Annotated in this window: 106 protein-coding genes, 1 tRNA gene, 1 other RNA gene and 1 pseudogene (1 of these 109 running past the window's edge); 46 read left to right on the top strand and 63 right to left on the bottom strand. The window is 39.8% G+C overall.

Annotated elements, in window-relative coordinates:
* The 4 genes from H6G69_RS09615 to H6G69_RS09600 form a co-directional block, all read right to left on the bottom strand.
* Nucleotides 1-549, bottom strand: the 5' portion of a protein-coding gene (locus H6G69_RS09615; RefSeq protein WP_190685139.1) for an MBL fold metallo-hydrolase. Its footprint begins 351 nt before the window's first position; only the first 549 of its 900 coding nucleotides appear in the window; the start codon lies at nt 547-549; its stop codon lies off the left edge, out of view.
* Between the two features lie 11 nt (nt 550-560).
* Nucleotides 561-944 (bottom strand): aspartate 1-decarboxylase, encoded by a 384-nt coding sequence (panD, locus tag H6G69_RS09610; protein WP_190685136.1) that lies wholly within the window; start codon nt 942-944, stop codon nt 561-563.
* A 302-nt stretch (nt 945-1,246) separates the two neighbouring features.
* The gene (locus H6G69_RS09605; protein WP_190685134.1) at nt 1,247-1,756 is read right to left on the bottom strand and encodes an inorganic diphosphatase; all 510 of its coding nucleotides are present in this window, start codon (nt 1,754-1,756) and stop codon (nt 1,247-1,249) included.
* A gap of 333 nt (nt 1,757-2,089) precedes the next feature.
* On the bottom strand, nt 2,090-3,238 hold the full coding sequence (locus H6G69_RS09600; protein WP_190685130.1) for a cysteine desulfurase family protein: 1,149 nt from the start codon (nt 3,236-3,238) through the stop codon (nt 2,090-2,092).
* Nucleotides 3,239-3,399: 161 nt separating this feature from the next.
* Here H6G69_RS09600 and H6G69_RS09595 point away from each other — a divergent pair, with 161 nt between their 5' ends.
* Nucleotides 3,400-3,675, top strand: a complete 276-nt coding sequence (locus H6G69_RS09595; RefSeq protein WP_190685127.1) for a hypothetical protein — start codon at nt 3,400-3,402, stop codon at nt 3,673-3,675.
* The gene (locus H6G69_RS09590) at nt 3,660-4,058 is read left to right on the top strand and encodes a type II toxin-antitoxin system VapC family toxin (RefSeq protein ID WP_190685124.1); all 399 of its coding nucleotides are present in this window, start codon (nt 3,660-3,662) and stop codon (nt 4,056-4,058) included. The genes H6G69_RS09595 and H6G69_RS09590 overlap by 16 nt, the downstream gene beginning before the upstream one ends.
* Before the next feature lie 45 nt (nt 4,059-4,103).
* Here H6G69_RS09590 and H6G69_RS09585 read toward each other — a convergent pair whose 3' ends face one another.
* The 6 genes from H6G69_RS09585 to H6G69_RS09560 all read right to left on the bottom strand — a co-directional run bounded on the left by H6G69_RS09585 (nt 4,104) and on the right by H6G69_RS09560 (nt 11,785).
* Nucleotides 4,104-4,373 (bottom strand): hypothetical protein, encoded by a 270-nt coding sequence (locus H6G69_RS09585; RefSeq protein ID WP_190685120.1) that lies wholly within the window; start codon nt 4,371-4,373, stop codon nt 4,104-4,106.
* A gap of 141 nt (nt 4,374-4,514) precedes the next feature.
* Complete coding sequence (locus tag H6G69_RS09580) at nt 4,515-6,338, bottom strand: ATP-binding protein (RefSeq protein WP_190685117.1); 1,824 nt, start codon at nt 6,336-6,338, stop codon at nt 4,515-4,517.
* On the bottom strand, nt 6,331-7,953 hold the full coding sequence (locus H6G69_RS09575; protein ID WP_190685113.1) for a DEAD/DEAH box helicase: 1,623 nt from the start codon (nt 7,951-7,953) through the stop codon (nt 6,331-6,333). The genes H6G69_RS09580 and H6G69_RS09575 overlap by 8 nt, the downstream gene beginning before the upstream one ends.
* Nucleotides 7,954-7,986: 33 nt before the next feature.
* Nucleotides 7,987-10,275 (bottom strand): DUF262 domain-containing protein, encoded by a 2,289-nt coding sequence (locus H6G69_RS09570; RefSeq protein ID WP_190685111.1) that lies wholly within the window; start codon nt 10,273-10,275, stop codon nt 7,987-7,989.
* A 31-nt stretch (nt 10,276-10,306) separates the two neighbouring features.
* Nucleotides 10,307-11,107, bottom strand: a complete 801-nt coding sequence (locus H6G69_RS09565; protein WP_190685108.1) for a phosphoadenosine phosphosulfate reductase family protein — start codon at nt 11,105-11,107, stop codon at nt 10,307-10,309.
* Between the two features lie 450 nt (nt 11,108-11,557).
* Nucleotides 11,558-11,785 carry a hypothetical protein gene (locus H6G69_RS09560; RefSeq protein ID WP_190685103.1) on the bottom strand — a complete coding sequence of 76 codons (228 nt, stop codon included), beginning with the start codon at nt 11,783-11,785 and terminating at the stop codon, nt 11,558-11,560.
* A gap of 106 nt (nt 11,786-11,891) precedes the next feature.
* On the opposite strand from H6G69_RS09560, the gene H6G69_RS09555 reads away from it, so the two are divergent.
* Nucleotides 11,892-12,122: a hypothetical protein gene (locus H6G69_RS09555; RefSeq protein ID WP_190685101.1), complete on the top strand. Its 231-nt coding sequence runs from the start codon at nt 11,892-11,894 to the stop codon at nt 12,120-12,122.
* A 68-nt stretch (nt 12,123-12,190) separates the two neighbouring features.
* On the opposite strand, the gene H6G69_RS09550 is transcribed toward H6G69_RS09555, so the two are convergent.
* A complete protein-coding gene (locus H6G69_RS09550) occupies nt 12,191-12,430 on the bottom strand; it encodes a hypothetical protein (RefSeq protein ID WP_190685097.1) in 240 nt (79 codons plus the stop codon).
* 298 nt (nt 12,431-12,728) lie between these two features.
* Here H6G69_RS09550 and H6G69_RS09545 point away from each other — a divergent pair, with 298 nt between their 5' ends.
* The gene (locus H6G69_RS09545) at nt 12,729-13,625 is read left to right on the top strand and encodes a DUF4351 domain-containing protein (RefSeq protein WP_190685095.1); all 897 of its coding nucleotides are present in this window, start codon (nt 12,729-12,731) and stop codon (nt 13,623-13,625) included.
* Between the two features lie 74 nt (nt 13,626-13,699).
* Here H6G69_RS09545 and H6G69_RS09540 read toward each other — a convergent pair whose 3' ends face one another.
* Complete coding sequence (locus H6G69_RS09540; protein ID WP_190685091.1) at nt 13,700-13,942, bottom strand: type II toxin-antitoxin system Phd/YefM family antitoxin; 243 nt, start codon at nt 13,940-13,942, stop codon at nt 13,700-13,702.
* A gap of 156 nt (nt 13,943-14,098) precedes the next feature.
* Nucleotides 14,099-14,734 (bottom strand): Uma2 family endonuclease, encoded by a 636-nt coding sequence (locus tag H6G69_RS09535; RefSeq protein ID WP_190685089.1) that lies wholly within the window; start codon nt 14,732-14,734, stop codon nt 14,099-14,101.
* Between the two features lie 184 nt (nt 14,735-14,918).
* On the opposite strand from H6G69_RS09535, the gene H6G69_RS09530 reads away from it, so the two are divergent.
* Nucleotides 14,919-15,335, top strand: coding sequence for a XisH family protein (locus H6G69_RS09530; protein WP_190685085.1), 417 nt, complete (start codon nt 14,919-14,921; stop codon nt 15,333-15,335).
* Entirely contained in the window at nt 15,323-15,658 is a 336-nt protein-coding gene (locus H6G69_RS09525; RefSeq protein WP_190685082.1) for a XisI protein, read from the top strand. Before H6G69_RS09530 ends, H6G69_RS09525 begins: the two co-directional genes overlap by 13 nt.
* A gap of 26 nt (nt 15,659-15,684) precedes the next feature.
* On the opposite strand, the gene H6G69_RS09520 is transcribed toward H6G69_RS09525, so the two are convergent.
* The 3 genes from H6G69_RS09520 to H6G69_RS09510 all read right to left on the bottom strand — a co-directional run bounded on the left by H6G69_RS09520 (nt 15,685) and on the right by H6G69_RS09510 (nt 20,940).
* A complete protein-coding gene (locus tag H6G69_RS09520; RefSeq protein WP_190685079.1) occupies nt 15,685-16,341 on the bottom strand; it encodes a type I restriction endonuclease subunit R in 657 nt (218 codons plus the stop codon).
* A gap of 98 nt (nt 16,342-16,439) precedes the next feature.
* Nucleotides 16,440-19,967, bottom strand: a complete 3,528-nt coding sequence (locus tag H6G69_RS09515) for a hypothetical protein (RefSeq protein ID WP_190685076.1) — start codon at nt 19,965-19,967, stop codon at nt 16,440-16,442.
* Nucleotides 19,968-20,025: 58 nt separating this feature from the next.
* Nucleotides 20,026-20,940, bottom strand: a complete 915-nt coding sequence (locus H6G69_RS09510) for a DUF4007 family protein (protein ID WP_190685074.1) — start codon at nt 20,938-20,940, stop codon at nt 20,026-20,028.
* A 506-nt stretch (nt 20,941-21,446) separates the two neighbouring features.
* Here H6G69_RS09510 and H6G69_RS09505 point away from each other — a divergent pair.
* Both H6G69_RS09505 and H6G69_RS09500 read left to right on the top strand, forming a co-directional pair.
* The gene (locus H6G69_RS09505; RefSeq protein WP_190685071.1) at nt 21,447-21,701 is read left to right on the top strand and encodes a hypothetical protein; all 255 of its coding nucleotides are present in this window, start codon (nt 21,447-21,449) and stop codon (nt 21,699-21,701) included.
* Entirely contained in the window at nt 21,698-22,009 is a 312-nt protein-coding gene (locus tag H6G69_RS09500; RefSeq protein WP_190685069.1) for a type II toxin-antitoxin system RelE/ParE family toxin, read from the top strand. Before H6G69_RS09505 ends, H6G69_RS09500 begins: the two co-directional genes overlap by 4 nt.
* A gap of 308 nt (nt 22,010-22,317) precedes the next feature.
* Here the strand turns inward: H6G69_RS09500 and H6G69_RS09495 are convergent.
* The 3 genes from H6G69_RS09495 to H6G69_RS09485 form a co-directional block, all read right to left on the bottom strand.
* Nucleotides 22,318-22,389 (bottom strand) — tRNA-Gly (locus H6G69_RS09495).
* Nucleotides 22,390-22,441: 52 nt separating this feature from the next.
* Nucleotides 22,442-25,612 carry an efflux RND transporter permease subunit gene (locus H6G69_RS09490; protein ID WP_190685066.1) on the bottom strand — a complete coding sequence of 1,057 codons (3,171 nt, stop codon included), beginning with the start codon at nt 25,610-25,612 and terminating at the stop codon, nt 22,442-22,444.
* 127 nt (nt 25,613-25,739) lie between these two features.
* Nucleotides 25,740-27,206: an efflux RND transporter periplasmic adaptor subunit gene (locus tag H6G69_RS09485; protein WP_313950433.1), complete on the bottom strand. Its 1,467-nt coding sequence runs from the start codon at nt 27,204-27,206 to the stop codon at nt 25,740-25,742.
* Between the two features lie 594 nt (nt 27,207-27,800).
* Here H6G69_RS09485 and H6G69_RS09480 point away from each other — a divergent pair.
* From H6G69_RS09480 to H6G69_RS09470, 3 genes are all read left to right on the top strand, one after another.
* The gene (locus H6G69_RS09480) at nt 27,801-28,676 is read left to right on the top strand and encodes an Npun_R2479 family HD domain-containing metalloprotein (RefSeq protein WP_190685064.1); all 876 of its coding nucleotides are present in this window, start codon (nt 27,801-27,803) and stop codon (nt 28,674-28,676) included.
* Nucleotides 28,677-28,921: 245 nt separating this feature from the next.
* Nucleotides 28,922-30,040, top strand: coding sequence for an ABC transporter permease (locus H6G69_RS09475; RefSeq protein ID WP_190685061.1), 1,119 nt, complete (start codon nt 28,922-28,924; stop codon nt 30,038-30,040).
* 185 nt (nt 30,041-30,225) lie between these two features.
* Nucleotides 30,226-32,325 (top strand): response regulator, encoded by a 2,100-nt coding sequence (locus H6G69_RS09470; protein WP_190685058.1) that lies wholly within the window; start codon nt 30,226-30,228, stop codon nt 32,323-32,325.
* 235 nt (nt 32,326-32,560) lie between these two features.
* On the opposite strand, the gene ssrA is transcribed toward H6G69_RS09470, so the two are convergent.
* The 5 genes from ssrA to H6G69_RS09445 form a co-directional block, all read right to left on the bottom strand.
* Nucleotides 32,561-32,948, bottom strand: a transfer-messenger RNA (tmRNA) gene (ssrA, locus tag H6G69_RS09465).
* 153 nt (nt 32,949-33,101) lie between these two features.
* A complete protein-coding gene (locus tag H6G69_RS09460) occupies nt 33,102-33,308 on the bottom strand; it encodes a phycobilisome linker polypeptide (RefSeq protein ID WP_190685056.1) in 207 nt (68 codons plus the stop codon).
* A 239-nt stretch (nt 33,309-33,547) separates the two neighbouring features.
* A complete protein-coding gene (gene apcB / locus H6G69_RS09455) occupies nt 33,548-34,036 on the bottom strand; it encodes an allophycocyanin subunit beta (protein ID WP_190685053.1) in 489 nt (162 codons plus the stop codon).
* 64 nt (nt 34,037-34,100) lie between these two features.
* A complete protein-coding gene (apcA, locus tag H6G69_RS09450; RefSeq protein WP_190685050.1) occupies nt 34,101-34,586 on the bottom strand; it encodes an allophycocyanin subunit alpha in 486 nt (161 codons plus the stop codon).
* A 378-nt stretch (nt 34,587-34,964) separates the two neighbouring features.
* Complete coding sequence (locus tag H6G69_RS09445) at nt 34,965-38,372, bottom strand: phycobilisome rod-core linker polypeptide (protein ID WP_190685047.1); 3,408 nt, start codon at nt 38,370-38,372, stop codon at nt 34,965-34,967.
* Nucleotides 38,373-39,022: 650 nt separating this feature from the next.
* Between H6G69_RS09445 and H6G69_RS09440 the strand changes: the two genes are divergently transcribed.
* A complete protein-coding gene (locus H6G69_RS09440) occupies nt 39,023-39,553 on the top strand; it encodes a hypothetical protein (RefSeq protein ID WP_190685044.1) in 531 nt (176 codons plus the stop codon).
* A gap of 191 nt (nt 39,554-39,744) precedes the next feature.
* On the opposite strand, the gene H6G69_RS09435 is transcribed toward H6G69_RS09440, so the two are convergent.
* A complete protein-coding gene (locus tag H6G69_RS09435) occupies nt 39,745-40,473 on the bottom strand; it encodes a 2-phosphosulfolactate phosphatase (RefSeq protein ID WP_190685041.1) in 729 nt (242 codons plus the stop codon).
* 94 nt (nt 40,474-40,567) lie between these two features.
* Here H6G69_RS09435 and H6G69_RS09430 point away from each other — a divergent pair, with 94 nt between their 5' ends.
* Nucleotides 40,568-40,921: a type II toxin-antitoxin system HicB family antitoxin gene (locus H6G69_RS09430; RefSeq protein ID WP_190685038.1), complete on the top strand. Its 354-nt coding sequence runs from the start codon at nt 40,568-40,570 to the stop codon at nt 40,919-40,921.
* Nucleotides 40,922-40,923: 2 nt separating this feature from the next.
* Complete coding sequence (locus H6G69_RS09425) at nt 40,924-41,349, top strand: type II toxin-antitoxin system VapC family toxin (RefSeq protein ID WP_190685035.1); 426 nt, start codon at nt 40,924-40,926, stop codon at nt 41,347-41,349.
* A gap of 99 nt (nt 41,350-41,448) precedes the next feature.
* On the opposite strand, the gene H6G69_RS09420 is transcribed toward H6G69_RS09425, so the two are convergent.
* The 3 genes from H6G69_RS09420 to H6G69_RS09410 are packed head-to-tail and all read right to left on the bottom strand — an operon-like array spanning nt 41,449 to nt 44,785.
* Complete coding sequence (locus tag H6G69_RS09420) at nt 41,449-43,305, bottom strand: PDZ domain-containing protein (RefSeq protein ID WP_190685032.1); 1,857 nt, start codon at nt 43,303-43,305, stop codon at nt 41,449-41,451.
* A 6-nt stretch (nt 43,306-43,311) separates the two neighbouring features.
* Nucleotides 43,312-44,106, bottom strand: a complete 795-nt coding sequence (locus H6G69_RS09415; protein WP_190685029.1) for a protein phosphatase 2C domain-containing protein — start codon at nt 44,104-44,106, stop codon at nt 43,312-43,314.
* Nucleotides 44,107-44,125: 19 nt separating this feature from the next.
* Nucleotides 44,126-44,785: a VWA domain-containing protein gene (locus H6G69_RS09410; RefSeq protein ID WP_190685026.1), complete on the bottom strand. Its 660-nt coding sequence runs from the start codon at nt 44,783-44,785 to the stop codon at nt 44,126-44,128.
* 210 nt (nt 44,786-44,995) lie between these two features.
* Here H6G69_RS09410 and H6G69_RS09405 point away from each other — a divergent pair, with 210 nt between their 5' ends.
* The 13 genes from H6G69_RS09405 (at nt 44,996) to H6G69_RS09345 (ending at nt 58,746) form a co-directional block, all read left to right on the top strand.
* The gene (locus H6G69_RS09405; protein WP_190685023.1) at nt 44,996-46,180 is read left to right on the top strand and encodes a class I SAM-dependent methyltransferase; all 1,185 of its coding nucleotides are present in this window, start codon (nt 44,996-44,998) and stop codon (nt 46,178-46,180) included.
* Nucleotides 46,181-46,636: 456 nt separating this feature from the next.
* Nucleotides 46,637-47,122: an ATP synthase subunit I gene (locus H6G69_RS09400; RefSeq protein ID WP_190685019.1), complete on the top strand. Its 486-nt coding sequence runs from the start codon at nt 46,637-46,639 to the stop codon at nt 47,120-47,122.
* A 198-nt stretch (nt 47,123-47,320) separates the two neighbouring features.
* Nucleotides 47,321-48,082: a F0F1 ATP synthase subunit A gene (gene atpB, locus H6G69_RS09395; RefSeq protein WP_190685016.1), complete on the top strand. Its 762-nt coding sequence runs from the start codon at nt 47,321-47,323 to the stop codon at nt 48,080-48,082.
* 223 nt (nt 48,083-48,305) lie between these two features.
* The gene (atpE, locus tag H6G69_RS09390) at nt 48,306-48,551 is read left to right on the top strand and encodes an ATP synthase F0 subunit C (RefSeq protein WP_008233924.1); all 246 of its coding nucleotides are present in this window, start codon (nt 48,306-48,308) and stop codon (nt 48,549-48,551) included.
* 178 nt (nt 48,552-48,729) lie between these two features.
* Nucleotides 48,730-49,161, top strand: coding sequence for a F0F1 ATP synthase subunit B' (locus tag H6G69_RS09385; protein ID WP_190685014.1), 432 nt, complete (start codon nt 48,730-48,732; stop codon nt 49,159-49,161).
* A gap of 132 nt (nt 49,162-49,293) precedes the next feature.
* A complete protein-coding gene (locus H6G69_RS09380) occupies nt 49,294-49,863 on the top strand; it encodes a F0F1 ATP synthase subunit B (RefSeq protein ID WP_190685011.1) in 570 nt (189 codons plus the stop codon).
* Entirely contained in the window at nt 49,863-50,417 is a 555-nt protein-coding gene (gene atpH, locus H6G69_RS09375; protein ID WP_190685009.1) for an ATP synthase F1 subunit delta, read from the top strand. Before H6G69_RS09380 ends, atpH begins: the two co-directional genes overlap by 1 nt.
* Before the next feature lie 167 nt (nt 50,418-50,584).
* Nucleotides 50,585-52,105: a F0F1 ATP synthase subunit alpha gene (gene atpA / locus H6G69_RS09370; protein ID WP_190685006.1), complete on the top strand. Its 1,521-nt coding sequence runs from the start codon at nt 50,585-50,587 to the stop codon at nt 52,103-52,105.
* 220 nt (nt 52,106-52,325) lie between these two features.
* Entirely contained in the window at nt 52,326-53,564 is a 1,239-nt protein-coding gene (locus H6G69_RS09365) for a GTPase (protein WP_190685003.1), read from the top strand.
* Between the two features lie 174 nt (nt 53,565-53,738).
* Nucleotides 53,739-54,827 carry a GTPase family protein gene (locus H6G69_RS09360; RefSeq protein WP_190685000.1) on the top strand — a complete coding sequence of 363 codons (1,089 nt, stop codon included), beginning with the start codon at nt 53,739-53,741 and terminating at the stop codon, nt 54,825-54,827.
* 479 nt (nt 54,828-55,306) lie between these two features.
* On the top strand, nt 55,307-56,524 hold the full coding sequence (locus H6G69_RS09355; protein ID WP_190684997.1) for a GTPase: 1,218 nt from the start codon (nt 55,307-55,309) through the stop codon (nt 56,522-56,524).
* 247 nt (nt 56,525-56,771) lie between these two features.
* On the top strand, nt 56,772-57,593 hold the full coding sequence (locus H6G69_RS09350; protein ID WP_190684994.1) for a Uma2 family endonuclease: 822 nt from the start codon (nt 56,772-56,774) through the stop codon (nt 57,591-57,593).
* A 205-nt stretch (nt 57,594-57,798) separates the two neighbouring features.
* Nucleotides 57,799-58,746, top strand: coding sequence for a F0F1 ATP synthase subunit gamma (locus H6G69_RS09345; protein WP_190684991.1), 948 nt, complete (start codon nt 57,799-57,801; stop codon nt 58,744-58,746).
* A gap of 293 nt (nt 58,747-59,039) precedes the next feature.
* Here the strand turns inward: H6G69_RS09345 and H6G69_RS34765 are convergent, their stop codons facing one another.
* Complete coding sequence (locus H6G69_RS34765) at nt 59,040-59,216, bottom strand: PAS domain-containing protein (RefSeq protein ID WP_190684988.1); 177 nt, start codon at nt 59,214-59,216, stop codon at nt 59,040-59,042.
* Nucleotides 59,217-59,505: 289 nt separating this feature from the next.
* Here H6G69_RS34765 and H6G69_RS09335 point away from each other — a divergent pair, with 289 nt between their 5' ends.
* Complete coding sequence (locus tag H6G69_RS09335) at nt 59,506-59,913, top strand: phosphomannose isomerase type II C-terminal cupin domain (protein ID WP_190684984.1); 408 nt, start codon at nt 59,506-59,508, stop codon at nt 59,911-59,913.
* Between the two features lie 411 nt (nt 59,914-60,324).
* On the opposite strand, the gene H6G69_RS09330 is transcribed toward H6G69_RS09335, so the two are convergent.
* From H6G69_RS09330 to dndE, 9 genes are all read right to left on the bottom strand, one after another.
* Entirely contained in the window at nt 60,325-61,083 is a 759-nt protein-coding gene (locus H6G69_RS09330; RefSeq protein WP_190684981.1) for a HEAT repeat domain-containing protein, read from the bottom strand.
* A 276-nt stretch (nt 61,084-61,359) separates the two neighbouring features.
* On the bottom strand, nt 61,360-61,995 hold the full coding sequence (locus H6G69_RS09325) for a type I restriction enzyme HsdR N-terminal domain-containing protein (protein ID WP_190684979.1): 636 nt from the start codon (nt 61,993-61,995) through the stop codon (nt 61,360-61,362).
* Between the two features lie 13 nt (nt 61,996-62,008).
* Entirely contained in the window at nt 62,009-62,566 is a 558-nt protein-coding gene (locus tag H6G69_RS09320; protein WP_190684976.1) for an N-acetyltransferase, read from the bottom strand.
* A gap of 1 nt (nt 62,567) precedes the next feature.
* Complete coding sequence (locus H6G69_RS09315) at nt 62,568-62,747, bottom strand: hypothetical protein (RefSeq protein ID WP_190684973.1); 180 nt, start codon at nt 62,745-62,747, stop codon at nt 62,568-62,570.
* Nucleotides 62,748-62,888: 141 nt separating this feature from the next.
* The gene (locus tag H6G69_RS09310) at nt 62,889-63,293 is read right to left on the bottom strand and encodes an ABC transporter permease (protein ID WP_190684970.1); all 405 of its coding nucleotides are present in this window, start codon (nt 63,291-63,293) and stop codon (nt 62,889-62,891) included.
* Nucleotides 63,278-64,789, bottom strand: a complete 1,512-nt coding sequence (locus H6G69_RS09305) for an AmpG family muropeptide MFS transporter (protein ID WP_190684968.1) — start codon at nt 64,787-64,789, stop codon at nt 63,278-63,280. Before H6G69_RS09305 ends, H6G69_RS09310 begins: the two co-directional genes overlap by 16 nt.
* 80 nt (nt 64,790-64,869) lie before the next feature.
* Nucleotides 64,870-65,304 (bottom strand): hypothetical protein, encoded by a 435-nt coding sequence (locus H6G69_RS09300; protein ID WP_190684965.1) that lies wholly within the window; start codon nt 65,302-65,304, stop codon nt 64,870-64,872.
* A gap of 129 nt (nt 65,305-65,433) precedes the next feature.
* Nucleotides 65,434-66,888 carry a DNA phosphorothioation-associated putative methyltransferase gene (locus H6G69_RS09295; RefSeq protein WP_190684962.1) on the bottom strand — a complete coding sequence of 485 codons (1,455 nt, stop codon included), beginning with the start codon at nt 66,886-66,888 and terminating at the stop codon, nt 65,434-65,436.
* 30 nt (nt 66,889-66,918) lie between these two features.
* Nucleotides 66,919-67,320 carry a DNA sulfur modification protein DndE gene (gene dndE, locus H6G69_RS09290; protein ID WP_190684958.1) on the bottom strand — a complete coding sequence of 134 codons (402 nt, stop codon included), beginning with the start codon at nt 67,318-67,320 and terminating at the stop codon, nt 66,919-66,921.
* 305 nt (nt 67,321-67,625) lie between these two features.
* Between dndE and H6G69_RS09285 the strand changes: the two genes are divergently transcribed.
* Entirely contained in the window at nt 67,626-68,744 is a 1,119-nt protein-coding gene (locus tag H6G69_RS09285; RefSeq protein ID WP_190684957.1) for a hypothetical protein, read from the top strand.
* Nucleotides 68,745-68,759: 15 nt separating this feature from the next.
* Here H6G69_RS09285 and dndD read toward each other — a convergent pair whose 3' ends face one another.
* Nucleotides 68,760-70,748, bottom strand: a complete 1,989-nt coding sequence (gene dndD / locus H6G69_RS09280) for a DNA sulfur modification protein DndD (protein WP_190684954.1) — start codon at nt 70,746-70,748, stop codon at nt 68,760-68,762.
* Nucleotides 70,749-70,930: 182 nt separating this feature from the next.
* Between dndD and H6G69_RS09275 the strand changes: the two genes are divergently transcribed.
* Nucleotides 70,931-72,532 (top strand): B12-binding domain-containing radical SAM protein, encoded by a 1,602-nt coding sequence (locus H6G69_RS09275; RefSeq protein ID WP_190684952.1) that lies wholly within the window; start codon nt 70,931-70,933, stop codon nt 72,530-72,532.
* 18 nt (nt 72,533-72,550) lie between these two features.
* Here H6G69_RS09275 and dndC read toward each other — a convergent pair whose 3' ends face one another.
* Nucleotides 72,551-74,197 carry a DNA phosphorothioation system sulfurtransferase DndC gene (gene dndC, locus H6G69_RS09270; RefSeq protein WP_190684949.1) on the bottom strand — a complete coding sequence of 549 codons (1,647 nt, stop codon included), beginning with the start codon at nt 74,195-74,197 and terminating at the stop codon, nt 72,551-72,553.
* A gap of 154 nt (nt 74,198-74,351) precedes the next feature.
* On the opposite strand from dndC, the gene H6G69_RS09265 reads away from it, so the two are divergent.
* Nucleotides 74,352-75,950 (top strand): DGQHR domain-containing protein, encoded by a 1,599-nt coding sequence (locus H6G69_RS09265; RefSeq protein ID WP_190684946.1) that lies wholly within the window; start codon nt 74,352-74,354, stop codon nt 75,948-75,950.
* A gap of 693 nt (nt 75,951-76,643) precedes the next feature.
* Entirely contained in the window at nt 76,644-77,273 is a 630-nt protein-coding gene (locus tag H6G69_RS09260) for a response regulator transcription factor (protein WP_190684942.1), read from the top strand.
* A 260-nt stretch (nt 77,274-77,533) separates the two neighbouring features.
* On the opposite strand, the gene H6G69_RS09255 is transcribed toward H6G69_RS09260, so the two are convergent.
* The 6 genes from H6G69_RS09255 to H6G69_RS09230 form a co-directional block, all read right to left on the bottom strand.
* Nucleotides 77,534-78,220, bottom strand: a complete 687-nt coding sequence (locus tag H6G69_RS09255; protein ID WP_190684939.1) for a PHP domain-containing protein — start codon at nt 78,218-78,220, stop codon at nt 77,534-77,536.
* A gap of 471 nt (nt 78,221-78,691) precedes the next feature.
* Nucleotides 78,692-79,717: a phosphoribosylformylglycinamidine cyclo-ligase gene (purM, locus tag H6G69_RS09250; protein ID WP_190684936.1), complete on the bottom strand. Its 1,026-nt coding sequence runs from the start codon at nt 79,715-79,717 to the stop codon at nt 78,692-78,694.
* 83 nt (nt 79,718-79,800) lie between these two features.
* The gene (locus H6G69_RS09245) at nt 79,801-80,007 is read right to left on the bottom strand and encodes a hypothetical protein (protein WP_190684933.1); all 207 of its coding nucleotides are present in this window, start codon (nt 80,005-80,007) and stop codon (nt 79,801-79,803) included.
* A 307-nt stretch (nt 80,008-80,314) separates the two neighbouring features.
* Nucleotides 80,315-80,917, bottom strand: coding sequence for a superoxide dismutase (locus H6G69_RS09240; RefSeq protein ID WP_190684930.1), 603 nt, complete (start codon nt 80,915-80,917; stop codon nt 80,315-80,317).
* A 703-nt stretch (nt 80,918-81,620) separates the two neighbouring features.
* Entirely contained in the window at nt 81,621-83,225 is a 1,605-nt protein-coding gene (locus H6G69_RS09235; protein WP_190684928.1) for a bifunctional pantoate--beta-alanine ligase/(d)CMP kinase, read from the bottom strand.
* 281 nt (nt 83,226-83,506) lie between these two features.
* Entirely contained in the window at nt 83,507-84,619 is a 1,113-nt protein-coding gene (locus H6G69_RS09230) for a septal ring lytic transglycosylase RlpA family protein (RefSeq protein WP_190684924.1), read from the bottom strand.
* 822 nt (nt 84,620-85,441) lie between these two features.
* Here H6G69_RS09230 and glsA point away from each other — a divergent pair.
* The 3 genes from glsA to H6G69_RS09215 all read left to right on the top strand — a co-directional run bounded on the left by glsA (nt 85,442) and on the right by H6G69_RS09215 (nt 89,225).
* Nucleotides 85,442-86,422: a glutaminase A gene (glsA, locus tag H6G69_RS09225; RefSeq protein WP_190685349.1), complete on the top strand. Its 981-nt coding sequence runs from the start codon at nt 85,442-85,444 to the stop codon at nt 86,420-86,422.
* 160 nt (nt 86,423-86,582) lie between these two features.
* A complete protein-coding gene (uvsE, locus tag H6G69_RS09220; RefSeq protein WP_190684921.1) occupies nt 86,583-87,530 on the top strand; it encodes a UV DNA damage repair endonuclease UvsE in 948 nt (315 codons plus the stop codon).
* A gap of 96 nt (nt 87,531-87,626) precedes the next feature.
* On the top strand, nt 87,627-89,225 hold the full coding sequence (locus H6G69_RS09215) for an Hsp70 family protein (RefSeq protein ID WP_190684918.1): 1,599 nt from the start codon (nt 87,627-87,629) through the stop codon (nt 89,223-89,225).
* 102 nt (nt 89,226-89,327) lie between these two features.
* Here H6G69_RS09215 and H6G69_RS09210 read toward each other — a convergent pair whose 3' ends face one another.
* From H6G69_RS09210 to H6G69_RS09190, 5 genes are all read right to left on the bottom strand, one after another.
* A complete protein-coding gene (locus tag H6G69_RS09210; RefSeq protein WP_242072017.1) occupies nt 89,328-89,735 on the bottom strand; it encodes a hypothetical protein in 408 nt (135 codons plus the stop codon).
* Entirely contained in the window at nt 89,728-90,645 is a 918-nt protein-coding gene (locus H6G69_RS09205) for a DNA adenine methylase (RefSeq protein ID WP_190684915.1), read from the bottom strand. The genes H6G69_RS09210 and H6G69_RS09205 overlap by 8 nt, the downstream gene beginning before the upstream one ends.
* Before the next feature lie 201 nt (nt 90,646-90,846).
* Nucleotides 90,847-91,251, bottom strand: a complete 405-nt coding sequence (locus H6G69_RS09200; protein WP_190684912.1) for a hypothetical protein — start codon at nt 91,249-91,251, stop codon at nt 90,847-90,849.
* A gap of 30 nt (nt 91,252-91,281) precedes the next feature.
* A complete protein-coding gene (locus H6G69_RS09195; protein WP_190684909.1) occupies nt 91,282-91,725 on the bottom strand; it encodes a DUF29 domain-containing protein in 444 nt (147 codons plus the stop codon).
* Nucleotides 91,726-91,938: 213 nt separating this feature from the next.
* Nucleotides 91,939-92,472, bottom strand: a complete 534-nt coding sequence (locus H6G69_RS09190; RefSeq protein ID WP_190684906.1) for a L,D-transpeptidase — start codon at nt 92,470-92,472, stop codon at nt 91,939-91,941.
* Nucleotides 92,473-93,288: 816 nt separating this feature from the next.
* On the opposite strand from H6G69_RS09190, the gene H6G69_RS09185 reads away from it, so the two are divergent.
* From H6G69_RS09185 to H6G69_RS09160, 6 genes and pseudogenes are all read left to right on the top strand, one after another.
* On the top strand, nt 93,289-94,065 hold the full coding sequence (locus tag H6G69_RS09185) for an MBL fold metallo-hydrolase (RefSeq protein ID WP_190684904.1): 777 nt from the start codon (nt 93,289-93,291) through the stop codon (nt 94,063-94,065).
* 399 nt (nt 94,066-94,464) lie between these two features.
* On the top strand, nt 94,465-95,664 hold the full coding sequence (locus tag H6G69_RS09180) for a tetratricopeptide repeat protein (protein ID WP_190684901.1): 1,200 nt from the start codon (nt 94,465-94,467) through the stop codon (nt 95,662-95,664).
* A gap of 27 nt (nt 95,665-95,691) precedes the next feature.
* Nucleotides 95,692-95,997: pseudogene (locus H6G69_RS09175) on the top strand (IS4 family transposase); the annotation flags it as partial.
* A 70-nt stretch (nt 95,998-96,067) separates the two neighbouring features.
* Complete coding sequence (locus H6G69_RS09170) at nt 96,068-96,991, top strand: phosphodiester glycosidase family protein (RefSeq protein WP_313950399.1); 924 nt, start codon at nt 96,068-96,070, stop codon at nt 96,989-96,991.
* Between the two features lie 65 nt (nt 96,992-97,056).
* Nucleotides 97,057-97,629: a leucine zipper domain-containing protein gene (locus H6G69_RS09165; RefSeq protein ID WP_190685342.1), complete on the top strand. Its 573-nt coding sequence runs from the start codon at nt 97,057-97,059 to the stop codon at nt 97,627-97,629.
* Between the two features lie 35 nt (nt 97,630-97,664).
* Nucleotides 97,665-98,051 (top strand): DUF2358 domain-containing protein, encoded by a 387-nt coding sequence (locus H6G69_RS09160; protein ID WP_190684899.1) that lies wholly within the window; start codon nt 97,665-97,667, stop codon nt 98,049-98,051.
* Between the two features lie 36 nt (nt 98,052-98,087).
* Here H6G69_RS09160 and H6G69_RS09155 read toward each other — a convergent pair whose 3' ends face one another.
* Nucleotides 98,088-99,203: a metallophosphoesterase gene (locus tag H6G69_RS09155; protein ID WP_190684896.1), complete on the bottom strand. Its 1,116-nt coding sequence runs from the start codon at nt 99,201-99,203 to the stop codon at nt 98,088-98,090.
* A gap of 319 nt (nt 99,204-99,522) precedes the next feature.
* On the opposite strand from H6G69_RS09155, the gene trmB reads away from it, so the two are divergent.
* A complete protein-coding gene (gene trmB, locus H6G69_RS09150) occupies nt 99,523-100,170 on the top strand; it encodes a tRNA (guanosine(46)-N7)-methyltransferase TrmB (RefSeq protein WP_190684893.1) in 648 nt (215 codons plus the stop codon).
* Nucleotides 100,171-100,462: 292 nt separating this feature from the next.
* On the top strand, nt 100,463-100,729 hold the full coding sequence (locus H6G69_RS09145) for a hypothetical protein (RefSeq protein ID WP_190684890.1): 267 nt from the start codon (nt 100,463-100,465) through the stop codon (nt 100,727-100,729).
* A gap of 94 nt (nt 100,730-100,823) precedes the next feature.
* On the opposite strand, the gene H6G69_RS09140 is transcribed toward H6G69_RS09145, so the two are convergent.
* From H6G69_RS09140 to H6G69_RS09115, 6 genes are all read right to left on the bottom strand, one after another.
* Nucleotides 100,824-101,048 carry a hypothetical protein gene (locus tag H6G69_RS09140; protein WP_190684888.1) on the bottom strand — a complete coding sequence of 75 codons (225 nt, stop codon included), beginning with the start codon at nt 101,046-101,048 and terminating at the stop codon, nt 100,824-100,826.
* A gap of 144 nt (nt 101,049-101,192) precedes the next feature.
* A complete protein-coding gene (locus H6G69_RS09135; protein ID WP_190684885.1) occupies nt 101,193-103,724 on the bottom strand; it encodes a type II CAAX prenyl endopeptidase Rce1 family protein in 2,532 nt (843 codons plus the stop codon).
* Between the two features lie 78 nt (nt 103,725-103,802).
* Nucleotides 103,803-104,900 carry an ABC transporter ATP-binding protein gene (locus H6G69_RS09130; protein ID WP_190684882.1) on the bottom strand — a complete coding sequence of 366 codons (1,098 nt, stop codon included), beginning with the start codon at nt 104,898-104,900 and terminating at the stop codon, nt 103,803-103,805.
* A 149-nt stretch (nt 104,901-105,049) separates the two neighbouring features.
* Nucleotides 105,050-105,934: a carbohydrate ABC transporter permease gene (locus H6G69_RS09125; protein WP_190684879.1), complete on the bottom strand. Its 885-nt coding sequence runs from the start codon at nt 105,932-105,934 to the stop codon at nt 105,050-105,052.
* A 3-nt stretch (nt 105,935-105,937) separates the two neighbouring features.
* Nucleotides 105,938-106,849, bottom strand: coding sequence for a carbohydrate ABC transporter permease (locus tag H6G69_RS09120; protein ID WP_190684876.1), 912 nt, complete (start codon nt 106,847-106,849; stop codon nt 105,938-105,940).
* Between the two features lie 272 nt (nt 106,850-107,121).
* Complete coding sequence (locus H6G69_RS09115; protein ID WP_190684873.1) at nt 107,122-108,438, bottom strand: ABC transporter substrate-binding protein; 1,317 nt, start codon at nt 108,436-108,438, stop codon at nt 107,122-107,124.
* 527 nt (nt 108,439-108,965) lie between these two features.
* Between H6G69_RS09115 and H6G69_RS09110 the strand changes: the two genes are divergently transcribed.
* Nucleotides 108,966-109,514, top strand: a complete 549-nt coding sequence (locus H6G69_RS09110) for a RidA family protein (protein ID WP_190684871.1) — start codon at nt 108,966-108,968, stop codon at nt 109,512-109,514.
* A gap of 165 nt (nt 109,515-109,679) precedes the next feature.
* Here H6G69_RS09110 and H6G69_RS09105 read toward each other — a convergent pair whose 3' ends face one another.
* Nucleotides 109,680-110,168 (bottom strand): DUF1499 domain-containing protein, encoded by a 489-nt coding sequence (locus tag H6G69_RS09105; protein ID WP_190684869.1) that lies wholly within the window; start codon nt 110,166-110,168, stop codon nt 109,680-109,682.
* A gap of 162 nt (nt 110,169-110,330) precedes the next feature.
* Between H6G69_RS09105 and H6G69_RS09100 the strand changes: the two genes are divergently transcribed.
* Both H6G69_RS09100 and H6G69_RS09095 read left to right on the top strand, forming a co-directional pair.
* A complete protein-coding gene (locus tag H6G69_RS09100) occupies nt 110,331-111,311 on the top strand; it encodes an MbnP family copper-binding protein (protein ID WP_242072016.1) in 981 nt (326 codons plus the stop codon).
* A gap of 133 nt (nt 111,312-111,444) precedes the next feature.
* Nucleotides 111,445-112,479 carry a methanobactin export MATE transporter MbnM gene (locus H6G69_RS09095; protein ID WP_242072015.1) on the top strand — a complete coding sequence of 345 codons (1,035 nt, stop codon included), beginning with the start codon at nt 111,445-111,447 and terminating at the stop codon, nt 112,477-112,479.
* 53 nt (nt 112,480-112,532) lie between these two features.
* On the opposite strand, the gene H6G69_RS09090 is transcribed toward H6G69_RS09095, so the two are convergent.
* The 4 genes from H6G69_RS09090 to H6G69_RS09075 are packed head-to-tail and all read right to left on the bottom strand — an operon-like array spanning nt 112,533 to nt 115,125.
* A complete protein-coding gene (locus H6G69_RS09090; protein ID WP_190684864.1) occupies nt 112,533-113,273 on the bottom strand; it encodes an energy-coupling factor ABC transporter ATP-binding protein in 741 nt (246 codons plus the stop codon).
* Nucleotides 113,200-114,060, bottom strand: coding sequence for a cobalt ECF transporter T component CbiQ (gene cbiQ / locus H6G69_RS09085; protein ID WP_190684861.1), 861 nt, complete (start codon nt 114,058-114,060; stop codon nt 113,200-113,202). Before cbiQ ends, H6G69_RS09090 begins: the two co-directional genes overlap by 74 nt.
* Nucleotides 114,057-114,359, bottom strand: coding sequence for an energy-coupling factor ABC transporter substrate-binding protein (locus H6G69_RS09080; RefSeq protein ID WP_190684857.1), 303 nt, complete (start codon nt 114,357-114,359; stop codon nt 114,057-114,059). Before H6G69_RS09080 ends, cbiQ begins: the two co-directional genes overlap by 4 nt.
* Nucleotides 114,346-115,125, bottom strand: a complete 780-nt coding sequence (locus H6G69_RS09075; protein ID WP_190685336.1) for an energy-coupling factor ABC transporter permease — start codon at nt 115,123-115,125, stop codon at nt 114,346-114,348. The genes H6G69_RS09080 and H6G69_RS09075 overlap by 14 nt, the downstream gene beginning before the upstream one ends.
* Between the last annotated feature and the right edge of the window lie 218 nt (nt 115,126-115,343).

Here is a 115,343-nt window from a genome sequence, read left to right as displayed (position 1 = left end):
AGAACGCTGAGTTTGATTAATTAGTGCTGTAGTTACGGTGACATCATCTAGCTGCACCTCGTTACCTGCAATCAAATTATAAAACTGCAAATCTGACTGCATTACCTGGAGGGGATAGGGAAAATGCGGCTGGAGCATTTGATCGCAAAGGCATTGTTTAATAGAAGCACTGTTAGACGCAGCCGAACCGTAAATGTGAAAACGGTTTTCTGGGACAAATGCTGGTGCAAAAAAAGGAAAACCTTGAATGCGGTTTGACTGGGAATTAGTAAAAAATAAATATGCTTCTATCGGTTGTTGCAGCTGTCGCAAGTGTTTACCAAGGGGACGCAAACCCGTACCCCCATCAAAAATCAAGCGTTTGCCTGCTACTTGTACTTCAACACAAGCGGTGTTACCGCCATAACGATTAGCATTGCTACCTGGAGTGGCAATTAAACCTCTAACACCCCAAAATTGCACAAGAAATTCATCCACTGAACTACTGTGACTCATAATTGTGGTTTCGGTTACGGAGCTTTGGGAATCCGACGGCGCAAAATTTGACATTTTTTTGAATATTAGACCTTACTGAGCAGGTCATCGTAGTGCCGTACTTCTAACAGTCGGTTTTTTTCATCCACAATGACTACCGTAGGAGAGTAATATTTTAACTCTTCCGAAGAGAACTGCCCGTAAGCCATTATAATCAAGCGATCGCCTACAATGCCTAGACGGGCCGCAGCGCCATTTAACTCAATAATTCCTGAATTGGCTGGAGCCTTAATTGCATAGGTAATGAAACGCTCACCATTGGCAACGTTCACTACTTGCACTTGCTCGTAGGGTACAATACCAGCTTTTTCTAACAACATTTCATCGATGCTAATACTACCCACATAGTTGATATTCGCTCCAGTGAGCGTGCAGTTATGTATTTTTGCCAAAAGGAGAGTGCGCTGCATTTAGTTCTCAGGTTTTTGATGCCAAGTTTGCAATCTAGATTAAAAAATTTTTGATTGCCTGAATCTAGTATAAGAAAGTAAGGGTCGGAAGAAAGTCCCGATGCAACAAGTTTTATTCGCAAAGATAGAAGAGAGAATAAAGATTAAAGACTAAAATAATTTAGGATTGCTGATTTTTGATTGAAAGACTATCTTCATCTAAAATTTAAATTTTAAAATTCCAAATTGATGAACTCAGCATTGTTGAAAGTGAATAGTTAGGAGGCAAGAACAAAAACTCTACACTCCTAACTCAGTAATCATTATTTAGCAGCTTGGATACATTGTTCTACTAGGGCTGATACTGCACTCACGTCTTTCCAACCAAGAATTTCTGTCACCTTTTTTTCTAGATTTTTATAACTGCGGAAAAATTCAGCAATTTCATCTAAGCGGTGTGGTGCGATATCGTTGAGGGATTTGACATGAGTATAGCGTGGGTCTTTGTCTGGAACACAAAGGATTTTTTCATCGCGATCGCCACCGTCGATCATCTCTAACATACCGATTGGTCTTGCAGCAATGATGCAGCCAGGGAAGGTTGGTTCATCGATAATCACCATACCATCGAGTGGGTCGCCATCATCAGCCAAAGTATTCGGCACAAAGCCGTAATCATAAGGATATCTTACCGACGAATAAAGCACTCGGTCTAGGGCAAAAGCTTCTAGTTCTTTGTCATACTCGTATTTATTCTTGCTCCCGCCTGGGATTTCAATCAGAACATTGAGAATACCTGGTTTTGGTTGAGCAGGAATACGGGATAAGTCCACAACAAAACTCCTCGGCTAACTGTGAATTGGGGATGCAGTCTGTTTGGTTCCCCGTGTAGAATTTTAGGGCCAAGATGTACTCCTGCTCAAAGTATTTTGCTGCTTTATCTAATACAAGAAGCAGGAAGTAATACCATGTGAGATTTTAGATTTGGGATTTTGGATGGGAAATTGCTTACTGATGAGCTTTTGAGCAATTCATTTGTCGCTATCATTTTCCAATTGGTGTACGTAGGACAGCACAAATAAATTATTGTTGGGATAAGGCCGAGAGCCACAGGTGTAGGTAGCAAAGTTAGAAAGAGCAGGTGTTGGAAGTTGCAGCGAATGAGTTTACATCAGTTGATGAATGTTATTTACTGCATTTATCAGTATAAAAGAGGCTTTCTCAATTTCTGCTTCACTGGTAAATTTACCAAGCCCAATTCTTAATGCTCCTTCAATGATATTTTCTGCAAGGTGCATTGCTTGTAGAACATGAGAAGGTGCAACCACGCCTGATGAACAAGCTGCACCTGTAGAAATAGCTAATTGCTGGCGAATTCGGGCAATGATGGCAGTATTAGAAATATCGGGAATAGCAATGTGTAAATTACCTGATAAACGCTGGTTTAAATCTCCATTCACCACTAAATCGGGAATGGCGGCTTGGAGTTGGTTTTGCAATTGATCTCGTAAAAATGCGATCGCATTTTCATCTTGTTCCATCTCCAATCCTCTCAATCTGCAAGCTTCCCCCAAACCGACGATTCCGGGGACGTTGAGTGTACCTGATCTCATACCCTGTTGATGTCCCCCACCGTAAATCATTGGTGGGAGAAGATGATTTTTCCTGACTACTAATACACCCACACCTTTGGGTGCGTAGAGTTTATGTGCTGAAATCGCTAGATAAGTAATCCCCCAGTCTTGAAAATTCAGGGGAATTTTGCCGACAGCTTGGGATGCGTCGCATAAAAACGGGATATTGTAGGAGGATGCGATCGCGCCAATTTTTTTGATGGGGTAAATTGTCCCGACTTCATTGTTAGCCGCCATTACACAGAGTAAAGCCGCACCATTAGCACAGATTTTTTCCAGATGTTCTAAATCAATCTGTGCTTGTTGATTGACTTTTAACCAAATAATTTCCGCCAGTCCTTTTTTAGCTAAAGCTTTGCAAGTATCTATCACGGCTTTGTGTTCCACTGGGGAAACAATGATTTTAGCGGGGGTATTTTGTTGTGCAATTTGTCCTTGAATTACTAAATTAATGCTTTCTGTTGCACCAGATGTAAAGATAATTTCCTTGGGTGAGGCGTTGATTAAGTCTGCTATTTGTTGACGTGCTTGTTTAACTGCTTTTGCGGCTGCATTACCATAATCATGATCTACACTATTGGCGTTACCAAAGGCGGTAGTCATATAGTACATGACTTTCTCGGCTACTCTGGGGTCAACGGGGGTAGTTGAGTGGTAATCGAGGTAGATGATGTGAGTCATTTTTTTAACGCAGAGGAACGCTAAGGAAACGCAAAGTAACGCAGAGAATGATCATAACAACTCTCTCTGCGCCTCTGCTCCTCTGCGTGAGATTTCATCACCCTAATAAAACATGGTTTCGGTATTATAGGGTTATCAGGTTCTAGTTAGCGAGTCAGGTTATGGAAAGCATAAAGATTAGAACACATATCGGTAATGATGGAATTTTGCAAATCCAGCTTCCACCTGAAATTGCAAACCAAGAATTAGATGTAGTAATTGTCTTTCAGCCTGTGAGTCCAGAAATTTCACAGAATACAGCCAAAACACCCCAAGAATTAGGGTATTCTCATAGGTTTTTAGAAAATGTCATAGGTAGTTGGGAAGGTGAAACCCTGGAAAGACCAGAACAACTTCCCTTTGAGAATCGGGAGGAGATTCAATGGCCTACCTCCTAGATACAAATGCGTGTATCCAAATTCTTAATTCATCAAGTTCACCTGTTACCCAAAAAATTCTGACAATTCCTGCTAGAGAAATTTACATCTGTACAGTTGTTTATAGTGAACTGTACTATGGAGCTTACAAAAGCAAGAATGTTAACAGAAACCTCAGTCATCTGGAAAATTTATTGGCTGAGTTTACTGATTTACCACTAGATATTCAAGCAGCAAAAATCGCTGGAAAAATTCGCGCTCATCTTGATACTTTGGGGACTCCAATTGGAGCAAATGACTTGTTAATTGCTGCTATCGCTTTAGCCAATGATCTCACGCTGATCACCCACAACACCCGTGAGTTTAGCCGTATTGACGATTTGAAATACGAATACTGGGAATAACTACGAATATCAATAGTATTTTTTTTGCGTTTATCATCTAGTGTCTTACAAATTTTCGAGTTGGTTCGGACACCATTTGCTTTTTGCTGCTAGTTGAGCGTTAATCAAGGTAAAGATTCGCTCTAATTCCGAGATACCTATATATTCGGCTTCTTCTTCAAGAGTGAGCGCATCTGCTTTTTTCTTCTCTAACAGTTCTTCAAAACGATACTGTAGCTCATCGGTAAATTTAAACAAATAAATGTCACCAAATTCACTCATCTTAACACCAGAAGATATTAAAGATGAGGGTTGAACCATCAATTGAGTAGTCATTTTGTGTTGATAGCGTCTTTGATTCTATTGTGCCTCAATTAATCAGCGATCGCAGTTTATCATTCTCCAGAAACGCAGAGAATAATCATCACAACTCCCTAAATTCTCTGCGCCTCTGCGTCTGGAGCGTGAGATTTACTCTTATTCATTCTCTAAAAACCTCCTAGCAACCCTCCCCCAATCAATGCGCGTATCTTGAGCATTATCTTTAAATTTACCCTCTGGCTGTTCATCTTCATATCTAGCCCATGCCATCAAGAGTAACTTTAACCCATCCAAAGAATTAACTAACCGAGAACGCAAAGTATCTACATCAGCTTTATCAACATCCTCTTCTAAGATTTCCACTAAGTTTTGATAAGCTGGATGATTAGTATTTAAGGTCACAATAATTGCTCCACCTCTGGGTTTAACAGAGAAGAAAGCAGGAGTATCAAGTGGTGCTTCAACAAAGGTATATTTCAAGCCATCATCTACTGTTGTGGCGGCTAATAATTCGGCTTTTGTTTCTGTTACTCCTTCTTCTTTGAGGGTTTCTTTAATTACTTGTTTGCGTTCTTCCTTGGGTAATTTTTCATCTGCATCACTTTGACCTTTATAACCTTGTGATTTACGTTCTTGAGTTACAGTAGTTGCCACTTTCTCAGGTTTGTAAGGGTCATGACGTTTTTCAGTAGTAGTACGAGTTCCTTTCGTTTGGTTTTTAATTAAGCGACGAATTAAACTGAGTTGACTGCTGATTTTATGGGCTAATTCCAATAGAGGTAGTTTTGGATCTTCATCTTGGAGTAACTCTTCTTTTAATTGAGTAACTGTTTTTCCTTCTTCTAATAAAGACTCAATATCTAGTTGTAAAATCTCGCCAAAATTCCGGGCTGATTGTTTGTTATTCGTAACGCCAAAAATATCATCAAGTAACGGGTTAAATTCAATTTCAATTCCCCACCAGCGTTCTGTAGGGTCATAATTATTTACTAAGTTTTGGTCTAGTTCTAATTCTCTTCCTGCGCGCACAACGGAAACACCGACGTTTTTAGCTGCGTGTTGTCCGTGTGGTAAACTACCAGGGTTTTTTCCTGGTTCGGCTTGACGCGCTTCTTCTTTGGCGTAAGAGAAACGTACCTTTACTTGATGTTCTTTATCTTTAAAATTAATTTTATGGATGTATTCATGAGATGTATCACCTTCCCAAAGTTGAAACATTGCCTGACTATTAAAGGGTGCGGGACAGGAGGTTTTTTCCATTAGATAACCAGGGTCATTTGGTAGGGCGTATTTTTCTAAAATCAGGCTATATAAAGCATCTAAATCAAAGGCTACCATGCGGATTTTGACTGCGCCGCTATTAATGAATTTGCGATACATTCTCCCAATCACAAATTCTGAATTATCAATAATTGCTTTGCCAGTACGCCAAATACAACGGTCGATTTTTGACCATACTACTAATGTGCCACTTTCACCAAATTGTTGACCGATTCTTGTCCAATTTGTGGGAATTGCTTGAGGTGTCGGTTCTGGTACTTCTGTCAGTCGTTGATTTTTAATTTCATCTAAATCTAGGTAACTATGCAGTGCATTGTCTATGCCATTTTGCCATGACCAGACATCAACTCTCTGACATTGGGAAATAGAAGACGAGGGTAAACCCATACCAAAACGTCCGATTCCGGTGTGTTTGTCTTCATCTAAATATGTTCCATTACCAAATTGCAGGGCGAGACGTAAGACATTCGCATCCATCCCACAACCATTATCTAACACGGCGATTTGTTCAATGCGCGATCGCCTCCTCCCTTCTACCAGTTGTTTCCGTTCGCCACACAGCAGTTCTACTTGCGATGCACCAGCTTGAATGGCATTATCCATTAATTCGGCTAAAGCGTAGGCGGCGTTTTTATAACCGTTATCGCGCATGGCTTGGACAGCGAGGTGAGTCGGAACGATATCATGGGCGTTATTCATGGGTTTTCCTCCAAACGTCTTCCCAATTGTGAAAGGCTGATGCAACTGAACCAAAACCAGGGAGTTGATTATCTATAACCGTGACAATTTCGGCGGTAGCATTACCCCCAGCTTTGATTCCTCTGATGGCGCGTCCTACCATTTGGCTGTAGAGAACCAGGGATTTGGTAGGACGGGCGATAACAGCAGCACTGGTTTTAGGTGCGTCGAAGCCAGTGGTTAATACGCCGTAGTTACATAAAATCTTGGTTTGGGTTTGTTGGTCTTTAAAGCTGTGAATCAGTCTTTCTCGTTCGGATTTGGGGGTTTCCCCTGTGACAGCATCAGCATGGAAGCCGCGTAAACGCAAGATGGAAGCGATGAGTTTCGCGTGTTCCACTGAGGTATTAAATACGATGATGCGTTGATGATGTGGGGCGAGTGCTTCTAGTTCTAGGATGATGCGGAGGTTGCGTTGTTCGTCTGCGGCTAACCGATTCAGGATATAGGGGGGAATGTCTAAATCTGTATGAATGCGCTTGAGGTCTTGGGGTGTGAGTTCAATCCCCGTTTCGTAAAATAATGAGCGATAGTTAACTTGAGCTAGGTATTGTTGATCTACGAGATAATCAATGGGGTTGTCATAACCCTCGATTTCTAAGGTAACTTTTTGGTGGGCGAAGAATTTAGCGAGTTGTGCATCGGTGTTAATATCCGCCCAAGTACGTCCAGGTGTGGCGGTTAGTCCTAGTAAAGCGGTTTTTTCGTAGGGGACGACGAGGGAATCTAAGACGAGTTTATAGGTTTCGGCTACTGCTTGATGGGCTTCGTCGATAATTACCAATGAAGAACGCACACCGAGTTGATTAATAAAGCGGATACTCTTTTTAGCGGCGTTGTAGACTTTGGCTAATCCTGCTACTACTAAGCCATCTTGCGCTTGTGCTAAGTCTATCTCATGGTTGCTCCAGAAGCGGTAAGTTGAAAGGTTGCGATCGCCTAAACTGTCCCAGGCTTTTTGAAATTCTGTAACTGCTTGTTCGCATAGTTCTTCACTATAGGCTAACCAGATTACTAATGTGGGTTCATTGTTTCTTAGATAGTCTGCAATAATATTCATTGCAGTACGGGTTTTACCTGCACCAGTGGGAAGATGAAGAAGCACACGGCGAGGTTCTTGACTCAGATAGTTTTTTACTTTCTTAGCTGCTTTGCGTTGGTGTGCAAATAACGGATACTTGGGAGTATTTTCAATAATTGTAGGAGTTTCAATTGTACTTTCGTTTCTGGGTTTAAGTGGTATTTCAAAGAAGTTAAACAGATATTTTTTACCTTCTGAATTTTCACTTATTTTAAGTTTTTTTAAGGCTTGATAAGGGTCTTTATTTTCAGGTGCTTCTAGTACAACAGCGAGAATTTTCGCTTGTTCTGGCGTGATTAAATCAAAAATTAAATCTCGTTTTTCTTTCGATAAGAGTAATTCTTCTGGGGTATGAAGGGTTAAGAGAATTTCTCTGAGTTTACTAGCATGAACTAAATTAGGTTCTAGGAGTTTTAGCAGATGAAAAGTTGCACTACCTAATAATTCTTGTAGTGTTTCTTCATCTGCTTGAATCAGTAGGTCATCAAATTTCAACTCTCAACCTCTAGCACTATAAAATGTTCTTGCTCAAGATAACCATTCATAAAGTCTTTTCCATAATATTTCATATATCCGTTGACTTCTTTTATCAACTAAATTTTGATTCCAAATTCCATCAATACCTACTTGAATGAGAGGTAATACATGATGGTTATAATCAGTTTTTTGTAAAATATTAATAGTTGAATCATTTAAGTTAATTCCTCGATTAACTGCAAATTCTTTTAATTTTGTTACCTTACTAGGGTCTTGTTCTGCAAGGTAGCTATAATAAATATATTTTTCAGCCCAGCCTTTATTGCTTGCAGAAATATTGATTTTACTGGGTAAAAGTGTCAAATTTCCTATTTTATCGTAATTATTATTTTCATATAATTCACTACCCCATCCAGCTTGAGCTTTTTCATCTTGAGGAGCAATGTGTTCAATTGTTTCTAAGTTAGAATCAATCCATTTATATGGATCAAGATATAAAGGGCTTGCTCCTGTTCTTCCAATTTTCATTAGTCCAGGATTATTAGAATCTACAATTGTATTATCAGCAGTTATAAATAAAATAAATTTACACACAGTTTGTGAAAGTTTATATCTAAAATTTTCTACTGCATTGCTAACGAAAGAATCTACATCTGTGATTCCATTTCTACTAAGTATTTCTAAAAATTTTAATTTTAATTCTTGCAGTGTTAAAGATTCGTTAGTATCCCAAGATAAATCTTGCTGTCGAAGTAGTTTTTTATATTCACTATCAGGATATTTTCCAGCAATTGCTGCACGCCACAAAGTAAAGAATGCTGCAATTGCCTTACAAACGCCTATAAATTCTTTTCTTCTATTGTCATCGGCTATACGCCGTGTGGAAGAAAAAAATCTTGAAAGAATAGTATGTGCCATTTCATGTTTTGCATCTAATAAATACAAAACACACATAGCCGCTTCTTTACTTTCAGCAGAATCTTTTAAGTTTTCACCGACAATATTAAATATGAAGTTAGCAATATTTTTTTTACTACTAGAATAAATTATAGATTTGCAGTAAACTGCAACATCCCCCATGTTACGAATGAAATTTTCTTTTTGTGGTAATGTTGTTAAATTATTATAATTGTCATTTAACCACCTTCTTTGTTTACTAAACTGCTTAGATAATTTACTACCGTTATAAGTTTGTGCATACAAAGTTAGATATTCATTTGTGCGTTCATTTTTACTATTGGCAGAAGTTAATTTATCAAAAAGAGAATCTACTTCAGAAAAATATTTTTTGAAATTAGATTCTTCAAATTTATATCCCAATGATGTTACAGAATTAATTACCAACGGCTTAAATGTTTCAAGGGCAGTCAAAGGAGTACCAGTTGCATTAAGAGATTGAAACATATCAAATGCTCTAACCTCTGAAGTGGGTACTATTGAAGTGAAACAACAGCATTTTAGTAAATAATAACTAAAACCTAATATTTGAATAAGGCTACAAGTAGTATTATCACGAGCTTTAACTAACTCAGTAATTGAATTGTTGAGTTCTGTTCTAGGATAATCCCAAAAATTTTCTTGGTTTATTTTACCAATGATATCTTCTGCTGTAGGGAAGATAAACTTTTTATTACCATTTTGAATATGAGCATCTTGTACATCTTGCAACCACTGATTTATTGTCTTAAGGTTGTTAGATAGTTTATTATTAATTTGAAAATCTGCTAAATTTATTTCTTGCTCTATAGAGCGTATAAATTTTCCTAAAAACTTTGTTACGTCTGATTGATAAAAATTACTAAAATCTTCAGGTTCATCTAGTATCCATTCATCCTCGCTTTCACGAATAATAATTGGTTTTCTAGAAGGTTTGCCACGAGTTTCAAGATTATAGGAAAAAATATTTTTTAATTTAGTCAAATAACTAGCAGTTGCTTCTTTTAAGCTTTCATGGCTATCATTTGAAAGTAATTGAGAATCTAATTCTTTCAATTTCTGGTAAAGACAACATCCTAATATAGCAATGGTAGACAATCTTTGTTGACCATCAATAATATTTTCAACTTTAGTAGGTAGTGCGCTTCTTTTGAGAGGGTCACTAATTTTTTTCCTTAATTCTTTATCTTCAACAGTAATAATTGTTCCTAAAAAATGTATTTCATTATCGTTATTAAGTACATCAGACATTCCGCTACATATATCATCCATCAATTGCTCAATATTTTCATTATCCCAACTGTATGGTCTTTGATACTGAGGGATATTATATCCAATTCTATCTCGTGCAAAAAAATCATAAACTGTTAAGCTGTTAACTTCAAAAGCTTGAATAATATCCATATAATACTCTTATCTAAACTAGATTTTATTTTTATAAATGACAAACTAAACAAGGTAACTCATCATCTTCTTGCTCTAAAAATTCTTCTAATACTTCACCTAAAGAACGTTTATGAGCAGCCTTTTTCTCTTTAGCCATTAACTTTTCATGTTGAGCAATAATTTCATCCTTGCGTGCTAGAAGCTGCAATAAACTTTCCCCATCAGTCCAGGTATAGGTTCTACCATCTCTATGATTAGATTCATACTCAACAGCCTTTTGAAATAAATCAGGATGTTCCTGCGCCAACATTACCCATTCATACTTGCGTTGGAAGAAACAGAAAAAACACCCAGAACGACTGCGCCAGCGATAATAGTCAGGGAGTCCAATACCACTTTCTTCTAAAAGCCGAATAATATCAGCCTTAACTAAACCCCTTTCCTTAAACGGAAACACAGGTGTAATATTCGGTTTAGTGGAGATATAACCATCACGGTTTTCATCAGCACGGATACCAATGTAACTAATAGCCTCATCATCCCCGACAAAATCCTCCAACGGCTTAATTTTCATCTTCACCGTACACCACCGCATCTGGGGGGAAGGTAACAAACCATCATGAATTGCTAACCAATGGTCAAAACCGCGTTTATCACTGAGATAATGAATTTTAATCCCCAGACGTGCCTTAATGCGGTCAAGATAATCGTAAGTTTCCGGTAATTCCTTATGGGTATCACAAAAAAAATATTCCATCTCTGGAATTTCCCTATGCAGTAACACCGCTAAAGCCGTGCTATCTTTCCCCCCAGAAAGCCCCAATATATGTCTAGTTCTTTTCTCCGCCATGCTGGTTTTTTAGTGCGTTTTGGCAACTATATTAATCGTGCTAATATCCTAGCAAATGTGTAAAGATATCGTGTAGCATTTGTAAACATAAAACAACAAAAACTAGTATTTTTACTGCAAAAATCGCCTTTACAGCCACAAAATAATTATATTTTTATACTTTTATATTCTTAAAACACGCAACAATTAAAATCGCCGCTACTACACCCAAAATTTGTATAATCAACAACCACATCAAACGCAGGCTACAAAAGCATTGATTTTAAGTCAGTCTAAGCTAAAAAACATTTAAATTGCATAATAGATTTCTGCCAAATTCTTGTGGGATGGGCCGGACAGCCCGCCCTAATTATCCAATTTAAATGCGTAACAGCTGATGCAGGTGAACTTAGTTTATGTAGCCCATAATGCAATCAGGGCTTAGTGCAAGACGTGAAAATACACAAAATATTACTTATCTTTTAACCGACGCTTCATTTCTAAGTATTGCTGAAACTTCGGCTCAGATATGCACTGATCAATAAATTTCTCTAGTTCATCCTTCATTGTACTGTCAATAAACTGACAATACTCCTTAAACACATCCTTCTTCCCTTCTGGAAGATAAAAACCAAGATACTCCTGTCCTTGACGCTTCTCTGTCACAAAAAATTTTTGCTGCTCATCAAAACTCATCATAAATCGTTAAGTTTCAATATTTCTTTTGTACAGTACGTACATATTGTACCGTACAATTGTCCAAGAAAAAGATTCATACTACTTTGCAACATTACACAGGTGCGTTATGGCGGAAGAATTTGTGAGGTTAGAAGATAGCAGTAGCAATCAAGTCCAGGTAAAGCGAGAAAAAATAAAGCACATATTAGTCGGTAGTCCTGAATTAGTCAGGAGAACAATCTACCAGCTACATACTACAGGTTATGCAGAAGTGGGTTCTTGGTCAAAACCAGTCATAGCAAGAAGTTTAGGTGAATTAGGCGATGTAGTAAGTGTATTAATTAGACAGCAAGGTTAGCACATATCTTGCACGAGGGCGACTGAAGTCGCGGCTACACAGACAAAACCCCTGACGCTCCTGCGTCGCTAACGCTGCGCTAACGGGTTCGGGGGTTCGCAATCGACGGGAACCGCCAAGACTGCGACCCCCTCACCGCCTGCGCGGGTTCCAAACCCTTGATATTGCGTTAGTCCGCGTGGTGCGCCAAGCGCAGCGCAAGCGCGATAGGCGGACTTCGTTTGTATAGCCGAGCCAGTGCGTTGGGCGGGCAATGCCCGACTTGAAGCATCTGGCGTGCGAATTCTATTCGCTGGGGCTAGGTGCAAGATGTGAATTAGGAAATCAAACCCGTCGAGAGTTGGTGCGATTAACTGAGATAGTTAGCTTGTATCTTGCACCTACCCGATATTCCGCCTCGGAATTTATTCCGAGTCTAATAGCATAAGTCCGTTTTAACGGACTAAAGGATTATTCTAGTCAGATTTATCTGACTTTCGCTATCAGCCAAGAAATTTATTTCTTGGCGGGATGAAAAGCTGGTGCAAGATAGGAGTTAGACGAGTCTAATCGCATCAACTCTTGATTTCAGAGAATCATTAACGTTCAATTCGGAGTAACAGCGAAGTGACGCGCTTTATACATGACAAATTCGCTAAAGACTATCTGGAAGAACTACTAAAAAATTACGGAGAAGTCAAAGCATCAGAAAAAATTTCAGGAGAAATCAAAGAAATAGATGTCTTCTTCACACCCAACAAACAGCAAACACCTAACTTACAAATCCTGGGTTTACTAGGAAGATTTGCCGAAAATCCAGCCATCATAGAACCATTCCGCAATCCAGCATCCACCGATGAAATCTGTGATTGTATACTCAAATTATTAGAAGTCAAAGCCTCACTACGGCGAGAAGCTAAAACCAACAAAACCAAACTTCAAGACTCAGAAATTCCCCAATTGTGGGTGCTAACTCCCACAGTATCCGAAACTAGACTATCTAGCTTTGGAACAGTCCAAAAACCCGATTGGATATCAGGAGTACATTTTCTCCCAGATGCACTACGCACAGCCATTGTCGCCATACATCAACTACCACAAACACCCGAAACACTATGGCTGAGACTTTTAGGTAGAGGAAACGTACAATCACAAGCAATTATGGAATTGCAAGCGTTACCATTAAATCATCCATACCAAAAAGCTACCCTCGAATTAGTTTACAACCTGCGGGAAAACTTAAAAATCAATCAAGAATTAGAAACAGACGATAGGGAGTTAGTTATGCGATTAGAACCACTTTATCAAAGAGATAGAGAACAAGCTATATGGGAGGGAAATAGACAAGGAGAAGAACGTTTAGTTCTACGTCAACTCAATCGCCGGCTTGGAGAAATTAACCAATCATTAATCGAGCAAATTCAAAAATTATCAATTGAACAATTAGAAAATCTCGGAGAAGCATTACTAGATTTTTCTAACATTGCTGATTTAGAAACTTGGTTAACCCAACAACAAGAATAAACAATTATCATGCGGTGCGTTACGCTTTACTTGAACGCACCCTACTTAATAATTGTTATCTTTCTTCATCAGGATTAATCCAGTTTTCTACGTTTAAATTCATCTAAAGGTAACAATCCTTCATCTACATCCGCTAAGTCTTCATCCAGTGGTTCAAGGGTAGAAAGTGTTTCTATGAGTGATTTCTTCTGAATAGGAGAGATGATAGCGAAGGGAACACCATTTTGAATGATAGTGAGGGTTTCACCTGTTTTTTGTACCTGGTTAATTAACTTTTGAACAGTTTCTGGCAGTTCTGCAAATATAATTTGCTGCATAGTAGTTTATAAAGGTTAAATGCTAGAAATTTACTTTGTGTTCTTTCTTTATCATAGAGTCTATTGATAAAGTAAATATACAAGGCTGTGTTACGGCTATGAAAGAATTTGGGAGTGTGAACCAATAATATCTAGCCGTAACGGACTATTGCCACCCTACTTCATACTATTAAAGCTTTCCCGAAACTGAGCAATTAAATCTTTTGGTTTCCCACCAGACATAACTAAACTAGCTAACAATTCCAAATCTAAATCTGGAAAAAGTTCACTTTTCGCTATTTGCTCATACTGCTTACCACGCAGATAATATAATAGAAATTGATTGTTCCGCCAAAACCAAACTTCCGACACACCTAAACCTTGATAAATTAATAAATCATCAATTCCCCCACTGGTGACAACTATTTCAATCGCCAAATCAGGAACAGGTTTTTCCGAATTAAAACAATAACATTCATCTGGTTCTATACCCCTAGCGGCTGCTTCTCTTCTAAAAGTAGTCGAACCTAAAGGATAAAAATCAATACCTTTTTCTATAAAATAGGTTTCCAACAATAAAGCAATAATCTTTTTATCCACCTCGTGGCGGCGACTCGGTGACATTATTTCTAAAGTACCTTCTAAATATTTAAAGCGATAGTGAGAATTATTTTGACAACTTTGCAATAGTGTTTCATATATATCCCAGCTAATTTCATTCATCAGCAAAATTTGGTCAGAATCAACATTTTGTAGTGCTGAATGACTTGTTAATTCTTCCCATAAACTTAATTTGGCTAGTAAACCTAACATTGTCACTACTCCAAAATCTCTTTGTTCTATTTCACTAGAATAATACTTGATTATAACAATCTGTATAATTCAAAATTACTCTTAATATTAACTGTGACAATTGCAGTAACCAATATCTTATTCAATCTCACATTTGATAGAATATTAATTATGTTAAAAATATATATAACAAACTTGTGTACTGATGTCAGCCAGAGATTTATTTCATGAAGCAGTCAAAAATGCCCTTCAAAAAGAAAACTGGATAGTTACTGATGATCCACTAGAAATCGAATTTGAGGAAGTAACTCTTAAAGTTGACTTAGGTGCGGAAAGGCTGATAGCCGCAGAAAGAGAAGGAGAAAAGATAGCTGTAGAAATTAAAAGTTTTGCCAGTAACTCGGCGGTTAGTGACTTTCACACGGCTTTAGGACAGTTCTTAAATTATCAAATTGCTCTTGAAGAAACTCAACCAGAACGTAGATTATATTTAGCAATCCCAGTTGACGCATATAGTACATTTTTTCAGACTAGATTAGCACAAATTGCAGTCCAAAAACATAAGTTAAAACTAATGATATATGAGCCAATCATGGAGGTAATTTTATCATGGACAGATTAGAGATATATCGTCAACATATCCAAAATTTGTTAACTAAACATAGTCAGTCTAAATCTAAGCATGAAGAAATTGAAAATCAATTATTATTTGATACAGCACATGATCATTATCAGTTGATGCGTATAGGTTGGAATGGTTTAAATCGTGTGTATCACAGTGTCATTCATTTTGATATTAAAAATGGCAAAATCTGGATTCAGCAAAATATGACAGATGTCGATTTAGCACAGGAACTCTTGGAAATGGGAGTACCAAAGGAAGATATTGTGTTTGGTTTACAACCACCATACAAACGTCCATACACGGGATATGGAGTGGCTTGAAGCATTTCAGGAATGCTTTTTTGAACTCAGTTAGTATCATCCTCAATCTGACTTCCTAGCTTTTTCAAAATCATTAGCACATCATAAAGTTCATTTTGTAGAGGTAAAAGGGAAAAAATACGCGAAATATCATATTGAGGTGTTCTCTGACGATTTAGTTTGATAAAAAAGAACTCTCCCCCATTAGTCGCCATCCCAAACACAGGTTTTTCTGCGTTAGGATTAACCATCATATAAGCTAAAACTTGAGGAATTGCCACATCAAGATTAATCGCTGTTCCCTTAGACTCCAAAACTGCAATCCACAGTCCTTTTGACACTACTAAAAAATCAATTCTTCCCCGTAAAATTTCCTCGCTAACTTCATCTAGTGGAACTAATGCACTAACTTCAATAGCAACTTCCCCTTGCATTTGAAAAGGCGGATCATAAAAACCTGCTAACTCAAGTAAGGGCGATAAAACCACTAAATTTACTAACCCTTCTGCTAGATGTCCGTTGGCTCGATGATAGCGGTATCTAGCTTTAATTCTATCTAATACTGTTTTTTCCTTATCAGTTAAATCAGCTAAATTTTCTCTCCACTCTGGAAAAAAATTAATATCAGCAGTACGAACTAAATTAAATTGCCTTTCTGCTTCATTAATTGTGGTAATTCTTTTAGTAATCGCTGTTTGGATCATCTTTTGATTTCTCTTAGCTGCTCGGTATGATTTATATCTAACTCGCTCTCGTGACGCAGTTGCGGTGCTAGGTTCTCTTTCTCATCATAATGCTTCTATTAACCAGCATTTTTCCCCGCTATTTCATCATTCCCCTTATCGCTAATTTGCGCCACCGTCTCAGGTAAATCAGGATTTAAAATGCGTTCACTCAACATTGCTAAAATCGCCTGTCTTAACTGTTGATCATCAGGCAATTTTGCTAAAATTTCGTCCACAATCTTTTCAACTTGCGACTCTCGCCCATGATCTACCCATACCATTTGATGGATTTCCTGACCATCAGGACGAGTCATGGTAATGCGTCGTGCTTCAAAACCTTCGCCTTTGGCGGCGACTTCTTTTTGCAAAGCTTCCAAATTCTTAAACCGCCGTACTAAATCGGCTAATTTCATCTCAAAGGCAACTGCATCATCATCAGTCCAAGATTCTGCCGGTTTATCTGCTACAATCATCACCAAAGCTTCTAACCATTGAGCATCAGTTTTAGTTTCATCTGACGCAGCGCGAATGAAGCGTTTGAGTAAAGGTTCAATACATTTTCCGGCTAAATAATTCGCCCTAACTCGCAAATCTTCCCGCAATTTTGTTTCTGGACTTCTTACCCCAAAGGCTTCATAAATCAGTTTTTGACAATCACTCAATAATTGATCATAAGCTGTATGAATATCTCTCAAAGCATGAACTAATTTAGTCCTTAAAGTTCTCGCCGTTAGCCCATCATCCCCAGTTTCCGTCCCAATTGCTGGTAAATTACAAGCTGCGGGTAAAGCTTTAAATAATAATTCATCCGGTTCAACAGTGGTTTGTAATGCTTTTAAAATTGCTCTCGGTTCTGTTGCTAGTCTTTTAGTTTGTTGAGTATATTTCGGCAGTTTTTTCACAAATTGATAAAGCGGAGTCACCACCGTTAATAAAGTAGTGTTACGCACTTTCCCCAATTTCTTTAACTGGGGATTACGTAAAATAACTTCCAATTCTTTGAATACTTCCGCCCTTAATCCCACAACTGCAAAATACTTAACTGCAAACCGTTCAGGATATTTAACTAATAATTCAAAATGTTCTGTTCCCAATACTGGAATAAATGTCCCATCTTGATACAGCCCCAAATCATCGGCGTGATACAATAACACAGCCGCTAAAATTACGGGAACTGCACCCTGTTTTACTCCATAAGGCGGTGCTGATAAATGTTGATAAAGTAAATCAAATGTTTGACTTTTCTCTGTAGCTGCTAGACAAAAATTTTCAACCGCTTCCCAGAGAGAATTTAACCCAGAATTTGCCGATGGTGGGTAAAAGTCCCAGTCTTCATCTTCTTGACGATGTATCCCTGTTTCCTCTAACAGAGAATAATACATACTCACTTCCGGGCCATATCCTTCTAAGCCCAATCTTTCCTCATGCTGATGTTCTAACATCGCCTGAATCAATTCCCGTCTAGCCTTCGCCCCTTGGGAGGTTAAATCACGGCGGTTGATTAATTCATTCCACAAAATGGGACTGTGATTGTAGGTGCGATCGCAAATCTCCGACAGCTTACTATTAAAGTCAGTAATGTTGTTTAATGTCTCGACTTGTCCCTGAATCCAACATTGCTGATTTACCCCAATACTAAAGGATTGATCTAAAGTTTCATCTAAAAATTCTTCCGCTTCTTGTAGGCGATAATTTACTTCTTTTCTCGCCACCCCATCAGTCTGCAACTCTTTGGCAGTTTTTTTAATATTGCTTAAAGCCACATATTCCAGAGTACGGATGCGTAATATCTCTAAATTCGCCGCACTCAAAATCACTAACGGCTTACCATCGCTAGTGGTAGTAGGGACGGAAGTAGTGGTTCGACTTCGCTCACCACCCAGAGGTTCTTCACCTACCCAATAACCAACAAAACCATCTGCATCTGTGCTACTACAAGTTAACTGAGTCAAATCTTGAGAACTATCTAAATAATGGCGTTCAAAATAACGCAAAGTCCCCGTTTTATAACTGTGACGTTGTGCAACTAAAGGCTTGAGGGGACGGTGTAGAGATAGTAGCTTGACGAGAGGCGATCGCTCTTGTCCGATATAATTACTTAATTCACTGTCAAAATTAAAATCCGAACCTTGCCAAATCCGTAATTCATCTAACTGACGACGGTGGGTAATCAGGTTTTGTTTTAAGAGTTTATCAATAATTTCTTGCCAGTAACTAATTTCTGTTGCGGTAGGGAAACTGCACATTGCTAGAGAGACTAAATTTCTAGTCGCCCGTAGTGAACCTGTAGGCGTAATGAGGTTCAAAATCCCAATAGTTTTTATTACTCTGAGACTATCTTCTTCTAAACGTTTAGCATCATTAACTAAGTCTTGAATTTCCACCCATCTTTGTAAATTTGAGCGAGAGGCTAAACCCATTCCCGCCGATTCAATAAAATAATCGTAAACTTGGTATAACTTAAGGCAAGGTAATTCAAAATCTTTAACCCTTACTTCTTCTAAAAAATTACGAAAAGATAAAGGCTCATAACTTGTTAAAAATGTAAATAAAGAACGGTCATTTTGAGCATAGCGTTGACAAAGCGTTGGTAAAACTAAAGCAGATAAAGGATGTAAGGGATAAACTTTTTTGATAATTGTAGCTGTTACTTCTTCATCTATAATGATTGGTTCTAAGTACTTATTCCATTCTTCAGAATAGCTATTAGTGGCACTTTCTATATTTTCTGCGGCTGAAGAGTCAATTGCTTCTCCAATCAGACTCATCATTTGACCAGATGATTCAGTAAAGGGAATATCTTCAAACCTCCCCTGAATTTTTGCCCATTCATTCTTTTGAATCGTTGCTAGTCTTTGACTATATTCACCAAAAGCTTGATGTAAAATCCCTAAAACATAAACAGGATATTGACTATCTTTTGGTAATTCAGCTAATTGTTGCAAAAGATATAAATCTTCATCACCTTGAGCATGAGCCGCATACTCTAGATTCTTACCTAATTCATCAATTACCAGGAAAATTCCCGTTCCTGATTCCTTAGCTAATTCTAATATCAAATGCGGAATTTCTCTGCTATCAACCTTACCACCATCATTAATTTCCGCTTCTAAATCTACCAACTGACGCACAACGCCGATTTTATTTTTTTGACTAGCAGTCCAAAAATTATCTACACCAGTCAACAAAGCCCGAATAATAGTATGGCTAATTGGTTCTCTTTGTCCCGTAGCTACAGCCCGAATTAATCCTTTAGGGTTAATTTTCTCTTGAATTAACTGATAAATCTCACTATCTTTACCTAATTTATCCTCAGCGATCGCTAAAGCTTTAAGATAAATTTTACTCTGGGATTTAGCCGCCAGAGAAATTAAATAATGAGCAAAAGCCGATTTTCCAGTTCCGTAAACACTAGTTAAAGTCCAAGCCCTATTCCCTTCATTATTATTAAAATTATTTAAAATTCGTTTGAGCGAATCAAGCGCTCTTTTCGTCAGTACATAACCGTCTAAAGCTTCCACACTATCTAAATCTCTTTCTAAATTAATAGACCGAGAATAGCGACGCTGTAAACTAAAATAATGGGATAGCTTTTTGTTAGTCATAATTTCACTCATGCTTCTTAATAAATATATAGATATAATCCTAATTTTTCTTTTAATCCTATTCTCTCAGATAATATCTATCTAAAATTTCTTCAGCTAATATCTCTGGATTTTCCGGTAAAGATAACTGAATCAAACCTGCGGTATCTTCCAGAATTATCGTGTTAAATTCCTTTGCAACTTTTTCAATAGCCGTAAATAAAACACTTTCTGTGAGTTTAAATACCATCCCTGGGCTACCTTCATCATAAAGTAACTTGCGAATAGTTATTGTATTGCTGTCTTGATTCGCCCAACTAGCATACTCTAAACAAGTTGCAACTATCACCGATGCAGGTAAATTAGCTTTCGCACCAATTTTAAACTGATAACTTTTGCCAAAATGACGAATTAAACCCAGTTCATTAAAAGGACAATCAATCGAATCTTCTATGGGGCTATTATCTCTCATAAAATCTTGTGTCGCATACATCCTTAAAATACAACTGATATCTTTCATAAAAGATGAATCAGCAATTCTTTTATCAAAACTCTTTATATAGTCTTGTAATCCTGCCAAAATGTCTTCTTTAGTAAAATCTAAATCTCGAAAAACATTAAAAATATAATACCAAGCCGCCGCTTCACAAGTTGGTTTCAACAAATTCCAATGTAATAACCACAATGAAGCCGGATCTTCTAAATAGGCATCCCAGCCATTATTTCCTAAAAGTTTTTCGCCAAATGTTGTCGGTGAGTTACTTTTATCAATTAGTTTAAACGCACTACACCAATAACGAATAGCACGTACCATATTTTTACCAACACCTAAACGCACAGGTGCATCATCTTGTAAGAAAACTCCTGGATTTTTCTTGGCTGCATCAAACCCTTTTTTCAACCAGCCAAAACGCGGATGAAAAGTTTCATGGTTAGCAAATGTTGGGTTAACAGCAGTTTCTAGATATTTGATGTTGAGATTGATTTGAATCATGATATGTACAATGGATACAAAAAATATTTTATTGATGATTATTCAAGGTAAATTATTTTACTTAAAATATATAAATTTCAATCTTACTAAGGATATTTTTACCTTTATTAAAAAAAAGAGCCTGCATCAACTCTGTGTATGATAAATTAGCTACACACAAAATCCAACTTAATCACTCTCTTGTTATAGTTTAATAAGTTTTTAATTTCGTTGTAAGAGCAGTTTGATTCTATTGATAGTAATGCACAGTTTAATCAGTAATTGGATAACAAGTATGAGCAGCTATGACATTATACATACTCGCTCAACAATTAGGTTAATGTGTAATAGAATAAAAAGGTTAAGAAAATGTTTGCAACATTCACAGTTGCATACTACTGCCTTGATGATATTGCTGGAAGGGAAGAAGCAGCAGAGGCTGTTAGTTCTTCTGTGGGGATGCCAACTTTAGAATAGGAAATAGGAAATATGATTGATGCGCGAGTTTCACTCTAGGGAGCAGTTAAATGACCATTGAGCAAGCCATTTTAGAAAAAGTGCGGGTATTATCACCAGAGAAGCAACAAGAGGTACTGGCGTTCATCGACCTATTACAAGCTGATGAATGGGAAAAGTTATACAAGGGAAGATTTAAGGAACTAAAGCAGGAAATTCATGTTGGAATAGAAGCAGCCGACCGGGGTGAATTAGTGGATGCTGAAGAGATATTTCAACGGTTACGCGCGAAACTGCAACAAAAACACGCTCAGGCTGGTCAATGAGCAATATTTGTAGGTTTACAGTTACAGCAAGTCGAGACATAGAGGCTATCATCGATTACATTGCTGACAATATTAGTTTTAATGCTGCGGAAAGCCTTCTCACCAAAAGTAACAACAAATGTGAAAGGTTAGCAAAATTTCCTCGTATGGGACGTAGGCGAGATGAATTAGCTCCTAATGTACGTAGCTTTCCTGTTAATGATTACCTGATTTTCTACCGTCCAATTGAGGAAGGTGTGGAAATTTTGCGTGTTGTTGGTGGGTATCAGGATTTAGAAGGCTTGTTTTTAGGACAGGATGAGGATTAACGGAATTGAGTTGGGATGAGTGGCGAATTAACAGAATTGCCTGAATTTTGGGAATTGACAAGGCTTGGCGAATTTTGCGAAATAGCTCGTGGTGGATAACCAAGACCAATAGGACTTACGCACAAAGATTGTTTGTGGAGACTGGGTTAATGGGTGTCGGGTTAATGGGTTTTGGATACATACACCCCTAAACCCCTAAACCCTTGATTTTTCGTTTTCATACGTAATATCATATCTTGTTAAAGACTTATCATTAAAGCCGCAGGGGGGCAAGGGTGCAAGGGGTCAGGGGAGAGGATTTTTTGAAAAGCGGGCGATGGGACTCGAACCCACGACGTTCACCTTGGGAAGGTGACATTCTACCACTGAATTACACCCGCGAGTAGTAACTTTTAACTGAGTCAAAGCTAATACATATTATACCATAATTGATTAGTTTTGGATTTCCGAGACAGAGGTGTTGTTTTGCGATCGCTCCTCCCTAACCTCTTTTTCATCAGCAGGCGGGTGTGGTTTTTTACCTAAGCCATAACGCAGTGTGTTCAACATCCAATTCTGGAAGTTATCAATGTAGCTAAAGATCACTGGGACTACTACCAAAGTCAGCAATGTTGAAGTTGTAAAGCCGCCCATAATAGCAATTCCCATTGGTTGACGTACTTCAGAACCTGCACCAATACCCAAGGCAAGGGGAAGAGTACCTGCAATTGTCGCTAAGGAAGTCATCATAATTGGACGTAGGCGAGATACACCCGCTTCTATTAGGGCTTGGCGTTGGTTTTTACCTTCTTGAATATTGATGATTGTGTAATCTACCAACAAAATTGAGTTTTTGGTGACAATCCCCAATAATAAAACGATACCAATCAATGCGTAAATTCCCAGAGGTTTTTGGGCAACCATTAAGGCGACCAATGCACCACCTAAACAAAAAGGCAGGGCGGCCATGATTGATAGAGGATGCAAGAAGTTGTTATATAGCAGGACAAGAATCGCATAGATGCACATGACGGCTAGGGCTAACGCACCGCCAAACCGACTAAATATATCTTGCATAATTTTGGCACTACCGGAAGCTTGTTGGGCAACACCGGGTGGTAAGTTTTGCATTGCTGGTAGTTCATTGACGGCTTTAACTGCTTCTCCCAGGGATATACCTTGCAAGTTGGCTTCAACCGCAACTTGACGGGCACGATCGTAGCGGTTGATAGTTGCAGGGCCGCTGCCAAAGCGGATATCTGCAACAGCCACCAGAGGCACTAAATTACCGTTTTGGCTGGGAACTTGCAAATTTTTGATATTATTTATGTCTGCACGGGCTGTCGGGTCAATTTGCACGCGAATCGGAATTTGCCGATCGCTCAAGTTAAACTTAGCCAAGCTAGCATCATTATCACCAATGGTAGCTAAAGAAGCTGTCCGGGCGATCGCTTGCACTGTTACCCCTAAATCGGCGGCGCGTTGGGGCTTAGGTATGACTAAAATCTCTGGTTTAACTAAACTAGCAGTAGACGACACTTCTACTAGTCCAGGAATGTTACGCATTTGTTTTTCTAAATCATTGGCGGCTTGAGTTAAAGCTTCGGGATTTTCACTCCGCAACACTATAGATAATCCTTTACGGCTATCTCCCGGCCCCTGGCTTTGAAAGCTAATTCTGGCCCCTGGGATTTCTTGAAATAGGGGGCGAATTTGTTCTTCAAATTGTTTTTGCGATATACTGCGTTCTTCTTTGGGCTTGAGTTGAATTGATAAAGTGGCTGAATTTATCTCTTCGGTGGCTAATATCTTTTCGACAATTGGGTTTTGTTTGATGATGTCAGTTGCTTGGGTGACTACTTTATTGACATCTGCCAATGTCGAACCCGGGGGAACTTCAACCGAAACATTAGAAATGCCAAAGTCACCATCATCAACAAAACCCTTGGGAATCAAGGGAACTAACATCAAACTGGCCATGAAAAAAGCCATTGCGATCGCTAGTGTGGTTAACTTATGGCGTAATGCTGTTTGTAATAATAATTTGTAAGGCTGAAACTGTTGTTTTGGCTGGTTAACTTTTGATGAGCGATAAAATAACTTACCCAATCTGGTCTTCGCCTGTACTGCACTGGGTTGGGCTGGTTCTTTTAATAGATACGCCCCCATCATTGGTGTAATCATCCGCGCTACCATTGTGGAGAAAATAGTAGACACGGCAACAGTCACGCCAAAGGGTTGAAAGAACTGCCCCGGAACGCCACCCATAAATGCTACCGGGAGAAATACAGCGATAATCGTTGCCGAACTCGCCATCACTGCTAACCCCACCTCATCGGAGGAGTCAAACGCCGCTTGCCAAGGGGTTTTCCCCATTGCCATATGGCGTTCCATATTTTCAATTTCCACCACGGCATCATCTACCAAGTTGCCCACAGCTAAAGCTAAGGCCAATAAAGTCATGTTGTTGAGGGTGTAGCCCAAAGCTTGCTGCACTGCAAAAGTGGGAATCATCGATAAAGGCAAAGCCACCGCAGTAATTAAAGTAGCTCGCCAGTTCTTTAAAAACAGTAAAATGACAATGACTGCCAATAACGAAGCTAAAATCAAATCATCAATCGTACTTTGATAAGATTGGCGGATAATATCGGCTCTAGTAAAAATTAACTCTACTTTGACATCGGGCGGCAAAGTTTTTTGGAGTTGGGCGACTGCGGCTTTCACACCTTCTTCGACAGTCACAACCACACTGCCAGTGCTACGCAACACCTGAAAAGCAACCACAGGCTGATTATTCAAGCGCGCAGCTTGACGTACATCAGCAAATTTATCTTCGACAGTTCCCAAGCTGGATAACGGTACAGAACCACCACCAGGTAGAATAATTTCATAGGCTTGCAACGCCGCCACACTCGGCGCACTGCCAAGGGTGCGGATACTTTGTTCACTACCCCCGACTTCGGCGCGTCCCCCTGGTAAGTTGATATTCAAAGCGCGGATTTGGTCGTTGACTTGGGTAGCGGTAATGCCCAAAGATTCTAAGCGCGATGGGTCAAGATTAATCCGAATTTCCCGGTCAACACCACCGATACGTTTAACTTGGGCCACACCTTTAACTGCTAACAAGGCGCGGCTGATAGTTTGGTCTACGATATTGCTGAGTTCTTCTACAGAACGCTGATCTGATTTAACTGCATAAAAGATGATGGGGCCGCCAGCAAATTCTAGGCGTTGCACCACTGGGTCGTTAACATCTTGAGGCAAACTTTGGCGAATTTGGGCGATCGCATTTCGCACATCATTAGTAGCACGGTCAGTATTTGTCCCTAAAACAAAATTAATCGTTGTCGTCGATTTACCATCAACAACAGTAGAAATCATATTATCAATGTTGCCCAACCCAGCGACGGCATCTTCAATTTTCTTCGTCACTTGCGATTCCAGTTCGGCTGGCCCTGCACCTGCTTGGGTGACTGTCACAGAAACCGCCGGCACATCAATATTAGGGTTGGTGTCAATGCCCAAAGAAATAAACGAGAACCAACCAACAACAGTCAAAATTAAAAATAAAACTATTGTGGGTACAGGTTTTTTGATTGACCAAGCCGAGATATTAAAAGACATTTGAGGAAGTGTGAAGTGTGAAGTATGAAGTATGAAGTATGAAGTGTGTAGACGCGCTTTGCGCGGCTTCCCAAAGGGTCGGATGAAGTGTGAAATTTCCTCCTTTTGCCTGCTGGACAAATGACTCTTAACTTTTAACTCTTACCCTATCGCCATCTTTGAGATAGCCTGCACCATCAACAACAACGCGATCTCCTAATTGCACGCCGTTCTTAATTTCGACTAAATCAGTATTAATGGGTTCTCCTACTTCAACTTTTTGACGGCTAACTATGTCATCTGGGGATAAAGTAAATAAAATTACACTGCCATCTGGTTGTGATTGGACTGCTTTTTGCGGTACTGCCATTGTGAGTGATGTATTTGTGGTGATTGCGGCCCGGGCAAACATACCAGGCCTCAGTAAGTCTGTCAGGGGCAGGTCAATTTTGACGGTGGCTTCTCGGCGCTTATCATTAACTATCGGTTGGATTTCTCTGACTCTGCCTGGCAACTGCACCCGTTGATCAATATCAGAGGCGATTTGCACAGGCGCGCCTATTTCTACCTGTGCAAGTTGGATTTCTGGCACTTGCGCTTGCAGTTCTAATTTACCGCCACGAATAATCGAAAATAGTTTTTGCGTCCCACCCACAATAGTTCCCACTTGCGTTTGGGGCGGTATACCTGTCACGTCTCCAACTCTGGCTAGCTTCTCGGCAATTACGCCCGAAATTGGCGCGCGAATCACTGTTTGCTTTAACTGAGTTTGTAGTTGTCTAATCCTAGCGATACTACTTTGCACATCAGCTTTGGCTTTGTAGATATTGGCTAAAGCACCACCGGTATCAGCCTGAACGCTCAAGACATTGGCTTGCGCACTGCGAATATTTTCTTGGGCAACAGTAACAGCCGCCGCCGCAGTTCTCAGAGTGTAGGAACGTGCATCGAGTTCTTGCTGGCTAATAGCTCCGGCGGTGGCTAATTTTTGATAACGTTGAAAATTCTTGGCGGCTTCTTCTAATTTCGCTTTGGCTTGGGCTAAATCTGCCTTTCTTTGCTGTACTACTGCTTGATATGACAAGACATTTGCTTGCTGCGATCGCATATTTGCCTGTCGAGAGCCAACATCAGCTTGTCGAGATTCCACCTCCGCTCTCGCTTCGCTAAATTGGGCTTGCAGCATTGAATTATCTAAGATAGCTAAGACTTGACCTTGTTTGACATAGGCTCCTTCTTTAATATCTTCAGGAATAATTTTGATTTGTAAACCATTCACCTGGGGCAGAACGGGAATTAAATCACGGGCTGCAATTGTCCCTGTAGTATTGAGACTGCGAACTACACGCGTAGTCTCTACCGTAGCAACCGTGACTGTCATTACCGGGTTCGGTTTAGTTGTAGCTTTATTTGCCACTGCTTTTGGCTGCGAGACTGGGAGTTGACTAACTACACCTATACCACCCAAAGCGATCGCAATTCCTAAACCAGTACCAATTCCTAGGGGCATCAGCCAAGACGGTTTTTGCTTCTGTTTCGCTGGCTGAGATAAATTGTCTTGATAGACTTTCGCCCCAGGCTCTAGCTGTTGTTCTGGAATACTTTCATCTTTCACTCTCTGCACCTCTACTTCTGGAAATCCACAAATCTGTAAGTATTTTTAAGAAATTCTGAGACTCATTACCATATATTAAATTTGGCATTTGTCTCCAATTTTGACTGTAATAATCCCCATTATGATAACCATGACATAGGTCATGTTTTTTATCATTACTTAAAATAAAAAACAGTAATTATACCGAATTTATGAGTCAGTTAATTTTCGCTTACTGGTAAGTGAGTTTGCTAAATTCCCGCTCAAAAAACCAAACTTTTTCCCTGATAGTTTCCTAAGCTTGATTTGACCGTTATTTTGAAGTTCACACAGCTTAATTAGAGTCACATAGCTTTTGTATTCAGATCACCGCCACTCATAGCATTCGTATGAAATACTGATGAACATGAGAATATGGTGATTCTCAAGACTTCCAGCTAACAACTAACAAAGCACAGCCTATTTAATTATCTGAGCAAGAGTTCAAAGCAGCTAGCGTCCACACTTATATATAAGTTACAAAGGAGAAGTCTGCATTGGATTACTAATCAAAATTTTGATTTTGCCCAATTGAAAATACCAATAGATATTTTTATCTGAACAGAGCTACCCAATATGTTCAACGCCACTGAAATTTTAATAGATGCTTTTGTCAACCAAATTCGAGAAGGCTACAGTCGCACCTACGGCTGTCTCAAAAATGAATATCAAGACATCATAGCCTGGGCGGGAAGTATGGCGTTGGAAAATATTGCCAATAGCGATGCCTTGTATCACAATGTCGAACACTCTATCTTAGTCACCTTGGTAGGCCAGGAAATTTTACGAGGTAAACACATCCGCGAAGGTGGTGTGTCTAGTGAAGATTGGTTGCACTTTATCATCTCCTTGGTTTGTCATGATATCGGTTATGTCAAAGGAGTTTGTCGCCAAGACCAAGAAGCAGCAGGTTTATACGCCACAGGTAAAAACGGGAGAATGATTTCTCTGCATCCTGGTGCTTCTGATGCCAGTCTCACCCCCTATCATGTCGATAGAGCCAAGCTATTTATTGATGAGCGTTTTGGCGGTCATAAGTTAATCGATGCAGATGTAATTAAAAGCAATATAGAATGGACACGCTTTCCTGTACCCACAGCCGAAGATCATCAAGATACAGTTAACTTTGCAGGTTTAGTCCGTGCTGCTGATTTAATTGGACAATTAAGTGACCCCCGTTATCTCAAGAAAATTACTTCATTGTTCTATGAGTTTGAAGAAACGGGCATGACCAAAGTTTTAGGATACGAAACTCCAGCCGATTTACGCAAAAATTACGCCAAGTTTTACTGGAATGGAGTTCATCCTTATATCAAAGATGGTCTGCGTTATTTATCGCTAACCCAACAAGGCAAACAAATTATTGCTAATCTTTACTCCAATGTGTTTGTAGTGGAACACGAAAAAAGTCAGGAAGAACATCGATATCTAGTTGAGCAATTGCACGCTTAGTTAATTGTCCAGAGTCCACATTAACGGGGAATGGGGAAAAGTAGAGTAAAATTTCTTTGATATTTTGTCAGAAAAAAATTTAGCTGCAAGATTTGGGTCTGATTCTTTCAAGCTTTACCTGTTACCTCTTCCCTATTTCCCCCTTGGTTAAAGGTTGAAAGTCATGAACTTTGATATTTAACTCTTGACTATTAACTCTTAACCATTGACTATTGACTATTGACCCTTGACTCTTGACTAAAACTATGAATTGGTGGCAAAGACTCCAGAAAAATCCTTTGGCACGATTTGGAGCGATTTTGCTGTTAATTTTCTATTTAACAGTGATTGCAGCGGATTTTGTTGCTCCTTATGACCCTTATGCTTCACAGGCAAATGGTTCACTGCTACCACCAACTCGGATTTATTTAGTTTCGCGGTCAACCAACAAGTTTATTGGCCCACATATTTATCCGACAACTCAAGGACAAACTGACATTCAAACAGGCGATCGCCAATTAAATGTAGACTTTAACAAGCCTTCTGCTTTGCGCTTATTTGTCAACGGCCCGGAATATAATTTATTTCAGTTAAGTTTACCTCTACCGCCTAAATGGGATGAAGTCACAGTTATTCCCGGAATTCCTCTCAAGTGGCATTTGTTCGGCGCAGATAACGAGGCGAAATTCAACATTCTCGGTACTGATGACCAAGGACGCGACCAATTTAGTCGCTTACTGCATGGTGGCCGCATTAGTTTGTTTATCGGAATTATCGGCGTAATTTTTACCTTTCCGTTTGGCTTGCTGTTAGGTGGAATTTCTGGCTATTTTGGTGGTTGGTTAGATAGTTTCATCATGCGACTAGCCGAAGTTTTAATGACTTTCCCAAGTATTTATCTGTTGGTGACATTGGGAGCAGTCTTACCACCTGGTTTAAGTAGTACTCAGCGATTTTTGTTGATTGTCGTCATTACTTCGATAATTAGTTGGGCAAGTTTAGCCAGGGTTATTCGCGGACAGGTACTCTCAATTAAAGAGCGAGAATTTGTCCAAGCGGCTAGAGCAATGGGAGGCAAACCACTCTACATCATTCTCCGTCATGTTTTGCCTCAAACAGCCACATACGTAATTATTTCCGCAACTTTGGCAGTTCCGAGTTTTATCGGTTCAGAAGCTGTATTAAGTTTAATTGGGTTAGGAATTCAACAGCCAGATCCTTCATGGGGCAATATGCTTTCTCTGGCCAGCAATGCTTCGATTTTAGTGCTACAACCTTGGTTAATCTGGCCGCCAGCCGTATTGATTATTCTCACAGTCTTAGCTTTTAATTTACTTGGTGATGGTTTACGCGATGCGCTTGACCCGCGTAGTTTGCAACGCTAAACTCAACGGCTTCATTGGGTTTTGAATTGGTTATGACTATTTGATTATTCATTAATAACTCATCACAAATGCCGATTGACAACCTCACAAGTTGAGGCAAACTTTGTCGTGTCATAATAATTCCAGCAATCTCCTTTGAAAAGATTGAACCTAAAAATTTAACCGAAATATAGTGCGAAAAACTCATGCAGCCTGAACCCAAAGTCAACATCCTTTTGGTAGATGACAAAGTTGAAAATTTGTTGGCATTAGAGGCAATCTTAGAAAGACTAGGAGAAAATTTAGTCAAAGCAACGTCTGGGGCCGAAGCTTTGCGGTGTCTGCTGCATCAAGATTTTGCTGTAATTTTGCTGGATGTACAAATGCCAGGAATGGATGGTTTTGAAACTGCTAACCTCATCCGTTCGAGAGAGCGATCGCGTCAAACTCCAATTATCTTTTTGACAGCCTTTAGTACTAGCGATCAAATGCTATTCAAAGGTTATGCTTTGGGTGCAGTTGATTATTTGCTTAAACCTATAGATACGAATATTCTGCTATCAAAAGTTACAGTATTTGTTGAACTATTTAAGAAGACTCAAGCAATCAAAGCACAAGCAATTCAACTGGCATCTGTAAACGCAGAATTGCGTCAAAGTGAAGAGCGTTTTCGTTCTTTAAGTACCTGCTCTCCTGTCGGTATTTTTGAAATCGATACTACAGGTCAATGTAAGTATACTAATCCCCACTATCAAGCAATTTGTGGTGTGAGTGCCTCAGAGAGTTTGACAAAAATCTGGCTAGAATTTGTCCATCCCGAAGAACAAGAACGCGCGATCGCCCATTGGTCTAGTTATATTGATCAAGGTAGCCCAGAATATTTGGAAGATTTTCGTTTTTTAACTGCCAAGGGAGAAACCCGTTGGGTACAAGTGCGCTCATCGAGAATGCTTTCGGCTCAAGGCAAATTATTAGGATATGTAGGGACTTTAGAAGATATTACAGAACGTAAGCAAGCGGAAGAAGTACGCGCTCAAATCATTCGAGAACAAACCGCAAGACACGAAGCCGAAGCTGCAAATCGGATGAAAGATGAATTTTTAGCCGTGCTTTCTCACGAACTGCGCACACCTTTAACTTCGATGTTGGGTTGGTCAAAAATCCTACGTTCTAAAAAACTTGACGATAAAGCTACAGCCAAGGCCTTAGAAGCCATTGAACGCAATGCGACTTCGCAAGTACAACTAATTGAAGATATTTTAGATGTCTCACGAATTATTCGCGGTCAGCTACAACTGAATTTGTGTGCGGTGAATTTAATTACGGTGACAGAAGCAGCCTTAGAAGCAGTACGTCCTTTAGCCGAAGCCAAAAGTATTCACATCAATGCCATTCTCGATTCTTCAGTGAATTCAGTTTGCGGCGATCCTGCCCGTTTACAGCAAGTAATCTGGAATTTACTGACTAATGCGATTAAGTTTACACCCAAAGACGGTAATGTAGAAGTTCATTTAGAAACTGTACACCTAAGTAATCAAGAAAATTGCGAGTTACTTCCCTGCGGCGAAATTACACTTTCGGCTGGTTTAGCTCCTATTCGCTTCTTTACCTCTTCCTATGTGCAAATTCAAGTGATTGATACAGGAATTGGCATTGAGCCAGATTTTTTACCCAAAGTCTTTGAACGTTTTCGCCAGGCAGATAGCACGACAACGCGATCGCATAATGGATTAGGATTGGGATTAGCGATCGTGAGACATTTAGTAGAACTTCACGGAGGTCAAATTCTTGCAGAAAGCCCCGGAGCAGGTCAAGGAGCTACTTTTACTGTGAGATTTCCTTTGATGCCAAATAATAGCACTAACAGTAAAAGCGAAAATCCTCTTTATTGCACAGCCAATAGACCCCTAGCCGGATTAAAAGTCCTGATTGTAGATGATGAAACTGATACTCGCAATTTTTTGGCATTCATGTTTGAAGAGTATGGGGCAATTGTGACAGCAGTCGCATCAGTGGATACAGCTTTGGCAATACTCGAACAAACTAAGCCAGATTTCTTAATTAGCGACATCGGCATACCAGAGCAAGATAGCTACAATTTAATTCACAAAGTCCGGGCCTTACCACCAGAATATGGCGGTTCTATTCCGGCGATCGCTTTGACTGCTTATTCACGCGAAGAAGACCGCTTAAAAATTTTAGCAGCAGGTTTTCAACAGTATTTAACCAAACCTGTTGACCCCGATAATTTAATTGATGTTGTTACCAGTGTTTTGAAATTACCTTCGTCAATTTCAGTTAGTTAAAATTTTCATCAAGTGAATCATCTCTTATCAAAGAGGAAAGGGAAATAGGACTTACACACAAAGATTGTCTGTGGAGGCAGGGTTAATGGGTTTTGGATACATACACCCGCCCCCTTATCCAAACCCTTGATTTTTCGTTTTCATACGTATTCTTGGGAAATGCCCTTTTTTCCGATTCTCTACTGCAAAACAAAATCCACCTAAACAACTGTTTGGTGGATTTATTGGTTGTATTGAGTGGATCCGAGCAGAGTCGAACTGCTGTCCAAATTGGGTATTGACCCCCCGCTCATTCACAGGTTTAGCCTTTCTGACCCTCAAGGCGGGAATCGTTCATTATCCCGAACGTAGGATGCTCTGATTAAGTCTTAGCTAGCAAGTCAACCAGAGAATACTTGCTAGAGCATCCGTTGGGGTTGGTCTCTAGTCCTTAACGGAGTCAAACCAGAGACGCTCGAACCTATAAGAGGCTGTTAGGCAGCTACTAGGGCTTCCTTACGAGCAAATTTTACGATGTTATTCGCATTTACTTTTTTTTGAGCCTTTGATTTACGAGAGCAGACTCACTCTCGACCTGAGTCACAGAGTAGCGTTCGCCAACCTGTCGAAACCGTTACGGACCCATGTTCGATATCTTCCTATTATAATTCCTGCTCAGGCAAATGTGTTACAAGATGACAAAGAAATATTAATTTCTGATGCTAGACGACAAAAAAAGAGGCCGCTTTTGACCTCTTGGGAACTCCCTACAATAAATTTCAATTTGTATATATGAATTATGACAGGCCAGTGTTGGTGCCTTGCTTGCCAGTTGCCAGTTCCACTTTAACGATTTTGCCACCCATTTTTTGAATCCGTTGCTGTTCGCGGAACCAGTTATCGTAGGGAACCAATTTCGTAAAATAGGTATTTTGTAGTTCGCGTTGAGTACGAATGCGGGTTTGGCTTGGAACGCAAGCAGTGATTTTAAACAACCGCGCCATGTGATCAATCTCCTGTGGTGAGTGTGAAAACTTTTTTATTTCAAAGTGAAGCGGGAGTATTTTTTTGGGCAAATCTTTATTTAATCTCTCCAAGGCTGGAAATCAAACATCAATACTAGACCACTAACACTCATCGTGATTTATGCAATTTAAGATAAGCGACAAGACGTTCTAGCACTCACGGTTGATTTCCAGACCTTAATAAAGCTGCACCTAATGACTTAGATGCCAACTAGCTCTTAGCTCAAGCCAGAGGAGATATAGTCTAAGTAAACACCGAGTTCTTTACCAGCGTCGGGGCCTACTAAGCTAGCAGCTACTTCTTTGATAGCTTGGATAGCTTGTACAGTAGCACCTACGGGTACACCCAAGGAGTTGTAGGTTTCTTTCAAACCGTTGAGTACGCGCTCATCGAGGATGGAAGGATCGCCAGCTAGCATAGCGTAGGTAGCATAACGCAAGTAGTAATCCAAGTCACGGATACAAGCAGCGTAACGACGGGTGGTGTACATGTTACCACCGGGACGGGTGATATCAGAGTACAACAGAGATTTAGCAACAGCTTCTTTAACGATCGCAGCTGCGTTTGCGCTGATGGTGGTAGCTGCACGAACGCGCAGTTCGCCAGTTGCGAAGTAGGCTTTTAGTTTTTCTAAAGCAGCTGTATCGAGGTACTTACCTTGAACGTCCGCAGAGTTAATGACAGCGGTAATTGCGTCTTGAGCCATTTTGTTAATTCCTTATTTTCAACCGTATTGCAACAGTTTGTATCAGCAGGGAAAAAGCGTTACCCTACGCCAATGAACCTACTACGTAGTCAAAGTAAGCGCCAGCTTCAGCAGCATCTTCAGCTGACAACAGGGTAGAAGCAGCATTTTTCAGTGCAGCAACACCAGCGGAAACCGCATCAATAGGAGTACCTAAAGACTTGTACATTTCCCGAACGCCAATGATACCGATTTCTTCGATGGGTGTAACGTCACCAGCAACGATTCCGTAGGTGATGAGGCGGAGGTAGTAGTCTAGGTCGCGTAAGCAGGTAGCTGTCAGTTCTTGACCGTAAGCGTTACCACCAGGAGATACAACGTCAGGACGCTTTTGGAACAGGCTGTCACCAGCTTGCTTAACTAGACGCTCACGGTTGTCGGTCAAAACTTGAGCGATGCGGAGGCGTTGTGCGCCACCAGCAACAAAAGCTTTAATACGATCTAATTCGCCAGGGCTGAGGTAGCGAGCTTCTGCATCAGCATTCACGATGGACTTCGTGACGATACTCATTAATGGATTCCTCCAGTACTAATGAAACCAGGATATGAAACTGGTGCGATTTTAATTTCGGTCGAATGGTAGCTACGTTTTCTCGTTGTTTTTTAGATACAACAGTTGAGTAGCTGCTGTAGTTAATACTTTACGAGTTTGCTAGTGTTAATTTCAACTACACGAGCTGTAAAACTTCGCTACCTTCCGCAAAATATTCTCCGGCATTCTGTTGAGCATTTATGACTGCTCTTAATACTTTGTAATATTCCTTTTCAGATTTACACTTTAAACCGGAGTCTGAGAGGAATGTTACGCAATGTAAAGTATTATTAGTCAGCAGGTAATAGTCAAGAGGTTGACACTCTTGACTATAGACCTTTGAGTATGAACTAAGTATTAGCGATCGCCTGGACGACCAGTTAATACCGCCGGAGACAGGCTAGACCAAGATTGTTTCACTAGGTCAGCAGCTGCTTGCACACTACCGAGGTAGTTACCAGCAGGTAGGGATGGGAAGCGTGGGTATGGAACCACATCTTCACCGAAGTAACGAGCGTATTCTGGGCTATCTATAATTGCTTCTACAGCTGCTCTCAAACCACTATCAGCCAATAGTTTGTTATATTGACGGATTTCGCCTTGAGTAGCGGGTGCACGACCCAACAGATGACGGAATAGGTATTCAATCACCTTGGTGTTGGGATAAGGGGTATAGAAGCGTTTGCGATAGATTTCGGAGCTGGCGAGTTCGCGGACAAACTCACGCACTGAGATTTCACCATTCCGCAGTTTGCTGTCGAGTTCGCTCCGACGGTAATAATCAGGCACTTGACCGCTAAATACATCCAATACCTGACGGTAAGCAGCGTTGATAATTAGCTGTCTTTCTGCTTGGGTGCTACCATCGGTTAACCGGAAAATCCGTGCAGGTTTACGACGGCTAGTACCCACACCCACTTCGACAGACTGACCGCGACCATCGTTGTAAGAACGACCCAATTCGATAAACAAGGGCTTGGTCTTGTCGATTTGCCGTGCTTGGGCTGCCAAATCTGCGATCGCTTTTGCCAAAATTGGTGTATTGGCAGACTCTATCCGCGCTTTGACTGGCTTAAAGCTAGGCACAACCACATCATCATTTTGCTTGGTGAGTTGGTTGTAAAGCTTCTCGGTATTGGGGAAGTTAGCCGCAGGTAAAGTTGGGAAGCGACGGTAAGGAACTGTATCTTCACCAAATACTTGACCATACTCTGCACTGTTCAACAATGCCGCAATAAACGCCTTCAGACCTTTGGTAGCCAAAATCTGGTTATACTTGCGGATTTCTGCTTGGTCAACAGGCGCACGTCCTAAGAAGTGCTTGGTTCCCAACTCAATTACCTTGGTGTTGGGATAAGGTGTATAGAATTCCTTCAGGTACAGGTTAGAGTACCCCAAACCTTCAATAAATTCTTTGACAGTGATTTCACCGTTACCCAGCTTACTTTCTAGGGCAGTGAATTCATTTTGAGCAATGTAAGGTGCTATATCGCGCTCAAAAATTTGGCGGTAAGCAGCACTAATCAAAGTTTGTACTGCAACTTTATCAACTGTATTGGCCACCAGCTTGAAGACTTTTGTTTGTTCACGCTGCTTGCTAACACCTTGATTAATCCGGAACTGAATATCTGGTTCTGTGCGATTTTGGCTAACTGCACCCAGTTCCACAAAGCGGGGGGTTTCTTGCTTGTCAACTTTGGTGGCGACCACATCCTCGCGGATAGTCCCAACACGCAGTTGCCGCAAAGACACACCAGCTGGAGTTAGATACCGTTCGTAAGGAACTGTATCTTCACCAAAAGCTTCGCTGTACTCGACGCTATCTAAGATGGCATCAACAACAGCGTAAAAACCTTTCTTAGAGGCAATATCGAAGTATTTGTTATTTTCTTGGCGACCGTAGGTAGGACGACCCAACAAGCGACGGTGGATGTATTCGATCGCTTTACAAACATACAACGGTGTCCAGTACAAACTGCGGAATAAGTCAGACTTAGCCAAAGCTCTGACAAATTCCCGTACAGAAATATCGCCGTTTTCTAGCTTAATTTCTTGGACTTTCAGCCGTTGACCTTCGTAAACATCACGACCGATAACTTGCAAGTAAATTGCTCTAATTACTGCTTGTGTGGAGCTTTCAGAGAATCTCACACTTGCACCCTTAGCGGCTTTTTTACCGATAGTGCCAGGAAGTTGATCCAACTTGAATACTTTTGGCCCTAGGCTACCAGGTGCTACGCCTCGCGCTCTGGGGTTGCTCAGTTGGTTATTGATACCAGGCCCTTGGTGAATCAAGATCCGTCTTGTATCTTTACCAAATGGAGCCGGACGGCTGCTGGGGTTGCGAGTTTCTTTCGGGAAAATCGCGCCAAACTGAATTTCTAATGGGTCGTTACCAGAACCATAAGGGTGTTGATCTGGTAATGGCTGTTCGTAAGCGGCGAATGTGGTGATGAACTGAGGTACTTTGCGGAAAGGCGCACTGTAGTTAAACAGGTCTTGTTGTGGCCCCCAGTTGCGACATTCTTGAGCTTCTTGACCCAAACCGCGAATGTAAGGTACTGTCTCTTCGCCAAAGTAATCGGAGTATTCTTCAGAATCTACCAAAGCATCTACTAATTTAGATAGACCACCGGTAGAAACAATTGAGAAGTATTTTTGTACTTCTTCGCGGCTACTTGGCCCCCGTCCCAAAATGTGACGGAAAGCGAGTTCAATAACGCGGCTGTTAATAAATGGCTGATAAAACTGTTTTTGGTAAAGCGGAGATTTTGCCAAACGACGAACAAACTCTTTCATTGAGATGTCGCCATTTTTTACCTTGGATTCCAAATCAGAAATCGACAAGCTATAAGCACGGGTAATATCGCGCTCAAAGATTTGCCGATATGCTGCTTTGACTACTTCATTTTTTTCGGTAGCTGACAACCCAGGTTTCATCACATATTTAGGACGACGTTCTGCGGCATTAAAGTAAATTTGCGGCAGTTGTAACCCTTGTTGGTCGCCAGAAGGACGTTGACGTAGTTTGGTCGAAGGTGTGGGTGCTTTGAACTCTGTCAATAACACGTCCATATACTGAGCCACAATATTTGTTGCTTCAGCATCTTGGCGGAAGTAAGACAGAGATGCAGCTTTGATTTCTTGCAAAGCTACGATAGTTGCTTCACCAGAGCAAGCATTTTCAATGATTTCCCGTAGACCCCGTGTGTTGACAGCAATGATGTTGGGGTCGCCCGCGACGATCGCATAAGTAGCATAGCGCAAGAACCAGGACAAGTCCCGCAAGCTCTTGGCCATGTTGCTTGGGCCGTAACGTGCAATGTTAATTGGTCTAAAACCAGGTGGTGTTGGGCCGCTAGGAGAGGTGTTGAAGATAGAGCGCAAGTTTTCTAAGAAGCCACCCCGACTTTCAACGTAGGTGACAGTCCCTAGTTTCATGCTTTCTCTGACATCACCAGCACCAACAGCAGCACCAGCCATCGCCAATTCTTGTTGTTGTGGCTTTTCTAAGAAAGCCATTGGCGAACCACCGACAAATATCCGGTTAGCAGCACGAGATACGATAATCTCAGAATTTTCTGTGAGAATCTGAGCAATTTCTAGACGTTTTGCGCCTGATGCAAAATAGCTTGCCAGTTCATTTAATTCTCCAGATCCCAAAAAACGGTCTTGTTGTTCCGCTTGGGAAATGGTTGCTACAGCTAGGGTTTGATATAGTTGCGGACGCGCAACTGAGCTTCCACCACTCGCCTTAACACTCATCGGATTTGTAAAACTCCCATCATAATCGTTTATGTGTTAAGTCTGGGTCGCTTTGAGGCTTGACACATTTGTGTGTTTATGCCTTCAGAGTACCGCCTTCAAAACTGCCAGTAAAATTAACCCAGTCAGCTTTTAGATTAGAACGTTTTGCGTTTTTCCTGGTAATTTATTAAGAAGTATGTAGATTCTGTATCCTTGATTTAGCAAGTTTAAGAATATATACTCCTGTTGACATGAGACAAAATCTAAGTTTTGTATCTGAAAGTTAAAAACTTTACAAAAATATTTTACTGGAGTCTCTACTCATATTTTATTTAGCGACGACAAAAGTATACAAACCTTAGTCTTTAGAGTCTGGGTAGAATAAGCAGATATTAGCTTGCTGGTAGAAAATAAGAGCGATCGCTTTTTTATTCTTGTAAATAAAATTAATTCTCATCTTCGTCAATACCTCATACCATTTCACGAAAATCCTGATACAAATACATTGGTTTTTAATTCTTTCTCCCTGCCCTCTGCTCCCTGCCCCCTGTGACCCATTTGTATCAAACTTAAAGTGAAACGGTATCAGTCCTAAATTTTGGCAATAATGACCGCGAAAGCATCCTGAGCTATGCTGTAGTCTTCAGCATTAGTACACAGGAAATTTTATGAGAAATAGTAATAAATTTAACCTCTTCATCTTTGCCGCTTTGTCATCTTTAGCGGTTGTCTTAGGTATCACACCAGCCAATGCACTTCCAGGACAAAACATCAACGCCGTTATTAAGTGGTCAAAAACAAAACCTCAACTACCAAGCCTCACATATAGCAGCGAAGCACACGGCTACTCAGGTACAAAAGGTAATTTATATTTTTATGTTGATGTTCCTTCGGAGAATGGAATAGTCACTAAAGAAGGAATTACCGTGAGTGGAGACTCCAGCATCAAATTCACTACGAAAAATTCCAAGTCAGTGAAGTTAATTCAAACTATTTATAACAATAACATCGCTAATGACTTTAGCCAGTCTCGCCGCATCACCAAAGTCGGTCGAGACCATTATTATAGAGGTAAAAAATATGCTTATATTCTGGCTGAAGTTGAAGGTGGTTCAGCATTTCAGATCATAAAATTACAACAATTGCAAACAGAAATTGATAGCGCAAAATATTGCCAAACCCATCAATGTGATTTGTAAGTAGAAGGTAGGAGGCAGTCCCCATGAAACAAGTTTCATAGCCAAGCATGAAAGTGGGACTAGCACTTTTACTCAGCACTCAGCACTCAGCACTTTCAATTTAGGAGGCTCAACGTTTAAGATAAGCGTTTTTTATTGGCATTTTATCTGCAATTATTTCTATCTAATGAATTACTTTTGTATTTGAGTGCCTAAACCGACTGTTTTCTATAAGCGTTCTCAGTAAATAAAGGCACACAACTGCTGATGTTGAAAGCTGCGGCTAGTTCAACATCAGCAACGAAATTTTTCGCAATTAATTCTTTGCCAGAACTGCATTTTTGTAAGTAACCTAGTAAATCTTGGCGCAAAGCTTGAAAAGATTGGAGAGCGATCGCAGCCTCTGGTGATAAACTGCCATCTAAATAACTCAAAATAGCCCCAGCACCAATCAAATCCTCGAAAGCAGGCCGGAGGCTACCATCTTCCTTCCATCGCTCACCTGCTGGAATCACCGCAATTTTATTACCATATCTTTGAGCAAACTGCGCCACAGCTTCACAATTACGCAAACAACCCGCCAAAGTAGTTGTAGTTCCAGTCAGCAAAGTCAGAGTCGAACCATTTAACGAAGGTAAGACTAAGCGAGTTCCCGATGGGATGTTTATCAGTGAGACTGGCGAAAGAGAATATTTAGTCATAGACCCTTGTTGTCTGTGAGTTGCTAATTCAGCCTGTATCGAATTTGCATAATCAACAACTGATTCATCTGCAAAAGCATAGGGAAAAATTATCGCGCCGTTGTTAGTAGCAACCTCTACACAAGTAGAAAAAGAAAGCACATCAACTATTACTACCACATCGCTAATAGGAGCAAGTTGAGCAATTCCTTGTGCGCCCCATTCGCAACGCAAATCAAACTCTGACTGGTCATAAATCATGAAATTGATAGTTAAACAGTAAATAACTCTGTATTTATCTATGATTCCGTTACAAAGTTATAATCACAATATAAAACCTAAAGCGTAAAATATTATGAGTTTCACTGTCAAAACTTCTTCTAGTAATACTTCAGACAAGTTAACTTATGATGTTTTAATTGAAAACCAAGCAGATGGTCAAGTCAGAGCAACATTAATCGGTTTACCAGATTGTCAAGGTTTTGGTAGCACAGAAACAGAAGCCATAGAAAAACTCAGTCAAAGTTTGCAACATCGCTTAGAAGCTGCCAAGATTGTAACTTTAGAAATTGAAACCACCAAAAAAAATAATCCTTGGTTGAAGATAGCTGGTAAATATAAAGATGATCCGCAATTTGAGCAAATGCTGGAATACATACAAGAATATCGACGTGAACTAGATCATAACCATGAACAAAGGTCAATATAGATGTGAATAATTTACGAATACTAGATACAGATCACTTATCTTTGCTGCAAAGAGGTGAGCCATCTATTATAAGGCGATTAAATACCTTTAATCCTCCAGATGTTGTGATAACTATTGTTACTGCAACTGAACAAATCAGGGGAAGAATGAATACTATTAACAAAGCTAATTCATCAAAAGAATTAGTTTTGGCTTATGCTAGGTTGCAAGATACATTAGAAGATTTAAGTAGTATTAGTGTACTCAAATTCAGTGAATATGCGGCAAATATTTACGCTGACTTAGTTAGACAAAAAATCCGCGTTGGTACTCAAGATTTACGCATCGCAGCAATTACTCTTTCAGTGGATGGAATTTTAGTAACCCGCAACAGAAGAGACTTTGAAAAAGTTCCTAATTTACGTTTAGAAGATTGGACTATATCGTAATTGATTCCAATGCTAATTTTAATATTGGTTAATATCTAAAAAATATAGCCAAATTTTTAGCTGTATAATATGATTGATATAGAATAATTATATATTGTCTTAATATTGTTGAATATCTTTAAGAAATTTCCTAGCTTTTTTATTTCCTAAGCTTGCAGATTTTTGTAAATATTCTATTCCTTTATATTTATCTCCATTCATAATATGACTAGCACCAAGTAAAAAGTAGGCTTCGTCATTACTGAAATTTAGCTTAACTGCCTCATTACAGTCGTCTAGTGCATTGCTAAAATCTTCCAATTGAAAACGAGCTGAACAACGGTTAACATAATCTTGCTCAAGGTTGTGATTGATAAAACGCTCCCTAATTAGCATTGTGCTTGTATTTCTGAAGCCTTGACGACCAACCAGTAAAAAAACTGCGGTATTTACATCACCTTGTATTAACTTAGCTACATCTGTTACACTCATGTCTAATGTCGATTGGCCATTGACTTCCAATATTTGATCACCAATTTTAAGATTTCCTAATGCTGCTGGAGATTTGTCTAAAATATCGGTAATTATTGGTATTTTATTTTTTTCATCAAATTGGAATGAAATACCAATACCAATTGTGTATGCTTCAATTTCACTGTTGGCGATTGCTCTCAATTGTGATTTAGTTAATTCTTGTAATTCTTGTGAGTCATTTGAAGTTGGTATTTCTAGCTCACTTTTTGTAGGAATAAAATTGTTAGATGGAGAAAATAGGCTTCTAATACCAGATTTAATAAATGAAACGAGTGCTATTGAGATTAAGGTTATAACAATACTCAAAATAGTATTAATAAATTGATTATTTTTGTTAATCTGATTTTTATTAGACAACTGTTGATTTGTACTGTGTAGAGTTGGATAACTTGTCGAGGCTTTTACAACAAAAGTGGAAGTTTCTTTTCCAGGAAAAATATCAACACCAAGTTTTGTAGAGCGATCGCACCAATAGCATTTACCATAAGTTCGGCTATAGTAGTGACTGTCTACTCTCCCGCATAGAATTAGCTTATCATTAGCTACCTTTAACGCTTCTAACCACTCCTTAGCAGTCGGGCGTAAATTAGGATTTTGATAACCATCGTTAAAGCACCTGAGAAAACATCGCCGAACCTCTGGATGAACAATCTCAAGGGGAATAGTCCTCTCTACAGCTTGTAACAAACTATATGGTGCATAAAGCCATAAACCTCGACGGATAAGTTCATTAGGTTGTGGCGTGTCTCCTGCACCTGTCCATCTTCCCTGAAATGGAGTTTGACCACCAAATAATAATTGATAAATAATTACTGCTAACCGAAATCTATCATGTATTTCCGTTTGTTCAAGGGTAGAAAACTCTTTACCAATTAGTTCCGGTGGTGTATATCCTTCTGAACCTACTAAACAACGATAAACTTTACCATTTTTAGGATTTTTAACCTGAAAAGAATCAGTATCAATAATTGAGGCTAAAGCCCGATTATTAACCAGAATATTTTGTTGTTTAATATCACCTAATACATAAGCAGCATCATGAAGTGCCGCTATAAGTGAGGTAATATTCAGAGCAGTTGTATGTAGAAAACGCCAATCAATCTCTAGTTTCAACGCCTTTCGATGCTGGGGATTATAAACAGCAATCAGTTCTGTTCCACCTTTAACCTCTGGCATTAAAAAGCCTTTAATATCACCTTGAGTATTTTTCAAAGCCGACTTAGGCCAAGCAAAAGAAATATGATTAAGGTGAGAATTTGGTTCTGTGGGTGGATGTGCTATCATCAAACCTAGTTTTTGCAACCGTTCAGGTGTTGGTGAATGATAAATTTTAGCTAAATAACCATTTTCATTAGTTCGGTAAACCTTAGCTTCACCACTATCAGCTATTTGATTCAATAGAGTGATTGATTTCCCCGTACTACTACAGATGAGAAGCGTCATGGAATTTTACTCTCTTTCCCAACGACACAATAGCAGAGTTTTATCATCATCAGTACGAGCATTTAACCGTTCAGAGTTGAGAAAATTGGTTAAATATTCGGCATCTTCTTCTGGATTTTGGGTTAGCTCTAAGTATTCTTCAAAAGGTTTAAAAAACGGCGAGAAAGGTTTCCAATCTTGAAAGCGAATGGCTACTTTTTCTAGCCCATCAGTAGAAGCACAAATAAACTCTTGCTCCCCTGAACTAACCTTCACCTGCATTTCTTGTAGTGCATTCTCTGAAGTTATAAAAGTCGTTTCATTGGCAAACTCACCTTTATCTGGCTGAAACAACAGTTGATATTCTTCAGAGTTTTTACAACGCAATACAATAAATCCGTCCCCAATTTGCATAGCTGCAAGCCAGTGGGGAGTAGCAACAAAAACCAAAAGCGTACAAGCTAAATCACTAACAGGATCATCTTCTTTCTCTGCTTGGTTGCATAAGTCATTAATGACTTTTTTTGCAGTTTTAGTAAATAGCTTTTTAGCTTCTGCTTCTGAAAGTGCTTGATAAAATATTTCCCAGCAATGTTTACGCTTCTGAAGATATTCACTAATTCTTGATAGATATTTAACTGTCGTTTCTACCGCTAACTTAGAACCAACATCAGCATACTTAGCACTACCAGCACCATCAGCAACCGCGCCTACAATTACATCATCTTTAAAGATGCGACAACGCCCATAATCTTGACAAGGTATCCCTTGGCTTATATGACTCGTTCCTGTCTCAGAACGAGCAATTGCTTTCCAACCCACAATAAATAAATCCTTAAATTTAGGTAGTAATTTGACCCCATCCCACAGGCGGTAATGCTACAGCCTCGCCTACTTTGCCACTAGAAACCCGTTTCATGGACGTGGAAAGCCAAACAAATAAAGAGCGAAAATCTAATCCATTCAACATCATCGGTGGACGTTGAGGGGGTGCAATTTGTCTAAGCTTATTCATATCCGCATCCTGAACAGCGACGGTAAAAAACGACAGTCTACTACTTTCTTCCGCTTCCCTCACCCTTTGCGCTGCACCTTGCCAAAAATCTGTCGGCGCACCATCAGTAATTAAAAATACCCAAGGACGATAGTAGAGAATACCGTTATCTTTATAAGTCTGTTTTCTATTTTCCAACAAATCTAAAGCGTACTCTATCGCCTCACCCATTGGTGTTACACCATCTGCTTCTAGCCTGGGTGCTGTAAACTGATCTATGGTTACAAAATCTTGTATGAGTCGCACCACTGATCCAAAAGTAACAATAGCAACTTCAACACTAAGAGAGGCTTGAGCATCTTTCAGCACATCCTCCTTAAAAGCTGCTAACCCTCGATTTAACTCCTGGATAGGTTGCCCTAACATTGAACCAGAGGTATCAAGTAAAAGAATTACTGGGCAACGATTTTCTGGGTTTTCTACGAATTCAGGCAGTCCGATTGCCATCTGATGATCCTGATTGAGTATCTTATACGGTGATTCAAAGCAATTTTATTAACTAATATTTACTTGAACAGTAGTGGTTTTACTGAAAGAATACCCATTGATAGCTTAAGACCGCTTTTTCAGATAAAGCCGACACACATCTTAAATTATCCTGTCTACCTTAAGCACCCAGTATTCGCTAAACTCAGAGATGCTGCGATTTTGTTCATCATGTCAGATTCCCAAAGTGTAAGTGCTGCTGTTGCCAAACTTTACAACACATATCCTTTTCCCCCAGAACCCCTACTAGATGAACCACCCCCAGGCTATAACTGGCGGTGGAATTGGTTAGCAGCTTCTAACTTCTGTACAGGTCAAAAACCGCAAAAGCAAGACATCCGCATTTTAGATGCTGGTTGTGGTACAGGTGTTGGTACAGAATACTTGGTTCACCTCAACCCCCAAGCTTCTGTAGTGGGAATTGATTTGAGTGCTAGTGCTTTAGCTGTCGCTAAAGAACGTTGTCAGCGTTCAGGTGCAAACCGCGTTGAATTTCATCACCTCAGCATCTACGATGTGGAACAATTGCCGGGTGAATTTGATTTAATTAACTGTGTCGGCGTTTTACATCACTTACCAGACCCCATTGGCGGTATTCAAGCTTTGGCAAAAAAATTAGCCCCAGGCGGCTTAATGCACATTTTTGTGTATGGCGAATTGGGACGCTGGGAAATTCAATTAATGCAAAAAGCGATCGCTATCCTTCAAAATGAGAAACGTGGCGACTACCGTGATGGTGTAAAAGTTGGACGGCAAATCTTTGCATCTCTACCAGAAAATAATCGCCTTGTCAAATACGAAAAACAACGTTGGGTAATGGAAAACCACCGCGATGAATGTTTTGCTGATATGTACGTTCATCCGCAAGAAATTGATTACAACGTTGACACACTTTTTGAATTAATTGATGCGTCTGGTTTAGAATTTATTGGCTTTTCAAATCCGGGTTTTTGGGATTTAGATAGACTTTTAAGCAAAGCACCGGAATTAATTGAACGAGCAAATAATTTAAATGAGCGTCAACGTTATCGCTTAATAGAATTATTAGACCCAGAAGTTACCCATTACGAATTTTTCCTTGGCCGTCCTCCGATAACTAAAGCTGACTGGTCAAAGGATAATTATATTTTGTCGGCAATTCCTGAACTCAATCCTTGTATTGATGGTTTTCCTAACCAATGTATATTTAATTACGATTACCAAATTGTTAACTTGTCACCAGCAGAGTTAGAGTTTATGCAAGCCTGTGATGGAAAGGCGACAGTCGCAGAAATTTTGATAAATGCCTCGTTAGAATTGGCTGGTGTCAGAAACTTGGTGAAGCAGCAGTTGGTAATGTTGACACCTGGTTTGTAGGAGTATGAGCGATCGCTCTCAAGCAAATTTGGTGAAACTAATGTAAATTAAGAAAGTACACAGCAATGCCCCCTCTAGTGGGTAGTACAAACTCCAACTGCTGGAGTTTGGTAGAATTTGGCTTGGTGTGATGTCTAACGACAAGACGCTTTGTGTCTAAGCCCCTCAAGCACCAACTAAGTTTTCTAAACTCCAGCTTTCCCGATACATTCATGATTGTGATTACACAAAGTTTCTGGAGGTCACTTACACTATCTAAGAAAAAAGCAATTGTACATCAATTAGGAAATTTTCAGGCGATCGCGTCGCATCTTACCTTCACCTGATTCCTAAAATTACTCGAACTTTGAGCCTACCCAAAGTTTAAATTGTGTTGCGCTTGAGTAAGAAAACAAGAAGTTAATTGTTTTTTTCTAAAGTATTGTTACCGGATCGTGATATGATTCAGCTGACTGAATGTGCAGTCATAATAAGTTAGCTGTACTGGTTTCAAGTCCCGTGAGCTTGTCAGAAGAACCAATTGCGCCCACTCCGACAACACAACAAGATTCTCAATCTGGTTTTGCGGACACAAAACCAGTCAACACTTCTATGCAGGAGTTCTATCAACTCTATCAGAAGTTGTTGGTAATCACACTTGTTTTGACGGGGATTATATTTATCTCTGTGTGGATTTTTTATTCACTAAACATTGCCCTGAATTATTTAATTGGGGCGTGTACAGGTGTGGTTTACTTAAAGATGTTAGCTAACGACGTTGAGCGATTGGGTGCTGAAAAAAATCGTCTAAGCAAAAATCGTTTTGCTTTATTTATTGGGTTGATTATACTAGCAACTCAATGGAACGATCTACACGTAATGCCCATTTTTTTGGGATTTCTTACATACAAGGCCACGCTCCTCGTCTATACGGTGCAAACTGCGTTCCTTCCTGATTCTTAAAACAGTGAACAGTGAACAGTGAACAGTGAACAGGGTTGTGGTGTGTGTAGAAGCGCACACAAATGATGTAAGGGACTTTAACCCAACAGACAAAGCTGACAACTGATAACTGACAACTGATAACTGATAACTGATTAACAGTCAGGCTCACTAAAGACAATACACCCATCCTCGCTCGTTGGGGAAAATGCTTGAAGAATGCAAATGCTTAGTGTTTTAAACGCCTTTAATTCTTTTCCCCTCGCCGAATTAGAAGTAGGTCATCATTTCTACTGGCAATTAGGCAACCTCAAAATTCATGGGCAGGTTTTTCTCACCTCCTGGTTCGTGATTGGCGTTCTGGTAATAGCTTCATTAGCTGCTACTCGGAACATACAAAAAGTTCCCAGTGGTATCCAAAACTTAATGGAATACGCTCTGGAATTTATTCGTGATCTAGCAAAAAACCAACTTGGTGAGAAAGAGTACCGCCCTTGGGTACCATTTATTGGTACATTGTTCTTGTTTATCTTCGTATCGAACTGGTCAGGTGCTTTAATTCCCTGGAAGCTTATCAAGCTGCCATCTGGTGAATTAGCGGCTCCCACCAATGACATCAATACGACGGTAGCATTGGCACTGCTGACTTCTCTTGCTTACTTTTATGCAGGTTTCAGCAAACGCGGTTTAGGCTACTTCAAGAAGTATATAGAGCCAACACCCGTATTGTTGCCGATCGCCATTCTCGAAGATTTCACTAAGCCCCTCTCCCTAAGCTTCCGTCTTTTCGGTAACATCTTGGCGGATGAATTAGTTGTGGCGGTATTAGTGCTGCTCGTGCCTTTATTTGTACCTCTGCCTGTAATGGCCTTGGGTTTATTTACCAGTGCCATTCAAGCTCTAGTGTTTGCTACCCTAGCAGGGGCATACATTCATGAGGCAATGGAAGGACACGGCGGCGAAGAGCATGAGGAGCATTAAATCAGTAAACAGCAAACAGTGAACAGTTATCATGCAAGTTGATAACTGATAACTGATAACTGATAACTGTTAATCTGCTCAGTTGTTAGCACAGTTCTGACGAGCATCAAAGCTCAAAACGTCGCAAACTGCGATTTGCGAGAACTCGGTGCAGCGTGAAAAAACACGTCTTTACTAGTTAATTTACTTTTGTAGTTCTGTACTTAAAGCAAGGAAAATCAAAATGGATCCATTAGTTTCTGCTGCTTCAGTTCTGGCTGCTGCTTTAGCAATTGGTTTGGCTGCTATCGGCCCTGGTATTGGACAAGGTAACGCTGCTGGTCAGGCGGTAGAAGGTATTGCTCGTCAACCAGAAGCAGAAGGTAAAATTCGCGGTACTCTGCTATTAACCTTGGCGTTCATGGAATCTTTGACCATCTACGGTCTAGTAATCGCCCTAGTACTATTGTTCGCTAACCCATTTTCCTAGAACCTAAAAGTTTTGTGAGTGTAGAGACGTGAATTTTCACATCTCTACACAACAAATATTTTGGGGATTAATTGGTTCTGATGTAGGCTGACCCTCGTGGCTATGGGTCTCTAAAATACGAAAGGTTGGATAACGTTGCTAGCCATGAAAACTGCTACTCCAGCCAAAGAGGAGAGAAATGTTTGATTTCGATGCTACTTTGCCCTTTATGGCATTGCAGTTCCTGCTGTTGGCAGCCTTGTTGAATGTAATTTTCTATAAGCCACTGACCAAGGTACTGGATGAACGCGATAATTACATCCGCACCAATACCCTTGAAGCCAAGGAACGTCTAGCCAAAGCCGAACGCCTAGCTCAAGAATATGAGCAACAACTAGCAGAAGCTCGCAGGCAATCGCAAGCGACTTTAGAAGCTGCTCAGGCTGAAGCTAAGAAAATTACTGCCCAGAAGATTGCTGAGGCGCAACAAGAAGCCCAAGCTCAAAGAGAAAAAGCTTCTATTGAAATAGAGCAACAAAAGCAGGAAGCTATGCGTTCCTTAGAACAACAAGTTGATGCTCTCAGCAGGCAGATCCTAGAAAAACTATTAGGGCCGAGTTTAGCTAGATAAGCTGATACTGGCCAAGCGAAAGCATACGCGCAACTGGGCATTTGTCCCAGCGCGCTTAATTAAGTGTCAAAACAGACACTTTTTTCCTACGGGAAGACAAAACTTATTAGCAAGCGAGCAGCGCACTTGTAAATGGCTATCATGGGCACTTTCTTACTACTTGCCGCAGAAGCTCAAGCTGTTCACTCTGAATTGGCAGAAGGCGCAGCAGAAGGTGGTTTCGGTCTAAACTTAGACATTTTAGAAACCAATCTGATAAACTTATTGATTCTGATTGGCATACTATTCTACTTTGGACGTAAAGTTTTAAGCAATATCCTGAACGAGCGCAGCTCCAATATCGCAACTGCCATTCAGGAAGCAGAACAACGCTTAAAAGAAGCGCAAGCTTCTCTTTCACAGGCACAAGAACAGTTGACCCAGGCTCAAGCTGAGGCACAACGCATTCGCCAAGCCGCCACAGAAAGCGCCCAGGCAACCAAGCAAGCTCTGTTAGATAAAGCAGCACAAGACGTAGAACGCTTGAAACAAACAGCAGCAGCAGACTTGAACACCGAAAGAGAGCGGGCGCTAACCGAATTGCGGCAGCGAGTAGCCGCTTTGGCACTACAGCAAGTTGAATCACAGCTGCGCTCTGGTGTAAGTGACGATGTTCAACAGGCACTAATTGACCGTAGCATCGCTCAGGTGGGAGGACGGTAATGAAAAGTAACATAGAAACAGCCGAAATCGCCCAGCCTTACGCACAGGCACTGATGTCAGTAGCACAGTCTCAAAATCTGACAGAAGAGTTCGGTAACGATGCGCGTGCCTTACTAGACTTGTTGCAAAATTCTCAACAACTGCGAAATTTTATCGATAACCCCTTCATTGTGCCTGACACCAAAAAAGCGGTGATCAGCCAAGTCGTGGGTGAAGGTGGTAATCCTTATTTACGCAACTTTTTGCTACTGTTAGTAGACAAACGACGCATCTTCTTCTTAGACCAGATTTTAAAACAGTACTTGGCATTGCTACGGCAGCTGAATCAAACTGTGTTAGCAGAAGTAACTTCTGCTGTTGCGCTCTCACCAGAGCAAGAAGAAGCCATTAAACAGAAGGTCATCGGCATCACCAATGCGCGTCAAGTAGAACTTGAAACTAGAGTAGACAGCGAATTGATTGGTGGTGTGATCATCAAAGTCGGCTCACAGGTAATCGACGCGAGTTTACGTGGTCAACTACGTCGCTTGTCTTTGCGTTTGACAAATGGCTAGGAAGAGGCAGGGGAGCAGGGAGCAGGGAGCAGGGGAGAAAAGTTTTACTCAGCACTCAGCACGGGCTAAACGCCCCGCTAACAGCACTCAGCACTCAGCACTTTCAACTCAGCACTTTTGGATATTGATTACTATTTCTTCCGTGTTGCAAAAGAAAAACATACACCATGAGCATATCAATTAGACCTGACGAAATTAGCAGCATTATTCAACAGCAAATCGAGCAATACGACCAAGAAGTCAAAGTTGCTAACGTTGGAACCGTTCTACAAGTAGGTGACGGTATTGCCCGGATTTATGGTCTGGAAAAGGCTATGGCTGGGGAACTTTTGGAATTTGAAGATGGCACAATTGGTATCGCCCAAAACTTAGAAGAAGATAACGTGGGTGCGGTACTCATGGGTACAGGTAATAGTATCCAAGAAGGTAGTTCTGTGAGAGCTACTGGTAGAATTGCCCAAATCGGTGTCGGTGAAGCCTTAATTGGACGGGTTGTTGATGCTTTAGGTCGTCCCATCGACGGCAAAGGCGACATCAAATCCAGCGAAAGCCGCTTGATTGAATCACCTGCACCCGGTATCATTGCTCGTCGTTCTGTACACGAACCAATGCAAACCGGGATTACCGCTATTGACTCCATGATTCCCATTGGTCGGGGTCAGCGCGAGTTAATCATCGGCGACCGTCAAACAGGTAAAACTGCGATCGCAATTGACACCATCATTAACCAAAAAGGTGAAGATGTAGTTTGCGTCTACGTAGCCATTGGTCAAAAAGCTTCTACCGTAGCTAACGTAGTTCAAACCTTACAAGAAAAAGGCGCACTCGACTACACCGTAGTTGTTGCAGCTAACGCCAGTGACCCTGCTACCTTACAATTCTTGGCTCCTTACACCGGAGCTACCATTGCTGAGTACTTCATGTACAAAGGCAAAGCTACCCTAGTAATTTACGACGACTTGTCCAAGCAAGCACAAGCTTATCGCCAAATGTCCTTGCTACTACGTCGTCCACCCGGACGGGAAGCTTACCCCGGAGACGTATTCTACATTCACTCTCGCTTGTTAGAAAGAGCCGCTAAACTTAGTGATGAGTTGGGTACTGGTAGCATGACTGCGCTACCCATCATCGAAACCCAAGCAGGTGACGTATCCGCATACATTCCTACAAACGTAATTTCCATCACCGACGGTCAGATATTCTTATCTTCTGACTTGTTCAACGCTGGTATTCGTCCTGCTGTAAACCCTGGTATTTCCGTATCCCGTGTGGGTTCTGCGGCACAAACCAAGGCAATGAAAAAAGTTGCTGGTAAGATTAAACTGGAACTCGCACAGTTTGATGACCTCCAAGCCTTCGCGCAATTTGCTTCTGACTTAGATAAAGCTACCCAAGACCAATTAGCAAGGGGTCAACGTCTGCGGGAACTCCTCAAGCAGTCTCAAAATGAGCCTTTGTCTGTAGCTGAACAAGTGGCAATTCTTTACGCTGGTATTAACGGTTACTTAGATGATATCGCTGTAGATAAAGTAACCACCTTTACCAAAGGTTTCCGCGACTACCTGAAAACTGGTAAGTCTCCTTATTACGGAGCAGTACAAAGCAAAAAAGTACTAGGTGATGAAGAAGAAGCCGCATTGAAAGCTGCTTTAGACGATTACAAAAAGACCTTCAAAGCCGCAGCGTAAGTAAGTTTTTGCATTTTGTATAAACCGAGTTTTGAAGCAAATCTATTATTTTATAGATAAACGCTTATTAATAAACTCGGTTTTCTTTTTTGTTTGCAAGAAAAATATTTCTCACCATTTCAAGTAGAAACGTATAGATTTTAATAAAAATTTAGAATTAATTTATGGTGTGGATTGTCAAACATAGTATGATAATTTACAAAAAATATTAGTAATTATTATGGATATTGACAATTTTTTGCCTGATTTTAAGAAATGGCAACAGCAAATTACTGATAAATTAGAAGGTCAGGCTAAAGACCCTGAAAATTATAATGAGTTACCTAAATGTAATATTTTATTAATAGGCAAAACTGGAGTTGGTAAAAGTACATTAATTAACTCCATCTTGCGAACAACTCTAGCTCCATCTGGTGCAGGTAAACCTGTAACTGGTGAACTACAAAGATATGAGCAAAAAGAATGTCTCATCGTAGCTTTTGATTCAAGAGGATTAGAGTTAGCGGATGGGGAATTAAATAGAGATAATACTGAAAGCAATAAGAGAGACGTTGAGGCATTAATAGAAGGCAGGCACACAAAATTTCCAGGTGTAACAATTGATGTAATTTACTACTGTATTAACGCCAACTCTGAAAGATTTGAGGATATAGAAGAAAAATGGATTACTGATTTAAGAGAAAAACACAATAATATCCCGATTATTATTGTCTTAACAAGAACAATAAAGCAACCGGAATTACATGAGCTTTTCATAGCAATCAAGAATGGAGACGCTATAAAAGAAGAAAAACTTAAATCTTTAATACATTGCATTACCGAGAAAGAGGAAATAATTATAGACAAAAATAGAGTTCCACTTATCCCAATTCTGGCTGTAGAAGAGAAAATTAGCGATAAATACACATCCCCAGAAAAGAACCTAGACCTTTTAGTTAGACAAACTGCTAGTCTTCTGGAAAAACAAGCAAAACAAGCGTTTATTAGTGAACAGGTTGCTAGTATCGACCTCAAAATAGAAGAAGCACAGAAATTGACTGCTGTGTATACCTCGGTGACTAGTCTTATTGCATTAAATCCTGTTTTTCCTGTTAGTCCAACTATTCTTCCTGCGACACAACTGCTTATTTTAAAAAAAATAAGTTCAATCTTTGGACTGAAGCAAGAAGAACAAGAATTATTGTTATCAGCAGAGTTCCAAGCATTTGGTGGAGCAATATTAACAACTGGTGTATCTACAATTCTAACTAGTTTAGTACCAGTTGTAGGTTCAATAAACGATGCTTTGGTTGCGGGAACATCAACATCTTTGCTTTGTTTAGCTTGGATTGATACTCTAAAGCGTAATTCTTTAAGACTTGTAGATGAAAAGATACTAACTAAGGAAGAAATCCAACAATTTATAGAGATTTTTGAAGAAGAATATAAGAAATACTGCGATAAGATTCAGTATCCATGAGATTGTACCAAATGAGTTCGGTAGAGACTTTACAAATAAAGTTTATATCATTAGAAATAAAGTTAATTTTCAGAAAAAATTTGCTTATATTTCATTAAAATGTATAAAAATAGCAAATTCAATTATGGCTAGTGCTATAATTGGTTAAAAACCTTGATTAAGGTATGTCCATCAATGGCTGATAACAATACTAGTTATAGTAATGAGCAGCTGCGTGATACTTTTAATAAAGAATACGAATCGTTTGCCAAAGAGATTGGTCAATGTAATATCTTATTACTCGGTAAAACTGGGGTAGGTAAAAGTACTCTTTTAAATGCTGTTTTTACCAAACAATTAGCAATAACTGGAATTGGCAAACCTATAACTCAAGATATTCAGCAGTATAGCCAACCAAATTGTCCTATTACAGTCTATGATTCTCCAGGACTAGAATTAACTGGACGAGTAATTAAACGTCTAAAAGAAGATGTTGCTAGACTAATTTCCGATCAACGTAAGCTACCTATTCAAAATCATATTCATTTTGTCTGGTTCTGTATTCATGAGCAGTTAGGCAGATTTGAGGATGCTGAGGAGGAATGGATTAAAGATTTAATTAAACAAGAAGTACCAGTTATTATTGTTCTTACCCAAACACTTGATCCTAAAAATAGTAAGTTACTGGACTTTATTAAAGAACAAAATTTACCAGTCGATGATGTTATTCCAGTTTTGGCAAAGCCAGTTCAAATTACTGATTATATTGAGATTCCAGCGCATGGACTAGCACATCTAGTTAAAGTGACTGCCTCAGTTTTACCAGAAGTTGCCAGAAAAGCCTTTATTAAAGAACAAAAGGTCAATATAGATTTAAAAATATCAGAAGCAGAGAAATACCTTAACGTCTATGTAGCAGGAGCAGCCGTAGCTGGTAGTCCCATTTCTTGGTATTTCGGCGGATTGGCAGTAGCTGGCGCTCAGACGGCTATGATAGCACATCTGACCGCTATGTGCGGGTTGGAGTTTAAAAGTTCTTTTTTGGTTCCAATATATGCTGCTTGTGCATCTGTATCAATCCCCACGTTAATAGCAGTTTCAATACCTGGGATAGATTCATGGCTTGGAGTTCCAGCCGCAGCGATAATGACATACTTAATGGGCAAGGCTTTGCTTGTTGGATATGAAAAGTATCTAAAGGCACAGATAACTGGAAATGAAATGTCTAAATCTGAGCTGGCAAAGATTATTATTGACAGTTACAAAAAATCTCTGCGTGAATAAAAATAAAGAACCAAAATGAAAATAATGTTATGTTCGGTATGGCATAATTTAGAATATCCTCTAAGTCTTACATATCAAGCATCACAAATATGCAGAATAACCGTTTTTTAACAATCAATCAAAGCTATATATAAAATTGTTTTGAGAGATGTTATCTATATTTTTGTTTATGAAACTTCAGCTTAATTGTATTTCTAATGACATATCATAAATGATTTACCGCACATGATACAATTTACGAAAAACAAACTACTAATTTAAGAGGATGTTTGAAACTTTCATGTTAGTATAATTCGCTCTTAACATAGGCAAAGCCTACTATGCAGAGTAATAAAAAATCAAGTTTTTAACTTATAAGATAAAAGAGGTTTTTATTTGTATAACTTATAATCGTCAAAGTAATTAATGAATTAGAGTTATCAAACAACCTTGAGAACTAAAATATTAATTATAAAATAGATTATAAAGCTAATAATAAAATGAATCAAAAAAAATTTAAACAAAAATATCAAGAAGAATGCAAATCATTGGCTCTGCTTGAAAAAGAAGAATTTGAACAACAATATCAAGCCGAATACAAATCATTGGCTCAAGAAAAAGGCAAATGCAATGCAATGGTGATAGGTTTAACAGGAGTAGGCAAAAGTACCTTAATAAATTCCGTATTTAGATTTTCAAAAGTAATGACGGGAACTGGCAAACCTATCACTAAAAAGATTGAAAAGCATAGTCATCCAAATTCTCCAATAACCATATATGACACTCCTGGACTAGAAGCAGATGAAGAAAAAATTAAACGTACAAAAGAAGAAGTAATTAAACTAATTGTAGAGAAACGAAAGCAAGATATTAACGAGCATATTCATTTTGTTTGGTACTGTGTTAATGATAAAAGTAATAGGTTTCAGGAGGCTGAGGAGGAATGGATTAAAGATTTAATTAAACTAGAAGTACCAGTTATTATTGTTCTTACCCAAACAATGAATCCTAAAAATAGTAAGTTACTGGACTTTATTCAAAAACAAAATTTACAAGTTGATGGTATTATTCCAGTTTTGGCAGATCCATTGCCAATTTATAATAATCCGACAATTCCAGCTTATGGTTTAGACGAATTAATTGAACACACTCTTTCACTTTTCTCAAAATTGGAGGCAGCACATACTACAGCACAAGCAATAGAGGCAGCACATACTACAGCACAAGCAATAAATGAAGCGAGAAAAGCCTTTATCGCAGCACAAAAGGTCAATGTAAATTTAAGAATATCAGAAGCAGAGAAATACCTTAAGGGCTATGTAGCAGGAGCAGGTGTAGCTGGTAGTCCTATTTCTGGTATTTTCGGCGGATTGGCAGTAGCTGGCGCTCAGACGGCTATGATAGCACATCTAACCTTTATGTGCGGGTTGGAGTTTAAAAGTTCTTTTTTGTTTCCAATATATGCTGCTTGTGCATCTGTATCAATTCCCACGTTAATAGCAGTTTCAATACCTGGGATAGATTTATTGGTTGGCGCTCCAGCCGCAGCGATAATGACATACTTAATGGGCAAGGCTTTGCTTTTTGGATATGAAAAGTATTTAAAGGCACAGATAACTGGAAATGAAATGTCTAAATCTGAACTACAAAAGATTATTATTGACAGTTACCAAAAATCTCTGCGTCAAGGAAAAAAAACAAGCAAAAATAAGAATTAGTAATCATCATTAAATTTTAAATCATCAGAAATTAAGATGAGCTTGGATGGTGTTGCTGGTAGAATCTGAGAAGAGATACTACTGAATGCCGAAGTAGCGAAGTGGTGAATCAACAAAAGTCATGGTGTAATTCATCATCGATTGCCTCCTAAATTCTTGAACACAAATCATGCGTAATCTCAAAGCAAGAGGCAATCGCCAATCCTCACCCTAAAATAAAATAGATAGTCTCGGCAAAAAAACTGTCATGTACCAGATTGACCCACCGCGCCCGCCTAGCGAAGTCATGCCGAAAATGTATGATTGCAAGAGTGAAGATCCGCAGGATCTAGATACACCTGAGCAAATTCATCCCCTGCCACCGTCGGAAACAATGCCGACGATGTATGATCTTCCTAGTGAAGACCCAGAGGAGCCGGGTTTGCCAGACGAATTTCACGACTTCCAACCCCAACTATTAAGGGAAACCTGCCAACCCCCAAATTATCCGCAGGGGGAAATGTTTATTGGCACAGACTTAAACTTATACTACGATGCGCGGAATCGGCTGTGGCAAAAAAGACCAGACTGGTTTTTAGTCTTAGGAGTACCTCGCGCTCAACAACAACAACAAATGCGCCTCAGTTATGTTGTGTGGCAAGAGGGCATAGCTCCATTTTTAGTTGTAGAATTACTTTCACCAGGCACAGAAGCAGAAGATTTAGGGCAAACATCCAGGAATGCCAACAAGCCCCCGACAAAATGGCAAGTATATGAACAGTATTTACGCATTCCTTACTACATCGTCTTTGACCGCTATGAAAATCAGTTGCGAGTGTTTCAATTAACAGCAACAAAATATCAAGCAGTGACAGTACCAGAAAAGAGGTTTTGGTTTGACGAATTGCAATTAGGTTTAGGAGTTTGGCAAGGTGAATATCAACAAACAGCAGGTTTATGGCTGCGTTGGTATGATGCTACAGGTAACTGGATTCCTACTTCTGAAGAACGAGCGGAACAAGAACGCCAACGGGCGGAAAAATTGGCGCAAAGATTGCGATCGCTTGGTATAGATCCAGATACTTTATAAGTAATGTCGATAATTTAGTTTAAGCGTATTTTAGAGAATCGCCTCTTAAACCCTAAATCATCAGAAACTAAGGTTAGGTGAGGTTTCCTTGCTGGTAGAATCTAAGGAGAGATACTACAGACTGCTGAAATAGCGAAGTGGTGAATCAACAAAAGTCATGATGTAATTCATCATTTGTCGCCTCCTAAATTATTGAACATAAATCATGCCTAATCTTAAATCAATACGCGATCGCATTCAGTCGGTCAAAAACACCAAAAAAATCACCGAAGCCATGCGGCTAGTAGCAGCAGCACGGGTACGTCGGGCGCAAGAACAAGTGCTGGCAACTCGCCCCTTCGCTGACAGACTAGCGCAAGTACTATATGGTTTGCAAACCCGCTTGCGTTTTGAAGACGCAAACCTACCTCTACTGAGAAAACGCGAAGTTAAATCAGTAGGTTTGTTAGTAATCTCGGGTGACAGAGGTCTGTGTGGTGGTTACAACACCAACGTCATTCGTCGTGCTGAAAATCGTGCCAAGGAACTGAAGGCAGAAGGTATCGACTACACATTTGTATTGGTTGGTCGTAAAGCTACCCAATACTTCCAACGCCGCAACCAGCCTATCGATGCTACCTACAGTGGCTTAGAACAAATCCCCACCGCCGAAGAAGCAAATAGAATTGCTGACGAGTTGCTGTCTTTATTCCTCTCGGAAAAAGTAGACCGCATCGAGTTAATCTACACTCGTTTCGTCTCCTTGGTGAGTTCTCGTCCTGTAGTTCAAACCTTGCTACCTCTTGATACCCAAGGTTTAGAAGCTGCAGACGACGAAATTTTCCGCTTGACAACTCGTGGCGGTCAATTTGAAGTGGAACGGCAGAAAGTCACTGCTCAAGTTCAACCTTTAGCCAGCGACATGATTTTTGAGCAAGATCCAGTGCAAATTCTGGATGCCTTGTTACCCTTGTACTTGGGCAACCAATTACTACGGGCATTACAAGAATCTGCTGCCAGCGAACTAGCAGCACGGATGACAGCCATGAGCAACGCCAGTGATAACGCTGGTGAACTGATTAAAAACCTCTCGCTGTCTTACAACAAAGCCCGACAAGCCGCAATTACTCAAGAACTCCTAGAGGTTGTCGGTGGTGCAGAAGCACTGACCTAGGGACAAGTCAATTGTTAACTATAATTAATAGCTAATTGCTGGGGATTTTCAAACCTAGCGATTAGCTATTTTTGTTTATATGAAAATCTTCAGGGGGCGACAATCGCCTCTAAATCCTGCAAGCTAAAGGTTTGGGAAGCACAGACCCCTGGAAAAATTTGTGTGCTTATTGAGAATGAACTGTACATTTAAGTAAGTCGGTGTAAATAATTATTGTTGGAATAAGGCAGGGGGCAGGGAGCAGGGGGAAAAAGCGTTTGAGCCTTATTTACTTTTCTTCACATAGTTTGGTTTTATTGCATCGACTTACTTAATGGCGGGTAAATTAGACTTTTGATTTCAGTGGCCACACAATCCCAAAAGTTTTTACCCAGAATATCGCTTGTTGATAGACCAAATAGCTCAGATTGACGATGATTAATATAAATACACCGCCATTCTCTATCTAGTATCCAAAAGCCATCAGTCATCCTCTCTAGAAAACCAGCACAAAATTTAGTGGTGAATTCCTCTTGCTGCCAAAGATAGGTAAATTTGCTTCATCAGATTGAATTGCTATTGTATTGATTAATTCAGTTTCTGATGAATTAGATTTATTTTTTGCCAAAGTATTAATAACTGAGAACTACTATATTTTGTTGGCGTAGTTTATTGCGTCAGAAGTTGAAAAAATACATAAAAAATGTGGCAAATTGTCAATTCATTTACGCTCTTCTTACTGAACAATAGTAATAGTCGTACTATTTAGAAATTTGTGTTATGTCTCAAAACGATCGCAACGAACCACCTAAAAATAATGATGCTTCTTCCCATGCAGGCGAAAGATACTGGGGTAATGTAGAAGTGATTGAAGAGGGAGAGAATTATAGAATTAGTCGTGTTGAAATTAAACCCAGACACGGCATTAAACCACAAATCCATTATCACCGCAATGAACACTGGGTTGTAGTCTCTGGTGTGGCCAAGGTCACTTGTGGAGAAACAGAAGTATTGCTAAACCGCAATGAATCAACATATGTTCCCGCCGCAACATTGCATAAAGTCGAAAATCCTGGCTTAATACCCTTGGTAATTTTGGAAATTCAAAACGGTGAATATTTGGGTGAGGATGACATCGAACGTCCTTATGACCTCAACTTAATTAAGCCAGTAGCGGAAAGTAAGTGAAGTCTGAAGTCTGAAGTCTGAAGTCTGAAGTTTGAAATTAACACATCTCTAAGAGGATATTTTAAAAGTATTGGGCGAATAGAATTCTCTACTACAGAAGCAAAGTCTACCTGCGTGGACTAACACAAAATCAAGGTTTTTAAACCCACCTGCGTGGGTTTTGTCTGTGTAGCCAAGCCACTGCGTTGGGCGGGTTCCCCGACTCCCTCAGTGGCGCGCGATTTCCAATCGCCCAGTGAGTCATAATTTAGACTTTTTAAACAACCTCTAAAGGTGTATGTGATGAGTCAAAAGAAATTGACTTTTTTACTTATGAATAAAATACTTATATCAATATTTACTTCATACTTGATGCTTTTTCAGTAAATGGTCAGTTTACTTCAGACTTCAGACTTCAGACTTCATACTTGATTAAAACCATCCTTCTTGTTCTAAAGTTTCAATTAGCTGTAAGCCACGAGGATCACCTACGCCAAGTAGTGCGGCTTTCGCATCTTCTCGCACGCCTAAATCTTGGTCTTCGGCGAAAGCTTGAATCAAAGCGTCAATAGCTGTGGCATAAACTATATTTGATGGCAATTCCTTGCATAACTGGCCAATTGCCCAGGCGCTGTTACTGCGAACGGCGGAGATTGGGTCTTGAACTAAAGCTTCAATTAAGGGAGGAATTGCCCCAATAATGGCTTCGTAACTCACTTCTGCCATTTGGGCTAAAGCACTAGCTGACCATAAACGCACTGCGGAAATATCTGTTCTTAAAGCATCGGCTAAGGGTGCTAGACAACGCCTATCGCGGCAATTACCCAATGCCCAAACTACACCTTTGCGTACATAGCCATTCCAATCTTGGTTGAGTTGAGCAATTAACGGTTCTACTGCTTCTTGACTGGGATTTCGCCCAATACCATAGGCGGCACTCACTCGCACTAAAGGACAGGAATCTGTTAATAGGCGAATGAGTAGAGGCGTAGCGCGTTCATCTTCTAAATCACAAAAAGCACGCGCCGCTAACATTCGCTGCTGCGGTTGAGGATTTTCCAGTAGGGCTAACATCACTTCTGGATTAGGCTTGGCCACTTCTGACTCAGCAGTTAGCGGCTCCATTTTATCGAGAGGGCTTTCTAGCTCAACTTCTGGGTCGAGTAAGCTTAGGTCGTCGTCGTCATACATACGTCATTTAAATGCAGAGTGGGATTATATAGCAGGGAACAGATAACAAGTAACAGGGAACAGGTTTGAAAGCTGCTTCATGTCCATGTTTGATGATTAGTCCTGGTGCTAATCTATCCGGCAACTGCTACACATTATCCCCTGTGCCAATAATTCTAGGCCCGATAGGTATTTGCTAGATTATTGTACACTTTATGTTCGCCATCGTTTGATTTGTTTAGGAAAAAAAGGCGCTTAGACTAGGGCTTCGAGACTAGCAAAGAGAAGAAATATTCACTATTGACTAATCACTAACTTTCCTAAGTGTTTAAGAATTTTGAGGACGATAAACAAATTGTTGCGGTATTGCGATCGCGTAGCCAAAATATCCGAAATTCCGTATTGTTTTCTCAAGGTTTTGACAAACAGGTAACTACTGCCGTTTGTCACCATCCCATAAAGCGGTTGATTGGGATTTGGATGTGCTGCCATGTATGCCAATGTTTGAGGTATGGCAATTTCTAAATCAAAGGTGGTTTTTTTCGATTCAATTAGTACAATCCAGAGTCGGTCTTGCAGAATCAGTGCATCAATACGCCCTCGCAATATCTCCTCATTATCCCCTGGCACAGCAATTTCCACAGGCACTTCGGCTCTAAATTTATATGGAGCCTGATAAAATCCTGCTAATTCGAGTAATGGCGACAACACAATCATTTTGATAGTTTCTTCGAGCAAAATGCCATCGGAAACTTGATAAAGATAATTACGCCGCACTTGGTCTAATCGTAGCTGTTCCGCTTCGCTCAAAGCAGTTAATTCAACCATCCATTCGATAAAAAACTCGCTATCTTCGCTAAGAGTCAAACCAAGTTTTTCTTCTACTTGGCGAAACGTGGTGAATTCTTCTGCGATCGCAATGCTTCTACTCATAGTTGTCAATTGACTATTGACTTTTTCCTGACAGTTCTTTGAGCATCCACAAAGATTGAGTGTGATAACCCAGTTGATTGTAGAGGTTTAAAGCTGGTTGATTAGATTCAAAGACTTGTAAACCGATTTGTTTATCGCCTCTGGCAATTGCCCAGTTTTCTACATACTGCATCAACGCTTTACCAATACCTTTGCGCCGATGTTCTGGAACGACGTAAAGCAGAAAAATATGGGCGTGGCGATCGCCTCGGACTTGATCTATGGCATTTCCCACCCAAAGACAAGCCACGGGGGAAGATGAAAGGGGGCGGGGAGCAGGGGGCAAGGGGGAAGAGGTATTGTCAGTTTTTCCCCTTTGCTCCCTGCTTCTTGTCTCCCCTGCCTCTTCAACATCCACCCACCACAAGGGCGTATCTTTGGATAAATACTGCTCGACGGTGCGAGCGAGGTGGGCAAAATCTTGTTGAGGAAATCGCTCCTGGTAAGTGCGTTGCATGAACTTAACGAGAAGCGATCGCTCTAAGGTTGAACCGCGCCGAATGTTGTAACCCGGTAGTAGTTGCTCAGACACTTTATTTGCTGAGTATTAACAAATTACTAACATGAGATGGCACAATTACCCCAGTTTCTTCAATGGGTGCGGGTGCAGCCATATCAGCAGGTAAGAAGATCCGGGCGCTGACGGCAACAAGCGCAACGATGAATACTAAAAGTACTAGTAAAGGGGCGATGTATTGACGGAATATAGCCATAACTTTAGTGCTGAGTGCTGAGTGCTGAGTGCTGAGTGCTGAGTGTTGAGTGCTGAGTGCTGAGTGCTGAGTGCTGAGTGCTGAGTGTTGAGTGCTGAGTAAAAAATACAGATTCCTAGCCTCAGCCTCTCTTGTTTAACCTTAACGTTGATCGCGTTCCAAATCATCGATGACTCGTTCGCAATACCAGCTTTCTGGCATACCGGGATAATTTTGCTTTGCTTGCTCAATTAAGCGTTCGGCGGTGGCGGTATCACCGTCTAACTTGGCAATGAGTTTGTTTTTGAGTTGATTATCGGTGATGCGATCGCTAATTTCTGTCGGGGGCAGATTTTCTTTCACCACTGGTGATGGCTCTCGGCGTAATTGCCAAAATAAGACGTAATAAAGTGTGCCGAAAATTAAAATTAGGCTGAGTGTACCAAAAAAAGTGAAGAGGTTAAAAGTCAAGAAACCTAGCACTAACTGTGACAGGACATAGCCAAGTAATAAACCTGTAAGTAAAAGAATAAATGTACCAATCAAAACAATTACTTGGCTTCCCATACATCCTCATCTTCTTCCTCTAGTCCTGGTCTAGATATTACCACTGGCTTTTGATTCCAGGGAGCAACAAACGGTAAAAGTAACAATCCTGGTAAGGCTGCTACTAGGGTTAACAAGAAAAACATCGGCCAGCCTGTGGCTTTTGCCCAATCGCCTGCGGGTGCAGAAAGAACATCTCTACTAATCGCCATTAAGCTAGAAAATAATGCAAATTGAGTGGTTGTAAAACGGTGATTGCAGAGGTTCATTAAAAAGGCTACTGTAGCAACTGTAACTAATCCGGCACTAAAGTTTTCGATGTTTACTGCCAAGATTAGGAGTGAGTAGTTTTTGCCAGCAACAGCTAAGGCATAATAACCCAGGTTACTCAATAATTGCAGTATGCCAAATATCCATAAACCGCGATTTAGGTGAATTTTGGTTAAGATTACTCCACCTGCTAAGACACCAACAGTTGTGGCGAGAAAGCCTATTCCCGCTTGAATTGCACCAATTTCAGTTTTAGTAAAGTTGATTTCTCGCAAAAATAAATTAGCTGTGATGCCGACTAGAGAATCGCCCAGCTTATAAAGAATGATAAATATGAGAATTACACCAGCTTGTACCCAGCCAAAACGATGAAAAAATTCTTTAAAAGGCAGAAAAATTGCTTGTTGTAAGTTTTGTGGGGCTTGATTTTCTTGAGCTTCACCCAGTAATTCATCAGGCAATAATAATGATGAGACTATCCACGCTACTATCAAACCTGCCAATAGCCAATAAAATATAGGCAAAGCAATATAGCCAAGAAAAACTCCTCCGAGTAAACCAGCTACTAATGCTGTGATAAATAGCACGAATATCACATCTTTGGCAGATAAAGGTGCAGTTTCTCGGTGGTGGCTTACCTGTGGTTCTCTGGGTGCAGATAAGGTGACAAAGATACTCCCCGCCATTAAAGCAGCCATGAGTAAGTAAACACCATTCCAAGGTAAGCGATCGGCTAATACCAAGGCGAGAGAACTAGTGACAAACAAAGCAACGCGATAGCCGAGTACCCAAACCGATGCACCTGCTTCTGCTTCTAGCGGGTTTAAGATATCTGTGCGGTAAGCATCGCCGGCGATGTCTTGAGTGGCACTTAAAAATGTGATAATTAAACAGTTGATGGCTAGTATTTGCAATACTTGGTCGCTTTGGGAAGGTTGTTGTAAGGCGAGAGTGGCGATCGCAATGGCTAATCCAACTTGAGTTAAAATTAACCAACCCCGTCTCCCTCCCAAAAATGGCGGTACAAACCTATCTAACAAAGGCGACCACAAAAATTTGAGAGAATAAGGCAACGCCAATAAACCAAATAAAGTAATTTTGCCGAGATCAACCTTGGCATCTTGCATCCACAGTTGCAATGTTCTACTGGTCAAGAACAAAGGCAATCCAGATGCAAAACCTAGCAGTAACAAAGCCCCCATTTTGCGGCTTTGGACGGCTTGGCGTAGTGCTTGGATTTCTTTCATTGCGATATTCCCTCTGACTTAGTTGATAAATCAAATCAGTTTGCTATACATCATTAAATATCAACTACTGTCTCAAAATTTTATGATGCTGTTATCAAATTGATGTCATATTGTTTAGGGTCGCTTTCAATCCGGATAAATTGATTTGATGGATTATACGTCTCGAAATTTTGCAAGTTTTCCTCTTGATTAAGAGAATTCTCTAAATAAGTTAAAGCTAATGTTGAAGTCACATAAATATTTCCATGTTGTTTGAAGCCTTCTAAGACTTCAGATTCAGGAGGATAATCTTTGACTAAGTGTTCAGCTAGATATCCTTTTAAAATTATTCCTCTCAAGCCCGTTTCTTTATATCCTTCCTTCGCTATCATCAACGAGATAGCATCAGCATCAAGATGAGACAATTTATCGTAATCCTCAAAAAATGGGCAAACTATTTTCATTAGTTTTTTGACAGGATTTTTAACTTTGCCGTATTTAGGATCTTGCTGTTTTCTGCGTTTTGATTCACCCATGATCAATATCTCCTCATGAACCCTTGAATTGTATGCCCACTTCTAGGGTTTGGTCATCATATCAAAGCCAATTTTTGGATAATTCTGGTGTGCAAGCGATCGCTAGGCTATTCTAATTTTGTTGCTGCCTCACGACAATGGATAAACTTGATGTCCTCTAATTTCTACTCCATGATCAGCCAGACATTTTAACCAACCTTCACGAGTTCCAATGTCGCTTTTTTGCTTGAGTAAGCCTAATTCTTGTTCTTGTTGGGTGAGTTGGGCAAATTCTTCGTATTGAGGATAACTAGGTGTGACAAAAGTTTCTTTACGGTGCAGAACAGGTGGATTTGCTCGATTTGCATAGTCTCGGTGAGTGACGTACAAGGTTTTTAAATCAATGGTGATGCTGGCTTTTAAAGCTGGGTGGGGGTCTGTGTCGAATTCTGGATAAAACAAGTAGGATATTTGCGGTTGCTCAAGGTTATATTTAATCAGCGTCGCTCCATCAACACGCCCAATGGTGCGACTGGCGCAACCTTCGTAAATGCGGAGTAAGGGATCGAGGGCGGCGAGGGCCCAAACATGAACGTATAATGCGCCGCGTGTGTGTTTGCCGATTTTGCTTTTTTCGCAAGCTGTTTGGACTACTTTTGGTCTACCCAAACTAAATAATTTTTGGTCAGCGACTTTACAAGCTTCCTCATAACTACCAAAAAAAGCTTTGATGTCGTGGCGCATTTCTGGTGCTAGTTGGGAAAATCTGGGGCGTTTATCAAAGTGGGTGAGGGCAAGGTAAACTTGAATGTCTAAAGAACGACGATAAGCGATCGCATCCCATTCTGCTTCATCGGTGGCTTGCAACACAACCGCAAAGGCGCGGCGAAAGTTACCAAATTCCGTTAATAGTTCTAGTTCGTTTGCTAATTCACCCTTGACAGGTAATCTCCCGCGTTTGGTGAAAAATGCCATCAAGGGTGTAAGTTGTTCTTGATAGTCTTCAAACCGCTTAATCGGGATGCGGACTCGTGGTGTATAAGTGCGCGAAAAGAAGCGAATAGCTTTGAAGCTTTCTTTTTCGGCTTCGTCACGGAAGACAAAATAAACCCCAAGCGCAACAGGAACTGCATCGACGTTGAGGACTTGATCAATATATTTTTTGAGTTCTTCTTGCTCGTAATATTTTTGAAAGGTATTACGGCTAGTCACAATGCCGTCATTGTAAGCGAGTTGGGCTTTGCTAGGAGCGTTAATTAAGACTTGGGCCGCGACAATTAAAACTTTGCGAGTGAGTTCCCAGGCTTTAATCAGGCTTTGGTTGCGTTCTGCGATATCTTCGATGACGTTGATCACGTAACCCAAGTTAACAACATCAGCAGGCGTAATTTGGTGATTCGGGTAGTAGTAAGGGTCCCAACCTGCGCTCGTATAGCCGAGATTCCCGACTCGCTGCACGTCGCCACCATGACCGCAGCCATAGTCAAAAAAAGTGGTGTCCTGATTAAGGATTGACCATTCTATGGCTAATCTTACAGGGCGAGAGATTTCTGTACGAGCGATCGCAGCTCGATGACGCTCAATTTCTAAGTAGCTCTCCGGCATAATGTTCAGTTAACAGTTAACAGTTAACAGTTAACTAATATCCTTTCCGTCTTTTACCGCCAGTTCAATCAAATCTTCAATTTTCTTGATATTTGGGTTGCCTGCTAAGTAACCAATCCCACGATGCAAATGTAGGCGGAATTGGGTTGCGAGGGTTTCTTTGTCAGTCCCTAAACCATCATTGTGACAACGTTGCTTGAGGGCGAGAAGAAGAATATCACACAGTTCACCACCAAAAACGCGCCAAGACATTTCCACATTGCTATCTTGAGGAATAGGTACGGGTGAGGGTGGTGTAAGTTCGGCGAGGGAACGACAGAACGCCCAACGGCACAGGATATTCCATTGGTCAATTTTAGTGTTGCGTTTGAGTTTTTGTAGTTGGTCTTTGGCTGTTTGGGAAAGTTTAATTCTCTCGATTGGTGCTTCCATAGTTTATTTAATATTCTGATATTTAATAATTGAAATATAGAATAGATTTTACTCCAAAATTTAAATCTAAAATCCTTGTTCACCAAGGTTTTCTATAGAATTTTCGAGAATATTTGATGAGTAGTTGACAAACATAATTCACGGCATAATACATTATTAAAGCAGACACAAAAGATATACAGCAAATCGCTAGCAAATGAATTAAAAATTTTAACAAAAAAGTTGCTCAAAAGAGGTCTTCAATTTTCCAGCTGTATATCTGGTGTCGTTTAACTCAAGATTAGTTTCAGAATAAGGGAATGTGTATGCGCGTAAATGCTATGGCAATGACTCTAGTAGCTTTACTGATGGGTGTGCAGACTGCTTACGCACAAAACACGGATATTAGCAATCAGGCGTTCCTGCGGGCGGCTTTGACGGTGATGACTTTTGACTATTTCGCCACAAAGTGTAAACAAGCTCAGGGTTTTAGCCCTAGTCAAACCACCAAAGTTGAAGGCTGGGAAAAGACAAATGGTGTTGCTCAAATTCGCTTGCGGTTGCGTGAGTTTGACCGATACCCCACCCAAAAGCAGCAACTAGACCAGGCTTTGTTATTGATTACTCAACAGATTACAAAGCAACGACCCAATCTTGATAACTGTGCGGCGGCAGTTACAATGTCACAGCTACCTGATGCACAGTTCGCTCAGATATCGCCAGAAATCATCACGGCGGTGAATAATCCCCCAAAAACGCCTAAACAACCTGGACAATCGCCCTCTCAAAAACCTGCGAATGTTGCTTCAGGAACAAATGCAGCAACTTTGGCGCAAATTGATAGTTTCGGCTTTGATTATCGCTCGAGTATCGGCATTGGTGGCTTTGTGGGTCTTGATGTTTACCCGGTTGTGCTGTTTCGCAATGGTGATGCACTGACCGATGTTGAAGGGCTGTCTTTTCCTGGCGGACTTGTAGCCCACAAACAAGCAAACCCTAAAGATTGGACACGTTGGCGCAAACAGGGTGGTAAATTGCAAATTGCTCAAAAAGATGGCTGGGAACCGTTAGGTTTTCAAACAACATATCCAAAACTGCCGAATAATTTCAAGCTGAATGGCCTGTTTCGTTCGCTATCTGGAACGGGTAACGTGGCACTTGGGGGTAGCGATGCGATCGCAGTTTGGAAAGACTATCGTTTCTGGCCGGATGGTCGAGTAGTGCGCGGTCAAGGTGCTGGTGGAAGGGTAGAGGGTGGTGACTCATCTGTAGTTACAAGCAGTGTAGCTCCTAATCAGCGCGGCAACTATCGCGTTGAAGGGCTGACGCTGTACATCAATTACGATGATGGTTCCAGCGAGCGCCGCATCTTGATTACCGATCCCAAAGATCCCAAGAGTGCTATCTGGCTTGATGGGGTAAGCTACGTGCGCCGGAATCAGTGATGTGGGAGGATATCTCTACCAAAAGTATTGATTTTCCATCACTGTAGTTTGGCGGGTAGATGAGTCGTATTTGAGGAGATATTCACGAGCGATCGCTTCATTGTTCCGCAGGGTTTCGACTTCTTTTTTACCAATTTCCGTATCAGTAGAAAGCAGAATTACCTGATGGCTGGCGGCGGGGAAGTATTTTTCTACTAGGTTTTGGCGGTGGGAAGAGTCGAGTCTGCCGAGGGGCGTGTCAATGGCGACTGGTAAGCGCAAGCCAGAGACTTTGGCTAGTCCCCAGAGGAATGCGATCGCAAGTAACTGCTTTTCCCCAGCCGACAGGCGATGTTTCGGGACTTGTTTACCATCAAAATCGAACAGTGATAAAGCAAAGGTCTTCGTATCAATAGCAATGCGAAATACTAAATCAGATTTATGCAGTAAATAAAGGAAACAATTCTTTACCTCTTCCTCTAATTTATTTAGCTTCCTCAGCGTTAATTTTTCTCGAAACATTTTCAGCGTTTCTTGCACTTTAGAAGCTGAAGTAATAATATGTTCTCTATTTTTATGTTTTATACTTTTGTCAGTATAATCGTTTAATTCTTTTTTAGTTATTTCAATTGCATCTGTTAACGCTGCTAATTTCTGCCTTGTTGTTTCATACTTGGCTTTAGCTTGCACAACTTCTTTTTGGGAATCTTCTACAGCATCACGCAACTTTTTATAAGCTTCTGGTTCTGCTGCTGTCTGCACTTGTCTTTCTAATGTAATAATTTCTTCTTCCAGATTTTTCAGATTAACTAAATGCTGTTTTGCAGTATTACACGCACTTTTTAAGTGATATCTCACATTATCTAATTGACTCAAGCTTTCCTCATCAGCTAATAACCAAGGTGCTTCAGATTGGAGTGAACTTGCATATAAACTATCGACATCTTCAGCTAAGAAGGCTTGAATTTTATCAACTTGTTCAGCCGCAATAGTTAACTGAGTTATCCATTCAAGTAAGCGTTTATCTCGCTCAATTAAAACATCTCTGGCAAGTTGCACCTGTTGATTACGAAATTCACTTGCACCCTGGGTTTGTACTTGACTCAATAAATTAGGAATTAACGCTAAAGGTAAAATTTCAGCAGCCAATTCACACAACGACTGTCGAATTGCTTCTAATGCAGCAGCTTTTTCCTTTTGTTTATCTTCTAACTGACTGCGTTCGGCGGCAATTTTACCACCTTCAGATACAAATTTATCTAAAGCTTCTCGCTGGATAGTTTCTAATGATTCAACTTGATTTTTTAAATTAGCTAACTCTTGTTCTGTTACTTGATAATCTTCTTGCTGTTGTAATAACTTTTTTTCAATATCTTCGAGATTCGCTAAATCTTTAGTATCAGCCATCTCCTTACGCTTGCGGGTGATTAAAACATCCAAATCAACGGCTAATTTATCAGCCAATTCCAGCCCTAACAGCCCACGAATAGCTTCCACAACAATTGGTGGTGGTGTTTCTTGTTCTGCTAGTTCTTTTACCTGTTCACCATCAAATAAAAATAAATTAGAAATTCCTAAAGGCAGTAAATTTTCTATATAGTCATCCCAGATACTTATCAGATAATCAACAGGCCAAGTATCATCATCGCCTAAAATTCCCAAAGCATCTTTGCCATCTTTAGGATTTTTCTCCCAAGTTCTCACAATTCTATATTTTACTGGCTGATCATCTTCAATATGCTCAAAAAGTAACTCAATCCGGGTCTTTTCAGCAGGAGTAGCTTTACTATTAACACATTGATTTAAAAAATCACTATAGCTCAAATTACCGCGCGTCGAACATTGAGCGCGTTGTCCATATAATGCCAGCCGAATTGCATCCATAAGAGTAGTTTTTCCGCCGCCATTCATCCCACCTAATAAAAGAATCGGGTGGGGATTTTCCGCAATTCTTGGGTCAAGATTAATTACTTGTCTGCCAGAATAAGGGCCAAAATTTTGTAATACGAGTTCTAAAAATATCATTTGTCTTTATCAATAAAAGGCTAGATGGGTTGTCAGAATATTCCTTGTTAATATACTCATCTCCTTATTCCGCTTTGCTCGTCGAGTTTCTTACTAAAATCATAACAAAACTTAATATTTTGCTAGCAATCTTTGATTAACGTTAAGAAGTAGTGCAATTTTACACTCCGGGGTGTGTGCTAATGAAAGCTTTACTACTCTGGCCAATAATGCCTAATTCTTTCTGGTCTTATCAAGAAACGCTTGATTTAGCGGGTTTACGTGCTACTAATCCACCGTTGGGTTTAATTACAGTTGCTGCGATGCTACCTAGTGACTGGGAACTCAGATTAGTAGATCGAAATGTTCGCGTAGAGACAAAAGCAGACTGGGAATGGTGTGATTTAGTCATTATCTCTGCAATGATTATCCAGAAAAAAGACTTATGGGAGTTAATTCAGAAAGGCGTAGCTTTAGGTAAAAAAGTAGCCGTGGGAGGCCCTTTTGCCACATCAGTACCCGAATTTGTGTTGGAAGCAGGAGCGCATTATTTAATCTTGGATGAAGGAGAATGTACCATTCCCTTATTTTTAGAAGCCTTAGAACGGGGAGAAGAACGAGGAATTTTTCGCGCTACAGAAAAACCAGATGTGACTCAAACACCTGTTCCTCGGTTTGATTTGCTAGATTTGGATGCTTATTTAGCCGTGACGCTACAATTTTCGCGGGGCTGTCCTTTTCAATGTGAATTTTGTGACATCATCAATTTATTTGGACGCAAGCCGCGAACAAAAACACCAGAACAAATGCTGGCAGAAATGGAAGTTTTATATCAAATGGGTTGGCGACGATTGATATTTGTTGTAGACGACAATTTCATCGGCAATAAACGTAATGCAAAAGTATTTTTAAAAGTGTTAATTCCTTGGATGCAAGAACGCAAATATCCGTTCATGTTACTTACAGAAGCATCTTTGAATTTAGCAGAAGATGATGAATTAATTGACTTGATGGTGCAAGCTGGTTTCAGGATGGTATTTATGGGAATTGAAACACCAGATGTAGAAAGTTTAGCAGTAGCCAATAAAGAACAAAATACCCGCCAGTCTTTGGTAGAATCTTGCGCTAAAATTAGCAGTGCTGGCATTCAAATTATGTCTGGATTTATTATCGGTTTTGATGGCGAAAAAAAAGGTGCAGGACAAAGAATTCAACAATTTGTGGAAGAGACAGCTATACCCCAAGCACATTTGGGATTACTTCAAGCATTACATAATACAGCTATGTGGACTCGTCTCAAGCAAGAAGGAAGATTAAAAGAAGGGTTAATGGATTTTATGGGTTCTCAAAAAGCCCTGATGAACTTTGTGCCTACTCGCCCCTTAGAAGAAATTATTCAGGAGTATATTGATACTTTCTGGAGTTTATATGAGCCAATGTCATATTTGCAGCGTACTTTCCGGCACTTTAATTTGATGCATGGAAAAATTCCTCAAGGTAAACGTCCTTTAACTTGGTATGAATTACGTTTATTCGCAGTAATAGTTTGGCGACAGGGTATTGTACGTTCAACTCGTTGGCATTTTTGGTGGCAATTGTTAGCGATAGCTCTCCAAAAACCACATTTATTATATGACTATTTTGTAGCACTGAGTTTAGGTGAACACCTGTTTACCTTCCGTCATGAAGTAAAAGCTCAACTAGAAGAACAATTGGAAGCTTTAAAACAACAACAGGAATTGCAAGTCAAAGAAGACTTGGTACTCATCCAGGGGAAATGCACTTTATCTTCTAACAAAAACTAATAATGATGACCAGCCAGTTTAAGCTTTTGTCTGTTTCTTTTTAAATTTCATATTTGACCAAGTTTTTGCATTGTCAGCAGATTTTGATGTATTTTGTGTATCGGGTTGACTTGGTTGTTCATTCGGGGCGGAAAAATCGGCTAGAGTTAGTTGCTTAACTTTTTCAATATCACCTTGTTCCACTGCCGTTTTCAAATCTCGTTTTAAATGAGCATTTCTCACCGCTTCATCTTTAGAACGAGAACTAGTAGCAAAACATTTTTCTAAGCTTTCATAAATCCCTATACGACGCGACATTTTGCGAAATTGACGTTCTGTATCTAAAAGTTTCGCCATCAGTTCTAAGTGCATTTCATCATCTTCACAAATTTCTTCTAACACAGACCATTCATCGCTACCTAATAAGCTAAGGTCTGCACCTGGACGCGGATCTTTAAATTCCTCACCCGTCACTTCTTGATAAATGCGGGGTAAGCTGTCATCAAACTCGTGTTTTTCTTCTAACCAAATGCGACGAATTTCGCTCAATTCTTCCAGAGAAATTAGGTGAATATCGCGCATATTTTCTGGTGCTGTTTGACGGATTTTTGTTTGCGCTTCTAATAAACGTCTTAATAAATGTTCCCGCCACGATTTAACGTAAGGGCCTGGTATTGGTTCAATAGAAATTTCTCCATCTAAATTACGTTCAAATAGTTGAACTTCTCCCCAAATGCGCCGAAAATCGCGTTTTTCACGGTCATTATCAATATCTAATTCCTCTAAACGAATATCAATTAAAGGTTGTAACCATTCTTTTTCTTCATCGTTTTGAATCATGGCTTGCATTGACCTATCACTATTAACTAGTGTGCAAACCCAGCAGCCAAAACGAGAACTACCACAACTAGGAGTAGAAGTATCAACAACTAAAGGACATTCATTATCAGCTGTTGCACCTCGATACATAGCAAATAAATCCTTATTGCTGTATCCCCAAGGGTTTTCCCATTGCATTAAATACAGCCAAACTTCATCAGTACGCCAATCTTCTATAGGAGTATAAAGTAATGAGTTAACAAGGCTAGGATTAGGGCTAAGCCGTTCTCTGACTCGACCAATTTCACGTTTAGCCATGATAGCAGCACGATTGGTACTTTCAGTTTTACGAGTTCCTAATACAACAATTGTTTCTCCACTAGCCCGAATAACGTTACGAATAAAAAGGTTAGATGGTTCAATTTTCAACCTTTCAGTACACCAGCGAAATTTATGACGTGGTGCTGGGTAGCCTTTGCCAATTAAACCTACCCAGTATGTTTGTTTAACTTCTGGTTGTAATAAATGCGGTTGTACTGGCATTTGTTGTTCGTGCGCTGCTATTTTCATTTGCTTTAGTGAGTTGCGTACCCAAGCAGCTACATAAGGATTTTCTACACCTGTATCAGTAGTAATGACATGAATAGACTTAGTTCGCTTTTCCAGTGGAAGTCCCGATATTGCATTCCAAATCAGCTGTAAAGTCGCTGTGCTGTCTTTACCGCCCGAATAACCAACAACCCAAGGTATGGCATCCAAACAATACAATTCTTGAATTTCAGTGGTCAGAGCTTGGATATACTCTACCAACTCTGCTACAGTACGTGTTTGCTGACCTTTATTTTCTGGTTGTTGTGCTTCAGTCATTGCTTCCTACCTCTGGACACTTGGGCATTACCGCTTGTTTACTCCAGTGTATGGAATGCTCGGCTTCCCAAAAAGTTTTTAAAAACTGATTTATTAGTATCTAACTTTTTGGACAATATAGCTAGGTTACAAGACTAAGTTTTTAAAAATTAATATGAGTGACATTGCATCTAACCTCACTACTGATATTGCGAAAGAGTACCTGGAGAGAGACAACAAGGATAAACAGGTACTAGCTTTACTTCTAGAAAAATTTTTAGAGAAAAAAGACCAAATTCTGGTACAGAAAACGGAAATGGGCGGTAGTGAAGCCTATATTGGTTCCGTGACTTTGGAATGGTTTGCTAGTCGAGTTCATTTTGCTTCTGGTTTACCTCTGTTGCAAAAAAAATATAATCCAGAGACTGATAATATCGAAATCGATGCAGATAGTATTGATGAAATTCAACAACGTCCTATTGACTGGTCACGTCAAGCACCTCTAGTTCAGTATTTAGCTGCGAGGAAAAATCATAAGTTTCCCCCAGTTCTAGTAGTAATTAATCAGCCTTGGGTAGATAACTTAAAAGCTTCTGAGTGGGACAGTGAAGAACGGGCTAAAAAATCTACTACTGATTTTACACCTTTAGATAAAGATGGTAAGGTCGGCTTACTCAATGTTTCTGAAGAAAATGTGACCATTTATGCACTAGATGGTCAACATCGGCTAATGGGAGTTCAGGGTTTAATTGAGTTAATTAAAACTGGCAAACTCCAGCGATATAAAAAGGATAAAACTGCTGATGATAGTTTTATTACTATCTCAGATTTAACAGGGCAGTATCAAGTAGATCCTGCTTATTTACAAAGCCTACCTAAAGAAAAAATTGGCATTGAATTTATTTGTGCTGTTAATTCTGGTGAAACTCGTAACGAAGCTAGAAGAAGGGTAAGGTCGATTTTTGTCCATGTTAACTTGATGGCTGCACCTTTAACTAAAGGTCAGTTAGCACAGTTAAATGAAGATGATGGTTTTTCGATTGTGGCGCGAAAAATAGCAGTAACTCATCCACTTTTAGAACAGCGTCAAAACAGAAACCCGCGTGTTAATTGGAATAGTGCAACTGTAGCCACAAATTCTACAGTTTTGACGACATTACAAGCTTTACAAGATATGTCTGAACGATATCTAGGTCAAAAATTCCCTCACTGGAAACCATTAGAAAAAGGTTTGATTCCGATGCGTCCAGAAGACGAAGAAATTGAGCAGGGAATTGCTGAATTTAAAAAGCTGTTTGATAACTTGGCTAATTTGCCTAGTTACAAGATTTTAGAACATGAAGATACACCAGTTTTGCGAAGATTTAGTTTTGAAAAAGGTGGTGGTGAAGCAAATATACTTTTCCGTCCTGTAGCGCAAGTTGCTATAGCTCAAGCTTTGGGATTTTTGGTGTTTAAAAAAGGTGTTTCTCTAACTAGTATTTTCAAGAAATTGAAAAAGTTTGACCAACAAGGCGGCTTTACGGGGATGGAATATCCTCAGTCTCTTTGGTATGGGATTTTATATGACCCGAATAAAAAACGTGTGCAAGTTTCTGGAAAAGAATTAGCAGCTAAGTTATTAATTTACATTTTGGGTGGAATTGAAGATTCAATGGAACGTGCTGAACTTCGCAAGGCTTTAGCTAATGCTAGAACTGTGGAAAATAAAACAATTGGTTTTGATGGTGAATTTGTGGAACTCAAAGAAGTAGGACTTCCAGCTATTTTATAATTGATATAGTAATTACACTTACATATTATCTTTGCGTGTAGATAAAGTAAGAGTATTGATGATTTATCTAGCGATCGCATTTGAAGTTTGACAATTGAGATATTCATTTACCGGACTTTTCAAATAAGTCCATTTTTTTTACAAAAAATTCATAAACTAACCTTCAAAATTTTTATATTGAGAACTACTAAATGATAAGTGATTTAGTTTTTTCTTTTAATTAAAATTTTTACAATTAACAAACATCTATCTTTAGATATATTTTTAGAATAGTCTTATATAGGACTCATGTTTTATTTATGAAAAAATCAGTATACCCAGATCAATCCTTTTTCCTCTTTCCCATTCCCCCAACTCTACTCCCTAACTCCACAACTAGATTCAGAAATTAAACCGGATTCTTATACCCTATACCCTTTTAAGCTTACACCCAGCTTCACCAGAAAATATTGGTGCATAAGTTCAATAGCAATATCTCTATAAACGAAGTATTAAGCCAACTAATTTTTGATAACCCAGCAAGATTGATATATGCAATCACTAGCGAAGTTTAGATTAATAGAGTTAACTAAAGCATACTTATATTTACCGAATTATTACTGATTAATTGGAGATGATATTCAATCTCATCATACAGATTTAGCCTGAGCAAAAATAGCAATTTTAGTATGAATATACTGAGAGCAAACTATTATGAGCCAATCCAATGTTATTCGCATTTTAATTGCTGAAGATCATCCTCTGTTAGGGCAAGCGTTAACAATGTTTCTTCAATGTGAACCCGACATGACTGTAATCGGCTGTGCTGGTGATGGACGAGAAGCCTTAGAACTTTTTCATCAACATCAGCCTGATGTAACGCTAATGGATTTGCAAATGCCGAAGATGGAAGGTGCTGATGCGATCGCAGCTATCTGTGGTAAATTCAAACAAGCCCGAATTCTTGTTTTAACTAACTTTGAGGGCGAAGAATATATTTATCGCGGATTGCGGGCTGGTGCAAAAGGCTATATTCTCAAAAAGGCTGAACCAAAAGAACTATTAGATGCAATTCGCACCGTTCATCAAGGTAAAAATTATATTCCGCCAAATATCGCAGCCAAGTTAGCAGAACGAATGGGTAAAGAAGAATTAAGCACTCGGGAATTGGAAGTGCTGCGTCTGATAGCAAAAGGTAAGAATAATCAGCAGATTAGCAGTACTCTGAATATTGCTGAAAGTACAGTCAGGTTTCATGCCAATAATATCTTTGGCAAATTAAATGTGAGCGATCGAACTCAAGCCTTAGTCACCGCACTCAATCGCGGGATTGTCAGGCTGTAGCTAACCAAAAAAAGGCAGAGGGCAGGGAAGGGAAGCAGAGGTAAAAAATATTTCTTGCCGTCTGTCACAGCAGCGTATAGGTTGCTCTAAATTTATTTATAAAAAACAAAATTTATCTATGGGGTCAATCTAAAATCGTCTGACATTATTTTTAGTTAGGCTATTTTATCTATGCAGATATCAAAAGCTTTTAAAATTTGTCGATAAGATAACCCCCTGGTTAGTTACACCAGGAGTGTTGGGCAAAAATAAATAGACATTTACAAGCGTTGTAACAAGCTTAAACCGTGAGTATCAGTACCACAGGTGTTGAAAAGACTGTATTCGCTAGCTAGCCTTTGTACTTGCTCTGATTCTTTTGCACTTGGTTTCCAAGGGTTAGGATTGTTATAAGCATAGAAAGTTTCTACACCGTCAATGCCTTGTTCAGCCGCAGCTGTAATTAAGTCAAAGTGCGATCGCTTGTAACGTGCGGGATGGGCTAAAACTGCTAATCCGCCAGCTTCATGAATCGCCGCAATCACATTGACAGCCTCATACTCCCAACCTGTTACCACTTTTCTTTGCAAGTAAGGTTTCATGCTAGAGTTTTGTGGCTCAAAGGCATAAGCTAAAATATGAACTTCAGTATCTAACAAGTTGGCATTAATTTCTGTCCCACTCCACAAATAAGGAGTACGCATCTCAGGATGTTGCCATTTCCAGTCTTCTAACCAAGTTTTTGCTGCTAAATAGCCACCAATACTATGATGGTCAGTAATTGCCAATCCTTCTAAGCCGATAGTAATCGCTTGTTCCATCAATGCATTCGGCTCTAATTTACCGTCTGAATAGACAGTATGCATATGAAAATTGAATAATGTCGGACAGCTTTGGACATCAATCTTCTGGAATACTTGTTTTAAAAGTTCACAAGAAGTAGATGTCCGCGCACAATTTACAACCATAATACCCTCTGCACAAATATACGCAGTTATTTAGACACCAGAAACACTTATAAATAAGAAGCACCAGCATTGATAATAGTTTTTGTAACTATTTCACTAGTCTGATTCTGCAAAATTTTTCAATATGTTAAGACTACGTTAGCAAATCTCAATGATAATGGTCATGAGTATTTTCGATAGTCTTGATAAGCTCAAGTAAAAAATATTTCTCCAATATTAATCCAGCTACTGAAGTATGTAGGGCTTGCTGAAAAAGTTCTTTGGTGGGAGTAGGGAACTCTGAACGGGCAACAGGGAACAGTTTCACTCATATTTTGGAAAATTTTTTGGTTTCCCATGAATTCTTTTCCCTACACCCCACACCGCGCCCCAACGGGGCTTGGTCAGAATTTAAGAGTAATTCAAGATGATTATTCTATTGTGTTCGAGAAGAATTTGCGGAAATTTTCTCACATTCTGACTCCTAAATACTTACAATAATCCTTTTAATGTACCTTCGCCTGGAATCACCTCACCAATTGCAAAAGCAGGAATATTTTGCGCTGCAAAAAAGGTAATAGCTTTTTCTACTTGGTGGGATGGTAGTAAAACTACAAATCCTACACCCATATTGAAGGTATTAAACATAGCTTCATCACTAACACCGCCTGCTTCAGCTAACCATTGAAATGCAGGTGGAATAGTCCAATTGTTGGGGTTAATTTGAATAGCTTGATTTTTTCCTAAACACCTAGGTAAATTTTCTGGTAAGCCACCGCCTGTAATATGGGCCATGCCATGAATTTCTAAACCAGCTTGACGTGCTGCAAGAACTGGTTTGACATAAATGCGTGTGGGTTTGAGGAAAACTTCACCGATAGTTTCTCCACCCAATAATTCTGGCTGATCTTGCCATGAAAAACCGCTATCGTTGATAATTTTTCTGACTAAGCTTAAACCATTACTATGTACCCCGGCACTAGCTAGAGCAATTGCTACATCCCCAATTTGGACTTGGGAACCATCTAGCATTTGACTTTTTTCCACAATTCCTACACAAAACCCAGCTAAGTCATACTCGCCTATTTGGTAAAAACCGGGCATTTCTGCCGTTTCTCCACCTAATAAGGCACAATTAGCTAATTTACAGCCAGCAGCTATGCCTGAAACTACCTGGGTTAATTGTTCTTTGTCTAGCTTACCTGTAGCCACATAATCTAAAAAAAACAGGGGTTCTGCACCTGAAGTCAGTACATCATTGACGCACATAGCGACTAAATCAATCCCAACAGTGTCATGGCGGTTGATAATTTGGGCGATTTTTAGCTTTGTACCTACACCATCGGTTCCCGAAACTAAAACAGGTTCTTTGTAACCTGTTGGTAGCTGAAAACAACCACCAAAACCACCTAATCCCCCCAGTACTTCTTTTCTAAAGGTGCTGTGAACCAAATTACGAATTTGATCTACAAAGGCTCTACCAGCCTCAACATCGACCCCTGCATCCCGATAATCCATAAAAGTAAATCAATAGTCAATGGTGATTAGTCAAGAGTCTATTAACTAATGACTCTTGACTATGGACTATTGATATTACCTCATTAGAAGACATCATCTTCAATTCCGCGCCACCATTCACCCAAATTCATTAAATCTTGGTGAATGTCCGCTAACTCATCAGCGTAGGTGTCTTCCGAAATGGAGTTGCGGCGTTCTTGTAATTTTTGTAGACGCAGTTGTACTAATAGCCAAGGTTTAGCAATGCTATTAGTTGCTTCGAGGTATTGGGCTAATTCTTTGCTATCCATATAATTGGGAGTGATTTTTATGATTTTTTTATGCAAAGGGATCGGGTGAGCGATCGCTTTGACGGATTTAATCCCCTATGTTTAAGATAGTTCAGCGAAGCGATCGCCACTACCGTATTCGCTAAATATTTAAGGATTCCAATAACGCCCAAAAGTGAAACCCAATGATTGTGTTTTCCCCCAAGGGCATTAATGGAAATAAAAACAGTCACGATTTACTCTCGTGACTGTTAAATATATTTTGAAAATCAAGCACTCGCTTGATCAATTTAGCAACAGATGATTTAAGTTTTTTGCTCAAATCTCATTAGGCTTTCGCCAGATTTTCGGCAACAAAATCCCAGTTGACTAAATTATCTAAGAAATTCTTAATGAATGCAGGACGCGCATTTCTAAAGTCAATGTAATAAGCGTGTTCCCAAACATCAAGGGTAAGCAATGCTTTTTTGCCATGAGCTAAGGGGTTTTCCGCGTTGGGGGTTTTGATGACTTTGAGAGTACCACCATCGTCAACTAGCCAAGCCCAACCACTACCAAACTGAGTAGCTGCAGCATTAGAGAACTCTTCTTTAAATTTGTCGTAGCTACCAAAGTCTCTGTCAATTTTGGCTGCGAGTTCGCCAGTGGGTGCGCCGCCACCACCTGGTTTCAAGCTGTTCCAAAAGAAGGTGTGGTTCCAAACTTGAGCCGCGTTGTTGAATATACCTGCTTTCGAGGAATCTTTAAAGGAAATTTGGATTACTTCTTCTAGAGACTTATCAGCAAGTTCCGTACCTTCAACCAGCTTGTTGAGGTTATCGACATAAGCTTTGTGATGCTTACCATAGTGATACTCAAAAGTTTCCGCTTTCATCCCGTATGACTCTAAAGCATCAGGCGCAAAAGGTAAGGGGGGCTGTGTAAATGCCATTTTGTGAAATCCTCTCTTTACTGTTTTTCGGACTAAAGCTATTGCCGAAGCTTAGGAAATTACAGATTTTGGGTTTAGTAGTTTTGCTGTCCTTAAAATTAAGGGAACATAAAACTTAACAAGGTCATTCTACTACCAAAGTGATGATGAAAACAAAGTACTTAATTTATAAGTAAAATCCCTATATACTGAGAATTTTAAATAAAAACAGCTAATATTTGATCCGATTAATTTTGGCGCAATTAACAAATAACAGATTGCTGCCCTGCAAATCTGATATCATGCTTGGTCTATCAGTGCTAGATGAGGAATTAATCAATCTACACCCTACTCCAGAAAACCTTGACTCATAGATAAAACAAAAAAAATGAAAATGTCTGCCTGCCAACTTCTGGAGGTAGACAAACAGCTAATACTTGAGCAAATAATTTTAATTGATTCTTGAGAAATATTTGCGGCTTCAGCTTGGCAAATATTCACCACCAAACCTTAGCTAATTCTTAACCTTAATTACTTCTATCTTCAGGAGGAGGAATTTTAATATTATTAGTCAGTCTTGAGCTAGATAAGTTATTTGTAAAAGTCTGTAAAATATTTTTTACAATGCTAATTTGAAATATAAATTGAAGTTGCCAGTGGTGGGTAAGCACTATTTTACTCACCACTATATTAGCAATCAAAAACTAACAGCCAATTTCTCTGATTACAATTGAGATAAGCGTTGATTGTAATAGCTAATAATTTGGGCGGCAACTTCTGAGGCACTCATCCCATCAGTCTGGATTTCTAGTGCATCTGCGGCTTTTTGCAAGGGCGAGACTTGGCGAGTGCTGTCTTTCCAATCGCGTTCGGCAATATCCCGTTCTAGTTGTTCTAAACTAACTTCCGGTTGACCTTGTTTTTGAAAGTCTTGCTGACGGCGGCGAGCGCGTTCGCTAACAGACGCGGTTAAAAAGATTTTCACTTCGGCATCAGGAAAAACGTGGCTACCAATGTCTCGACCTTCGGCGACTAAACCGCCTTTTTTACCCCAATCTTGCTGTTGTTGAACTAAGGCCTGACGCACTGCACTTTGGGCGGCGATCGCTGATACTTTAGATGTTACTTCCACCGTGCGAATATCTTGGGTAACATCAACATCATCAATCCACACACGCACTGGAGATTTTAAATCTTGATTTGGTGTTAACTTAATTTTACAAGTACTCGCTAATTCGGCGATCGCACACTCGTCTTCAATGGCAATACCTTTTTGTACTACTAGCCAAGTAATCGCCCGATACATAGCACCTGTATCTAAATATACCAATCCTAATTCCGCAGCTACTTGGCGAGCTACCGTAGATTTCCCGGCTCCAGCTGGCCCATCAATTGCTATGATGGGTTGGCGATCGCGCAAGATGGTATTATCAATCAAACGTGTAGAACCAAGACGAGCTGCGATCGCGAGCATTCCTTCCTCCTCGATTGTTTCTAATGACATTAAAGTAGTCGGCTCAACCAATTCAATATATTCCACTAAAACATTACTAATTGTCTTCAATTCTTGCTGTACCACTGCTATCAACTGACTGCTGTGACGCACACCAGATTTAAAGGCAGCTTCAGCTTTTTTTAAGCCACGATACAAAATCGCCGCTTGCTCTTTTTCTGCCCCACTCAAATATTGATTGCGTGAACTACACGCCAGTCCTGAAGCTTCTCGGACTGTAGGACAGGCAACAATTTCTACTGGCAAATTTAAGTCAGCCACCAGTCGTTTAATAATCGCTAGTTGCTGACCATCTTTTTGACCAAAGTAGGCTCGATCAGGCTGTACCAAGTTCAAAAGCTTGGTAACAATCGTTGCTACACCCTGAAAATGCCCTAATCGAGAACGACCACACAAACCTGATATCATAGCAGATGGGGGGATTACTTGTGTCACCAAACAGTCTTGTATATTTTTCTGCGGTACTCCCATCTCTTCCGGAGGAGGTGCAAAAATTGCATCAACTCCAGCATATTCACTTAGTTGTATATCTTGCTCTAATGTTCTTGGATAGCGTGCATAATCTTCATTAGGGCCAAATTGCAGGGGATTGACGAAAATACTGACAATCACTGTGGAATTTTCTTGTTTGGCTCGTTGAATGAGGCTTAAATGACCTTGATGCAAGCTTCCCATTGTCGGTACTAAACCGACAGCTTTTTGCTCCCAACTACTCTTTTCATCAGCAATTAGATCCTCGGCAACTTTAAGTTGGCTTTGCGAGCGAATTTTATTTAAATAGCAGCGTAAAGCTGCGACTGTTGTCAGCAGGCGCACAAAATTCCCCTAGTTCTTCTAACCCTCCCCCGTTAGTGTATATCTGAAATTGGGGGAAAAGATGCGAGAACTAGGGGAATTAGAAATTAGGTAAATTTGCCGGATGCAGTACAGAATTTGAGATTGAGATTGAGTCTAGGTCATTAATTTGCGCAAAGCACGGTCATTCTAGGGAAAACACTACGCCGAACAGCTAAGAGAATTTGAGATTTGGAATTTTAGATTGCTAATTTAGCAATCTAAAATTTGTTTTGTTATCTATCCTGCAAATTACCTAAAATTTATCGTCCCAAAACTTCGATATGCACTGGTGCAACACCACTACTCACCATGCCTAAAATTCGGGCTGCACCAGCTGATACATCAATTACGCGACCTCGAATATAGGGGCCACGGTCATTAATGCGGAGTACGACAGAACGACCATTGCGAGTGTTGGTCACTCTGACTTTTGTGCCGAGGGGCAAAGTGCGGTGAGCCGCAGTCATCGCTTCGGGATTAAATCTTTCGCCACTAGCAGTCATACTGCCGGAGCCATCATAGCCGTAGAAGGATGCCATGCCTCTAAAGGTCAGCCTGATGTTACCAACGGCAATTTGTTGTGGCAGTTTTGGTAAAGAAAAGGGTGAACGCATTGGTAAGTTAGCAATTTTGTCAATAGGAGATGCGTTACCAATGAGTCTGCGTAGGCGGTTAGTTGCTTGTAATGCGTCTTGTGCCAAATCGTTGGTGGTGTCTGCTAGGCGTGTATTTTCGTTGATTTCCACCAACTCTTGGTCTTTGATTTTGATTGTATAGCGATCGCTGGGCTGCTCTGCGGCAGAACTTTTATCTTGGGCTTGATTTGTAGTTTTGTTGTCTGCCTTCCAGCTGACCGTAATTTGTTTGGCATCCACGTTCTCTTGAATCAATTGGTTGATTCTCGCTGCTACCACACCAGCTTGTTGAACGGGATCGTTGTCATCGTTGTCAAAAGTGCCGAATTTATTTCCGGCTTCGGCGATATTTCCAGTGCTTGCTACCTTGGTTGAGTTCCTAGCAACAAGGGCGTACGACTGTTGTTGTACGCCCTGACTTTCTCCTACTACACCTTGTTTTGTTTGATTACTCGCAATTGGCTGAGAACTCACAAAGGTGAGAACTGGAATATTCCGGATGTACAGAGTTGCCGCTTGTTTACCTTTAATGCTGTGAGCATGAATGCTTGTAATTACAGCATCCGAGGCTTGTTTCTCTGCTGGGGATTGAAACTCTCCTACTTTCACTACGTCACTGCTAGATGACTTTTGAGAAACTGGATGAGTTTCCTCGGCAGCTTGAGTGCGACCCACAGAGGGAATCCCCGCAAGGGTCACAAATAGGGCGACAATAGTCCACAAATGTCTTTGGTTCATGCGTCCAATTTTAAAGCGACTGTAGAACAGCAGTTTTTTGATTAACGGAATTTTTGTGCCACAAAGAGCATTGATTTCCTCAAAATCGAACTCGTTCCGCTTTCACTTTGTTGTTCATAACTGCAACAGACTAACACGAACTTTTGGACTTGGGGATCAGGGTTTTACCGTAAGTAAGCATCATTTTTGTAAATTTAAATGGCAATCACAACGTCAAAACCTTGTTCAAATGCGGATTTGCGAGATGTAGCGTTTTTTTCGGACAATAACAGTTTCCTTAATAAAACTTAACTTTATTCTCAGATTCAAATCTGCCAGAAACTCTACCATTAACCTGATAATAACCTCGAACAAAGTGTACTTTATAGAACATATATAAATTATTAATAGTAGTGATAATTTTGCCCTATACTAGGCAATTAATCAACTATAAATATCAAATCGATTTGAGTTCTTTTAATTTTTATTATTGGCTAAAGCCTTTATTTGACAAGGGTTATACTGATAAATATTTTGGGAATTGCCATCATGAGTTATTAGACAAAACACTTTTTGCAATTCTAAACTATATGGAATTATACTTAGTTATTAATCTTTTAATGTATTTTAAATAACTCATTTTTCAGTAATAAAACAACAAAAAAACGATGTGCGATCGCAACTAATATTTTTGACAATTAAAACAAAAATAATAATGAGAAAATTAAAAAACCCTTACGAGCGTAAATCAACGAGTTTAGCAATGTAGCAAATTATACATTATAATTTTATCATTTAAAACAGTTGAGCAAGCGTTATTTTTTGGAGCAAACTATCAGCTACATGGCAAAACAGGCAAATTCAGAAGATTTAGAAAAAATGGCTTCACCATTATTATCTGTTCTCCAAGACTTGCATTCTAAGTACAAGTCTCTGCGAGAGGGTGCAGTTGCAAATTATATTCCAGAATTGGCAAAGGTAAATCCGGATTTATTTAGCATTTGTATTGTCACAGTGGATGGTCAAGCATATCAAGTCGGAGATTCGCAACAACTATTTACCATCCAGTCAATGTCAAAAGTCTTTGCTTATGGACTAGCACTAGAAGATCATGGACGGGATTATGTGTTGACCAGGGTTGGGGTAGAACCTACAGGCGATGCTTTCAACTCTATTATTTTAGATGAGCAATCGAAGCGACCCTATAACCCAATGGTAAATGCTGGGGCGATCGCTACCACCAGTTTAATTAAAGGCGCAGGTGCAACCGAACGACTCAACCGCGTCCTAGATATGTTCCGGCGCTACACAGGTCATGATGTATTTGTGGATATTTCCGTTTTTACTTCCGAACGCAGTACCGGACATCGCAACCGGGCAATGGCCCACCTAATGCTGAACTTTGGCATGATTGACCAAAATATAGAACAAGCACTAGACCTTTATTTTCAGCAGTGTGCCGTAATAGTAGACTGTCACGATTTAGCAGTCATGGCTGCGACATTGGCCAACACAGGTGTTAACCCCATCACAGGTGAGCGAGCTGTAGATCATCAATATATAAAGGATATACTCAGCGTCATGTACACCTGTGGAATGTACAATTTTGCTGGTGAATGGGCTTATACAGTAGGCATCCCCGCTAAAAGTGGAGTTTGTGGCGGAATTTTTGCAGTTGTGCCTAATCAAATGGGTATTGGCGTATTTTCCCCCCCATTAGATGCGCGTGGTAACAGCGTCCGGGGAGTGGAGGTATGTAAAGAACTGTCTCGGCAGTTGTGTTTACATATGTTTGAGTGTAAGGGTAACGCCTCGAAAGAGTAGTTTGGGTGTAACGCAGTGAAACACCCTGGTATTTCTCTCTATTAGGGTGCTGCCAATGTTTTTAAAATCAATCTTGAGAATTCATCCTCTAGAGACTTAGCAGTGAATACCCTCAGTTAGTTCAATCAAAGAAAGTACACTCCAGCAATTGAGAGAGAAAATGGCTATTATCTCATCGCCCCATCAACCTCAGCAAGAGCGATCGCTAAACACTGTTGTGCCAAACTTGGGATTAGTTTGTATCACAGCATCACCACAAGTCCGCTTTAAAACAATTACACGTACACGCTACTTAAAACTTTCTCTGCAAGAACGCCAAAGCACGCTAAAACAACTTTATGAAAAGAACTTACAGTCTTTACACGATGCTTTGTCATTTTGTCAAAATCATCAAATTCGCCTGTATCGTATGACTTCTAATTTATTCCCGATGAGCGATTTAGAAGATAAAATTGGCGCGGATATCTTAGAAAACATGAGTGCTGATTTAAGTAAAATCGGTCAACGGGCAGAAGCATTAAGAATAAGAATAGTAATCCATCCTGACCAATTTGTGGTGCTGAGTTCCGATTCGCCTGATGTTGTGCACAATAGTATCAAAATTTTATCAGACCACGCCCGCACCTTAGACTTGCTGGGTTTACCTCGTTCACCTTGGTCGTTGATGAATATTCATGGCGGTAAATCTCAACGTGCCGAAAAGTTAATCAAGGTTATTTTAGAATTGCCCCCAGCCATCAAAAATCGTTTAACGTTAGAAAACGATGAATATGCCTACAGTGCCAGTGAAATTTTAGCAGTTTGTCAGCAAGCATCCATTCCAATGGTATTTGATGCCCATCATCATATTTGTCACGAAAACTTAGATAGCTATGATGAGCCGAGTGTCGCTGCTATGTTTGAGGCGGCGAGGGCAACTTGGACAAACCCAGATTGGCAATTAGTACATATTTCTAATGGTGAGACAGCGTTTAAAGATAGAAAGCACAGTGATTTAATCACCGATATGCCTAGTATTTATCACCAAGCACCGTGGATAGAAGTGGAAGCCAAACGCAAAGAAGAAGCGATCGCCTATTTGCGTGATGCTTGGCTTGTGGGACAATAGTATTTTTGTTGAGAAAATTTTGCGCGGCAGTCGCTTGACTGTCGGCAGAGCCGCCCAACGCGCTACCATGCCTTTGCATGAAATAATTAAGAGACTATGGCGATCGCAATCGATTTTGGTACTAGCAACACAGTCATTGCCCGTTGGAATCCCGTCACCCAGCAGGCGGAAACTCTGAGTTTACCTGGTTTATCAATTCAACAAAGTCTCAATCCTCCACTGATTCCCAGCTTGGTGTATGTGGAAGACGCAGCCCAGGGTAAAGTTTTAGTAGGGCAACAAGTACGCGATCGTGGTTTGGATCTCAAAGGCGAATCTCGATTTTTCCGCAGTTTCAAGCGCGGTATCGGCGCAGAAATTCAAGGCTTTTTACCCGAATTAGACGGAGAAACCACCACCTTTGAACAAGTTGGACAATGGTTTCTCAATCAAGTCATTGCCCAACTAGCAACCTTAGAAGGTGGGTTAGATTCTCTCGTCTTAACCGTCCCCGTCGATAGTTTTGAAGCTTACCGCCACTGGTTAGGTAAAGTCTGTCAAAGCCTCCCAGTTGAACAAGTGCGGATGTTAGATGAACCCACAGCCGCCGCCTTGGGTTATGGTTTGGCTGATCAAGAAAATCTTTTAGTGATTGATTTTGGTGGCGGTACTTTAGATTTATCTTTAGTCAAGTTAGATAAAGGCGCACAAGGTAATCCTAAACCCATCGGATTTTTGCTTAAATTTGGTAATAAATCCCTAGCCGAAAATTCCAAGCAAAAAGTCAAAACTGCGCGCGTATTGGCAAAAGCTGGGCAAAATTTAGGTGGTACAGATATTGACAATTGGTTAGTTGATTATTTTGCCAAAAATCAAGGCTTGGCGGTGAGTCCATTGACAACGAGATTAGCCGAAAAAGTCAAAATTCAGCTATCAACTCAAAACCAAGCTAGTGAAGTTTATTTTGATGATGAAACATTTGCAAGTTACGAATTAAATTTAGACCGCGATAATTTAGAAAATATCCTCAAAGAACACGCATTTTTTGAGCGGCTAGATGAATCTATGACAAATCTATTGCAACAAGCACGCCGCCAAGGAATTGAACTCGCAGATATCAATGCTGTTTTGTTAGTGGGGGGAACTGTTCAACTACCAGCAGTGCAGACATGGGTAAAACAGTATTTTGCGCCAGAAAAAATTCGGTGTGAAAAGCCTTTTGAAGCGATCGCCCAAGGTGCATTACAGTTATCTCAAGGCGTGGAAATCAAAGACTTTCTCTACCACAGTTACGGGATTCGTTACTGGGATCGACGCAACCAACGCCACAGTTGGCATCCAATTATTAAATCAGGGCAAGCTTACCCGATGAATCAAGCTGTAGAGTTATTTTTAGGTGCATCTGTGGAGAATCAACCCAGTATTGAATTAATTATCGGGGAATTAGGCGCAGACACAGGCAACACCGAAGTTTATTTTGATGGTGATCGCTTAATTACCCGCCGTCTCGATAGCGGTGAAACTACTGTTAAACCTCTGAATGATAGCGCAGGTGCGAGAACCATTGCTCAACTTACTCCACCAGGATATCCGGGGAGCGATCGCGTGAAAATTCTTTTTCAAGTTGATAACCAACGCTTTTTACGCATCACCGTTGAAGACTTGCTGACGAATGACACCTTATTGGAAAATCAGCTTGTGGCACAGTTGAGTTAAACATATACAGTAAAAACTTCACACATCAATAAACCCAAACACCAAATAGATAACCTTTCGCAATTAAATGGCATTGGTTTTTTACTGGTTGATCAGTAATCATCATCTCTGTACACGATGATCAATCTGTAACTCACGCTCTTCAACTTTTTCTAAATAGATGAAGCATTTACAACCATATCTCCTGATTAATTCGTTTTTAATCTGTTTTGATAAGCCTGTTCTACCAGATAACCTAGAAAACCTTGCCTTACTAACATCTCCAAATCTGTAGGCTGCTATCTTTCTTCCATCACTTCCTGTTACACGGAAAGTTTCGAGAGGAATTCCATGTTCTCGAACATCTCTAGCTGCTCTTGGAGGATGGTTGTAACCATATCTTTCCTTCAGTTCTTCCGTTGTAATAAAACCATATTGCAAAATATGATCAATAACAGCTTTTGGCCTTTTGGCTGTTACTGACTGACAAAGTTGTATGAAATCATTAGGTAACTGCTGATAACTATCCATACATTTCCAAAAGAGTAAGCTGTCTCGCTGCTTTGCTAATATAGCTCTCTAGCTCTGAAGATTGTCCATGTAGTAGATTGGGCGACAAGTATAAAGACTCTATTGTTATTTCCTCTCTTCCCAGTAGTGTTGCTTGTGACGATCTACCTACTTCAATTTCAATCTTTTTAAGTCCTAGCTCTTTAGGTAATGGAAGACCAAAAGTTTTAGTGCCTCGCTGGCCATCATAGCTAATGGCAAACGCTACACCACGTTGATTTAAGTGTTCCAGAACTAGAACAAAATCATCAAAATTAATTCCGGAGAAATATCTTGAATCTCTATTTCCACAAACGCCCTGATATGGAGGATCTATATAGACAAAATCACTACTTTTCGCTTCTGCCAAAACTTCTCTATAATCCAGGGATGTAAACCTACATTTATCTTTTAATAAGGCAGAAACCCCTTCTATATTTTTCCTCATCTTGTCAGGCTGAGTTCCCTTTCGTCTCTTATCAGGACTTTGATTAAATAAACCATCGGAGTTATAACGAACAGATCCTTTTACACATCTAGCTAACAAGTACAAAAAAAGTTTTGGATCATTAGTCTGATTAAAATTTTCTCTAACTTTAAAGTAATGCTTGATAGAATCATGATGTTGCTCATTCCATATATTAGAATAAGCATTTATTATTTCATCTGGTCTTTCTACAATTAGCTCTAATAATTCAATAAGCGGTTTATTAATATCATTAAGCCAAAAACTTTGAGAAATATGTTTAGAAGCAACTGCTATACTAATTGCTGCTGTTCCTGCAAAAGGTTCTAAAAATCTCTCCACTTTATTAGGTAGAAAATTGAGAATAACTGATGCAAGTTTTCTCTTACTACCCTGATATTGAATTGGGTGTGGTAAGCTAACCATTCTCAATAGCAGAATAAATTAAAATAACTTATTTTAACATGAATCTAAATTATTATATAAATATGAAATATTTACTGTTACTCCTAATTACAAATTAAGACAACTAATACAAAATTTTTAGAAATTAGCAATACTATTACTGCAAAAAGGACAATGTAGTTTGTCGGATATAGCCCTTCGTTTTAGAATTATTGAACAGCCTTATAAATCTTCACCTTCAACTCCACCTGCATTGAAGCCGTAACCAATCAAATCCTCAAGCGTGAGTTCAAGAACCTGCTCGTCCTTTAGGTGAGCAGCTATCAAAGCCAGCCGATGTAATTCTTGTTCAATTTCAAAAATCCGGTTACAAAGCTGCTGAATTTCTTGTTTTTCCTCGCTAGAAATATCATCTTGCGAGAAGAGAGTATAGCCGCTTCTAACACCATGACCATAATCGTATCGAGAACTACGAATCATGTAGGAACGGACTTTTTTCATGTCTTGTAGGAATGTGTTTAGCACCTGATTGCGTTTATCAAGCCGTGATTGCAGTTGCTGTTGACGTTGTGCTATGGCTTGTTTAATCTCTTGGCCTGTTTTGTGAAAGGTGATATTGATAGACATTTGAAGTATTTTATTATAGTTTATTGCTACTTAATAACTGATAAAATTAGGGTTGAGAATTTGGTCTATTGTGTAAGGGCATTCAGTTGGAAATATTTCTATTGGTATTTGCGTTTCCTTTGCTGCATCTCTACGCGCACGTTGATAGTATTTTTCTATCCACTCTGAATCTTGAATAAAACGTTGCAAACTTGGTGTATCTTCTAAACAATCTTGAATTTTATCTCGACAGTTAGAAAGTGTATTATTCCAGCTTTGCGTTCTTTTTTCAGGTTGGAACTGACATTTAAGTAAATGCATCATTAGCACTTGTAAGTAGCTGCCAAGTTCCCTTTGTTCACTGCGCCCCAATGCTTCTAATTCCTCTACCAAGTTTTTAACGTCTAATTCTGTCCAAAGTCCCTTTTTTAAATATTCAGCTTGTTGTTGCGTCCATTCTAAGAAGTCTTGATCATAGAGTTCTGCTTTATCCATGAACTATTACTCTCTTGTCTAATCAAGGTGATTTGACTAAATTCTCCATTACACTCAATCTAACACCTATGCCTACTTTGAGTAGATATCCAATATTGGTTGACTTAGGTGATTATATGCGATCGCCTAATTCAATACTTAAATTCTCATTCCTCATTTGCAAAATAAAAGATGAGCAAAAAGCCCATCTTTAATTGTTACCAAAATCAATCCTTAGCGTTGCACTACTACTAAAGTTCCTGGCTTTGTCCAGTTGTACAACTTACGCGCTTGCTTAACTGGCAAGTTTACGCAACCGTGGCTGACTGGAGTACCAAAACGGTTATGCCAATAAGCACCATGAATGGCATAGCCTTCATAGAAATACATTGTATAAGGAACATCCGGTATGTCGTAGCCATCACCACGCATTCTGTTAGTGCGATACTTTGTTTGAATATGAAATCTCCCCACAGGTGTGGGGGTAGCGCGTTTTCCTGTAGACACGCGGAAAGAATAAACTAGCTTTTTACCTTCCCAGGCGCGTAAGCGTTGCTGAGATAAATCAATTTCAATCCGGCGAGGTTGGGAAATTTGCCGACTATCAGACACCATATTGTTATTGGCTGAGGCGGCTGTTGCCATTACAGAGTTAGGATCGGCTGTTGTGGCTAAAGGTGAGGAAAAAAAAGTAGCCAGCAACAAAGCTATACCTGTACAAAAATTTCCTGAGCGAAGAATTCCAACACTACGATTCCGGGTTTGCATTATGCATCACCTTCTAACAAAGCAAAAAACATGCTGTAGTTTTTATTACTACAAATTTTCTAGGCAATTCCCAGTGGTTTGTGGAAAATCTGCACGGCTCATCCGCTCATGCCTATCAACTTCAGTATTATCTATAACAACTTAAGCAGCTACGTACCAAGGTGAGAATTTGAACTAGTTCCAAAGAGGTAAGAATTACGGGGTTTTCCTGGATGGAATTCCGCAATTTTCTACCTTTGTGCTTAGGTTGATTTCGCCTCTAACTGCTTAAGTCTTCTAGACTTGGTTGTGGTGTTGACGGAGTTTTATTTATTATGTGAGAGAGTGCAAGCAGCTTGGCTCGACATTTGCACTTGTAATTTTCCACAGGATTTACACAGAATTATCGAGATTGACTAGCATGATCTAGTCTTCTATCCCTTACTTCAAATTATATTGTTACTATTGCGGAGGATGACGCTAGTAATGTCTTGATTTGCTGTTATTGCGCTTTTACCGTTTTTTGGCGCAGTACGATAAGAACTGATGCAGTTTGAGACTTTTGGTTCTAAACTATATCATATCTGGGTAATCAGTGATGATTCCATACATCTGTGCAGCAAGACCCAACCTTCCTCCCCTCTTGCTAGTACAGCAAGGCAAAAGTAAAAACTCAAAAGGAAAAAGAAAGAATCGTGATAAAACAAGCCTTTTAGCAATTTCCGATGGTCTGTGTATTTATGCCTTGCTGTACTAAATATCTCTAGACGCTTCTTCTGATGCTGGCAAGTTAACGAACTGATTGATAATAAAAACAGTGTTATCTTCGGTTTAGTTATGTATTTAACTTGGTTAGACAACAATAGTTGGCTAATTGAAATTGCTAGTCAAAGAATACTTGTTGACCCCTGGCTAGTAGGTGCTTTAAGTTTTAACTTAGATTGGCTATTCAAAGGTTATTTAAAACAAGAACGATTAATTACAGAAAAAATAGATTTGATACTGCTGTCTCAAGGTTTGGCAGATCATACTCACATCCCAACACTGAAACAGCTTGACCATTATATTCCTGTTGTCAGTTCGCCGAATGCGCTTAAGGTTGTTCAAGATTTAGGTTACACCTGTGTGACATCCCTAGCACATGGTGAAAGTTTTACATTGAATCATCAAATACAAATTCAGGCTTTTCCTGGTTCACCAATTGGCCCTACTTTGGTAGAAAATAGTTATCTCCTCCAGGACTTAGCAACTGGGCAAAAACTATATTACGAACCGCATGGATACCATTCTCCCCAACTAAAACAAGTTGCGCCTGTGGATGTTATTATCACACCGACGATAGACATAACATTGCCGTTAATTGGGTCAATCATTAGAGGTACAAATAGCACCTTAGAAGTTGCTAAGTGGTTGCAACCGCAATTTATACTACCAACCGCAGCCAAAGCCGACACCAGCTATGAAGGATTATTGTCGCAATTTTTGAAGGATGTTGGTAGTGTTGAACAGTTGCGGGCTTCACTGCGAGACAATCATCTTACCACCCAGGTGATGCAGCCTAAACCAGGCGATCGCTTGGAATTACCCCTACAAAACCGCACATTAACTCATTAATTTTTCGTTCGCCACCATCAACGGTTTTGGCAGTCATCATAAATTAGCCGCTATAGAAAAACTATAGCGGCTTGATATCTAGTTTTTTATGTAGTGCTGAATGTTATTTAATCAGCAGTATTTGACAATACCTCTGCCAATTTACGAGGGTTCAACGTCGGTGGAAACGGGATGAATACGTCCTCAAGCAGTAAGCTTGGCAAAAATCTGGGTTAATAAAATTATTAACTATCGCGTCTTTCTATTCCTGTTTTTTCTAATTCCACATCATCTCTTTTTTGTCAATCCATATTACTTGACCGACGCTCTAGGATGATAAATTCAGCTCTTTGGCATTTTTTGCGAAATTGCTCTGAAAATTGCTGTATTTCAAATTTAGGATGTTATCAACAGGATATTATGCAGCCTTTTGTTCAGTCTCTAGCCACAATTTCTGCTTTATCTATAATTGCTTGCACTCCGATTTTGTTATCAGCTAAACCAGCAGGCGCTCTAGATTCAACACTGTTAGCGCAAGTTAGTGAAAATGCTGAAGCCTACAATCTCCGAGGAGTTGGCCGTATGCTGTCGGGAGATATCAAAGGAGCGATTGAGGATTTTAGCCAAGCTTTACGGATTGATTCTAACAATAGCATGGCTTACAGTAACCGGGGTGCAGCTCGCTTGGTGTTAAAAGAATATCAGGCGGCGATAGAGGATTGTAACCAAGCTTTAAAAATTGATTCTAACAATAGCATAGCTTACACTAACCGAAGTTTAGCCCGCTTAAATTTAGGAGATTATAAGGGAGTAATTGCAGATTCTAACCAGCTACTACGCATTGATTCTGGCGATATCCAGGCTCATACATTGCGGAGTGATGCTCACCTATTATTGAAAGAATATCAGGAAGCAATCGACGGTTATAAACAACTTTTGCGCCTAGAACCAAATAATTACTCAGCCTACAGTAAGCTTTGTGTTACCCGCTATTTGACAAGAGATGCTAACGGCGCAATTAGGGATTGCAATCAAGCTTTGCTGATTAATCCTCATGATGCTGGAGTCTACGATACACGGGGTAATGCTCACTCTTACTTAGGAAACTATAAGGAGGCAATTAAGGATTTTAATCAAGCTTTGCAGATTAATCCTAATGAGGCATCTCACTACAATAACCGAGGACATGCACGCGCTCGTTCTGGAGATCATAAAGGGGCAATTGAAGATTTTAACCAAGCTCTCGTCCTTGATTCCAACAATCCTGAATACTACTTGTTGCGAGGTAATAGCCGCGCTCGTTTGGGAAAAAACTTGGGAGCAATTGAAGATTATAACCAAGCTCTCCAGATTAATCGTAATTCTGAGAGTACTAAAATTCAGGCGGATAACACAATTGAGTTGCCAGACTATGAATCGGCAATCAAAGATTCTAACGAGGCTTTAGGTAATAATCCCAATGATGTTGATGCTTACTTAAATCGGGGTATTGCCCGTGTTTTGTCGGGAGATAAGCAGGGTGCGATCGCGGATTTGCAAAAAGCGGCTGATTTATTTCAGCAACAAGGAAAAACACAAGATTACCAAAAAATAATTGAAATCCTGACAGCTTTGAAATGAACTTCAGCAGTTATTTTGCAACAATCAGATGCCAAGCAGTTTTGGGGATTAGAAGATTTTATGAATCTGAGCTAAACTGCGGTGACTAATGCTGCTAATTTAGCATTTTTTATGGTTAATTTATCTCATCATCTTCTGGCTGATTTTCGCTTCTTTAGTCCCGAATCTGGCATTATTGACCTTAAGGCTCACTACCGTGGCTTTCGATATGTCCATGAAATATTAAAAATGCTTCCGGCAATTCCTGAGCCTATTTTATTAACCCAGATTTTTGCCAAGCTTACTTCTTTAGGTCGTATTCATACCGCTTCTACAGGTGTTGACCCCTCGTAAATTGGCAAAGATATTGTTTGATGAAAGAGTTATTATAAAAACCGCAGAGAAAGCCGAGGAGAAGGTTTAGGTGTGTAACAAAATATTTTTCTTATCTATATTGATTGCAGCTGCAAGTTTATTATCAGCTTGTAATAAAGATACTGCAACCTCAGCCACAAATCAGGCTAAAACTTGCCCTGGAAATAATCCCCAATTCAGCATTGAGTTTTTTAAGACTAATAATCAAGGTAAAAAATCCGCAAAAGGGATTAATCATGTAATTCTTTTTAATCCTAAATCACCAGAGTTAGATTTTAAAGTGAATGTTGGTTTATCTCATAAACTTTATGCTAAAGATAAACAGGGAAAATTTATCAGAAATTATACAGTCAAGCAATTTAGTCAACTAATAACTGAAGAAAATGCTAAATTAAATGGACAAAGACCAATAGCAGCCATTAATGCAGACTATATCGGCACTGATGATAAACCGCAAGGCTTAAATATTTCTCGTGGCGTAGAATACTCTGGATTATTTAAAAATAAGCGTTCTTCCTTTGGCATTTCCGCCGGTAATCCTCAAGCTAGAATAGCTACAATCCAAGCCGGAAGAAGAGCTAGTAATATTCTTAATTATAATTTAGTTGGTGGCAATGGCAGATTTTATCGGCAAGGACAATTTAAAGATATCTGTCAAGCTTTAGGAGAATTTGCTTGTAAGCAAGCAACAAATCGCTCAATGGTAGCTATCACTAGTAAAGGTTACGTCATTTTATTAGTGAATGATATTAAAGCGAATTCTAGTATTGAACCTTCTCAAATTAATCAAGAGTTATTACCAGATCAGTTTGATGATGTTTTAGAAGGAATTGCTCGAAACAACTGTTTAGGTAAAATACAAGAGGGAATGTTATTTGATGGTGGTGCATCCCCTGGATTATATTACAATCAAAAAACTTATTTAGATAATGGTGGCCCGATTGGTTCTGTGTTTTTGATATATAAAAAGTGAGTTCACCTGCATTTTATTTTGAGTATGAAAGCGTTACCCTAGATGATAAAGCTCAAATTTTGACTATGACACCTGAAGAAATTGCGGGAACGCTGACAGAATTATTTGGTACAGAGAGTGTAGTTGCCATCGCATCTAGTTCGTGGCAGATAGACACACCTAATTTTCGGCTGTTAGTGCTGCTATCAGAAGACCAAACTTGGCTGCGAGTACTGCTACCACTCATGCCAATCAAAGAAGCTGAACAGTTTTTAACCCAGTTTTTAGAAGCTAACTTTGATGAAACCCAAGAGGTTCGCTACGCCACTTATGACGGTGTGGTTTGGGGTGTTTATCAGCATAATAGCGGTACTTTAGTCAGTGCAGATTTTGCCAGTGCGATCGCTAGACTGATATTTTTACACAAAGCTGGCTTAAATGATGTCTTCAATCGCTTAATCGAAAATCGCGTCCGGCAAATTGTTGTAGCTGCTAAACAACAAGGACAATCTCTGCAAGCTACCATGCAAAACTTAGAAAGATTTTATGCCGAAGGATTAATGGGTGAAATTGACCAAACAGCCGCAGCTAGAGAAGAAGTTTTAGCAGCTTGGCAATATCAATTAGAACGCCTGTGGAATGAAATTGACGTTAAATAGAGGCTAGTTTGGGTGTACTTCGCATCATATTGACAATGGATATTATTCAGATTTTGCAAGACGATTATCAAAGATTTCCTGTAAATCAAACTTATAGTATTTACGCTGAAGACGTTTATTTTCAAGACCCATTAAATAAGTTTCAGGGTGTAGAACGTTACAAGCAAATGATTAAATTTATCCAAACTTGGTTTATCAATGCCAAGATGGATTTGCATGAGATTCAAGCTTTCGGAGATACTATCAAAACTGAATGGACACTGAGTTGGAATACTCCCCTACCTTGGCAACCACGCATTTCCATCTCCGGCTGGAGTGAATTAAAAGTGAATGCTGATAATTTAATTATTTCCCACATCGATTATTGGCATTGTTCACCTTTAGATGTAGTTAAACAGCATTTTTGGCAAAAAAGTACATAGAATCAAACTTTGGGTTTTATCTGCTGTTGTTTTGTCTTACTTTTCAATTTTCTCCAATAAAAGAGTGCTATTGTTATCAATTAAGTGAGGTGTACCACATTTAGCGATCGCACCGTAAGCTTGGATATAACGACGCACTTTATGAGGAAATTGTGGGTAGTCAAAAATAGCATCTCCATCAGCAATAGTCGCCCAAAAGTCCCGCAAGCTAGGAGCTATTTCTTCGGCTTCCGCTGATGGTAAGTTTAACGGTGGATGAGTCAAAAATTTCATTAAGAAAGGAAAAGAGCGATCGCCCATCCATTGCTTTGACAACTGTTGTAAATTGGGAAAATCAGGTACAGATTCGACTCGATGAGATTGAATTTGCAACCACTCTCTACCGTAATTATCTCGGCGAAATTCAAATACTCGATACGGATGAGGATAACTGACTAAAGAGCCAGTGGTAATATCATACACACCATCTGAGCAAGCAATATCTTGAACGTGCAAATGCCCTGTAAATACTAGTTTTACCCCATATTTACGCAGCAAACTTAACAGTTGTGGTGCATTGTCCAACATATAGCGATATCCCATTGGATGGCGCGATTGCTGGGGTATATGCTCAACCACATTGTGATGTACCATTAATAGCACCAATTCATCATTTGTTGCTGCTAGCACATCTTCTAACCAACTTAATTGTTGGCTATCTAAATGCCCTAACTGCTGACCTTGTTCATTAAAATTGTTAGAATTCAAACCAATCAGCCGTACCCCTGGTAACACTTGATGAGTGTAATAAATTTGCTCAGGGTTGTCGTACCCAAATTTGCGATAATAATAGGGGAAATCAGCAAAACTAATAGATTGTTTATCCGCCATTAAAACAGGAACATCATGATTACCAGGAACTACATAAACAGGAAAAGGTAATTTTGATAGACGTGCTTGTAACCATAGATGATTTTCTGGTTCACCATGCTGAGTTAAGTCTCCTGGTAGCAGCAGAAAATCTAAATCGAGTTGTGTTAAATGTTCTAGTACGCTTTCAAAAGCAGGGATACTAACTTCTACTAAATGAAAGCGACTGGGATGATCCCAGATTGTATGAGGAAGTGCAAGGTGTAAGTCGCTGACCACTGCAAAGCGAAAATTGAGAGCCATTGATTTGCCAACAATTTTAAGATAAGAGGTTAAAAAAAGCCTTTTTCACAAAGTATAACCTTTGCATTGTCATCTCTGCTGACAGTATTTTTCTTAATATTTCTACATATTTATGTTAGCAAGTTGAAAAACGAGTAATAATTTAGATCCCCGACTGCTTGGAAAAGCCGAGGATATTGTTATTCATATTGATTGATAAAATATTATGATATTTTTGGTAATTCTCAATTTTAAATAATTACCAAAATCAAAAATTAGTTGAATCCTAATTTTTAATATACAATTTATTTTTACTATATCACTCAAAGGAGTATTTATTTTGGCCGCTGTTAGAGTCCGCCAACACGTTAATCCACTTGCTCAAAAATATCGTACACCAGCTAACCCTCTAGAATGGGAGAAAGTTTATCAAAAATCAAATCAACCATTACACTTAGATATTGGATGTGCTAGGGGAAGATTTGTCTTACAAATGGCACAGGTAGAACCTGAGTGGAATTTTTTAGGGTTAGAAATTCGAGAACCGTTAGTAGTTGAAGCCAATCAAATTCGGACTGAATTAGGTTTAACTAACCTGCATTATTTATATTGCAATGCAAATAATTCTTTGCAACCGCTATTATGTTCGTTGCCTCCAGGAATTTTACAACGCGTTACTATTCAATTTCCTGATCCGTGGTTTAAAACTCGCCACGCAAAACGCCGGGTAGTACAGCCGGAACTAGTGGCAGAATTAGCTAAATATCTAGCAGTTAGTGGGGTTGTATTTTTACAATCAGATATGGAATTTGTCGCTGTAGAAATGTGCGCTCGCTTTGCAGAAAACTCAGCTTTTACAAGAGTTGGCACAGGAGAGTGGTTAACAGAAAATCCCTTACCAGTAGCCACAGAACGCGAATTAGCTACTCAAAAAAAAGGTGAACCAATCTATCGCGTTTTGTTTGTTAAACAGGAGTTGCAGCATTAAAATTTACCCAGTCATACAATTTTGGATTTTGCGAAAAGTTGCATGGGTGGGTTCGCCTTGCGATCTCAACGAGCCAATGAAGTGATTAACAGCTTATTAGTCACACACAAAACTCAAGTGCCAAGGATTTAGGTAATATTTAGTACCTAATTATTAATTTAGTATAGAGACAAAATGCTTCAAACCTAACATAGGTAATACTTTTGGCAGTTAACGTAGCTAAGTTTTCAAAAACGGCGTGTATAATCGGTGGCTAACAATTAGCGATGTATTGATCACTAACAGGCTACTTATGTCAGACACATTTACATTTACCGTTACTAATCAAACTGACCAAGCAATTACAGAGTTGTGGGCATCTGTTGATGAAGAAGAATGGGCTTCATTTACATTGGATGATTCAGGAATTCCATCAGGTGAAACCGTAACAATTGCTTGGGCTGAATATACCAATGATTCAGCTTGTGAATGGTACATATCGGCTGTCTTTGAAGATGGCTCGGAAACAGAATCAGCCTTATTTAACTTTTGTGACGAACCAGATTTAACCATCGAATAAATTTCTGGCTACATTTTCTTGGGGGATGGGTGTTCTTACCCGTCCCATTTTCCAGGCAGATAAAATATCCACTCTACAAGCAACATAAATAATTTTAGAGATGTAAGTAAGTCGGTGTAAATAAGTATTGTTGGAATAAGGCAGGGGGCAGGGGGCAGGGAGCAGGGGGAAAACACATATCTTGCACCAAGCGACTGAAGTCGCGGCTACACAGACAAAACCCGCCTGCGCGGGTTCCAAACCCTTGATATTGCGTTAGTCCGCGTAGGCGGACTTCGTTTGTATAGCCGCGAATTCTATTCGCTGGGGCTAGGTGCAAGATGTGAAAAAAAGCGTTTGAGCCTTATTTACTTTTCTTCACATAGTTTGGTTTTATTGCATCGACTTACTTAACATTTTTAAGTTGCTACAAAAAGATACGGCCAAGTTCAAGTCATTGAAGCAGATAATTCTGAATGCTGCTTTATCTAATTCGCTTTAATGATGAAATTCTATCTTTGGGAATTTTTTGATTATTATCTAATTTCTTGATTCCACCAAAAAATATCAACCAACATACTACAATTACCCAGTGAATTACAACTATCACCCACAACGAACCTGTAAGGGCATAGCCAATAGTACATATCATTCCTAGTAATCCGGCTAAAGCTAAAAAATCCCGATTATAAAATGTAGGTATTCCAGCTTTAAAAAATAATTTGGCATTCAATGGATGATACACAATAAATAGTATTAAACTGAATATTCCCCACAAAAACCAATGTAACCAATTCACAAATTCACTGGGATGAGGTAGCAAAATCACGCGAAAAAATAGTTCTTCAATAATTGCTGGTGTAAATAAACAGCGTAATATTAATAATAATTTAGCTAGACAATTAGCCGACCAAATCTCTAAGTTGAGAAATCCAAATTTCCAACCGTAAGGTATAGCGATAATACTATAAATTATCAAGAGCGAAATAATAACTATCCAATCTTGCAATCTGGGAATTACTAATGATGCTAGCAGGCGATTTAAGACAATTGATAGCGGTGCAATATTAGTCAAAGGAAGCTTAATTTGCCCTAATAAGATTGTTGGAGCAAGAGGTGTAATATCAGCTTGCCAACCACCTATCTGATTGGTTCTTAATACTTGCAGAGTTGCACCATGTTTTAAGAAGATGGCAGCGAGATCATCATGGGTTTGTCGTGGCATAATGGTTCGCCATGTGGTCAAACCAGCCCAAATACTACCATCTTGAAATGGTTTTGTCTTTTTTCCGATTCCTGTACCAGCAAGAATACTTGCTTGACTTTGCCAGTCAGCACGAACTATTCCCAAAGGTGCTAATTGTTGTTCTAAAGATTGACCTAATTTAACTAGCTTTTGAAAGCGTAAGGCTTGCGGATGAGTGGGGTTTGCGTTTAACCAAGTTTGAATTTGAGGAGTTGTTGCAACTTTGTTTTTAATTGCTAGTATTGCTGCATAAAGGGCTTGGCTAGAGTCTTGAATACATGAGGTTGCAGGTGATACACTTGCGCCGCCAGTGCCATCACCAACTCGATAACGCGCCATTGTCACCTGTAATTGTTGCTGGAACTCTTTTAAAGGCGAAAGTTTAATGCCATTAAAATTATAATCTTGGGTTACTGGGTCGAATTTAATCAGAATATCTGAGACGGGACGTGTTGGGAGCCAACCACGTTGTAAATTACCCATATAATCAGCCCATGTATGCGTTGCAGAAATAATTCCATCAGGGTTATGGGCATAAATTTGATGATATTTAATATCAAAGCGTAATTCTTGAGTAAATTCGTCGCGGATAACTTGAGCGATGCCAAAAGCAAAATGCCCGGTGATAGTATAGGGTACACCTAAAGGTTCAGCTTTTCGTCCGCCAATGCCGCCAAATAAATGCAGCACAATAGCTTTATCCCCTGCTTGCCAATTTGTAGAATTTTTATTTGCTGCTGATTTTAATAATACAGTGTTAAATTTACCTTTATTTTTCTCAGTATTTTGCCAATTAATATTTTGAATGTGATTTATGCCTAATTCCTGCCCCATAATGATTTGATGGGGTTGTAATTGCAAAAGAGAACGCGGTGCGATCGCTCTAACAGTAAATACACCTCTAGCATCATTAGCACCGTAAATATACCAGCCATTTTTACCTGCTGGTGATTTTTCGATTTGCTGCACACTAGAAGGCGCAAATTTCCGCGTATCTATTACCTGTTGAGGAATGCGAATAGTTTCTTGAACGCCATCAAATTTCTTTGTTTGAGGATTATAATGCTGTACTAAAAAATAATCGCTATGTTGTTTTGATTTGGGAGATAAAATATTTTTGGAACTATTAATTGGTTTAATAATTTTAACTAAACCGTAAAACCTACCAGTAACTACAATAGGTTCGCTGGCAACTTTTAAAACAAATTTATCTGCGCTTCTAGTAATAATTGTATTAGCTTCTAACGCAACAATTGTATCATCCAGTGGATTCGCCCCAGCTAAAGAACGTATTGGCCCTACCTGAGGCACACCATTTAATCTCAAAGGATGAATGTTGCCTTGTTTTTGGCTTTTAATAACTGCGGGAGTGAATTTGATATCTCGCTTCACAGCTTGACTATAAGTCAACACCTTTGGATAATTCTGCCACTCTAATCGGACAACTCTTCCTACTAAATTTTGTGCCGTGGGTGGAGCAGATTGTACTTCCATCCAGACCCAATCTAAACCATCTTTTAACTGCTGTTTTGCTGGTAAAATTAACCTGCCTACCCAAGCAGAAATAGGTTTATATAAGTTTCGATTGGGAACTTGGGCAATAGGATAAAAGTTGGATTGATTGAAATTTTGGCGAATATGTATTGCGTAATTACTTTCTTTGTTTATTAGCTGGGCTTGTACAGACGAAAGTTGCAACGCAGTCAATACTGCTATGAATAATAGCAATAAAAATCTTTGAAATTTTTGACTCAAGCCAAGCAAAAACATATATATCAGCAAGCTATATTGCTGATAATATTACTCTAAATATTCCATTTTGCGTCTCTGCTCTGCCTTTTTCCGACTTCAGACTTTTCCGACCATTTGTCTTTTTGCCACAGCATGACCAGATTGAACATCAAACCAGTGAATATCTTCAGGTGGTAATGCCAAGGTAATATCTTCGCCGTTCCAATTTTGGTCTGTGGCTAACAAAGCACGCAGCGTAATACCTCCGGTTTGTGAACCTTCAACCCTAACACTAACTAAATTGTGCATCCCCAAATTTTCTACTAAAAATACTCTTCCCCGGATAGTTTGGGTGTCTTCTGGTTGAGCAATGCGAACATCTTCTGGGCGGATTCCCAAAACAATCTGCGGTGGTACAGTTGGGATATCTGGCAAACGCACTTGGAAGTTACCGAGTAGCGCAGACTTACCTTGACAAGGTAGAGTCAGCAAGTTCATTTGCGGACTACCAACAAACCCAGCCACAAATAAATTAGCTGGATGGTTATAGATGCGCTCAGGTGGGTCAAGTTGCTGCACATAGCCATCATTCAGCAATGCAACTTTTGTTGAGAGGGTCATTGCTTCGGTTTGGTCGTGGGTAACGTAAACGACTGGCACTTTTTGGGCAGCGAAAATTTGCTTGAGGTCAGCGCGGACTCGTTCTCGCAGCAGTGCGTCTAGGTTGCTTAACGGTTCATCTAACAAGTACACATCAGCGTTACGCACCAACGCCCGACCAACTGCAACCCGTTGTCTTTGACCGCCAGACATTTGTCCTGGCTTGCGGTTCATCAATTCGCCTAAGCCTAAAACTTCTGACACTTCTGCGACGCGCCGTTTAATATCGGCTGATGGTACTTTTTTAAGTTTCAATCCAGAGGCGAGATTTTCGTAGACCGTCATGTGAGGATAAAGGGCATAGCTTTGAAATACCATTGCAATATTGCGATCGCTTGGTCTTTTATAAGTAACATCCACATCCCCAATTTTGATTTGACCTTGAGTCGGTTCCTCAAGTCCCGCAATCATCCGTAAAACTGTAGATTTACCACAGCCAGAAGGGCCAAGCAACGTCAAAAACTCATGATTATCTACAGTCAAACTCACATCTTTGACAGGAATCACTTTAGGACTGTAGGTTTTATTTAAATTTTTCAGTTCGAGTTTAGCCATGATTGATGAAGTGTGAAGTGTGAAGTGTGAAGTATGAAGTGTGAAGTATGAAGTATGAAGTATGAAGTATGAAGTATGAAGTATGAAGTATGAAGTGTGAAATTTAAGTCTTCTGCTTTTTACCTTTTACCTTTTACCTTTTACCTTCCTTAGCCTTTAACCGCGCCAGCCGTCAGACCTTGGACAATTCTGCGCTGGAAAAACAACACTAGTAAAATTAAGGGTAAAGTTCCTACAACAGTTGCAGCAGCAATTGGCCCATAGGGAATTTCATATACTGATGCGCCGCCTAATTGAGCCGCCGCCACGGGAATTGTTTTTAACTCTTCACGCGTCATAAACGTAAGAGCAAAAATAAACTCATTCCACGCAAAAATAAAGGTGAGAATTCCTGTTGTGACTAAGGCGGGAAGCGTCATAGGTAAGACAATTTGCCATAACAGTTGAAAGGTGTTGTAACCATCCACCCTCGCAGAATCTTCTAAATCTTTTGGTAATTGTTGAAAGAAGCTTCTCAGCACTAAAATTGTCAACGGCAAATTAATTGCTGTGTAAGGTATGATGAGCGACAAATAATTATTACCGAGTCTCAAAACTTGGATAATTTCTAATAGTCCCAAAAATAAGAGAATTCCTGGAAATAAGGTAACAATCAGAACACCTGCGAGAATAGCTTTTTCACCCCACGGGCGTAACCGTGCTAGAGCATAAGCCGCAGGTGCGCCGATCGCTAGAGCAACTGCTGTAGATGTAATTGATACTACAGCACTGTTGAAAATATATCGCCAAAAGGGACGGCGGGTAAATAATTCAATGTAGTGATTGAAAGTGAATCGTGTGGGAAAATAGACAGTCGGCACTGCGGCAATATCTTCATTCACCTTGAAGGAAGTGAGTAATTGCCATAGTGCTGGTGCAAGGCTAAATATTACTACTAAGGCAACTATTATGGGGAGTAAGATTTTTTTCCAAGAAAACTTAGTTTCCCTTGTTGGTTGTGGAGTTGTAGGAATTACTTGCGGAATTACACTCATTTTTTAAATGGCTCCTGATGTTTTGGCACGGGATTTGTTGAGTAAGAAACTAGCGATCGCCACTGCAATAATTAGTATTAAAAATGTCACCACTACCAAAGCTGCACCATAACCAAAATCTAAATAGCGCATCACCGTAGAGTAGATATAAAGCGATACAACTTCCGTCGCGCCACCAGGGCCACCTCCAGTCATCACTGCAATCAAGTCAAAAATCCCAAAAGCTTGAGCAAACCGAAACAGCACTGCAATTAAAATTTGTGGCAGCAGCAGTGGCAAAGTAATATTACGGAAGCTTTGCCAAGCAGTTGCGCCATCCACTGAGTAAGCCTCATAGAGGTCTTGTGATATCGACTGCAACCCAGCCAGCAGCAAAATACTAATAAAAGGTGTAGTCTTCCAAACATCAGCAAAAATTAGTGCAATCATCGCCAGCGTTGGATCTCCTAACCAGTTAATTCCTGTTTTAATTAGCCCTAATCGTTGCAAAATATCATTCACCACTCCAAACTGGTCGTTAAAAATCCAAGCCCACGCCAAACCAATCAAAGCAGTAGGCAAAGCCCACGGTATAATCGCCGTTGTCCGTACTAAGCCCCGCCCAAAAAACGCCTGATTGAGGACTAAGGCTATCCCCAGTCCTAGCAGTAATTCTGTAATTACCGAGCCTGTGGTGAATATCGTCGTCACCCACAAACTCTGCCAGAAACGACCATCCCCCGCCATCCGCGCATAATTCTCAAAACCAGAGAATACAGGTTGTAACTCTGTTCCCAAATTCCTAGTAAATACACTTAACCAAAACGCCCGTAAAATCGGGTAAGCAAATACAAACAACAGCAGCAGCAAAGCTGGCGTGAGTAATATCCATGCTGTTCGTTGTTCTCGACTTCTAAGTGATTGTGAGTTTGTCATTGGTCAAAAGGCAAAAGGTAAAAGGTAAAAGGTAAAAGGTAAAAGGTAAAAGGTAAAAGGCAAAAGGTAAAAGGCAAAAGGTAAAAGGTAAAAGGTAAAAGGTAAAAGGCAAAAGGTAAAAGGCAAAAGGTAAAAGGTAAAAGGTAAAAGGTAAAAGGCAAAAGGTAAAAGGTAAAAGGTAAAAAGCAGAAGACTTAACACTTCATACTTCATACTTCACACTTCACACTTCATACTTCACACTTCACACTTCATACTTCACACTTCATACTTCACACTTTTTTCGTCCCTAACAACCTTCGCGTTTCCGCAGCCGCAGCTTGCATTGCTTGTTCAGGATTCATCCGACCGGATAGGGCGGCACTGAGATAACGCTGTAAAATATCTGAAGTCTGAGCGTATTGGGCGATGGGTGGACGTAAAACGGCATTGTCCACAACCTCTAATAAATGGGGATAATGGGGATATTTGGCAACAATTTCTGGGTCTGTAAATAGTTCCCGACGGCTGGGTACATAGCCTGCACTTAAAATGAATCGCCGTTGTGCTTCTCGACTCGTAAAATACTGAATTGCTTTCCAAGCTTCTTCGGGATGTCGAGAAGATTTAGCAATTCCTAAACCCCAGCCTCCTAAACAAGCCGCGCCTGTGTATCCAGGAGCGTGAACCATTGGTTGAATCCCAACTTTGCCCCGGATGGGTGAATTTTCTGCTTGGGCTAGAGGCCAGGCGTAAGGCCAACTACGTAAAAATGCTACTTGTCCACTTTGAAATAAACGCCGAGTGTCTTCTTCTTGATAGGTTGTGACTCCGGGAGGTGAAACGCCCTGACTGACAGTATTGCGGAGAAATTCAATGGCTTTTAATGTTTCTGGTCTATCTAGTCCCACTTCGAGGGTGTCTGGTTTAACCCAAAAGCCACCAAAGCCATCAAGAACTTCGGCAAACATCGCCACCAGTCCTTCATATTGCCGACCTTGCCAAACATAGCCCCAATTTATCTTGTCTTTTTTCTGCAAGGTTTGGGAGATTCGCATCAAATCATCAAAGGTTTGTGGCGGTTTTAATCCAGCTTGCTTGATTAAATCTTCGCGGTAATAAAGCACTCCCGCATCAGAACGCATAGGGATTCTATATAGTTTGTCTTGGTATTTTCCACCTTCAACATCTTTGGGTGAAAATGCTGCTAACTCTTGTTGAGAAATGCGGTCATCCAAGGGTAATAACCAGCCAGCAGCAGCAAATTTAGACGTCCAAATGACATCCATATTAATTAGGTCATAAGGAGATTCACCCAAAATAAACGATGAAGTATACAGGTCTTCGAGCAAATTTGTAGCATTCGGCCCTTCAACCAAATTAAGACGAATACCTGGGTTATCAGCCTCGAAATCTCTAATTAAACCCTGTCGCCAAGGTTGGGCATCAGGGGCGGTAATTAACATATTGAGGGTAACTGGTTGCTGTGCGATCGCCAGCCAACTGCACAATATAATGCTCAATAGAGTTGTCAAAAAAGCCCCGATATGCACAAGACTTTGTTTTTGGATGAATGTTTGCAGCTTACTTATTGACTGTTGGTACAACATTAAGTTATTTAGTTATCAATAAAAAATGTTAGGCAACAACAAAATCAACCAGCTTCAAAAATTTCTTGCTGCTGCCTTTTTACAAAATGTTATATAGCAGACCTAAATCATGGGTGAATCATCAAATCCCTGGCTTATCAACAAAGTCAGAGATAGAATATCCAGGATTTTGATAAATCAAATAGGAATGCTATAGATGTAAATTAATTTCTTTTGAATTTATTCAACAACTTTCTAAAGATAGAAATAATGTCCTCAAAACGCAAAAAGGCGGACTACATACGTCGGCTATCTCTAAAAAATTTGATTCTGCCATATCATATTAATGCCTTTAAAAGGGTAACTTTAATATTTCTTTGTACTTAGATTAAGTATTGATTATGTTTTCCACAAGTTTATATATACCAAGACATCATCATACGTAATTTTTTGATGTTGTAGTGCTTTTTTATTCTATTTATTCACATAATAGAACTCAGTATGAGGAATTGAGAAAATCTCATATTTGTTGAAATCAAGGAGCTTTCATGACTCGACGGATTATTCGTGTTGTCAATTCACTGGCGGCCAAATTACCACGACGAAATGCACTTTTGTGGCTTGGAGGTGGCGGCTTAGGTACTGCTTTTGTGATGGGCGAACAAACACAAGTGAATGCTCGTGAAAATAAGGAAGTGGAATTAATCAATCCACCAACTTTATATAATGCACCGCGCAATGGTTACAGTCATATAGCAGTTGCACCAGCAAAATCTAGAACTGTATATATCTCTGGTCAATTTGGTTCAGATTTACAAGGTAATCTTGTTTCTGATGACTATGAAGAGCAGTTAGTACAAGCTTTTAAAAACCTGCGCTTTGCATTATTAGCGGTTGGTGCAAGACCACAAGATGTACTTAAAACTACTGTTTTAATAGTTAACCACACTCAAGAGAAATTGATTCCTTTCGGGCGTGAAGTTGGTAAATTATGGGGGAATCAGCCACCTGCTAATACTTTAATTCCTGTACCTCGACTTGCCCTTGATGGAATGTTATTTGAGATTGATGCCTATGCGGTGATTCCCGAAAAATAATTCCTTCTAATCTTTTGTTGGCGGATTAATTAGATATTGAGAGGCGCACAAATAATTGTGCGCTTCTACTAGATTAATTGGCAATGCCACTACTTAAAATTAGCATCTATTGATTAAAAACTACTCCCAATATCAATAGATAAAAAATTTAGGTTTGCTCGCAACTTAAATATTTAAATCTTTCAAAGCCAGACGAATTTGTTCTAAACGTCTGCGATTAACACCAAAATCTGAATCTCCAAGACGAGCAGCCGATCGCATATGAATCACTGACTCATTATTAGGAAAATAAAACTCTACATCATCCACAAATTTGAAGATGCGACTTTTAGAAAGGGCGTGAATGTAATTGTCTGTTTGTTCTACAACTTCTGTGCGGGGAACCACAGTGAGAACCTTAAGTAAGATTTGGCGTGCTTGCTCTCGGTCTAGATGATAGGTAATGGGGTCGATGGTGTGTTTAGAATCACCATTTTGGCTGACAACACAATTGGGCGAAGCCGGACAAGCAGCAAGATAGCCGTTATTCACTCCTAAGTTAGCGGCAGCCCAAGAAGCACCCAAAAACATGAAATTACTAATTAAGGTGACAAATATGACTAACTTGAGAACTTGCCGGAATTTTTTGGCGATCGCATTTAACATACAGTACATAAGTAATTGATTCCTCTAGTAGTTTACCAACCCCATCTTGCCGTGTAGACCCTGCTCCCTACCCCGAAGCCTGTCACCACGCAAAGTTGAGTTGCTAGACTACCAGTCTCTAACCTCTCTCCTCTTGAAAGGTGTACTACACACAACTGCAAAACGCTATATTTGACAACTGGTCATTTGACAGGAACAAATCTGTTATCGAGAATTGATCAACATCCAGGTAAAAGCACAGGTAAAGTAATGCAGTTGTCTGTTAAATTAGCAGCGATCGCAATAGTAGTCATACCCCTAACTACTGTCTGGGAAAATCAGGCTGTGGGTTTGCCCGCTACCAATCAAAGCCAAGTAGTCACAATTAGATTTAATGCCAAAGTTGGTCAACAACCTTTTGAGTGTGGCAAGACCTATACTCTAGGTAAGCCAGCTATGAAGATGACTTTCTCTGACTTGCGCTTTTATGTATCCGATGTAGCTTTGATTGACCACCAAGGCAAAGTAGTACCTTTAACTCTCACCCAAGATGGTAAATGGCAATATCAAAATGTCGCCTTGTTAGATTTTGAAAATAAATCTGGTGCTTGTGTGAATGGCACAGTAGAGACACGCAATCAAGTTATTGGCACTGTACCCCAGGGCAATTACCAAGGACTGCAATTTAATTTAGGCATTCCCTTTCATCTTAACCATGCTGATTCGGCGATCGCTCCTTCACCGTTGAATCTTACCTCACTCTGGTGGAATTGGTTATTTGGTTACAAATTTGCGCGGATTGATTTGGAAAACCACAATGCTCATGCAGGTCAAAAACACACTGAACAAGCTAAAACTTCTGTTGGTTTTCCTATCCACCTCGGTAGCACTGGTTGTCAAGCAACACAAGGCACTCAACAACCATCAACTTGTACCAATCAAAACCTCTCAAAGATTGTCATCGCCAATTTTGATTCCACAAAGAATTTAGTTATCGCCGACATTGCCGCATTAGTGGCGAACACAAATTTAGCCGTCAATCAACCAGATACCCCTCCAGGCTGTATGTCATCTCCTGATGATAGGGACTGCGTGGGGATTATGGCTAATTTGGGGTTGTCATTTGCTGGTCAACCTGCTTCTTCTCAAAAATTTTTTCGGGTTGAGCGATAGTTGAGATATGAAATTGACGCGCTGGGTTAGTCTCGCTACCATTTGCTTGCTATCGATTTGCTTGTCCATCGGGATAAATTTAGCCTGGGGCAAAACGTCAGCTGCAGAATATAACTGGAATCTGCCAAATTGGATGCCGCAGCCAGTTGTGCCAGTAGATAACCCAATGAGTTCACCAAAAGTCAAGCTGGGAAAATACTTGTTCTATGAGCAACGCTTGTCAATTACGGGTAAATTTTCTTGTGCTTCTTGCCATATCCAAAAACTGGCGTTTACTGATGGTCAAGCATTGGCTGTGGGCGCGACTGGTGAAAAACATCCTCGTAATTCGATGAGTTTAGCCAATATTGCTTATAACCCCGTGTTGACTTGGGCTAATCCTTTAATGAAAAAGTTGGAAAATCAAGCTTTAGTACCCATGTTTGGCGAACATCCTGTAGAAATGGGTATGGCGGGAAGAGAACAACAGATATTGACTATGCTGCGCCATGATCCTGAATATCAGCAGATGTTTGCACAGGCCTTTGGCAGTGGCAAAAATGCGATTAATCTCAACAACCTCACTAAAGCTTTAGCAAGTTTTGAACGAACCTTAATTTCGGTAAATTCACCTTATGACCACTACCGTTTTGGCGGTGATGTAAATGCAATTTCTTCAGCCGCTAAACGTGGCGAAAAATTATTTAATAGTGAAAATCTAGAATGCTTTCACTGTCATGGAGGAATTAATTTTACAGATTCGGTGATGCACGAAAGATTAGCTTTTGTAGAAATTGCCTTTCACAACACAGGACTGTATAACATTGATGGTAAAGGGGCTTATCCACCCGATAATACAGGTGTTTATGAAATCACCTCTGTAGCCTCCGATATGGGGCGTTTCAAAGCACCTACTCTGCGAAATATTACCCTCACAGCCCCCTATATGCATGATGGGAGTATTCCGACTTTAGCAGCAGTGATTGACCATTACCAAGTAGGTGGTAGAACTATTCATGCAGGCAAGTTTGCCGGAGATGGCAGTAAAAATCCTTTCAAAAGTCAGTTTATTTCCGGTTTTAAACTATCGGCAGAAGAGAAAGAAGATTTAATCGCATTTTTGCAGAGTCTCACTGATGAAACATTTATAAATAATCCGGCATTTAGTAATCCACACACTCAGCCATAAATTCGGATAATTTTGATGTGATTTCCCAACGACAAATATTTACGCTGCTCTACTTAGAGGAATGACATTGTTAATTCTAATTCTTCTAAGATGTCACGCTGGCTAAATACATCTTGGGGTTCACCTTCTAGTACTAGTCTGCCTTGATGCATGACAAAAAGCCAATCTGCCCAATTATAAACTAAATTTAAATCGTGAGTTGCCATTAACAAGGTAGTGCCATTTTGATGAATATTTCTCAGGTTCGCCATCAATTTACGAGTATGTTTGATATCTAAATAGGCTGTGGGTTCATCTAGGACTAATAATTCTGGTTGAAGTACCATGACATCTGCGATAGACACTCGTCTTTTTTGACCTAAACTGAGATGATGAACTGGTTTTTCGGCTAATGCTGTTAAATCAAATTCTCTTAATGCTTGCTTGACTCGCGTTTGAATTTCTGCTGTTGGTAAACCTAAATTACATAAACCATAGGAAATATCTTCTTCAACAGTGGCAGCAACTAACTGCTGTTCTGGGTCTTGAAAGATTAAGCCAACTTTTTGTCTTAAAATTTTTAAAGAATTGCGATCGTAATGCAATGGCTGACCACACCAAAGTATGCTGCCTGCATGAGGTTTATATAGACCATTAGCTAATAAAAATAAGGTGGTTTTACCACAACCATTTTGCCCAATTAATGCACATTTTTTCTGTTTGGGTATTTTCAAGCTTAAATTATTGATGGTAAATTCTTGAGAGCCGGAATATTGATAAAATACTTGCTGAAATTCGAGTAAAAATTCCTGCATTTTGACCAAATTCTAATGCGATTAATACTGTATAACCTAAAATTACTTCTATTAAGTAGCGTGCTTTTGGATGATAGTGACGGGAATGCACAACGCGAAATTCATCGTTAAAGCCGCGTGCTTCTAGGGCAAGATAAAATTGATGATATTGTTGTAGAGTTCGTTTTAAGAGTTGTCCGATGAGGAGTGATAAACTTTTCATCCCGATGCGCCAGGTGCGATAACCATTACGAGATTGTTGAGCAGTCCACAATTCGGTAGCGGTTCTCAAAAGAATGAAAATAAACCGATACATGAGTAGTAATAGCTCAGTTAACAGTATGGGAAAACCAAAACGACGTAGAGTTTGTAAAATTTCTGTGAAAGGAACAGTGAGCATTAAAAAGTAAAGACAGGAAACAGAAGCTAATGCTCTGGTGAAAATTGCTAATACTTGTTCACTGCCGTTGCGGCTAATGTAAATGTAATAGTGTCCGATAGTTACGCCTGTCCACGCGTCAGTTAGTACTTGCGGCACAGCCATAACAGGGACACTATTTAACATTAATGCGGGTAAACTGGTCAACCAAAAAAAGCTGGCGAGGATTAATAATTTGAAGTAAAAACCAAAAGGGATTTTGGCGTAAATAACTATCCAAATACCCATCCATAAAGCTATGAAAATTTGGACTAATGGATGAGTAGCTAGCGAAATTACCAGCGTAGCGATCGCAAAAATTATTTTATGCTCTGGGGGTATTTTTCTGAGTTGATTAGTATAAGCTAAAGTGTCTATTTGCAGACTCATTCGTTATCTCTTTGGTGTTGGGAACGTCCCCGATATAAACCAATTGCATAACCAATTACTCCGGCTCCGACAGCAGCTTGGGATGTAAATAATAAACTTTCTATTTCACCACTAGGCGGTTCAAATACAGGTTTAAACCAAGGTTTATATTCAGGTTGAAGTTGATTAATGGCTTTTTCAGCTTGATTGTCCGAACCACTAAATTCTGCACCACGGACAAAGATTAATGGTGCAACTGCTAATGTAATGACTGCAACAATTAACAGCGAATTACTCCATACTTGGTTAGATGGTTTCATTACTGTGAGGTTCCCTTTTGATTAATTTCAACAATTCTAATTCTTGGGGATTATAGGATTGTAACCAGTTCCATACTAGTACAGTTAAAAATCCTTCACTAATTGCTAAAGGTATTTGGGTAATTGCAAAAATGCCAGCAAATTTAATGAATGAAGCGGTAACGCCACCTACAGGTGCAGGAAAAGCCAAAGCAAGTTGTAAAGAAGTAATAATGTAGGTGAGTAAATCAGCTATGGCAGCTGCTAGAAATATGGCAATTTTTGGCTGACCACCTAACTTAATTGTCAAATTATATATCCAGTAGGCGGCAAATGGCCCAGCGATCGCCATCGAAAAAGCATTTGCACCCAAAGTTGTCAAGCCGCCATGTGCTAGTAACAAAGCTTGAAACAACAATACTAAACTACCCAAAACTGACATACTCAAAGGGCCAAACAGCACTGCACCTAACCCAGTCCCAGTAGGATGGGAACAGCTACCTGTGACAGAAGGCATTTTTAATGCTGATAACACAAAAGTAAAAGCACCAGCCAAGCCTAGTAGTAGTTTCAGTTGTGGGTTGGCTTGGGTAATGCGCGTCAAACTCCGTAGTCCTAATATAAAAAATGGTAAGGCGACAATCCACCAAAAAACCGCCCACTGCACTGGTAAAAAACCTTCCATAATGTGCATAGCGTAGGCGGGTTTGGGTAAACCAACTATTAGATAAAAACTGATGGTTCCCATCAAGGTTAGACTAACTAACGCCTGTTTACTTCGGTTCATCATCTGTACCTTGCAGAGTTATGTGAACCAATAGATTGTAACCGAAGGGTATGATAACTGCTGATAGTTGTAGGTTTTTTACGTTCTGCTACAAAACATTGATGTGACGTTCTGCTCCGAAAAACTTACCTAAACTTACTCAAAGAAAGTTGATTAGTTTAGTGTTTTCTTCCTGCTTCAATCAAGGTAGTCGGCTACTGCTTGTCCACAGGCGTTAA

Source organism: Nostoc sp. FACHB-110, from assembly GCF_014697425.1.
GTDB lineage: Bacteria > Cyanobacteriota > Cyanobacteriia > Cyanobacteriales > Nostocaceae > Nostoc_B.
This window is presented reverse-complemented; position numbering and strand designations above follow the sequence as displayed.

What these genes read in the sequence shown, in the direction of transcription:
- panD (WP_190685136.1), bottom strand. Translation starts at nt 944, where the DNA reads ATGCAGCGCACTCTCCTTTTGGCAAAAATACATAACTGCACGCTCACT.
- H6G69_RS09600 (WP_190685130.1), bottom strand. Translation starts at nt 3,238, where the DNA reads ATGACTCACATCATCTACCTCGATTACCACTCAACTACCCCCGTTGAC.
- H6G69_RS09595 (WP_190685127.1), top strand. Translation starts at nt 3,400, where the DNA reads ATGGAAAGCATAAAGATTAGAACACATATCGGTAATGATGGAATTTTG.
- H6G69_RS09590 (WP_190685124.1), top strand. Translation starts at nt 3,660, where the DNA reads ATGGCCTACCTCCTAGATACAAATGCGTGTATCCAAATTCTTAATTCA.
- H6G69_RS09585 (WP_190685120.1), bottom strand. Translation starts at nt 4,373, where the DNA reads ATGACTACTCAATTGATGGTTCAACCCTCATCTTTAATATCTTCTGGT.
- H6G69_RS09580 (WP_190685117.1), bottom strand. Translation starts at nt 6,338, where the DNA reads ATGAATAACGCCCATGATATCGTTCCGACTCACCTCGCTGTCCAAGCC.
- H6G69_RS09570 (WP_190685111.1), bottom strand. Translation starts at nt 10,275, where the DNA reads ATGGATATTATTCAAGCTTTTGAAGTTAACAGCTTAACAGTTTATGAT.
- H6G69_RS09565 (WP_190685108.1), bottom strand. Translation starts at nt 11,107, where the DNA reads ATGGCGGAGAAAAGAACTAGACATATATTGGGGCTTTCTGGGGGGAAA.
- H6G69_RS09560 (WP_190685103.1), bottom strand. Translation starts at nt 11,785, where the DNA reads ATGATGAGTTTTGATGAGCAGCAAAAATTTTTTGTGACAGAGAAGCGT.
- H6G69_RS09555 (WP_190685101.1), top strand. Translation starts at nt 11,892, where the DNA reads ATGGCGGAAGAATTTGTGAGGTTAGAAGATAGCAGTAGCAATCAAGTC.
- H6G69_RS09540 (WP_190685091.1), bottom strand. Translation starts at nt 13,942, where the DNA reads ATGCAGCAAATTATATTTGCAGAACTGCCAGAAACTGTTCAAAAGTTA.
- H6G69_RS09535 (WP_190685089.1), bottom strand. Translation starts at nt 14,734, where the DNA reads ATGTTAGGTTTACTAGCCAAATTAAGTTTATGGGAAGAATTAACAAGT.
- H6G69_RS09530 (WP_190685085.1), top strand. Translation starts at nt 14,919, where the DNA reads ATGTCAGCCAGAGATTTATTTCATGAAGCAGTCAAAAATGCCCTTCAA.
- H6G69_RS09525 (WP_190685082.1), top strand. Translation starts at nt 15,323, where the DNA reads ATGGACAGATTAGAGATATATCGTCAACATATCCAAAATTTGTTAACT.
- H6G69_RS09520 (WP_190685079.1), bottom strand. Translation starts at nt 16,341, where the DNA reads ATGATCCAAACAGCGATTACTAAAAGAATTACCACAATTAATGAAGCA.
- H6G69_RS09515 (WP_190685076.1), bottom strand. Translation starts at nt 19,967, where the DNA reads ATGACTAACAAAAAGCTATCCCATTATTTTAGTTTACAGCGTCGCTAT.
- H6G69_RS09510 (WP_190685074.1), bottom strand. Translation starts at nt 20,940, where the DNA reads ATGATTCAAATCAATCTCAACATCAAATATCTAGAAACTGCTGTTAAC.
- H6G69_RS09505 (WP_190685071.1), top strand. Translation starts at nt 21,447, where the DNA reads ATGACCATTGAGCAAGCCATTTTAGAAAAAGTGCGGGTATTATCACCA.
- H6G69_RS09500 (WP_190685069.1), top strand. Translation starts at nt 21,698, where the DNA reads ATGAGCAATATTTGTAGGTTTACAGTTACAGCAAGTCGAGACATAGAG.
- H6G69_RS09490 (WP_190685066.1), bottom strand. Translation starts at nt 25,612, where the DNA reads ATGTCTTTTAATATCTCGGCTTGGTCAATCAAAAAACCTGTACCCACA.
- H6G69_RS09480 (WP_190685064.1), top strand. Translation starts at nt 27,801, where the DNA reads ATGTTCAACGCCACTGAAATTTTAATAGATGCTTTTGTCAACCAAATT.
- H6G69_RS09475 (WP_190685061.1), top strand. Translation starts at nt 28,922, where the DNA reads ATGAATTGGTGGCAAAGACTCCAGAAAAATCCTTTGGCACGATTTGGA.
- H6G69_RS09470 (WP_190685058.1), top strand. Translation starts at nt 30,226, where the DNA reads ATGCAGCCTGAACCCAAAGTCAACATCCTTTTGGTAGATGACAAAGTT.
- H6G69_RS09460 (WP_190685056.1), bottom strand. Translation starts at nt 33,308, where the DNA reads ATGGCGCGGTTGTTTAAAATCACTGCTTGCGTTCCAAGCCAAACCCGC.
- apcB (WP_190685053.1), bottom strand. Translation starts at nt 34,036, where the DNA reads ATGGCTCAAGACGCAATTACCGCTGTCATTAACTCTGCGGACGTTCAA.
- apcA (WP_190685050.1), bottom strand. Translation starts at nt 34,586, where the DNA reads ATGAGTATCGTCACGAAGTCCATCGTGAATGCTGATGCAGAAGCTCGC.
- H6G69_RS09445 (WP_190685047.1), bottom strand. Translation starts at nt 38,372, where the DNA reads ATGAGTGTTAAGGCGAGTGGTGGAAGCTCAGTTGCGCGTCCGCAACTA.
- H6G69_RS09440 (WP_190685044.1), top strand. Translation starts at nt 39,023, where the DNA reads ATGAGAAATAGTAATAAATTTAACCTCTTCATCTTTGCCGCTTTGTCA.
- H6G69_RS09435 (WP_190685041.1), bottom strand. Translation starts at nt 40,473, where the DNA reads ATGATTTATGACCAGTCAGAGTTTGATTTGCGTTGCGAATGGGGCGCA.
- H6G69_RS09430 (WP_190685038.1), top strand. Translation starts at nt 40,568, where the DNA reads ATGAGTTTCACTGTCAAAACTTCTTCTAGTAATACTTCAGACAAGTTA.
- H6G69_RS09420 (WP_190685032.1), bottom strand. Translation starts at nt 43,305, where the DNA reads ATGACGCTTCTCATCTGTAGTAGTACGGGGAAATCAATCACTCTATTG.
- H6G69_RS09410 (WP_190685026.1), bottom strand. Translation starts at nt 44,785, where the DNA reads ATGGCAATCGGACTGCCTGAATTCGTAGAAAACCCAGAAAATCGTTGC.
- H6G69_RS09405 (WP_190685023.1), top strand. Translation starts at nt 44,996, where the DNA reads ATGTCAGATTCCCAAAGTGTAAGTGCTGCTGTTGCCAAACTTTACAAC.
- H6G69_RS09400 (WP_190685019.1), top strand. Translation starts at nt 46,637, where the DNA reads ATGTGCAGTCATAATAAGTTAGCTGTACTGGTTTCAAGTCCCGTGAGC.
- atpB (WP_190685016.1), top strand. Translation starts at nt 47,321, where the DNA reads ATGCAAATGCTTAGTGTTTTAAACGCCTTTAATTCTTTTCCCCTCGCC.
- atpE (WP_008233924.1), top strand. Translation starts at nt 48,306, where the DNA reads ATGGATCCATTAGTTTCTGCTGCTTCAGTTCTGGCTGCTGCTTTAGCA.
- H6G69_RS09385 (WP_190685014.1), top strand. Translation starts at nt 48,730, where the DNA reads ATGTTTGATTTCGATGCTACTTTGCCCTTTATGGCATTGCAGTTCCTG.
- H6G69_RS09380 (WP_190685011.1), top strand. Translation starts at nt 49,294, where the DNA reads ATGGCTATCATGGGCACTTTCTTACTACTTGCCGCAGAAGCTCAAGCT.
- atpH (WP_190685009.1), top strand. Translation starts at nt 49,863, where the DNA reads ATGAAAAGTAACATAGAAACAGCCGAAATCGCCCAGCCTTACGCACAG.
- atpA (WP_190685006.1), top strand. Translation starts at nt 50,585, where the DNA reads ATGAGCATATCAATTAGACCTGACGAAATTAGCAGCATTATTCAACAG.
- H6G69_RS09365 (WP_190685003.1), top strand. Translation starts at nt 52,326, where the DNA reads ATGGATATTGACAATTTTTTGCCTGATTTTAAGAAATGGCAACAGCAA.
- H6G69_RS09360 (WP_190685000.1), top strand. Translation starts at nt 53,739, where the DNA reads ATGGCTGATAACAATACTAGTTATAGTAATGAGCAGCTGCGTGATACT.
- H6G69_RS09355 (WP_190684997.1), top strand. Translation starts at nt 55,307, where the DNA reads ATGAATCAAAAAAAATTTAAACAAAAATATCAAGAAGAATGCAAATCA.
- H6G69_RS09350 (WP_190684994.1), top strand. Translation starts at nt 56,772, where the DNA reads ATGTACCAGATTGACCCACCGCGCCCGCCTAGCGAAGTCATGCCGAAA.
- H6G69_RS09345 (WP_190684991.1), top strand. Translation starts at nt 57,799, where the DNA reads ATGCCTAATCTTAAATCAATACGCGATCGCATTCAGTCGGTCAAAAAC.
- H6G69_RS34765 (WP_190684988.1), bottom strand. Translation starts at nt 59,216, where the DNA reads ATGACTGATGGCTTTTGGATACTAGATAGAGAATGGCGGTGTATTTAT.
- H6G69_RS09335 (WP_190684984.1), top strand. Translation starts at nt 59,506, where the DNA reads ATGTCTCAAAACGATCGCAACGAACCACCTAAAAATAATGATGCTTCT.
- H6G69_RS09330 (WP_190684981.1), bottom strand. Translation starts at nt 61,083, where the DNA reads ATGTATGACGACGACGACCTAAGCTTACTCGACCCAGAAGTTGAGCTA.
- H6G69_RS09325 (WP_190684979.1), bottom strand. Translation starts at nt 61,995, where the DNA reads ATGAGTAGAAGCATTGCGATCGCAGAAGAATTCACCACGTTTCGCCAA.
- H6G69_RS09315 (WP_190684973.1), bottom strand. Translation starts at nt 62,747, where the DNA reads ATGGCTATATTCCGTCAATACATCGCCCCTTTACTAGTACTTTTAGTA.
- H6G69_RS09310 (WP_190684970.1), bottom strand. Translation starts at nt 63,293, where the DNA reads ATGGGAAGCCAAGTAATTGTTTTGATTGGTACATTTATTCTTTTACTT.
- H6G69_RS09305 (WP_190684968.1), bottom strand. Translation starts at nt 64,789, where the DNA reads ATGAAAGAAATCCAAGCACTACGCCAAGCCGTCCAAAGCCGCAAAATG.
- H6G69_RS09300 (WP_190684965.1), bottom strand. Translation starts at nt 65,304, where the DNA reads ATGGGTGAATCAAAACGCAGAAAACAGCAAGATCCTAAATACGGCAAA.
- H6G69_RS09295 (WP_190684962.1), bottom strand. Translation starts at nt 66,888, where the DNA reads ATGCCGGAGAGCTACTTAGAAATTGAGCGTCATCGAGCTGCGATCGCT.
- dndE (WP_190684958.1), bottom strand. Translation starts at nt 67,320, where the DNA reads ATGGAAGCACCAATCGAGAGAATTAAACTTTCCCAAACAGCCAAAGAC.
- H6G69_RS09285 (WP_190684957.1), top strand. Translation starts at nt 67,626, where the DNA reads ATGCGCGTAAATGCTATGGCAATGACTCTAGTAGCTTTACTGATGGGT.
- dndD (WP_190684954.1), bottom strand. Translation starts at nt 70,748, where the DNA reads ATGATATTTTTAGAACTCGTATTACAAAATTTTGGCCCTTATTCTGGC.
- H6G69_RS09275 (WP_190684952.1), top strand. Translation starts at nt 70,931, where the DNA reads ATGAAAGCTTTACTACTCTGGCCAATAATGCCTAATTCTTTCTGGTCT.
- dndC (WP_190684949.1), bottom strand. Translation starts at nt 74,197, where the DNA reads ATGACTGAAGCACAACAACCAGAAAATAAAGGTCAGCAAACACGTACT.
- H6G69_RS09265 (WP_190684946.1), top strand. Translation starts at nt 74,352, where the DNA reads ATGAGTGACATTGCATCTAACCTCACTACTGATATTGCGAAAGAGTAC.
- H6G69_RS09260 (WP_190684942.1), top strand. Translation starts at nt 76,644, where the DNA reads ATGAGCCAATCCAATGTTATTCGCATTTTAATTGCTGAAGATCATCCT.
- H6G69_RS09255 (WP_190684939.1), bottom strand. Translation starts at nt 78,220, where the DNA reads ATGGTTGTAAATTGTGCGCGGACATCTACTTCTTGTGAACTTTTAAAA.
- purM (WP_190684936.1), bottom strand. Translation starts at nt 79,717, where the DNA reads ATGGATTATCGGGATGCAGGGGTCGATGTTGAGGCTGGTAGAGCCTTT.
- H6G69_RS09245 (WP_190684933.1), bottom strand. Translation starts at nt 80,007, where the DNA reads ATGGATAGCAAAGAATTAGCCCAATACCTCGAAGCAACTAATAGCATT.
- H6G69_RS09240 (WP_190684930.1), bottom strand. Translation starts at nt 80,917, where the DNA reads ATGGCATTTACACAGCCCCCCTTACCTTTTGCGCCTGATGCTTTAGAG.
- H6G69_RS09230 (WP_190684924.1), bottom strand. Translation starts at nt 84,619, where the DNA reads ATGAACCAAAGACATTTGTGGACTATTGTCGCCCTATTTGTGACCCTT.
- glsA (WP_190685349.1), top strand. Translation starts at nt 85,442, where the DNA reads ATGGCAAAACAGGCAAATTCAGAAGATTTAGAAAAAATGGCTTCACCA.
- uvsE (WP_190684921.1), top strand. Translation starts at nt 86,583, where the DNA reads ATGGCTATTATCTCATCGCCCCATCAACCTCAGCAAGAGCGATCGCTA.
- H6G69_RS09215 (WP_190684918.1), top strand. Translation starts at nt 87,627, where the DNA reads ATGGCGATCGCAATCGATTTTGGTACTAGCAACACAGTCATTGCCCGT.
- H6G69_RS09210 (WP_242072017.1), bottom strand. Translation starts at nt 89,735, where the DNA reads ATGGATAGTTATCAGCAGTTACCTAATGATTTCATACAACTTTGTCAG.
- H6G69_RS09205 (WP_190684915.1), bottom strand. Translation starts at nt 90,645, where the DNA reads ATGGTTAGCTTACCACACCCAATTCAATATCAGGGTAGTAAGAGAAAA.
- H6G69_RS09200 (WP_190684912.1), bottom strand. Translation starts at nt 91,251, where the DNA reads ATGTCTATCAATATCACCTTTCACAAAACAGGCCAAGAGATTAAACAA.
- H6G69_RS09195 (WP_190684909.1), bottom strand. Translation starts at nt 91,725, where the DNA reads ATGGATAAAGCAGAACTCTATGATCAAGACTTCTTAGAATGGACGCAA.
- H6G69_RS09190 (WP_190684906.1), bottom strand. Translation starts at nt 92,472, where the DNA reads ATGCAAACCCGGAATCGTAGTGTTGGAATTCTTCGCTCAGGAAATTTT.
- H6G69_RS09185 (WP_190684904.1), top strand. Translation starts at nt 93,289, where the DNA reads ATGTATTTAACTTGGTTAGACAACAATAGTTGGCTAATTGAAATTGCT.
- H6G69_RS09180 (WP_190684901.1), top strand. Translation starts at nt 94,465, where the DNA reads ATGCAGCCTTTTGTTCAGTCTCTAGCCACAATTTCTGCTTTATCTATA.
- H6G69_RS09165 (WP_190685342.1), top strand. Translation starts at nt 97,057, where the DNA reads ATGACACCTGAAGAAATTGCGGGAACGCTGACAGAATTATTTGGTACA.
- H6G69_RS09160 (WP_190684899.1), top strand. Translation starts at nt 97,665, where the DNA reads ATGGATATTATTCAGATTTTGCAAGACGATTATCAAAGATTTCCTGTA.
- H6G69_RS09155 (WP_190684896.1), bottom strand. Translation starts at nt 99,203, where the DNA reads ATGGCTCTCAATTTTCGCTTTGCAGTGGTCAGCGACTTACACCTTGCA.
- H6G69_RS09145 (WP_190684890.1), top strand. Translation starts at nt 100,463, where the DNA reads ATGTCAGACACATTTACATTTACCGTTACTAATCAAACTGACCAAGCA.
- H6G69_RS09135 (WP_190684885.1), bottom strand. Translation starts at nt 103,724, where the DNA reads ATGTTTTTGCTTGGCTTGAGTCAAAAATTTCAAAGATTTTTATTGCTA.
- H6G69_RS09130 (WP_190684882.1), bottom strand. Translation starts at nt 104,900, where the DNA reads ATGGCTAAACTCGAACTGAAAAATTTAAATAAAACCTACAGTCCTAAA.
- H6G69_RS09125 (WP_190684879.1), bottom strand. Translation starts at nt 105,934, where the DNA reads ATGAGTGTAATTCCGCAAGTAATTCCTACAACTCCACAACCAACAAGG.
- H6G69_RS09120 (WP_190684876.1), bottom strand. Translation starts at nt 106,849, where the DNA reads ATGACAAACTCACAATCACTTAGAAGTCGAGAACAACGAACAGCATGG.
- H6G69_RS09115 (WP_190684873.1), bottom strand. Translation starts at nt 108,438, where the DNA reads ATGTTGTACCAACAGTCAATAAGTAAGCTGCAAACATTCATCCAAAAA.
- H6G69_RS09110 (WP_190684871.1), top strand. Translation starts at nt 108,966, where the DNA reads ATGACTCGACGGATTATTCGTGTTGTCAATTCACTGGCGGCCAAATTA.
- H6G69_RS09105 (WP_190684869.1), bottom strand. Translation starts at nt 110,168, where the DNA reads ATGTACTGTATGTTAAATGCGATCGCCAAAAAATTCCGGCAAGTTCTC.
- H6G69_RS09095 (WP_242072015.1), top strand. Translation starts at nt 111,445, where the DNA reads ATGCCGCAGCCAGTTGTGCCAGTAGATAACCCAATGAGTTCACCAAAA.
- H6G69_RS09090 (WP_190684864.1), bottom strand. Translation starts at nt 113,273, where the DNA reads ATGCAGGAATTTTTACTCGAATTTCAGCAAGTATTTTATCAATATTCC.
- cbiQ (WP_190684861.1), bottom strand. Translation starts at nt 114,060, where the DNA reads ATGAGTCTGCAAATAGACACTTTAGCTTATACTAATCAACTCAGAAAA.
- H6G69_RS09080 (WP_190684857.1), bottom strand. Translation starts at nt 114,359, where the DNA reads ATGAAACCATCTAACCAAGTATGGAGTAATTCGCTGTTAATTGTTGCA.
- H6G69_RS09075 (WP_190685336.1), bottom strand. Translation starts at nt 115,125, where the DNA reads ATGAACCGAAGTAAACAGGCGTTAGTTAGTCTAACCTTGATGGGAACC.